This is a genomic window from Nitrosococcus wardiae (assembly GCF_004421105.1).
Classification (GTDB): domain Bacteria; phylum Pseudomonadota; class Gammaproteobacteria; order Nitrosococcales; family Nitrosococcaceae; genus Nitrosococcus; species Nitrosococcus wardiae.
This window is the reverse complement of sequence record NZ_CP038033.1, coordinates 2,752,572-2,867,914: the sequence shown is the minus strand read 5'-3', so window position 1 is coordinate 2,867,914 and position 115,343 is coordinate 2,752,572. Positions and strand designations below refer to the sequence as shown.

Here is a 115,343-nt window from a genome sequence, read left to right as displayed (position 1 = left end):
CCCACACCGTGTTCTTCGTGGACCACTGGGGCGCCGATGGAAAGCTCCACCAGATCTCGGACTACCGCATCCGTATCCCGGCTACGTCCTTTTCGACGGCGTTGCTGCATGGCTTGCTCGCCGAACAATTGAGGTTCGGCAATTACTGCAAGCTGTGGTTTTCCCAGTAGCAAGCCCTGCTGTAGCGGTGCTACAGTGATCCCGAAGCGTTTCTCGCCCTGAAGAAAAGTTTCCCAGTTTTCAAAGAAGTGAGGCTGGATTCCGCTGTCTTTGAGCAGCTCCCGCAAGGTTTCTCGGCGCCCCGTGGTTTCGGCGGCAAATAATACCCGTCCTTGAAAGTTTTCTATAAACTGATTGAGGGTTTCCAGAGGTTGGGAGGCGCGAGCATTGATCGTGAGTTGGGGGGGGGTTTCGGTGGCGAAGTTTTGATGACCTGCCTTTTCCTCTAGTTCGGAGGGTTGCAGGCTGATCCGGGGTAGACTTTTAAGAGCGGCAAAGACCTGGCCCGTTTGAAGGTAGAGTTGCTGGGGGTTGAGTAGGGGACGTTCTAAATCATGGCGACGCTGCTCATAGCGATCGTTGATTTCTTTCCAAAAAGCGTTAGCTGTTGCGTGGACTCCCTCTAAGGTGACCGCCAGGGTGTTTTCTGGAAGATAATCGAATAGGGCATCGGTACGGTCGAAAAAAAGCGGCAGATAATACTCAATTCCTGGGGGGAGAGTCCCTTCGCTCACCTCGCGATAAATAAGGCTGCGTTGGGGATCGCCGCTAAAGGTGCTGCGATAGTTTTTTCGGAACTGAGTAATAGCCTCTTCCGTCAAGGGGAATTCCCGGGCTGGCAATAGCCGGATCTGTTCTATATGTTCCGAGGAACGCTGGGTTTCCGGGTCGAAGCTGCGGAGGCTGTCCACTTCATTATCAAAGAGGTCGATTCGATAGGGCACCCTGCTGCCCATAGGGAACAGGTCAATAAGAGAACCCCGAACCGCGAATTCGCCGTGCTCCATCACCTGGGAAACACAACGATATCCCCCCTTTTCCAGTTGCTTTCGCCAGGATTCCAAGTGAAGGTGATCGCCAGTTGCTACCAACAGGCCATGGGTTTCTAGGTATTCCCGGGGCGCAAGGCGTTGCATCAAAGTGGATACGGGGACGATCAGTACTCCGTGCTTTAATCGGGGTAATTGGTAGAGGGTGGCTAGACGCTCAGAGATAATGTCTTGATGGGGGGAGAAGGTGTCATAGGGGAGCGTCTCCCAATCGGGAAAATGAAGGATGGGAAGAGTTTCTTGGCCGCTGCAATAGAAGCGGAGTTCATCCTCCAGCCGATTTGCTGTGACTGTATCTGGCGTAATCACCAGGATTGGCCCCGGGTGATGACGGGCGCTGGTTGCTAACACCAGGCCGAAACTGCTTCCGTAAAGTCGACCAAAATAGCGATGCTCGCCTGCCTGTTGGGGCAAGGCCGGCGATAAAGAGGCAAGATTTAAAACGGATGACATGGAAATTCTGGCAATTTTATAAAAATTGCTAAATTTTACCAGCTAGCCTGGTTTTTTCACCCCCAAGATCCTGTGGTAGAACCTGGACAGTAGGAATAGCAAAGTTGGGATTATATTCCTGTTGATTTAAATGTGGATAATATTATATCTCTTTCAAAAATTAGAGACACAGTGGGGAAGGTTAAATACCACGAGTTTTCCGCCTCGTGGCCAGGTAATATTTGGAGAAGCTCTTAGAAACAAGCTTACGTTTATGCTTGCGGGAATGCTATAAAGGAAGACCCTATCAGGAAAAACCCTAAATGAGCGTGGTCCACCTGCCATAGTCGAATGCACTATAGTAATATTATCAAGCTTACTAAGAAGCTTCTATCGGGTCATGGGCACTCACATGTTCACCGAGGAGGTTGATATGTCGTCAGGAAAGGGCTTCGTCGTAGTGGCCGTGATCCTTGTCCTGGTCGTACTACTCGGGGGTACCTATAGGGTCCTGTTCCACATGCCGGGCCAATCTTACCGCGGCATGCCGCCGCCGCTGGCGAGCGAAGAGAAGGCGTTGCGTGACCGCCTCCAGGAGCATGTCCGGGTTCTGTCCCACCAGATTGGCGAGCGGCACTACTGGGAGCCCAATCACAAGCTGAACGCGGCGGTCTATATCGAACAGACGTTCCGGAACACGGGCTACGAACCAGTCAGGCACGCCGTTCAGACCCATGAGAGACTATTCGACAATATCGAGGTAACGCTGCGGGGAGACCGCCTGCAGGACGAATCATTGGTCATCGGCGCCCACTACGACACGGTCCGCGGTAGCCCCGGCGCGGACGACAACGCCTCCGGGATCGCCGTCCTGCTGGAGCTGGCGCGGCTGCTGCATGACGCGAAGCCCGACCGGACCCTTCGCCTGGTCGCCTTCGCCAACGAAGAGGCCCCCTTCTTCGGCACCCAAGCCATGGGCAGCCTGAATTACGCCCGACAGACCCGCGCGGACGGCGAGAACATCGTGGGCATGATCTCCCTGGAGATGCTGGGCTACTACACCAGGGAACGCGACAGCCAGCACTACCCGCCGCTCCTCGGCTACCTCTACCCGGACACGGGGAATTTCGTGGCATTCGTGGGCAACATGGCTTCCCGGCAACTGGTGCGGGACGTCATTGAAGCCTTTCGCGAACACGCCACGGTTCCCTCGGAAGGCCTGGCCGCGCCGGAACTGCTAGAAGCCATCCGGCGCTCGGACCACTGGGCTTTCTGGGAGAGGGGCTACCCGGCCATAATGCTCACGGATACGGCCAACTTCCGCAACCCCTACTACCACGGCCCGAGCGACACGTACCCCACACTGGACTACGAGTCCATGGCGCGGCTGACCGCCGCTTTGGCACAAGCCGTGGCAGATATGGCCCGACAGTGAGGTGACCCGAGCGTGGCATTGAGCAGATCGCCTGTCCGTATGATGGCGTTGTGCATTGCCTCAATGCCCAGGAGCTATCGCAGGGGCGAGCCAGGCTGAGTGGGGGAGAAGGGTTGAAGGATCAAATTCACGGGCGAAGGCATAGATCGCCTCCTCGGCCAGGGTCATCGTGCCCGTCTCAAACCGTCGCGGGGGTGGGCAATCACTCATCGACCATGACCGTTGGAATAGAACCTTTTATGGTAAATTAACAAGTAAGCTGTCTATGGCAAGCGTTATAGCTTTTCTAGACGCTTATCGGTGATGCCTAATTTACTCGGTCAGAATGATCTTACGTGTTGTACAGAGTTTGTTGAGTAATGTAATGGCGGAAAACCGTTTCTCTTCTTTGCGCCCCTTTCCTGCTTGATCGTATATTTTATCAATACTCAAAGTATCTCCCTGCATGCTCACTTGGGCGGTATAGGCATCATAGCTGAAATCATTGCCAAAATCGATCCAATCCATAGGTATCAAGTATTCGATCCCGTTAGGTATGCGCTTTGCGCTGAAATCTGCCTTCAGGCTGGATTTTCTTAGCTCTTCAGGAAGGGAAGATCGTGCATGAGGTTTAGATTGCAGAGTGCTCTCATAGACCAAAACTTCGTCTCCTTTTATCTGATTTACCGGGACGCGGAGGATATAAGAACTCCCGTTAATAAGGTGCAGGAAGAAATAGTCCCCAGCTTCCCCGTTAATTCGTTCTCCTCTTGTTTTGACTTCAAATATTAGTTGATTATCCGATGAGACCTTCGCCTTAATGCGCAATATATCAAGCTCAGGTGTTAAAGCTTTATCTTTGAAAGAGAGTAGAATACGAGGATCATCGTAATTGTTCATGGCAAAGACAGGAGCGATACCTGCTAACATGAAAAGAATCGCTAGTACCACGTTTACCACGTTCCTATTCATGACCAAAAAACATTCCTTTCTCATGGATCATTTTCGCGATATCGCCTGCATCTTCCACTGCATCGAACAGAGCTCTAATTCTTCCTTCGGGATCAATTAGAAAGGCGGTACTGCTGTGATCCACTTGGTAGTGGAGTCTATTTCCTACATTCTTTGTATAGAAAACAGCTTCCACACCAAAAGTACGTTTAAGGCGTTTTAGATTATCGCCTTTCAGACGTAAATAGGAAATATTAGACCCAAACTTTTTGGTATAGTTGGCTAAGACCGCATTTGTGTCTCTATCTGGATCGACTGTCACAAAGATCCCATCTAACTTAATTTGCTTTTCTGCTGCGGTTTTCATTAGCATGGAAAGGTTTGCTAGCGACATGGGACAGATATCGCTACAGTGCGTAAACCCAAAGACGACTAATTTCCATTGATTTCTATTGCTTTCACTTCCTTTCTCTAAGTAGGCTATCGCTTCCTTTTGCAAAGGCGCGGGATGCCTCAGTACGATGGTTGAAGCTATTAGATTAACTGGAATAAACAGCAGAAGCATCATGACTGTAGCGAGGCTATATAAAGCCCTATTTTTCATTTCTACGTTGTTTTTCCTTAGTTAATTTTTTATGGTTATATTGCTGGTGCTGCACTCAACCGGCCTAACTTTTTTCATCAATAATCTACTCATGAGAAAATATGGAAGCCCGGTTGGTGCATTGAACAAACAGTAATTAGCGAATACCGCCTGCAGCAAACAGACCATGTGGCATGACCAGGCCATCGCTAGGACCAAACACTTTAATGACGGTGTCCGTCAGGGTATCAATTTTGATGATATACCCCGAAACCCAGCTTGCCAGTAACAAATATCGGTTATCTGGTGTTGGACTCAGGGTGTGGGCAACAGCAAAGCCTTCTGGAAGTTCCACACCCGGTTGGAATCTTTTTATAAACCGTGGCCGGTAACGGTCACTAATATCGAAGACCGACACATAGCCATCATCAGCAAAGGTGTGGTCAATCGAATCTTCCTCTGCGATATAGAGTTTGTTTCCAACAACAGCAATATCGGACGGAGAGCGAAAAACACCAGGCCCATGAACATCATTAGTGTGCTTAATAATTCGAGTGGCGGTTCCCTCCCAGGCATCTATTAACCACACACTCGGTGGAATAATTCTACGGGTAGTGGGCGGTGTCAAAGAGGTTTTGTCGAATTGCATTGAAGCGGTGATGGCGTAGCGTTCATCCAGCCAAAATACATAATGGGAAAAAGCCGCATGCCGTCTCTCATTGCCTAGCATAATTTGCTTCACGGCTTCCAGTTGTCCGTTCTCTCTATTGACTTTATACAAATCAATAACGTTATTATCAAAGAAATACCCTGTTCCCAGCCCTAGGGTTCCTGACTTATTGAACATGATGCCATGGGTCTGTTCCGTATATCCAGGGATGCTGATAGGGTCGACATCAGAAAATTCATTCGTTTTGTAATTAATAACGCGCACCTTGTCCCCCGTCCATTCGGTGAAATAGACAAAATCTGAATAGGGTAATAAGGTGGGACCGTGGATTTGGGTGGCAGGAGCCAATAGCCAGTTAGGAACGGCTTGGGCATTGTTGATGGATTCTACAAAGGGCAATTCTGCCGGGGTGTTTGGAACGTCTACCGGCAATAACGAATCCGCGACCACTTCTGCCGTACCATTATCCCAGTCGATTTCTTCAACCTTCAACGCAATGATATAGGCGGGATGTTCTTCCGTATTATCGGTGGTCACGTAAAATCTATCCCCTTCTGGTAATACCATCGTGTGTTGTAATGGAAGATCAGCGGGCCAACCTTCGATAAAGAAAGGATCTATAGTTATAATTTTGTCTTCTTTATAGTTAAGGAGATAGATCATGCGAGTGTGATAATCGATGGCGGTTACCACAGGCTGCAGATATTTATTATAAATATTTGGGGACTCATCTGCTTTTACTTGGTTTACAGAAACAGTAAGTAAGCAGACGAGTGCTAAAAGAAAATTAGAGGTAAATTTATTCATTTCTTGACTTCTTGTTCTCTTTTTCAATTTTTTTAATCCCTTGGAATCGCTTTAGTGTGTAACTTTCTGCGGGTTTCCAATTCGGCATCTTATTCTTTTGTCATTTATTATTAGTTAAATATATATCTAATATGAGTTACATATCTTATCATTCATCATTGAATTAAATGTGAATTAAATAGATAAAATTGAGAGATATTTCTCAATTTAAAAAGTGAATCATAAATAACCTTTTAAGGTTTTGCATAGTGGTATTCCCGGCAAACCCTGAAACTTTCTGATAAAAAATTGTTATTCCTGGTGGAAAAGTTGATTGATTAATAGCAGGAGTTTTTATATAAATTATATTATATCTCTCTCTAAAAATTTACTGATAGTGAGAGGGTGATGAAAAGATCGCAGGGAAGCTAGCCGGCAGTGAGAACCGGATCAATTGGATAAAAAGGTAGCTATATTATTCGAGACCAGGGAAAGGGGCTTTGAGAATAAATCAAGCAAACTGATCTAATGAAAAAAAGGGGCCATGAGAAGGCTGCCAATAGCCACCACTTTGATTAGAATATTCAATGAAGGGCCCGCCGTGTCTTTAAAAGGATCACCCACTGTATCGCCTACAATGGAGGCATTATGGGCAGGGGAGTTTTTTCCTCCTAAATGACCTTTTTCAATATATTTTTTAGCATTATCCCAAGCGCCGCCAGTATTCGCCATTAGTAGAGCAAGCATGACTCCCGTCAATAGTGCTCCGCCCAACACCCCTCCTAGGGCGTAGGGGCCCAGGGTAAACCCCACTAGGGGAGGGACCATCACCGCCAGTAAGCTAGGCAGGATCATCCGCTTGAGGGCAGCACGGGTAGCGATTGCGGTACAGCGGGCATTATCCGGTTTTGCTTTGCCTTCGAGTAAGCCCGGGATTTCCCGAAACTGACGTCGGATCTCCACAATCATTTCTCCTGCTGCTTCCCCCACGGCGGTCATGGTGAGGGCGCTGAATAAAAAGGGGAGCAGCCCCCCAATAAACATCCCGACCAATACTAAAGGATCGGTGATGTAGAGCATAAAATTGGGAATCTGGAGGATCACCACTTGCACATAAGCGCTAATCAGCGCCAAAGCGGCCAAGGCGGCGGCACCGGTGGCAAAGCCCTTACCAATAGCCGCTGTGGTATTGCCCAGCTCATCTAGGGTATCGGTGATTTGACGGGTTTGGGGTCCCATGCTAGCCATCTCGGCAATTCCGCCGGCATTATCTGCGATTGGACCGTAGGCATCCACCGCCATGACAATCCCTACCGTGGCCAACATACCCACAGCAGCGAGGGCGACTCCATATAGACCCGTGAGATAAGTAGCGGCGAGAATAATCCCGCCCAAAGTAAGTACTGGTATCATCATGGAGGTCATGCCTACGGCTAGCCCTTTAATAATCACCGTGGCTGGCCCCGTTTCTCCAGCAGAAGCGATCTGGCGAATAGGGCGGCCTTCAGTATAATATTCGGTAGCCAAACCGATTATCAGACTTCCTAGGGCCCCAGCAAGGACGGTCAACCAAAGCCGTATATCCATGCCGGCGAGGTCGATAATGAGCCAAGCAATGGCCATAAACAACACCGTGGCAGTACCCACACCCAGGCGTAGCGCCATCTCCGGCGCTTTAGCGGCAAATCCCCGTACCATGATGATGGCTATAATAGAGGCAACTAGGCCCCCCGTAGAGAGGGCCAAGGGCAGAAATAGAAGTTGAGCTTGGCTACCCAAGGGATCGATGGCAGTAGCAGTCATGGTGGAAGCAATGGCAATGGCGGCAATGATGGAGCCACAATAGGATTCAAAAATGTCCGCACCCATCCCGGCGATATCCCCCACATTATCCCCCACGTTGTCGGTAATCACGCCAGGATTGCGGGGGTCGTCTTCTGGGATTCCTATCTCAAGTTTGCCTACTAGATCGGCCCCCATATCGGCGGTTTTGGTGAAAATACCGCCCCCCACCCGTGAAAAGAGCGCCACTATAGAGGCCCCCATTCCAAAACCATTTAGGGCACGTAGAGTTTCCGGATTATCGGCAAAGGCTAGGTAAAGGCCACCTAGACCTAGCAATCCCAAGGAAGCGACGGTAAGCCCCATGACTGACCCCCCAAAAAAAGCGGTGGTCAGGGCTGCGGCTGCGCCTTGATAATGGGCAGCCACGGCGGTACGGCCATTGGTGCGGGTGGCTGTATGCATGCCAATAAACCCCGCAGTAGCAGAGCTGACGGCCCCAAGGAGGAAAGCCAGTGCCGTTTCTATATTAAAAAAAGTCACCAGAATCCCAAACACTAGTCCGGTAAATCCAGCTAGCACCAGATATTCTTGGCGGATGAATACCTGGGCGCCTTGCTGAATGGCGCGGGTGATTTCAAGGATTTTGCCTTCTCCTGACGGTAGGCGGCTGATCATGGCATAGACGGCCCAGGCGACTAATAAGCCGAGAACGCCTGCCAGGGGGGGTATCCAGTAAAAAGGCATGAAAAAGACTATAAGGCTGCTTGGAGAGGGTTATTAGGTAAAGATTGGGCAAACAGGGCGACCCGCTTTTCATAGGCTTCGCGGGCAATGGCGACATCTTCTAAAAGACGCGGTAATTCTTCGAGCAGTAACGCTTGGGGACCGTCGACCAAAGCTGTCTCGGGAGCAGGATGAAAATCAACCAATACCATATTCGCTCCGGTAATGATCCCTTGGGCAGTGACATGCATGAGATCCATGATTCTATCAGGGGAATGGGCACGGGAGCCTACCGAGTGAGAAGGGTCGATACACACTGGCATTCGGGTCAATCGTTTGATGACGGGGACATGGGCAAAATCCACAAAATTGCGATGGGGATCACCGGCGTTGGTTTTCATTCCTCGAAGGCAGAAGATCACCCGACGATTGCCTTCGCTGGCCAGATACTCAGCGGCGTTAAGGGATTCTTCCAAAGTAATGCCAAAACCTCGTTTGAGTAAAACAGGGTATTTTTGCTGGCGCCCTGCGATCTTTAATAATTCGAAATTTTGGGTGTTGCGAGTCCCAATCTGCAGCATAACGCCAGTTGGACTACCTGCTTTGCTCAAAGTCTGATCAATCTCATGAATATGGGATTCATGGGTGACCTCCATGGCGATAACCTTGATCCCATATTTTCCAGCTAATTCAAATACATATGGAAGACAGGCTTTACCAAGGCCTTGAAAAGCATAGGGGCTGGTGCGGGGTTTATAAGCGCCCATTCGGGCGCACACTTGATGATTGGCTTGCAAAGCCTGCATCATCAGTTCAACATGTTTCCGAGTATCTACGGCGCATAACCCTGCAAAGACATGAAGGTTATGCTGGCTAAAGAGGACCCCATTGTATTCAAAGTGACTAGAGCGGGCTTCATCTTTATGCCGCCCTAAAATCCGATATTCTTCGGAGACTCGAACGACTCGCTCCACACTAGGTAAAAGGGCTATCTCTTCAGTATCGATAGCACTGGTTTCTCCAATTAAATAAAGTTCAGTGAGTACCTGCTGTACCCCAATTTCTTGGTGCTCCCGGATAATGATATTGGGGATATTATGAAGGTGACGTAAGGTCTCTCGATATTCTTCGGAGTTTTTATCCGTGTTGGGTTGTAAAATAATAATCATGCTCTAACCGGGCTTTGGGGAGGATAAATTTAGATTATGCCATATTAGCCTTGAGAAAATAACAACTTGGAGGGCTTGAGACCCTGTTTTTGAATACGGTAACGTAAGGTTTCCCCAGTGGGTTGCTAAGGCGCGGGCAGTATCAGCAATATAGAACGTAAATGACCCTACCCCTTAGGAATATCAGTGGGGCAGGGTCCCTCTTATTAGTGCTAGTGGCTAAATAACCATTTATTGCCTAGCGCTAGAATTTGTAATTAATATCAAATTGAACATTATGGGTGAAGAGATCATTGCCGCCGTCATTGTTGATAAATTGTCCCATATAGCCCAGCATGAAGCCCACATGTTGGGTCAACTGATAGGTAAGGCCTCCAAAGGCACGATTTTCGCTAAATCCTTCCACGCCAAATTGGTTTTCGTTTAAATAAGCTAGCACTTCATCCCCTGCATACACTGATAAATTTTCGACTTGGGGAATAGGGTGTTTGAACATGACAAATTGACGTATCCGGACCCCAACATCGTCTCCACTAGGGCCGGTATTAGTAATGGCAACCCGTTGCTCCAGACGGCTACGGGACATCACGGTGAGATCGCCGAAAGGTTTGACCCACAGGAAATCTTGATAGGGACGGCTTTCTTGAAGATGCCCCCCATTGAGTTGCTTTATCCAGTCGTGGGTATAGCCTAGCCAGATGCTGGAGTTTTCTGTCAAATTGTAGCCCCCTTGTACCCAAACTAGATTCTCTGAAAACCGCAGACTATCATCATCGGGAAACCGAGCAGGATTAAGATCCCGATCATCCCGGGTTCGGGGTTGATCGATAATCATCCAACGGAAATCTTTCCCTTCAGAGGAAAGAAAACCAAAATCTCCTTGGAGAGTGAGAGAAGTCCAAGTACCAAAAATGTTATCGGTACCCGCCAGGGCTGGCGTAGTCGCTAAAAGCGAGAAAAGGGCAAGATAAAATGGGATTTTTTTCATTGGGTCGTTTCTCTCCCTTATATTTTCTTTAGGTTCTTTAGGGTGCTTTAGTGCGTTAATGCTGGTGAGAGATCCTCGGTGGACGCTCTTCGGCGAGTTCTTCTCTTACCAAGACAATTTCTCCTGCTCCATGAAGGTCACCTCTTTGGTCACCACGTCGTACATCGCGCCGAGGATCTCGATTTTTCCCTCCTCTACGAATTGCTTCAGTATTTCGCTTTTCTGGGGAAGCATTTCCACCGTGCGCTGCATGTTGATCCGGGCGACGTGGTCAATATACTCGTTCTGCGTTAGCTGCTTAGAAGACTCGCCAACGCGATCCATCGATTTTTTGATTTCCTTAAAAATAGGCTCAAGATACTGACAGCTGTTCGCCACACTAGCGTCTTTGACTGTCGAAATAATTGCTCCACATCGTGTATGCCCCATGACAAGGACCAGCTTAGCGCCGGCAACAGCACAGCCATATTCAATACTCCCTATCACTTTCGTGCCGATGACGTTGCCTGCTACACTGACGCTAAAGACATCTCCTAAACCCAAGTCGAAAATCAATTCCGTGGGGGCATGTGAATCAGTACAACTAAGGACAACGGCCAAGGGATACTGCGTCTCGGTTAGGGTTTGCTGACGCGGCAAATAACGGTTCAGTCGACGGCCGGTTCGGAAACGCTCGTTTCCGTCCTTGAGAAACTTCAGCACTTGGCGCGGCGTCACATGCTCCTGCAATTCTTTGGTAGAGTAATCGACATGTTGGATCTCATCATGTATTTGGTAGTTCTCTTTAAAGCCAATGACGCTCACCCGAATCCCACGGATCGGTGCGGTCTTATTCTTGAAATCCTGGATCAAGGCGAGCACGTCAGGGTCAATATAATCGGTCCCTTGGGCATCGATTAGGACGTGCCCTCCGTGAGGGATTTCCTTGAATACGTTTGCCAACGCTGCTCGATTGAGAAAGCTGACCTGGTTGGGAAGCTCAATATGCATCACGTCGCCGCTGAGGTGTGTCTCCACGATCCGGCGAATGGGGTAGCGCATGCTGCTATAGAGGATAAAGCTGCTCGCCACAACCAATCCGATCACAATACCAATCAATAAGTCGGTGAGAACAATGGCAACGACCGTGATCAAGAACGGCATAAACTGAGATCGTCCTTGGCTATACATTTGCCGGACGACGGTCGGGCTGACCAGCTTGAATCCCGTCATCAGAAGAATTGCCGCTAAACAAGAAAGCGGGATCATGTTCAGCCAAATTGGAAAAAGCGCGACGCATACTAGCAGCAAGAGTCCGTGGAAAATCGCCGAGAGCTTCGTTTGGGCTCCGGCGTTGATATTAACCGTCCCCCGAATAATCACTGAGGTCAGCGGGAGCCCGCCCAATATGCCGGAGGTCACATTGCCCACTCCTTGGGCAAGCAGTTCGCGGCTGGGAGGCGAATAGCGACGCTTAGGATCCAAGTTATCGACCGCTTCCAGATTTAATAGTGTTTCTAGCGAAGCGACGAGTGCGATGGTCATCGCTGCGAAATAGACCGCTGGATTTGAAAGGATCGAAAAATCGGGAAATCGCAGAAAGCCGATAAATCCCGAGACGCTTTCAGCGACAGGGACTTGAACAAGGTGCTCCGTTTCGATCAACCAGATGCCGCCCAATTGCCTGAACACCAGATTCAAACCGACTCCTAGCAGGACGACAAGCAGCGGAGCGGGCACAAGGGACCGTTTGAGTGGCTCGATCCGATCCCAAAGCACCAGAAGCGCCACCGACAGCAAGCCAATGACCATCGCTCCTGGATGGAGATCGAAGAACATTTCGATAAGTGCGGAGAAAGTAGTCTCTTGGTCTGGCTGAAGGAACGACATTTCTCCTTCCGGATCGGTGTCGTGGCCGAAAACGTGAGGAATCTGCTTGAGGATCAGAATCACGCCGATCGCTGCTAACAGCCCCTTAATCACTGAACTGGGAAAAAAAGCAGCGATAAACCCTGCTCGGATCACTCCCAATCCGATTTGGATGATTCCACCCAGAATTACCGCCACGAGAAACGCCTCGAATGAACCGAGGGCAGCAATCTGTGCAATCACGATCGCCGTCAGTCCTGCTGCCGGACCGCTGACACTAACATGCGAGCCGCTAAGGGTACCGACCACAATACCTCCCACTATCCCAGCAACCAAACCTGAGAACAGGGGGGCTCCCGAGGCTAGGGCGATCCCAAGGCACAATGGCAAGGCAACTAGAAAAACGACCGTACCCGAAATCAAGTCCTTGGAAAGCATTGACGGTGACAGAATTTTAGCTGTCTCTGATGCCGGATTCTCCTGCGTTCTTGGATTTGACATTTAATTTTAAATCGTTTCGCCAGATGAGGAATTAAGCCTTTAGGTTATTTCTAGAAGGTATTCCTCTTTTAATTTTTTGTGACGGGCTTTCACTTTTTCCAGCGCTGCTATACAGTGATAGAGGGGGCAGAAGAGGAGTACTCCCGCTAGTATAATTTATCCCAAGATAAACACCAAAAAAAGTGAAGAAAGAAAAAAAGTGAAGAAAGCTGATAGCTGACTAAATCGGGAAAAGCCCTTTATTGAGTGGGGGTATCCGCCTATAAGGTGCGTACCCCCAGGAGAAGAATTTACTCAAAAGGATGGGCAAGCTTAGCCGGTTGCACAATGGAGTCAAACTTTTCGGCTGACAATATCTTGAGGTCTAAACAGGCTTGTTTAAGAGAAACTTCTTTGTCGAGGGCGTAGTGGGCAACTTTTGCTGCTTGGTCATAGCCAATTTCAGGGGTCAATGCGGTCACTAACATGAGGGATTGGTTTACATAGCGTGCAATCTGGGCTCGGTTTGCTTTGAGCCCTTCTACCAAAAAACGGGTGAAGTTGTGGCAACCGTCTGTTAGAAGAATGACCGAGTGGAGCAGATTGAAGACCAGCATGGGTTTGAAAACATTAAGTTCAAGATTGCCCTGGGAGCCAGCAATCCCGATGGCGGTATCGTTGCCCATCACTTGTGCCGCTATCATGGTGATGGCCTCGCACTGGGTGGGGTTAACTTTTCCCGGCATAATGGAAGAGCCTGGTTCATTGGCAGGTAGTAGGAGTTCGCCTAATCCGCAACGAGGCCCAGAACTCAACCAGCGAATGTCATTGGCAATCTTCATCAGAGAACAGGCCAACACCCGCAGGGTTCCACTGGCCATTACCATCCCATCATGGGCTGCTAAGGCGGCAAACTTATTGCTCGCGGGAACAAAGGGAAGGCTGGTAAATTCACTAAGGTAGGCACTGACCCGTTCAGAAAATTGAGGAGGAGCATTTAAGCCGGTACCCACAGCAGTTCCACCAATAGCCAACTCATAGAGCCCTGGTAAGGCCGTTTCGATCCGTTTAAGATCATCATCTAATTGGGCCACGTAACCGGAAAATTCTTGCCCTAAGGTTAAGGGGACAGCATCTTGTAGGTGAGTGCGTCCAATTTTTACAATCCCTTCGAATTCCTCTGCTTTTCGATAAAGGGCATCGCGCAGCTTTTGCACCTGGGGGAGCAGCCGAGTTTGGATAGCTTTGGCTGAAGCAATATGCATTGCGGTGGGGAAAGTATCATTAGAAGATTGAGACAAATTAACGTGATCATTGGGATGGATAGGATCTTTGCTGCCCCTTACCCCTCCGGCAAGCTCAATGGCCCGGTTAGCGATGACCTCATTGACATTCATGTTCGCCTGAGTCCCGCTCCCCGTCATCCAAACTCGCAATGGGAAATGATCTTCGAGCTTCCCATCCGCAATTTCTGTCGCGGCTTGGGCAATGAGCTGGGCTTTCTCCTCTGGCAGCTTACCTAACTCTGCATTGGTTAAAGCAGCTGCCTTTTTGATAAGCCCAAAAGCTTCTATCACTTCCTGGGGGATAAAATCGTGACCGATGGAAAAATAAATCAGCGAACGTTGGGTTTGGGCGCCCCAATAGCGATCAGCGGGTACTTCAATTTCACCCATACTGTCGGTTTCAATACGTTTATTTTGTTGGGTTGTATTCATGGAGTACTCCTTCGCTTGGTCCGTTCAATTACTTCTATAAGAGGCGGTAAGAGTCGGGAGATGAAAGGAAGATTACTATACGGCACTTGCTTTAGGTAGGCGATATATTCTTGGGGGAGATTAAACTCCTGAGCACCGGCAATCAGTAAGTCACGGTAGCGTCGTGAGGGGCGACGGCCCTCTATGGGACGGGAGCTTTGGTAGGCCCAGGCATTTATCCAGCCACTCTTTGCACCTTCAACTTTGATCATAAGACGCTGATAGCCCCCGGCCTTCGAACCGATCTATTTGGGCGGCAGCATGAGCCGTTAAATGATGGAGAACGCCATACACGGAATCCGTTTGTATCGGTTGAATGCTGGCAAAACAAGGCTCGATGTAGGGTAGTCCAGGTTGGCTAAAGACGAGTTGATATCCATCGAGGCGAGCTTGTTCGCTGGAAAGGGGAATAACACCGCGACGCCGAACCAAAACATCAGTAAGCATATTCGCGCCATAAGCAAAATACCAGGCTGACATTCTATGACCTCCTAGCATATAGTTATAGTAAGAGAAATTAAACAAATACTGTTTTATTATATCTCTTTCATGCTAAAGTATTAGAATATTAGCAAGCATATTCGACGAGCTAGAAATATATTTCTATGAGACACAGTCAACTTCGTGCTGTCCTTGCTACGGCAATGAATTACCTCGAAACCCAGCTAAGAATACTTGACCAAACCCTAAAGGAAGAAGAAGGTTACCCTTTATGGGTATGGCATGAAAAGAATCCTACTAAGGCTCGTATACAACTCCGCCAAATAATCACCGCGATAGATTATCAGGATGGGCAGGACCCAGTTTCCACACGCATCTGTCCTGCCCTAGTAGGGGTTTCTATCACTACTCTTAATACCATTCACCATATTAATGAGGGTAAAGCTGCTTTGCAACAAGCTTTAAAAAATATGGATGGCATTAAAATCGAAGAACCCGATCGAGAAACAGGTACCCCTTTATTGCGACCCTTAATTAAAGTTGCCCTAGCATCTTTAGGACACGCCCGTTTACATCGCCGACAAGCAACACGAAAGTTTGTTATTCTAGAACAAATGCCAGAATCAGTAAGTTTTATTTGGAGTCGTTTACCCAAGATTGAGAGCATTGATATGGAGGAAGCACGGCACCGTTTAGAAATACGTCTTGAAAAGGGCCAAGGTAATTCCCTTCTAGTTGAAGAAGATCTACGCCGTTTGAACCAATGTGATCCTAACGAACGCCTAGCCATTGTCAATCCTCCCCATATCCACCCTCGAGCTAATATTGCCTGGTTCACAGAGGAGGGAATAACACGACGAGCACAAAAGCGAGCGGTATTGCCCATTTTTTATCCAACAACCCGCTATGATAATCTTCCCCGTCTTCGACCGCTTCCAGAAGAGCCACCAATGCCAGGGCTACGACTACGACGCAATGATGCCACCATTGAGACCAACCCCTTCCTGTTAACCATTCGAGCCCATCGTTATATGCCTTGAGAAAATTCGCGCCATCTAACAGGATAACGGGAAGCTTTAATTTAACATAATATATATTATGCGAACTATGCTAAGAGGTTCGCAAGTGCATCCCAATCCATTGCTGCTTTCAATATGGATGGATTTACCTTAAGCTAACCTCAAGTCAATCTGAAATTTAATACAATGAGGAAAAATTACGCAGATCAATTCCCTCAACAAAAAGGGCTTATTTATCTTAATCACGCTGCCGTTGCACCTTGGCCCCGCCAAACTGCAGAGGCCGTCAAATGCTTTGCTGAAGAAAATGTCATTACAGGAGCCTGGCATTACTCCCACTGGATAGAAACAGAAAAGCAATTGCGCGAACTAGCTTGCCACTTGATCAATGCGCCTTCAATAGACGATATTGCACTGATTAAAAATACCTCAGAAGGTTTATCTATCATTGCTAGTGGCTTGGAATGGCAGCCTGGTGACAATATTGTCACCAGCGATCAAGAGTTTCCTTCTAATCGCATCCCTTGGCAAGCATTGGCTGAACGGGGTGTCGAATTGCGCGAGGCCAACCTAAGCGCAGAACCGACTCCTGAGGATGCACTACTAGCCCAGGTTGATGAGCACACTCGATTGCTGACTATCAGCTCCGTTCAATATGCTTCGGGATTGAGAATGGATTTGGAACGGCTCGGCCAATTTTGCCAACAACGAAAGCTCTTATTTTGCGTTGACGCCATTCAAAGCTTAGGGGCGCTGGATTTCGATTGCCAAGCTAACCATGCCGATTTTGTGATTGCCGATGGTCATAAATGGATGCTAGGACCAGAAGGTATGGGGATCTTCTATTGCCGACCTGAAGCAAGAGAAAAACTAAACCTTCATCAATTTGGATGGCACATGATAGAAGCTATTGGGGATTACAACCGTAAGGATTGGAAAATTGCCCCTTCTGCACGGCGATTTGAATGTGGCAGCCTCAACATGATAGGGATTGTCGCACTTAAGGAAAGTTTGAGTTTGCTGCTCGATAAGGTAGGGATAGCCTGTATAGAACAGGCCGTGCTTGCAAATGCAACTTATCTCATCGAGCAGATCCAGGCAGAACCTAGTCTCCAATTGTTATCCCCTCATTCTCCAGGGCGGCGTTCCGGTATTGTCACCTTCAAACGCCAAGGCGCAGACCCCGTCGTTCTCCACCGCTATTTAATGGATCAAGGCGTGGTCTGCGCCCACCGAGGGGGCGGTATCCGTTTCTCCCCCCACTTTTATACCCCCAGGGAAGGGCTTAAGCAGGCTTTGAAGCTAATATCTAAACTTCCAGAAAGTGCTGTCTAATTATCTTTTGATCTCTCAATTTTCTCTTTAAGTAGTTGGGAATCAAGTAATTGAACCTCTTTTTCTCCGCCACCTCCCATTTGGGTAATACCCACTATCACCATTAAAATAATAAATAGAGCTATTACTCCAACGATGTACATTAATTGTTTATCCTGCTTTTCCATCATTTTCTCCTTACTCGTCAAAATAACCTATCAGCTCCCGCCCTAGAGAACAAGGAAAAGAAGTTCTCTGAGGTTAGATCCTCAATATCTGCCACCGAGGTTTTTCGTAACTTAGCAATGCATTGGGCCACATAACGGACATAAGCGGGTTGATTGGGTTTTCCTCGGTAAGGCACGGGCGCTAGATAGGGAGAATCGGTTTCTATTAATAAACGATCGGCCGGGACTTGAGCCGCTACTTTTTGTAAGGCACTGGCACTGCGAAAGGTAACAATTCCGGAGAAGGAAATATAGAACCCTAAGTCTAGCCCCTCCTTTGCCATTTCCCAATCTTCGGTAAAACAGTGAAAGACCCCCCCTACTTCACCGGCATTCTCTTCTTGCAGAATACGCAGGGTATCCTCTTTCGCTTGTCGGGTATGGATAATAAGCGGTTTCCCACATTCCTTTGCCGCCGCAATGTGGATTCGCAACCGTTCACGCTGCCATTCCAAATCCCCTTCGCTACGAAAATAGTCTAGACCCGTCTCTCCAATCGCAACAACCTCTGGAGCAGTTGCCAACTCCACTAACTGTTCTACGGTAGGTTCAGTGCTTTCTCGCGTATTGGGATGCACTCCAACGGAGACGGATACTTCAGGGTAATCCTGCGCTAACTTGCGAATATCGGGAAAAGTTTCTAAGTCCACCGAGACGCAGAGCATATGACCTATCCCTGCTTCCCGGGCCTCTGCCACGACCGGGTACACTGAATCGCCAAAAGGCGTTAAATCAAGTAAATTTAAATGGCAATGGGAATCAACCAACATAGAACTTTATCACTGACTATTTGGCAGGAAACAGCTGACCTTGAAAAGGTCATTTTATCACTTTTAAAGTAATAATTGCTAATAAGCCCACTACATCGTATGGGTCGGTTTTTCGAATTTGAGCATCCCAGCCAGATAATCTTCAATTTTGGCACGGGCTGCACCCCCATTAATGTCGTTAAATTGAACGCCAATCCCAGCAGCCCGATTACCCTGAGCTCCCCTGGGGGTAATCCAGACCACCCTACCGGCAACAGGGATCTTCTCTGTTTCTTCCATTAAAGTAAGGAGCATAAAAACTTCGTCTCCAACGCGATAATTTCTACTCGTGGGTATGAATAGGCCTCCATTTTTAGTGAAGGGGATATATGCATGATAGAGGGCGTTGGTATCTTTGATAGTCAAGGATAATATCCCTTGCCGAGGAGGTGGAGAACCTGGTTGGTTAGATACACTCATAATTAACCTCGCTAAAATACCAAGACCATTGGATCAATAACCCTTCTAGCAGGAGCTGGGGATTGACACTAATCTGCCCCTTCCACAACCACAGATCGCGATCGACCTTTTCTAAAAACCTAAATAGCATCTTAACATCGGTCCTTTCAGCAAGTAACTGGAGTGAATCAGCAATGTCGCGATTTATCAAAAATTGTTCCGAAACCCCGCCTTTAAGGCGGACCATATCTCCCACCAACGTAGACATCCAATATAACGGTTCTCCTAAATCGTTCTTAAGATAATTTTGCGTTATCTCAAGGGGATCTGCTTTTCCCTGGGCCAGGAAAAAGAGATTCTTAATGAAATGCTCACGAAGCGATAAAAAATCCTGTTGGATGTACTCTAGAGCTCGCAAGGGAGCCCCTCCTGTCAGAGTCAGCAGCGCTGTCGAATTCATTTTTGTAGAGGGAGGTAACCGTTGCTGCAGCCATAGTTGGGCCTCTTCCAGATGAGGGGGAGAAAACCATAACCGCTGACAGCGGCTGCGGATAGTGATGGGAAGCCGTGAAAGCATAGCGGTAATGAGAATCAAAACCGTCTCGCCAGGGGGTTCTTCCAAAACTTTCAGCAAGCTATTGGCAGCGCTTAAGGTCATTTCCTCAGCAGGTAAAATTGTGACCGTCTTAGCGCCTGATTGCCGAGCCTTAAGTGCCAGGTGGGTTTGAACTTGCCGGATTTGATCCACCGAGATCGTTTGTTTTCCTTCCTTGGGGAGAAGAATCATATTATCAGGATGGCTGCCGGCACGTTGCAAGCGGCAGCCAGCACAAAAGCCGCACCCTTGTCCCCCTTCTTGGGGGTGTTCACAGGACAAAGTTTGAACTAAATTAGCTGCAAAATCACGTTTCCCTACTCCTTCGGGCCCCGCTAGCAGCAGGGCATGGGGCATGCGTTTTGCCACCCGGGACGCCATAAGACTGTTCCAGTGAAGTTGGTGCCATGGATAAAGTTCAGACACTCTGGTTGGCCTCCACAAATGCCATGATGACCTGCTGAATAGTCTCCTGTACTTCTGCTAGGGGCAAGGAAGCGTTAATCAGGCGATATTCATCCACGCGCTTCTTGGCCAAAGAAAGATAGGTCTCACGGACATGCTCAAAGAACTCAACCTGTTCTTGTTCAAAACGATCTGGCTGTTGATGACGGTTCGCTGCCCGCTGTAACCCTACCTTTACAGGGACATCAAGTAAAAGAGTCAGATCGGGACGCAGATGACCCAATGCCCAATTTTCAAGTGCTGCAATACGGGACAGAGGCAACCCCCGACCTCCGCCTTGGTAAGCATAGCTAGCGCCTGTAAAGCGATCACAAAGCACCCATTTCCCCCCTGCTAGAGCAGGAGAAATCACCTGCCGTACATGCTCGACACGAGCTGCAAATATTAACAGGAGTTCCGCATCGGCGGACATTCCCCCCGGCCTTGGTGTTAATAATAATGTTCGGATCTGCTCTCCTAGTTCAGTACCCCCCGGTTCACGAGTAACAGTAACAACTTTGCCGGTACTCTCAAGTAGTTGTTGAATAAATTTCAACTGAGTGCTCTTTCCTGCCCCCTCGATGCCTTCAACCGAGATAAAATAGCCTCTGTTCATGACATCCTAATTTCCATTCGGTTTACCCTTACCCAATTGATAAGTTTGTACCGCCGCCCTATGCTCTTCAAAGGTGGTAGAGAAATAATGGCTGCCATCCCCCCGGGCGACAAAGTATAAGGCTTCCCCTCCGGCAGGATGCAGGGTAGCCTGCAATGCGCCAAGACTAGGGATACAAATGGGCGTAGGGGGGAGTCCAGAACGAGTATAGGTATTATAAGGTGTGTCTTCCCTTAAATCCCGATGCCGCAAATTCCCATCAAAGCGATCCCCTAGACCATAAATCACAGTTGGATCGGTCTGTAGACGCATCCCCTTTTGCAAGCGCCGGGCAAATACTCCAGCAATCAGAGCCTGTTCTTCAGGTAATGCCGCTTCCCGTTCCACGATAGAGGCCAAAGTCAAGGCTTCATAGGCACTTTGATAAGGAAGCCCAGCAGCCCTATTCTCCCACTCCCGCGCCAGGTGTTCTGCCATAAGTTGGTATGCACGCCGTAAAAAGTCCACGTCAGTGGTGCCTCGAGGGAAGAAATAAGTATCAGGGAAAAACCTCCCCTCGGGATGTTTTTCAGGATAACCGAGACGCTTCATCATCTCAGAAAGGGTCACTTCTCCCAAAGTTTGCCGAAGATGAGGACTGTTTTGAACAGCCTTCATCACTTGCGAAAAAGTCCATCCTTCTACCAAGGTCAAGCTGTATTGCTTCACCTTACCTGCCACAATTTGGCGCAGAAATTCCGGTGGTGTTGTTGCTGGTTGAATATCATATTCACCGGCCTTAATATTTCGAGCCACGCCTTGCCAGCGGGCCAACAACACCAAGTACAGAGGATGCTCTAGGGCTTCCTGTTGATGAAGTTCAGTAGCCACAGAGCGTACTGTGGCACCGCTCGGAATCACCAGCTGCAAACCTTCCTGGCTTACGTTAAGGGGGGTGTGATTGAAGCGGTCGTATTCAAACTTTGCCCATAGCACCGCCACTCCCACGCTAAACCCGAAAAGAGCCAATGAAAAGAGAAAATTTTTGCGCATGATATTACTGGGTTGCGTATCCCTTTTTAGCGGTATCAGGAGAGTTGGCTATAGATCCGACGTTGTAGGCACTGGGTCACTGACCCTAACGGATATTCAGTTTCCTCAAAACGGCGCACCGGCCATAGCCCCATTAAGCTATTGCAAATAAAAAGCTCTTCTGCCCTTTTGAGATCTAACAGCGTTAGTGAACATACCGTCACTTTTAAGTCCAGAGCAAAGGCCTGCTCCAATATAAACGCCCGCATAACTCCAGCTACTCCACAGCTACTTAAATCAGGAGTTTGCAGATTACCCTCTTGGACAATGAAGAGGTTGCTCATGGTTCCCCCGATAACGTACCCTTGAAGGTCTAACATCACCCCTTCAGGGATCATTGGATCATCCCACTCATTTCGGGCTAAAACCTGCTCTAACCGACTAAGATGTTTCATCCCCGCTAAGTAGGGATTATGGCCTAAAGGAGTCCGACAAATTCGAAGAGTTATCCCGTATTCACTAGAAATCGCCGGATAATCTGGCCAAGGATGTATGGAAAGAATTCGGGTCGGTTGAGGCTGGGGTGGCGACCGATAGCCGCGGCCTCCACTTCCCCGGGTCACGATGATTTTTAGCACCCCCCGGGAGATCCCCTGACAGAGATGAGCTACCTCTTTATCAAGGACTTCCCGTTCGGGTACCGGTATTGCTAAACGGCGACAATCTGCCTCTAGCCGTTTTAAGTGGGAGGCATAAAGTACAGCCCGTCCGCTTACGACAGCGATAGTCTCAAATAATCCATCGCCATACTGCAGACCTCGATCAGTAACCTCAATCTCAGAGGTAGCCCGGCCATTGATAAGGATCATTGAAGATAAAGTCGATCCCCACAGGCTAAAATCTTACTTTAGCTGACGAAAGACCAAAGATCCATTGGTGCCACCAAAACCAAAAGAGTTAGAAATAACCGTCTCAATCTTCATTTCTCGAGCGGTATTCGGCACATAATCTAACCCTTCACATTCTGGATCGAGATTGAAGATGTTGATGGTGGGAGGAGCGATCTGATCACGGATAGCCAATACCGAGAATATGGCCTCAAGCCCTCCGGCAGCACCTAGCAAATGCCCCGTCATAGACTTGGTAGAACTGACCGCAATCTTTTCAGCATGATCTCCTAAAACGGCTTTAACTGCCAAAGTTTCAGCCCGATCACCGGCAGGCGTTGAGGTACCATGGGCATTGATATAATCCACATCTTCCCCATTGAGACGAGCATTTTTCAACGCATTCACCATGCACCGGGCAGCGCCCTCACCATCTTTTGGTGGTTGGGTCATATGATAGGCATCAGCACTCATCCCAAAACCCACTACCTCGGCATAGATTTGGGCCCCTCGCCGTTTAGCATGTTCTAATTCCTCTAGGACGACAACACCTGCTCCGTCACTGAGGACAAAACCATCCCGGTCTTTATCCCAAGGCCGGCTCGCAGTTTCTGGATCCTCATTGCGGGTGGATAAGGCACGAGCGGACGCAAAGCCACCCAGACCGGTAGGAGAAGTGGCCATTTCAGCACCACCGGCAATCATAACTTCCGCCTCACCCCGCTGGATGATCCGCATCGCCTCACCGATATTGTGAGTTCCCGTGGTACAAGCAGTGACAATAGCAATATTAGGGCCCTTCATTCCATAAAGGATAGATAAATTCCCAGCAATCATATTGATGATGTTGCTCGGCACAAAAAAGGGAGAAATCTTCCTTGGTCCTCCCTGGAGATATGCCCCATGCCCCAGCTCAATGCCGTGTAAACCACCAATCCCTGAACCAATGGCAACTCCTACCTGGGTGGCATTGGCTTCATTAATCTCTAACCCCGCATCTTCAATGGCCTGTTTAGACGCCGCAACACCGTAGTGAATAAAGGGGTCCATCTTACGGGCATCCTTAAGGGAAAGGTAATGGCTCACATCAAATCCCTTTACTGCACCCCCAAAACGGACAGAAAAACTTGACACATCAAAATGGGTAATGGGTCCAATCCCACTTTTACCCGCCAAGATGTTGGTCCAAGATTCTTTAACATTTAATCCCATTGGACAAACAGTACCGAGACCGGTAACGACAACCCGTCTGTCAGACAACAATTTACCCCCTTTTAAATAAAGAAACGCGGCCGCATACGGTGTTTCCATGATACGGCCTGGCCTCTTACTACGGATTAATAAATAATATACTTACCCTTGACGTTCCTTAATATAGTCAATCGCTTCTTGAACCGTGGAAATTTTCTCCGCCTCTTCATCAGGAATTTCACATTCAAACGCCTCTTCCAGCGCCATCACAAGTTCTACGGTATCTAATGAGTCGGCACCAAGATCATCTACAAAAGATGACTCATTAGTCACTTCCTCAGGATTCACTCCCAGCTGTTCAACCACGATTTCCTTAACGCGGGTTTCTATGTCATTCATAGCAGTTTATTCCTCCAAAAGACAGTCTCGCAGACCTAACTGCGGGTGCTAGTTTATCGGTAACCCCTTAAAGCCACAAGATAATCTATTTCAAGTCTCACAGACACAACTAAGTCATATAGAGCCCGCCATTAACATGCAGGGTTTCTCCCGTAATATAGCCCGCCTCTGGGCTTGCAAGAAAAGCCACTGCAGCCGCAACCTCCTGGGCTTTGCCTAACCGATTTAGCGGAATTTGCGCCAGTAATCCTTCCCGCTGAGAATTGTCCAAAGCCCGAGTCATATCGGTGTCGATAAAACCTGGTGCCACGGCATTAACGGTAACCCCACGAGCGCCTACCTCTCGCGCCAGAGCCTTGGTGAACCCTATCATACCCGCTTTGGCGGCGGCATAATTGGTTTGCCCCGCATTTCCCATCACCCCCGTTACCGAGGTGATATTGATAATACGTCCCCAACGGGCTTTTATCATGCCCCGAAGGCATCCCTTCGAGAGGCGATAAACAGAAGTTAGGTTAGTATTAATGATGCTCTCCCACTCCTCATCCTTCATACGCATTAGCAAATTATCACAGGTAATACCAGCATTATTTACTAAAATGGCGGGAGCCCCTAACTGCTCTGCTATTGCAGCTAACGCTGAATCAATTGAGTCGGGCTTGGAAACATCTAAGACCACGCCGACACCTGGCCATCCCTGCTCCGCTAGAAAAGCAGTAAACCCATCCGCACCTGTTGTTGAAGTGGCTGTTCCAGCAACTGTCGCTCCTTGGAGGGCAAGTGCCTCGGCAATGGCTCGACCGATACCTCGGCTTGTTCCTGTTACTAAAGCGACTTTGCCTTCCAATTTCATTGATTATGCTCCTCCAGTTATTTTCAGTGTTTTCTCAAGGCTGGCCGAATCGTAAATTGGCAACATTGCCATATACTTATCAATTCTCCTGCTTAGCCCCGTCAACACCTTGCCGGGCCCACATTCAACCCATGTATTTACCTCCTGGGACCTTAGCCAAGTGATGGTCTCCACCCAACGCACGGGATGATCCAACTGACGAGTTAGGGCATCAGTGATAGCCCGGGGATCTTGGTTGACAGCCACATCTACATTATTCACTACGGGAATAGAGGGTGTTTTAATGGCAAGCCCTGAGAGACGTTGGCGAAGCCGCTCTGCCGCGGGCTCCATGAGTCGACAATGGGAGGGAACACTCACTGAAAGAGTCACGGCCCGCTTTGCTCCAATATTCCGAGCCTTTTCCACTGCCCGGTTAACCGCCTCAGCGTGCCCTGCGATCACTACTTGGCCTGGAGCATTAAAGTTAACAGCTTCTACTACCTGGCCCTGGGCAGTTTGTTTGCAAACATCCTTGATCGCTTCATCAGAAAGGCCAAGAATAGCGGCCATCGCTCCTTCCTTTTGTGATACGGCCTCAAGCATGTAACGCCCTCGGTCGGCAACCAACCCAACCGCTGCTTCAAACTCAATGGCTTCGGCACAAACCAGCGCCGTATACTCTCCTAAACTGTGTCCTGCCATAAAAGCTGGGCACCGTCCTCCTGCAGCACGCCAAACCCGCCAAACAGCTACTCCTGCCGCCAACATGGCCGGTTGGGTGCGATCAGTGCGGTTCAGGTCTTCTTCAGGTCCTGCCTGTACCAACTGCCATAGATCATATTCAAGAACGGCAGAAGCCTGGGCAAAAGTCTCTCGGACCTGGGGGTTGGATTCGGCCAAGTCAGCTAACATTCCTATGGCTTGAGACCCCTGCCCTGGAAACACAAACGCTAGCTTATTCATCTTTATCAAGGTTCAATACATTAGCAAAGCAGAGCCCCAGGTGAAGCCACCACCAAAGGCTTCAAGAAGAAGCGTATCTCCCCGTTTAATACGTCCATCACGGACGGCAATATCGAGGGCTAGAGGCACAGAGGCCGCAGAAGTATTGCCGTGGGTATCGACAGTAACGACCACCCGTTCCATGGGAAGATTGAGCTTTTTAGCGGTAGCGGCAATTATGCGGATATTAGCCTGATGAGGAATAAGCCAATCGATCTCCTGCTGATCCATATTGTTAGCCGCTAACGTCTCCTCAACGATGCGTTCCAAAGTTCGGACCGCCATTTTGAAAACCTCATTCCCTTGCATCTGAATGAAAGCCTCTCCTTGTTTCAGCAACTCATAGGCTTCAGAGATGCCAGCTGGCACAGTCAGGAGTTGTTGGTAACTACCATCTGCATGAAGGTGGGTTGAAAGTATTCCGGGTTCCGGGCTAGCTTGAAGTACAACTGCACCCGCACCATCACCAAATAGCACACAGGTAGTGCGATCAGTCCAGTCAACGATGCGAGATAAGGTCTCTGTCCCCACAACCAAGGCAGTTCGAGCACTGCCGGTGCGGATAAATTTCTCAGCCACTCCCAAAGCGTAGACAAAACCTGTACAAACAGCCTGAATATCAAAAGCAGCACAGCCATGAATATCTAAGCGTTGTTGGAGCAAACAGGCAGTGCTTGGAAAGACGCGATCAGGAGTAGTAGTAGCTACTACGATAAGATCAACTTCCGGGGGTGTAATATCCGCTGCTTCAATGGCACGCCAAGCGGCTAATTCAGCAAGATCGCAAGCGGTCTGCCCAGGCTCCACCACATGCCGGCTTTTAATTCCCGTTCGTTCGGTGATCCACTGATCAGAAGTCTCTACCATCCGCTCTAAATCAGCATTAGTGAGCACCCTTTCGGGAAGACACCCGCCGGTCCCTATGATACGGGCGTAGCTCAAACTGCTTGCCCTTCTAATAACCACGGCTCTATATGGGCACTGATATGTTTAGGCACATCCTTGCGGGCCTCAATCACAGCGATACGGATGGCGTGGGCAAAAGCCGTTATATCTGCCCCGCCATGGCTTTTAATAACTACTCCATTAAGCCCCAGCAAATTCGCCCCATTGTAGCGACGTGGATCCATCCGCTCTCGGAAAGTTTTTAGTACCGGTCGAACAAGAAGACCCGCCAGGCGGGTCAAAAAGTTGCGTTGGAAGGACTCTCGCAGGTAATAGCGTACCATTCGCGCGACCCCTTCGCTGGATTTCAATGCTACATTCCCCACAAAACCATCACAGACAACCACATCAACGCAACCTTCGTAAACATCATCTCCTTCCACAAACCCCACATAATTCAAATGGCTCTGGGTGAGCATGCGGCCTGCCTGTTTGATTTGCTCATTACCTTTGATAACTTCGGTGCCAATATTTAATAGCCCTATCGAAGGTTCTGGGACATTATCAATAGCACTGGCTAACACCGAACCCATCAGCGCGAACTGATACAGATTCTCAGCGCTGGAATCTACATTAGCGCCCAAGTCTAGCATGTAGCAATGCCCTTGGATTGTTGGCAGAGCAGAAACAATGGCAGGTCGGTCGATCCCAGGGAGAGTCTTAAGTACAAAGCGGGCGATAGCCATCAAGGCACCGGTATTGCCTGCGCTGACACAGGCATCAGCCTTCCCGCTCTTGACCAGGTTAATGGCTACCCGCATGGAAGAATCTTTTTTGGTCCGCAAGGCTTGCGAAGGCGCCTCATCCATTTCAACTTTTTGCGAAGCATGTTGTACGATTAAACGCGCCCCTAGTGTTCCATGGTGTGCTGCCACCAAGCCACATAGCAGGTCTTGATCCCCGGTCAGAATCAACCTCACGTCCTCCATTTCAGAGAGGACCTTAAGGGCAGCAGGAACCACCACTTGGGGGCCATGATCACCCCCCATGGCATCTAACGCAATTGTTACACTCAATGCTGGAGCGCCTTTATTCTTCTTCGGCTTCGGCTTCACTCTTACTGACCAGCACCCTTTTGCCCCGATAGTAACCATCTGGGGTAATGTGATGCCGGCGGTGGGTTTCTCCAGAGGAGGCGTCTACAGAGAGAGTAGGTTTACGCAGCCCATCATGGGCTCGGCGCATACCCCGCTTAGAAGGGGTTTTCTTGTTTTGCTGAACAGCCATGGTAATGCTCCTTAAATTTACATGGGTGGACGCACATCGTTGCTATTTTATGTCTCGCGCTTGTCTTTCGTTTTGAAATTTTTAAGGATCGCAAAGGGATTTGACTTTTGCTGGGATGTTGTTTGCTCTTCTTGTTTATCTTGATCCGCCAACAACTGGGGGACTTCACCCCGAGGACATTCACCAACAGGATGCCTGACTACGATGGGGAGTGCTAGAAGTAATTCCTCTTCCACCAGGCTCCATAGGGATGCGGTCTCTTCCGGTTTTACAATCCATGGTTCATATTCATCAGGCCAACGGTGGATTTCCGACTCAACCACCATTAAGCCAAATTGTGTTTGGGTATCCAGCTTAATCTCTACCGGTTGTAAACAGCGTTGACAACTCAACTGTAGGTCCGCTTTGATGTGCTCTTGGGCAAAGCAGCAACCTTGCTCGTCACAATCAAACGCTAGCTCAACCTCAGCAAAATCTTTCCTATTGAGGATCTCCGACCCTAGTTGCGGCATCTGAGTAAAGGGCACCCGCCCTTTAAGCGCTTGGCCAGACCGCGCCAACTGCCAAGGCGATACACGATCCGGTAAGTTTTTCACCATACAACAAAACGGGGAATTTTAACGAGCAGCGCCACTGCTGTCAAAACATTAACTACGCCGTATTATAAAGCTCAATGATATTCATATCACGTTCTTCCTGGACCCACTTAGCGCTGTCCGAGCGTTGGATTTCCAGTTGCTTTAGATACTCCGGATTAACGTCACCCGTAATATAATTGCCGGTAAAACACGAGGTGTCAAAACAAGTGAGAGCAGGATTACGCTTACGAACCGCTTCGACAAGGTCTAGCAGATCCTGGTAGATTAGCCAATCTGCACCTAGAATATCGGCAACTTCTTGCTCGGTACGACCATGGGCCACCAATTCACTTGCTGCGGGCATATCAATACCATAGACATTAGGATAGCGCACAGGAGGGGACGCTGAAGCAAAATACACCTTGCGGGCACCCGCTTCTCGCGCCATCTGGATAATCTGTTGGGAAGTCGTCCCTCGGACGATAGAATCATCTACCAGCAACACATTTTTGCCCTTGAATTCCAAATCAATAGGATTAAGCTTTTGACGAACCGATTTTTTTCGCTGTTTCTGACCAGGCATGATAAAGGTTCGACCGATGTACCGATTCTTGATAAAACCTTCCCGGTATACCACTCCTAAAGCATAGGCCAGCTGCAAAGCTGCACTACGGCTGGTATCGGGGATAGGGATAACGACATCAATATCGTGATCCGGACGCTCCCGCAATATTTTTTGCGCAAGTTTTTCTCCCATTCGCATACGGGATTTATGCACCGAAACATCATCAATCATCGAATCAGGTCGGGCCAGATAAACATACTCGAAAATACAGGGGGAATACATCGAATTGTCGGCACATTGCCAGGCATAAAATTTACCATTCATATCAATAAAAATGGCTTCTCCTGGCGCCACATCACGAACCAATTCATACCCCAGGGCATCAATCGCCACACTCTCAGAGGCTACAATATATTCAGTTTTACTCGCTCCTTCGCGCTTACCAAAAACCAGGGGTCGAATCCCATAAGGATCCCGAAAAGCCAGTATACCGTAGCCTGCAACCATCGCCACGACTGCATAGGCTCCCCGACAACGTCGGTGCACCTGGCTGACCGCAGTGAACAGATCGCTCGGCATGATGCGCATTTTGTTGAGTTGCTGCAACTCATGGGCAAGCACATTAAGCAATACTTCTGAATCAGAGTTGGTATTGATATGTCGCCTATCTGCCCGAAAAAGCGCCTGCTTTAGCTCCTCCGAGTTGGTCAGGTTGCCGTTGTGGGCAAAAGTAATTCCGTAGGGGGAATTCACGTAAAAGGGCTGGGCCTCAGCCGAAGAGGAGCAGCCTGCGGTAGGATAACGAACGTGGCCCATTCCCATATTGCCCTTAAGCATTAACATATGGTGGGTTTGGAAAACGTCCTTAACCAGACCATTATCTTTGCGTAGATATAATCGCCCCTTATCATAGGTCACAATACCCGCCGCATCTTGCCCTCGATGCTGTAATACCGTAAGACCATCATACAGGGTTTGATTGACCTCCCCATTACCCACAATGCCAATGATGCCGCACATCTTATCTATCCTTCATATGGGTTATTTAAAATTGAATATGTCCGGCGATATCAGGGGGCATGAAGCTCCGTGCCCAAAGAGCTAGCCTCTGAAAATAATTGAGCAATTGGGAATCTTGCCACCATGAGTCTTTCGGCATCGGAGTCATTCCAGCCAAAAGAACTAACACCGTCACAATAGCTACCCCACGGGCAATACCAAAGATAACACCCAGCATTCGATCTGTACCCGTTAAACCTGTTGTTTGCACTAGTTTGGCTAGAAGATAATTAATCGTCGCCGCAAGTAATAAAGTTACTAACCAGAGCAAAAAAAAGGCAATGGCTAACCGCAATGAAGGTGGAACCGAGATCAGTTCGGCAAGCCATTCGGCAACCTCGGGCGAGAAACCCAAAGCCACCCAAAAAGCCAATATCCAAGCAGCTAGGGACACAGTCTCTTTGACAAACCCCCTAGCCAAGCTGATAAGCCCTGATATTAAAACAATTCCAACAATTAGGTAATCCACCCAGATCAAGAGCTTTTCCCTCATTCAACCATTAGAGGGTGAAACAATAAAAGCCTTGATCTGCATCTGACCTTCTAATTCTTCCTTTAGCTCTGTAGCACGCACCTTATCTCTCTCAGGACCTACCCGGACCTTGTAAACTGTCTTTGTTCCGTTTTTTATAGTTTTGATAAACACCCTATAGCCAGAAGAAGCCGCATCGTTGCGCATTCTTAGCGCATTTTTCTGATGGGTAAAACTGCCTATTTGGATAAACCAGCCCCCCACGATCTCTGGAGATCCAGAGACGGAGGAATGGGCTGGTTCTGTTGAAGCACTCAAAGTTGTCTCCCTAGTCGGCAACGGTGAAGAAAGCGCTTCCTCCTGGCCGGATCCCTCAGGATTTGACAGTTCCTGTCTATTTTGCTCGGGTAACCACTTAACCGCAGAGACAAACGCAGAGTTTTTCCGTGTATTTGATGGAACCTCCCTTTCGGGTAGGGAACTTTCATGTGCTTCAACATACCCTTGGCGTTCAGATTGGAGAGTAATATCGGTGGGTTCCCCCAAGAGAAAAGGGATCACAATGATCCCCACCCCTATCAATACTGCCGCCCCGAGCAACCGTTGCTTTAGATTTTGTTCCAGCACGGTAAGTACACTGCTAAAATCTATAATACTTTAATTCTAAATTTCAATGGGTCCTTACCGAGGCTGATTTTCCTCGACGCCCTATCGTTTTCTTTTCATCGTTCATAATGGAGTCATCATTGCTCTTTTTGGCCTCCGGCATGTGCTGTAGAGCAATCGCAAGTACATCTTCGATCCACTTTACTGAGCGAATATCAAGATTTTGAGTAATATTTTTAGGAATTTCAGCCAGATCTTTACAATTTTCTTCCGGAATTAAGACGATTTCAATTCCACCGCGCAAGGCTGCGAGCAGCTTTTCCTTAACTCCACCAATAGGCAATACTTCACCACGCAAGGTAATTTCCCCCGTCATAGCCACATTGGCATGTACAGGAATATTGGTTAGAGCCGAAACCAAAGCTGTACACATACCGATTCCCGCGCTCGGACCATCTTTAGGAATAGCGCCTTCTGGAACATGGATATGGATGTCATAATTTTGATAAAAATCTGGATCAACGCCTAACAGCTCAGCCCGGTGACGCACTACCGTGGTTGCTGCCTGGATTGATTCCTGCATAACGTCACCCAACTGCCCAGTGTAAGTCGCTTTTCCTTTTCCCGGCATCACCGCAGATTCGATTGTAAGCAGATCCCCTCCTGCTTCTGTCCAGGCCAACCCTGTCACTTGACCTACCCGGTCTTGCTCCTCAGCCCGACCAAAGCGATATTGCCTAACCCCCAAGAAAGCATCTAGATTACGGGTATTGACCGCTACTTTTTTGGTCTTTGGTTTTAGTTGAACCCGCTTAACTACCTTCCGACAAATCTTGGAAATCTCCCTCTCCAAATTACGGACTCCGGCTTCCCTGGTATAGTAACGGATGATATCCCTCACGGCAGCATCAGAAAGGGTAAGCTCACCTTCCCTGAGGCCATTGGCCTTGATTGATTTTGGAATCAGGTAACGGGTCGCAATATTAACCTTTTCATCCTCGGTGTAACCAGAGATCCGGATGACTTCCATCCGATCAAGTAGCGGTCCTGGGATATTTAAGGTATTCGCAGTAGTCACGAACATAACTTCAGAGAGATCATAATCTACTTCTAGATAATGATCATTAAAAGCATGATTTTGTTCTGGATCCAGGACTTCTAATAGGGCTGATGCAGGATCGCCACGAAAGTCCATAGCCATCTTATCGACTTCATCCAGCAAAAATAGAGGGTTACGAGTGCCGTTCTTCGCTAAATTTTGAATAATTTTGCCTGGCATTGAACCAATATAGGTCCGGCGATGTCCCCGGATCTCAGCCTCGTCTCGGACTCCTCCCAAAGACATACGAACAAATTTACGGTTGGTCGACCGCGCAATGGAACGTGCAATGGAGGTTTTCCCTACCCCTGGAGGACCTACTAAGCAGAGCACAGGTCCTTTGGATTGCTTGACTCGTTGCTGCACAGCAAGATATTCAAGGATCCGTTCCTTAACTTTTTCTAAGCCGTGGTGATCGGCCTCAAGTACCGTCTCTGCTTTGGCTAGATCCAAACGGACCCGATTCCGTTTTTTCCAAGGCACGCTAATCAGCCAATCGATATAATTGCGCACTACGGTTGCTTCCGCCGACATGGGCGACATCATCTGCAGCTTGTTTAACTCCGCTACCGCTTTAGCCTTAACTTCCTTTGGCATGCCCGCCTTTTCAATCTTATTGGTGAGCTCCTCGATTTCGTTGGGTACATCTTCAAGCTCGCCCAACTCCTTTTGAATAGCCTTCATTTGCTCATTGAGGTAATACTCACGCTGGCTTTTTTCCATTTGCCGCTTAACACGGCCACGAATACGTTTCTCTACTTGCAGGATATCAATTTCGGATTCCAAAAGACCTAACAAATGTTCTAAACGTTCCCGGACATTATTAATTTCTAGAATAGCCTGCTTTTCTTCGATTTTAAGTGCCATATGAGCGGCAATAGTATCTGCCAAGCGGCCTGAATCATCAATACTCGAGAGCGAAGACAGAATCTCAGGAGGAACCTTTTTGTTGAGTTTAACGTACTGCTCAAATTGATTAAGGAGAGAGCGACTAAGAACTTCTGTTTCCCGGTCGTCTTCTCCAATATTTTTATAATGAAATAACTGCGCGCAAAAATAATCTTCCCTATTCGTGTATTGGCGAATCCGGGCGCGCTCACTGCCTTCTACAAGCACTTTAACCGTTCCGTCAGGAAGTTTAAGCAATTGCAGGATATTGGCTAAGGTCCCGATACCGTAAATATCCTCAGGCTGAGGATCATCCTGGGCAGGATTCTTCTGAGCAACCAGCAATATCTGCTGATTAGTTTCAATAGCTGATTCAAGTGCTCTGATAGATTTTTCACGGCCAACAAAGAGAGGAATCACCATATAGGGATAAACAACGACATCACGCAATGGCAACACCGGTGTAGAGAATCCTTTGGTTTCATCTACCCCTACATCGGTTTTCGTGCTGTCTTTTTCCATGCTAGAAAACCTCAATATATTTGGAAAATAGGCTAGAAAATTAGGTTTCGGCTGTCGGCTAATTGTCAGAATACGATTCTAGACATTATAAAAGATAGGCCTTAGCCGATATGGGGATTTGCCAAAGCAGGAAGGGCCCCATTTCTTTATATGGGGGGTATCAAGCCCAATATCAAGTGGCGTAACGAGGGCACCCTAGAATATCTCAAAAGTTACCGCTCATTTTAATCAGATGCTGCCTTAGTTTCCTGATTCTCATAAATCAGCAACGGCTCTGCCTCCCCTTTAACGACACTCTCATCGATAACCACTTTGCTCACATGGTCCATCGAAGGGAGATCGTACATTGTATCGAGTAGAACATTTTCAAGGATCGAACGCAATCCTCGCGCACCAGTTTTCCGCTCCATGGCCTTAGCTGCAACTGCCCGCAACGCATCTTCACGGAATTCAACTTTGCTGTTCTCCATTTCAAATAAACGGGCAAACTGCTTGGTTAAGGCATTCTTCGGCTCTGTAAGAATACGGATAAGCGCGGCTTCATCCAATTCATCTAAGGTGGCAACCACTGGCATCCGACCTACGAACTCAGGGATCAAGCCATACTTGATCAGATCCTCTGGCTCAACGGCCTGCAAGATCTCCCCCATACTCCGCTTATCTTCTACGCTCTTGACCTCAGCGGAAAAGCCAATTCCCCCTTTTTTAGAGCGGTCTCGAATAATCTTCTCAAGGCCAGCAAAGGCACCGCCACAAATAAAAAGGATGTTTGCCGTATTGACTTGTAAAAATTCTTGTTGAGGGTGCTTTCGTCCCCCCTGGGGTGGCACAGAAGCTATAGTTCCTTCGATAAGCTTCAATAAAGCCTGTTGTACCCCCTCACCAGAGACGTCACGGGTGATAGAGGGATTATCCGATTTACGGGAAATCTTATCTATTTCATCGATATAAACAATGCCTGTCTGGGCTTTCTCAACATCATAATCGCATTTTTGTAGCAATTTTTGGATGATGTTCTCCACATCCTCGCCTACATAACCCGCTTCCGTGAGGGTGGTAGCATCAGCAATAGTAAATGGAACATCTAATAAACGCGCTAAAGTCTCGGCAAGCAGCGTTTTACCACTGCCCGTAGGGCCAATTAGCAAGATATTGCTTTTCGATAACTCAACGTCATCGTTCTTTTTGCCCAACTGAAGGCGCTTATAGTGATTGTAAACGGCCACCGATAATACCTTCTTGGCACGATTCTGACCGATTACATACTGATTCAGAATGTCCCTAATTTCATGGGGCGTGGGAAGATGGCTACTCTTACCCGAGGAAAGCCTGTCCTGCATTTCCTCACGAATGATGTCGTTGCAAAGTTCGACACACTCATCGCAGATGAAAACAGAGGGACCTGCTATTAATTTTCGCACTTCATGCTGGCTCTTTCCACAAAAAGAGCAGTAAAGCAGTCTATCGTCGTCACCTCTGCGGGGTTTGTCGTTACTCATGACTTATCTTTCCTACAGATATGTGGTCTTAATCTAACCCATTAGAGTTCTAGCTAAGTTCTGTGGTTCCCTAATATCCAGATTTCCTAGAGAGATGTCTCACCACGCTGCTGAAGCACTGAGTCAACCAATCCGTAGGCCACCGATTCGTTTGCGCTCATAAAATAATCACGATCAGTATCCCGTTGGATTTTCTCAATAGGTTGCCCCGTATGTTTGGCTAAAATATGATTTAAACGCTCTCGAACCGATATAATTTCCCGAGCATGAATATCAATATCCGCGGCTTGCCCCTGAAACCCACCCAAGGGTTGATGGATAAGAAGCCGTGAATGGGGTAAGCAGTGGCGTTTCCCCTGTGTCCCTCCAGTCAGTAAAACCGCGCCCATGCTAGCCGCTTGCCCAATGCAGAGGGTACTCACATCTGGTTTAATAAATTGCATGGTATCATAAACAGATAGCCCAGCAGTAACCGAACCCCCTGGAGAATTAATATATAGATGAATATCTTTATCAGGGTTCTCGGATTCCAAAAAAAGCAATTGGGCAACAACCAAATTCGCCATATGATCCTCTACTGGCCCTACTAAGAATACTACTCGTTCCTTTAGTAGCCGGGAGTAGATATCGTAAGCGCGCTCTCCACGGGCCGTTTGTTCCACGACCATCGGAACTAAAGTATTAAGGCTATCAGCCATGCATTTTCTACCTTTAAGTCTTCATCCTAGTGGCAGTTCAAATATTTTTAAACCACCTTATTAATCCGAAATTTTCTCCTCTGGTGATGAAACAGGGGGATTTACCGCCTCTTCAAAGCTCATCGGTTCATCTAAAACCTCAACCTGGTCCAACACCCAATCTACGATTTGCCCCTCTAAAACAGCCCCTTCAATCTCGGATAAACGCTCTCTATCACTCAATATCCACCGAGAAAATTCTTCTGGATCTTCATAGCTCGCAGCAAGCTCCGTGATTCTTTGTTTTACATTATCCGGATCTGCCTTAATTCCTTTTTTTTCCAAGAGCGTCCCCAGAATTAACCTTAAAGCCACACGCCTACGCGCCTGTTGTGTGAATAGCGCTTCATCCACAGGAAGCTCTTGGGTCTTAATCCCCTGTCTAGCCAAATTAGCTTGGGTCTGTTCCCGTAAGGCTTGGGCTTCCTCTTCCACCAAAGACGTTGGCAAAGTGATAGGATTCGCGGCCAAGAGGCCATCCATCACTTGATCTCGCACACGGTCACGGATGGTCTGCTCCAAGTTCCGTATCATCGAGGCCTTAATTTCTTGGCGCAAGGCTTCTACCCCGCCCTCTTTGATACCAAGCTTTTCCGCAAAATCCTCATTAATTTCTGGCAACCGCGGTGCTGCTACCGAGGTGACCTTCACTACAAAGTCCACCTTTCTTCCAGCCAACTCTTGACTACCATAACCTTCCGGAAAGGTAACCTCGAAAGCAAGCTCTTGACCCTTTTCAGCGCCGACTAGATGCTCTTCAAATTCCTTGAGCATGGTCCCTTTACCCAAGATAGCAAAGAAATCTTCTTTGCTTCCTCCCGGGAAAGGCTCCCCTTCAAGGGTACCGTGATAAGTAATGGTCACTCCGTCAGTTTCTTGGGCAGGACGGTCCACTGGTTCCCACTCTACGTGTTGATCCCGCAGCTTCTCCAGAACGCTATCAATATCCTTATCCGTCACTTCAGCTTGTGGTCGCTTAACCTGAATCCCTTCAAGATTGATAGATTCGATATCGGGCAATACCTCAAAGGTTGCGGTGTACTCAAAAGGCTTACCTGCTTCCCACTGAGACGGTTCAATCCGCGGCGGTCCAGCAGGACGCAGGGATTCTTGCTTGATAGCATCACGGAAGCTATTTTGGACAAATTCGTCCAGCACTTCCTGACGCACAGCAGGACCGTACCGACGTTCCACTACCTTATAGGGAACTTTTCCAGGGCGAAAACCATCCATTTTCACCCGCGGTGCCATAGACCGCAAGCGTTCTTGAACTTTATTTTCGAAATCCCCCCCCGGCAATGTAATGGTCAAGCGCCGCTCTAACTCCCCGGTCGCTTCTACCGTGACCTGCATAAATATATCACCTCAACCTCTTGTTTTTGATGACTTATCTCTGCTCAGAAGAGGAATCTGGCAGGGACGTTTATTGGTGCGAAAGGAGAGACTCGAACTCTCACGGGATTACCCCACTGGTACCTAAAACCAGCGCGTCTACCGATTCCGCCACTTTCGCAGGATTGTGCTATTAACGGCATTATTAACACATATATAGCATATTTTTCAAAATCAATGAGCAGTTAAAGTTCCCATAACTAGGAAGCCCAAGCGATGATAGATGCCGCCATCACTCATAGTATACTGGCTCAGAACCTTCCCGCGTACCCCCTCTGAGGCTCAAGTTCAATAGGAAGAGGAGACTTTTGCAAAGTTTGGCAACCCCCCATCTAAAAACCAACGCCTCGATTCCACCTCATACCACCAGCTTTGCTGGGTGGTGTGCTTCCGAATTAAGCTATCATCGGGGTGATAATAATCAAATTCAATGGTTACTTCAGCCGTTAATGCATCTTCCGATAACTGGCGCCTGTGAATTTCATACCCAGTGACTCGAACGTTGTCCCAAAATCCTTGGGAAATAGGTTTAGGTTGCCCATTCTGCGGGCGTATCAAGGTGCTCAGCAGCTCCTGGTGTTGCCAGCGCACGCCAGAAGCATAGGCCTGAATCGCGTCCTCAAGGGTAACGAGACGCTCCTTGGTCAGTCCACCGGCACACCCCACCAGCCAACTGATCCAGACTAACCCAAAAAAGACCTTCAATCCTGGAAAAAAGGAATCTTTTCCCAAAATTCTCGCTGCTTGGTCTCGGTATAAAGGACCGTGTATTCCCATTGCTTATACCCTTGTATATGTAATTCTCTCAGATACAAACGCTTTTCAAATTTTCCTTCCTCTTGAGGCGGAACAAACAGCGGTAAATGTATCTGTACGTCTTCTAAGACAATACAGTCTTCTTCGGATGTGTCGTCACTTCCAATGCAGTCCTTGATGATCAGTTGAACACCAAGCCCGGTCAACGCATAAGAAGGTGAATGGTTTAAAACCTTTCCAACCAGCTTTTGACCTACTCCAGGGCTGCGTTGCAGCTCAATATCGATAAATTTCACCTGCTCAATGGAAACAAGATTTCTAAACTCCTCTAATCTTTTTTCCCCCGGCTGTGAGAGTAAGAATCCAATTAAAGTCAGTAAAATAAAGCTCCCTAACACCTGGAGGCGATATCTGGGAGGGATTAGGAAAAGAACTAAAAAAGCAAGTATCAATAGCCAAACCACTGGAGCTCTTATGGGCATAATAATCGATGCTTCGCCACCTACGGATAAAATTTAAAATATAATAATTTAATAGCTCTTAATTTAAGATCGGTTATTGCGGGAAAATCCTAAGCACTCCCATTCCCCATGGGAATTCAGTTCAGGGTCTGTTAAGAACCTTTTAGGCAGGGATAATAATAGAAGAGGGAGTCAACAGCGCCACAGAAAAGCTTTCAAACAGTTTCCCAGCAGGGACATAAAATTTGCCATTATGCTGCATGACTATCACCCTTTCACCGGTCAATACATTAGTAAAATCCTCATTTTCTTTGACCGCTGGGACTTCTACCCAGGTTTCTTGCCACAGAGATTCACCTAGAGGTAATTCATCTTCATTGCTTCCCAAGAGCGCCAACCAACGGGGGATAATTGACACAACCATCTGACCTTGATGTTTCCTTGCAAACGCACAAAGATGATCTGCTTTTACTCCCTGGGCGGACAAAGGGATATAATCCCCTTTTTGGAAAAGTAGGGGGAATTGGGCCCGAAAAGATAATACTTTCCATGTCAGATAAAGCTTTACCCGACCATCTTCCTTATTTTTTAGCAACTCGTAAGTACAAGATCTCAAAGACTGACCTGACTGGATCAATGACATCAGCTCTTGGAGCATCCGCCACCTCAAGGTAAAATCCACCGGATGGCGGTTATCAGGGTCAACCAGGCGAAATTCCCAAAGTTCATTACCCTGGTAAATATCTGGCACACCAGGCACCGTCAACTTCAGCAGAAGCTGAGATAAACTATTCAACAATCCAAACCTTGCTACTCGCCGCTGAAATGGTAGGAAATCTGCCAAAAAGGGGTTTTTCTCTATGCTACCCAATACATTGCGTACAAAATGGATGACTGCCGCTTCATATTCTGTGTCGGGATTTATCCAAGAAGTATGAACCTTAGCTTCCTTGATGGCCTTAAGCATGTAAGCCTCAATGCGGTCCCGATACTCTGCCAGTTTTTCTTCCCCCATATTGAGCAGGGGCCAGGTACCTAACACTGTCTGGTAAAACAAATACTCATCATTACGGCTAGGGGCACGAAAACCATTTAGCCTCCGTATTTTAGCTCGGTTAATACGCGCCCAACGACTCAAATGTTTACGCCATTCCCCTGGCATTTCAGAGAGTACATTCAGGCGAGCACGGACATCCTCACTGCGTTTACTGTCATGGGTTGAAGAAGTCACCATCCCATAGGGCCACCGTTGTGCCCGTTCCTGATTGGCGCGATGAAAAGCAGTGAGGGAAACGCCAAAATTTCGCGGATCACTGCCCACATCATTGAGGGAAATTAAGCGATTGTAAATATATAATACAGTATCCTCAAGGGCCTTGGCCATCACCGGCCCAGTATATTGTTGGAACCGCATGACGAAGGAAATGATTTCCTGTGAGAGACCCCTTCGGGTGGACATTTCTAGGAGAAGGATGGCTTGGATAAAGTCAAAGATACTGATATCGGCAGCCGGACTGCGCTTCTTTGCCTGAATCACTGCCCACTGGATAAAGCGCCTATCTTCTTCTGAAACCCGATCCAAATCCACATAGGTACGGTAGACAGGGAAACAGGCCACCACTTCAGTTAAGGCCTCACGCAAGCCATTTAAAGTGAAATCACGGGTATGGCGATTCGTTTGGGCAATGCTATTGAGCATATTGGCAAGTACTGTAAGCTCACTGGAAAGCTGGACCCGAATGATAATTTTTTTGCGCTCATAGAGTAGCTCATCGAAATCCCACTGATGGCGGATAAAGCGGGTATAAATTTGATCGAACTCTTTTTGTGAGGCAGGATAGACAAATAATCCATTATTAACATAAGCAAATTCATAACCCGTGGTGCCAGAAATCGGCCAACTCTCCGGCAGATGTTCATAACTGGCCAGGATTTTTTCAATCACGAGATAATAACTGGGCTTTAAATTCCCATCGGCGGCTTTCTCCCCGCCTTTGATCTCTGTAATTTGCCGATTGAGCCGCTGGTAATAGCTGGGGGGATTATAGAGACCATCCGGATGATCGATGCGGAGCCCATCCACTTTTCCCTCTTTCACTAGATCTAAGATAAACCGATGAGTCGTTTCAAAGACCTCTGGATTTTCCATCCGGAGACCTGCCAGATCATTAATATCAAAAAAGCGACGATAATTAATTTCATCGGAAGCCACTTGCCAATAGGCAAGCCGATAGGCTTGACTTTCTAAGAGGTGGTGCAGGAGATCAAAGCTCTCCGGTTGCTCCACCACTCCATTAAAAGTGGCTACGGTATCAAATACAAAAGCCCCAATGGCAGGATATTTTCGACAAGATTCCGCTAGGCGCCGTTTGTAGATGACACAATCACGGAGGCGCTCAACTCGCTTCTCAGCCCTGGTGTCATACCGGGAAGGCAGGTGTTCGAAAGCGGTAATAAGACTTTGATACTCTAGAAAAGGGGCTTCCTCTTCTGCCAAATGCTCCGCTAATCGTTCCAGACCATGACCTAAAATATCCGGATAAGTACTGGGATCAACAGGAAAACGATGGTTATAAAACCAAATGCTGAACTGTCCCTGATCAAGATCAAAGGTTAGCCGCAGTTCGCCTTTTTCAAGCACCCTACCATAGTGATCTCCTAGCAGAGGTAACAGCACTTTACCTCGCAGCTCCTCCTTGATAGGCCGCCAATCGATATCAAAATAAGCAGCGTATTCGGAAGCAGGCCCCTGTTCCAGTACATCGAGCCACCAGGCGTTATCATCGCCGCCCACGCCCATATGATTAGGCACAATATCAAGGATCTGTCCCATCCCGTGGCAATGTAAGGCCTGAACCCAGGAGGCGAAGGTGTCCCTATCGCCGATTTCCGGGTTTAACGCATTATGATCCACAATATCGTAACCGTGAGGGCTGCCTAAACGGGCCTTAAGATAGGGAGAAGCATAGCAGTGGCTGATCCCAAGCTCATGGAGGTAGGGAACAATCGCCTCAGCATCAGCAAAGGTAAAATGATTATTAAATTGTAATCGGTAAGTAACGCGGGGGATGATTTTGATGGCCTATCTCCTCCTTGCCCCATCATCCAGCTTTCTGCAGATAAATCCTAGATTCCAGCCAGAATGAGAATTCAATGTCATATTCAGATACTTTTTTTCCCTAAGTCCCGCTCTGTCTCCTGGTTTGAGATCCCTTCCAGAAACCAAGCTACCGTCCTAGGGGGTAGTTCCCCTCGAACTAAGGCCTGCTTGAGATCCGGGGAAGTCGTAAAAAGCAACTGTCCCGGGGGGGGGACTGATAAGGAAACGGGGGTGGTGTCTAAATTGGCCAACATGGTCAGCGGGGATCCATCCCCCAGCTGCCAATGAGCTTGCAGTGCCCATTCGGACAAATGTCTATAGCCACCCTGAATCTCGGTAAGGGCGGCTAGCCTGGGTACGATAAATCGATGTCGCAGGTGAAGTAACTGTTGGTGCAGCTCAAACCATTCTCTGCCTGTTGTACTAGCTGCTTGGGTCCAGTCTAGCACGGCATTTTCAAAGGTGGTCTGAGCCGTCGGATCCGGAATCCGCTCTCGAGCTGCGGGATCACTGAATTCAGGAAAGTGGGCAAACTCTCGCCGCCGCCCTTCCCTGACACTGGGGGCCAGATCTTCACCAAAATCACAGAAAAAAGGAAAAGGCTGTGTAGCCCCCCATTCCTGCCCCATAAACAAGAGGGGCGGAAAGGGTGAGAGTAAGAGCAATCCTGTTAATGCCTGTACCATTTCAGATCCCGCTAAAGTCGTGATCCGCTCACCGAAGGCTCGGTTACCCACTTGATCATGATTCTGAAAGAAGGCAACAAAGGCACTCGGCGGCAAAGCCTGACTGGGCTCTCCTCGAGGTTGCCCTCCTCGATAAGGAGATTCCTGTCCCTGGTAATCAAAACCTTCACTCAAACAGCGTTCTAGATGAGCAATAGGCTGATCCGCATAATCTAGGTAATAACCGGCAGTTTCCTGAGTCGCTAATACATGTAAGGCGTGGTGGATATCATCATTCCATTGGGCCACATACCAGCGGGGTTTGCCATTAGCTTTCCGGGCAAGATAACGGGCCTCATTGTTATCGTTTTCCAGAACCAGATGCACTTGGCGCTCCGATCCCAGATAACGATGAACCGTCTCAGCCAACTCTTCTAGGATATGGCACTTAGAATCGTCCTTAATTGCATGGACTGCATCAAGCCGAAGGCCATCGAACCGGTATTCCTGCAACCAAAATAGAGCGTTATGGATAAAAAACTGTCGGACCCAATGGGCATTTTCCCCATCAAAATTGATAGCTACTCCCCATGGGGTGTGATGACGCTCCGTGAAAAAATCCGGGGCATATTGATGCAGGTAGTTGCCTTCTGGGCCAAAATGGTTATACACCACATCTAAGAACACCATCAATCCACGGCTATGGGCAGCTTGCACTAGCGACTTGAGGTCCTGCGGACGACCATAACAGCTGTCTGGCGCAAACAAGGAAACACCGTCATATCCCCAGTCCCAGCGGCCAGGAAAATCGGCAACTGGCATTAGCTCCAAAGCGGTGACTCCCAACTCCGCTAGATGGTCAAGGCGAGTCTCCAGCCCTCGAAAAGTCCCCTCCGGGGTAAAGGTTCCCACATGGGCCTCGTAGATAACGGCTTCTTCCCAGGGTCTCCCTTCCCATTGGTTGTCCTGCCATCCAAAGGCAGCCGGATCAATCACTTCGCTGGGACCATGGATATCCTGGGGCTGAAAACGGGAAGCCGGATCGGGGACTTGTACCTCATTATCAATCCGGTAGGTATATAAACTTCCTTCCCTGGCCTGCTCAGTTTCCAATTCAAACCAGCCTTCTTTCTGGGGGATCAGGGCTAAAGGGGCTGTTTGGGGTGAGTTCTGTAAGCATAACTCCACCTGCTGAGCTCCTGGAGCCCACAACCGGAAACGCACGGTCCCTTTTCCCGTTAATTCAGCGCCAAAAGGCATGGAGTGATATTGTCGCATCCTAATCCTATTCCAAAATAATTCGGTCTTCCTTGCCATGCAGCAAAGCGACCATAAGGGTTAGATACTCGCGGAGTTGTCGAGTAATTAAAAAATTATCCCGCACGAATTCACGGGCTTTTACTGCCATCTCCGCCATTTTCCGAGGTTGGTGTAAGAGGTAGCGGATCCGCAGCGCAGCCCCTTCTGGAGTACTAACCAAAAAGCCGGTATGGTGGTTCGTCACCTGCAGTCGAATCCCCCCCGTGTCCCCTCCAATCACCGGTTTTGCCTTCCACAAAGCCTCTATTACCGTCAACCCAAACCCCTCCCGTAGTGATTTCTGCAATACAATATCAGCGGCCCGTTGCAGGGCATTGATAATTCGGTGGGAATCAGGCGGCAAGAGGAGAATATGAATATCGGGATCTTCCGCTGCAACAAGCTGCACTTCCTCTAGCACTATCCGACCCTCTGGGTCATCACTGGCGCCTCCGCCGGCTAACACCAATTGCAATGGAGGTAAGAATTTTCTGGCCAACTGATAAGCACGGATGACTCCCAAGGGGTCTTTGAAGCGATCAAAACGGGAGATCTGGACCAGCAACGGTCGCTCCGGATCTAATCCGAAACGTTGCCGCACTGCAGCCACTTCATTCGGTTCCAAGTCAATATTTTTTTCACTCAGAGGATCAATGCTCGGTGGAATAATGTATTCGGTATGGGGCAGCGCTTGGGCAAAGGCGGAGAGAGAGAAAACGCTGCTTTCATAAGGCTCGATGTACTTTCTTAAATATCGCCAAACTGGCCGGTAAGGATGGCTAATATCGATATGGCAACGCCATATCCATTTCCCCTTGCGGTAAGGACAATAGCCTAGCAGGGGGGCCGGCTGGGGATCATGGATAAAGACATAATTAGCTTCCTCCAATAGGGGGCGTAGCCGCTCCGCGTTTTCGGCGGTAGTGCGCTCATAAGTTTTCAACAGGTCCTCTCGCACAGCAATTCGGTTCCCCTGGAGGGCATTATGAAAGGCTTTGGTACAATCATAAAATGTGGATTCTCCAGTAATAACTTCCCAGTGGGTATCGATCTCCAGCTCTTTCATTAAGGGGACTAATTTGGTCAGAATCTCCCTCCTGCAGCAACATAGTCTACTTCTCCAGGTAACTCTTGAAGGTGAGGACCAACTGATGCCGAAGCTCAGCTAAACTGCCAAAATAGGGATCAATGGCTGCCAACTCCTCAAGAAGCCCCTGGTAATCCTCGCCAAAGCCTTGCAGCCATATACTAAAATCTTCACCACCTGCTGGAAAACGCCTCCGGGCGTCAATGAAATGATAGAAAATGCTACTTGTGGAAAGGTGGGGCATCCATTCAGCCAATTCTTCTGGTCGTTCCACCCGCTGGTGGGTATCAAATACCACAATCTGTGAGCGGATAAATTCAAACTGCTGGGTCCCCCTTACCCAACCTACGAACTCACTTTCTTCAAGGCGTTCTTCTATAAGCTCCGCCAATTCCTGGCGCAAGGCTTCCAAATCCGTGAACTCGGTGGGATCAACGACAGCTAGGCGCTCCGCCAATACCCCATCGTGCAAGCCATGGCGCACCCAGGCCGCAAAATCATTGTTATATTCCCGTTCCTCAAAGCGAGGTTGCAATAACCCCCCCCAAAAATGGTAATAAATACTCGCTGGGGTAATACTGAGTAGTCCATCCCCTAGTTCCTTAAGGGTCATCACCTTCTTGCCTGTGGCAATGGCAATGAGCGCACAGTCCTTGAGCATAAAGGTCCCTGGATGATGGGAGTTTGGCATAAGTTCTACTGAAACGGTTAGGGAAACAATTTCTCTATCAACTCTATAGTTATAGAAAGCATAGAGGATAATTGCCCCAAAGCAATGGGTAACATACCCCTCTCTAGCAGGATCGACTAGAAGCTGAGTAGAACATGACTGAATAAACCCGTTCGGGAAGTAAGTGGGACCGCTATAATTTTAAGATTTCCGGCTAGTCACCTGAACCAGGGTTCGAAAGATCGCCGGGCCCGCTACCGTTGCAAACACCGGTGCACCGGCAATGAGATACCAGTAAAAAGTAGCAAAACGCCAAAGAACAAGAGCCGTAGCCAGAGTAGCACTGTCAAGAAAGGGGCCCAGCATGGCGCCAAACCCCAGTTCGACTCCACCGGTCCCCCCGGGTAAAAAGGTGAAATGCCCCACGGTCAAGATCAAGACTTGAGTAATAAACAGATAAGGCCAGGGAACATCTTCCCCTAACCCTAATAAGAGAACATAAAGAACACTAAAGCGTAATAGCCAATGCCCGATACATAAGAGATAAGCCGCATATAAATACCGCCGGGGTAACCCTAAGAGCAGCGTCAAACCACTACGGAGACGGAGCATCCAACGAGCTGCCCGTTTGCGCAAAACAGCCGATACCTTCAATACTTTCAACAGATACCCCAGTACCCGCAACAATCTCCGATACTGATGGGCAAGCACCCACATTAATCCCATCCCCCCGGTGAGTAATACCGCCACCAAAATAAATCCCAGATGAACATCGTAGGTCGTACTGGTCGACAACTTTATCACCACGATGAGGGAAGCGGTGACAAAGAACAATAGGTCTATTCCCAGTTCCATGGCAAACACTGCAGCCGCGTGGGCGGTTTTGACGCCATACCGATTCAAAAGGTAAACATAACTAATTACTCCTCCACTACCTGCCGGAGTCGCGGAAAAAGCAAATTCCCAGGCCATCACCGTCCCAAGGGCGCTCTTGTGGGAGAGCTTGGTATCTACCGCAGAGACCAGTATCCGCAGCTTTGCAGCATTAAAATTCCAACCAATAAAAATCATGCCCAGGGTAAGCAAAGGTAGCCAAAAAGGTACTTGACTGAGACGTTCAAAAACTGCCAACCCGCCATAACCCAGTGGGATCGCTAAACCCAAGCCTAAGGCGAGCAGAACTAAAATCCAATAGCGTCTCACGTGTCAAATCAACTTGTTAATATTATTTAAAATTATATCAACTTACTGCTGCCAAAGAATGGAGGTCATTTCGCAGTGAATTTCATGTCAGTGCCGCTTTAGCTCTTCCTGCCATTGATACAGTTCTTTAGCACTGCGCTTCTGGTAAGTAGCCGCGGCAGTAAGATACAGGTGTTCCACAGATTGCCGCAATATCCGGTTGCTGCTATAGCTGGTGGGAACTAAATGTGCCATGCTAGCCCGGATTCGGGAATACCTTCCCTATTGCGCTCATAAAAAGCAGGGACCCCTTTTCTTCCAATAACAGGTAAAGCCGCTCCGCTTCGATCCCATCGCGCTCAGGCTCCCCATCTTCACCATCCCCTAAAGCCCAACCCACTTCTGGACTGTAAGTTTCAGCCCACCAACCGTCGAGGGAGGATAAGTGTATGATAGAAAGAAGGTAAACCAAGAAATAAAACTCCTTCTCAGATAGAGGCTTCCCGTAGTACCATTAAGGTATGTGCCTCAAGCCGGCAGTGTCTTGGAGCAGACAAAGGTGGTACCCCATGGAAAACCCTGATATCCATAGGCATGGGGGCTGCCGTATTCACCAGTACCTGCCAGCAATGGCCAGCAAATGCAGGCAGCTTGAAGATTACTTCATGGGCTTGAGGGTTAAACAGCAAACATAATGCTTCACTACGGATTGTCTTTCGAATCAAACATCCTAGTGCCCCTTCGGGGGCATGCCAATCTGGAGGTTGTCCCTCTAAGTCAAACCAATTCACTTCCTGGGGCGTATAAAAGCGCACCTCAGAGAACACCGCATAGCGTTTCCTAAGAGCAATCATCTGCTGGGTAAAACGATAAACTTCCTGCTCCTGACTCAGTTGATGCCAGTTATACCAGGAAATTTCGTTATCCTGACAATAAGCATTGTTATTTCCCCTCTGGCTACGGCGAAATTCATCCCCTCCTAACAACATGGGAACTCCCCGTGAAAGCATTAAAGTGGCGAGAAAGTTTTTGATTTGGCGAAGCCGCATCCCATTAATGTGGGGATCATCCGTATAGCCTTCCATCCCATAATTACCGCTAAAATTGGCCTCACTACCATCCCGATTATTTTCGCCATTCGCTTCATTATGTTTATGGCTATAACTGACCAAGTCATTGAGTGTAAATCCATCATGACAGGTCACAAAATTAATGCTATTAATAGGTTGCTTCCCAGAATGCTGATAAACATCCGCACTCCCGGTGAGTCGAGAAGCAAAAATGCCCCTCATTCCCCTATCTCCACGCCAGTAGCGCCGCACGTCATCCCGGTACCGCCCGTTCCATTCTGACCAGCGCTGGCCTGGGAAACTCCCCACCTGGTAGGCCCCCCCGGCGTCCCAGGCCTCGGCAATCAATTTGATATCTCGTAAAATAGGATCTTCGGCAATATGTTCCAATAAGGGGGGGTTAGGCAATAGGTGCCCGGTTTTGTCCCGTCCCAAGACCGAAGCCAAATCAAAACGGAACCCGTCCACATGCATCTCAATAGCCCAGTAGCGCAAGCAATCTTGGATAAAATCCCGTACTACGGGATGATTGCAATTTACCGTGTTGCCACATCCCGTATAGTTGCGGTAATAACGCTTATCTTCTCCCAGAAGATAATAAATGGTGTTATCCAACCCACGGAAACTCACGGTGGGTCCCAACTGATTTCCTTCAGCGGTATGATTAAACACCACATCTAAAATAACCTCGATGCCTGCTTCATGGAGAGCCCGCACCATATCTCGGAATTCCGCCACCTGATTGCCGGGATGTTCCATACAGGAATAGGACTTTTTAGGGGCGAAGAAATTGATAGTACTGTATCCCCAGTAATTGCGTAGCCGTTCTCCAGTGAGGGGATTTAAGCGAATATTTTCATTCTCGTTAAACTCTTGCACCGGCAGCAGCTCCACTGCGGTAATACCCAGATCTTTAAGGTAGGGAATTTTCTCAATAAGGCCCCGGTAGGTGCCAGGATGCTGCACTCCCGAGGAAGGATGGACAGTAAAGCCACGCACATGGGTTTCGTAAATAATGGTTTCCCGCCAGGGCCGGCGGAGGGGCCGGTCACCCTCCCATCTATAATGGGAGTCGACTAAAATCGCCTTAGCCGTGTCAGGCGCATTATCTTCCTGAGAGGGAGTCAGATCTTGCTCTGGTGAGGCGGGATCATAACCTCGGGCATGACCAAAATCCAAATGCGAAGCGCCGGCAATAGCAATGGCATAGGGGTCTAATAATAAACGCTGGGGATTAAAACGGTGGCCTTGTTGGGGATCATAGGGACCCCATACTCGGTAACCATAACAATACCCCACCTTCACCCCATTCACCCATACATGCCAAATATCGCCGGTACGGTGATTTGCAGCATCCAACGGCACGCTCAGAAAGGGATAATGGTCAAGGGGAGTATAATAGAGTTCTAATTGGACGGCAGTAGCATGACGGCTAAATAATGCAAAGTTCACTCCCCCATTCCTAGCCCAAGCCCCTAAAGGTAAGGGATTGCCGGAGCCAATGTGAGCGTCTGGGGAAGAGAATTTATCAGTTGTCCACGTACTTGGAGGCACCAAAGCTTATCCTAAAGTAAGTCAAAAGGCCCAAAATACGCTTTAGGAATAAGCGCCTAAGCATTTTTGGTTTTGAATAAGGTCGAGGGTTTGCTGAGCAATTTCAAGTTCTTCATCGGTAGGAATCACAAGCACGGTTACCGCCCCCGCTTCCCCTTGAATAGCAAAAATGTCATGGCTTGCCGTTTGGTTTTTCTTATGGTCAATCACAATCCCTAGATGGGCAAGCTCAGCACAGACAGAGTTTCTAATCATGGCGTCATTTTCGCCAATGCCTCCCGTGAAAATCAGGACATCAAGACGCCCTAGCACCGCATAATAGGCACCAATATATTTTTTTATCCGGTAACAATACATTTCTATGGCCAAACTGGCTAGGGGATCACCCGCTTTAGCTAAGGCGTGTACCTGCCGCATATCGTTGGCGCCGCAGATTCCTTTTAGGCCACTTTCCCTATTGAGCAGCGAATTCAAGTCCTCTGGAGATTTTCCCAAGACTTGGGTCAGATATAAGGGAAGGGAAGGATCAATATCGCCACAGCGGGTTCCCATCATCAACCCTTCAAGGGGGGTCATCCCCATGGAAGTATCGATGCTTTTGCCAGCTTTAATCGCCGTAGCACTAGCCCCATTGCCAAGATGTAAGGTAATCAAATTGAGTGTCTCAAGGGGTTGCTTTAAATAGGCGGCAGCCTGTTTGGAAATATAATGGTGGGAAGTGCCATGAAATCCATAGCGGCGAATATGGTGGGTTTTATACCAGGAATGAGGCAAGGGATAATGGAAAATGGAAGGAGGCAATGTTTGGTGGAACGCCGTATCAAATACAGCCACCTGGGGTACATCAGGGTAGATCTCCAGTGCTACCTGAATCCCTTTGAGATTGGCAGGATTGTGCAAAGGCGCTAAAGGGATAATTTCCGCAATTTTAGCCAACACTTGATCATTGATTAGAGTAGGCTCTTTGAAGGCTTCTCCGCCATGGACGACTCGATGGCCGATGCCTAATAAATCTGCTTTATGCTGCAAACAACCGGACTCTACTAGGGCCGTAAAGACTTGGCTCATCCCCTCCCCATGATCCGAGATAGGCTGTTCAAAAACCGCTTCATCAATTGTTTGTCGATTCTGGAACAAACGATGCACAAAGCGGCTTTTCGGTTCTCCTATACGCTCTACAACTCCTCCTGCCAGGGCTAAAGCCCCTTTAAAAAGCTGATACTTAATCGATGAACTTCCAGAATTAATAACCAGAACCGTCAATGATACCTCCCGGGGCTTTACTTTGATAGGATTATCGAATAATCATTTCCGAAAACCCCCATATTCCAAAGCCCTTATGCCGCGCGATTTTCTCAAGCACATGATATTCAAAGGGAGCATCAGGCAAGGCCACTGCCCAGCCCTGCTCTAACAGGTAAGCAGCCAGATCGATCCCCATGGAAACCGAGGTATAATCGGCATGGCAAACGGCATTGATACTGCCGTCTTGATAGATTTCTCTCTCCTTGCAATGGACAAACCCTTGGATCTTGAAATCTAGAGCTAAAGCGGCTCGTGGTGCACAACGTCTAGGCTGCAAAAACGAGCGACAGGTCACGGGTGTTTGGGGAATGTAAATACCATAGAGATGAATGGTGCGCCTGCCCACTTTCAGCGAACCGTCATCTTGCACCAGCGCATAGCCGGTAATATCCGCTACCGCAATGGTTGCTGCTGGAAATCCAAAGATAACCAAGAGGGTAAAGAGAGAATGAGCAGCGATTTTTGGGGCTTTCACAGGGACTCCCCCAAAGAAGGATTAAAACCTACAGTTTATAATATTCTGCCCGGCTTTTCCTGAAATTGCCTATGGCAGAGCATGAGTAGGATAACGAACGCGGCCAATGCCGCCGCTAAATGCTTAAGGGAATGGCCACTGACAACGCCGGTTGCTTGAAAAAGCTCCCTATCAAAATGCTCCAAGACCTTTGCCAGACCATAGAAACCGAGGGCATAAAAGAAATAGTGGCGCTTGCTATAACCGGAACGAAACCAAGCCAGGATAAAGGGGATAAGCAGTAGCGGTACAAACTGGACTCCTCCATAAAGACGGAGATCCCCCAGACCTGAGCGCTCGGTATACTCCCAATACCAAACGCTGAAAAAACCGAGCAGCAAAAACCCGGGTAGTAAAATTATGCCTCCCTTGCGACTCACATGTTCCATCCAAATAGCACTGAAAAGGGCCATAAAGGCCAAGGTCATAGGATAGCGATCCCAAACTAAGGTCTTATTCTCAGGTAAGGCGTGATAGTAGCAGGAACCCATGCCTGTCAGAAAAACACCCGCGAAAAAGATTCCATATGGCAAAAGCAATAAGGGGTCAGGTGCAACCTTTCTAACCCTGAGTGTCCACCCCAACCCGATAATGCCAACAAGTATTAAGGGGAGATTGGAGATCACATTTAAAAAATTGGGAATCCCGAAATAAGGACGATCATCCGCAAAGCGGTGATAGTTTGGGTCCTGAGGGATAGGGTCCAAAAACAATATTCCCAGGCCGCAGATCACCACTATCCCTAGTAGCCAGAGAATTCGGATTTGCAGATGGGAGAGCATTATTTTCCGAGACCACCGCAGGCTGCGCGATATAACCCCCAGGCAATAACTCCCATCACCACCAGCCCAGGAAGCCCCCCCCAGGGGGCCTGGGCCAATGCCAACACTTCACGGTTGCCCGTAATTACAATAGGAATTGCCATCAAAATACCGGCCAACGCTTCACCAGTGATTAAACCAGCAGCCACTAACAGACCATAGCGCCGATAGCGTTCCCTACGCTCCAGATCGCCAAGACGATGGCGAACCCCCTCAGCCGCCTTGGCAATCAACCCACCGATAAAAATCGGCACGGAAAGGTTTAATGGCAGGTAGACGCCTACTGCTACGGCCAACACCGGCGCCCGCCAGGATGAACCACGGGCGCTAAGCCAAGTATCAACTCCGATAATGGCCCCTCCCATTAACGCCCCTAACCCTACCATCTTCCAGGGAAGATCAGCGCCGAAAACGCCTTCCGCTACTGAAGCCATCAAAGTCGCCTGGGGAGCTAACAGGGGGGTGGGGTGCTCAGGTGTCGGGACCCCCATACCATAGGCTTTGAGCAGTAAATTTAAGATGGGCGCCATGACCAGAGCCGAGGAAAGGACGCCTATTCCCTGCATGAGTTGCTGTTTCCAGGGGGTTGCCCCCACCAGATAACCCGCCTTCAGATCCTGCATATTGTCCCCCGCAATAGCAGCAGCACAAGCCACTACCGCGCCAATCAGGATAGCCGCCATGGGGCCTATCGCTGCTTCCGAACCCATGAGCCATAGTAGTGCCAGGGAGGAAAAGAGGATAGTAGCGATGGTTACGCCGGAGATAGGATTGTTGGATGAGCCGACCAAACCGGCCATGTAAGCTGCTACGGAGGCAAAGAGAAAACCGGCAATCACCATAACCAGGGTCATAGTCAGACTAATACCCAAAGTCACCTGGCTATGGATGCTATGATAGAGAAAGAAAAGAGGTACCAAGAGCAGCAGGATACCCTGAAGTACCCACTGCATGGGGATATCCCGCTCGGCAGGGGATAAAACCTTGTCTCTATGCCCTGCATATTGGCGCAGCCCTCCATGAAGACCCGTGGCCAAGGAGCGACGCATGGAAAATAATGCCCAGAGCCCACCCACCAGCATTGCTCCCACCCCCAGATAGCGCACTTCACTTGACCAGATAGCATAGGCCAGATCAACTGCCGAGACGCCTTTGGCGGCCAGAGCTGCCAACTCTGGGTGGGTTTCGAGAAAGAAGACGCTATACAGGGGGATAGCCAAGCACCAGGCAATAACGCCACCGGCGAAAACTAACCCAGCAATATTGATGCCCACAATATAGCCCACGCTGAGTAAAGCGGGAGAAAGATTAGCCCCTCCATAAACAGCGGCTTTGCTCATGTAGGCCCCTGTCTGGGCCACACTATTCCAAAGCCCCAATCCCGTCTCGGCCAACTTGGTCAACCCACCGGCTAGGGCAGCCCCCATGAGGTAGCCGAGACCCCGTTTTGGATTCTCACCGACCCGCAATACTTCCGCTGTGGCAATACCTTCCGGGAAGGTGAGTCCTTCCTCCACAATGAGGGAACGGCGCAAGGGAATGGTGAATAGCACTCCCAACAACCCGCCTAGGCCGGCGATTACCAGCACCCACCCGTAATCGAAAGCAGGCCAATAGTTCATGATCACCAGTGCAGGAAGGGTGAAGATCACCCCGGCAGCTAGGGACTCGCCGGCTGAAGCTCCCGTTTGGACAATATTGTTCTCCAAAATATTGGAGCGGCGGAACAAACTCAGCACTCCCATGGAGATGACCGCTGCGGGGATTGAAGCCGAGACGGTCATGCCAGCGAACAGCCCTAGATATGCATTTGCCCCCGCAAGGAGCGCTGCCAGCAGGACGCTCAGCACTATCGCTTTGATGGTAAGCTGAGGTGGTGGCACCGTAACTTCTTGCATCTCAGCACTCTCCTTGTTCAACGAGATATTCTCCTATCCCATCTGAAACTTTTACCCTTTCGTGACAGAAGAAAAAAATGTGACTTAAGTCACACCCTAGGGGACGGTTGGGCTTGTCTCCTATTCATACCCTTGCAGACTAAGACCGATAAACCATAGCGAATATCGACCTGTCACAAACAATAAGCACTAGGGTGCCTATACTAGGCCACTTTATCTGATTTAGTAACCTTACAAAATAATCAATAACTTAAAAACTGTCTTTGACTCAAATTCTAGGATGTTATCCATGTCTGCCGAGCCCAATTTGCTAGCGCAAATCATCCACGATCGTGCGCTTACTGTATTGTTTCAACCCATCGTCCTTTTTAGCAAACGGGATATTTTCGGTTTCGAAGGCCTTATTCGCGGTCCTTCAGATACCCATCTCCACTCCCCCCTCAACCTATTCGATGCCGCTGGGCGTACCAGTGCTTTAGCCGATCTCCAAGGTCTCTGCCAAGAGCTCATCATTCAACGTTATCAACAGCTTCGTCTACCCGGCAAGTTGTTCCTCAATGTCAACCCTTGTGTCATCCTTGAACCTGGTCCTAATTACTGTGGGCTCATTGAGCTTCTAAGCCAAAATGAAATTCCTACCAGCCAAGTGGTCATTGAGCTGACCGAACAACAGCCTATCACTGATTATGCTCTGATGCGCGAGGCCACTGAATATTACCGTACCACCGGCTTTGCTATTGCTATCGATGATCTGGGCGCGGGATATTCAGGGCTTCGTTCCTGGTCCGAGCTACGGCCCGACTATGTCAAGGTGGATCGCCATTTCATTCAAAATATCCATGAAGATTCCACCAAATGCCAATTCGTACGCTCTATTTTAGAGATTACCCAAAATCTAAATTGCCGTGTCATCGCCGAGGGAATAGAAACGGCTCAAGAGTATACTGTTGTCAAGGAAATGGGAATTGAACTTGGTCAGGGATACTATTTTGGTCGGCCCCATATTCAACCGGTGATTTCCGTGCCCCTGCTTCGACCTTTATGGTCTTTGAACCTGTTTCGGGCTACACCACCAGCTGTGAGGAAACAGTCGCCTATCTGCTAGTGCCCATCGAACCGGTTATCCCAGAGGAAGTTGCCAGCACGGTCGCCGATAGATTCGTAGCCGAGCCGGAACTTCAAAGCCTTCCCGTAGTCACTGAACAAGGTCATCCCATGGGCATCGTTCGCCGGGATCGATTTATGGAACTCTATGCTAGTCGTTATGGACGTGACTTATATTGATGGACAGATGTCCCATCATCGCCGATAAGCATCAACGGGTTGATAACCTTAGCCAAGCGATCACCCAGCGTCACGACACGCGCGTACAAGATGATTTTATCATTACCGATCGGGGTCGCTATTTAGGGGTAGGCACCGTCGTCGATTTGCTCCGGTGTATTACCAGAATTCAACTACGGAATGCTCGCTATGCTAACCCATTGACCTTGCTGCCCGGTAATATTCCCATCAATGAACATCTTCAGAAATTGCTCGACCAAGAGCGTTTCTTTGTCCTCTGCTATGTGGACCTAGATAACTTTAAGCCTTTCAATGACAGTTATGGCTATCGTCAAGGCGATGAAGTCCTGCGTAAAGAGGTTCGACGATTATATTTCGCGGCCGGTGTTTTATCTGTTCTTGCATTTTTACTTATTTTAGGGATAGCGGTTTGCACTTGGGGGCCTTCAGCCGAAAAAGACGGTGAGGCCCCGGGCAAACTTGTGTTTGATTCGCTTATCAAGGTGCTTCCACCCATTATTACGTTGGTGCTTGGCTTTTATTTTGGCCAACAAGCGCCCCCCCTGCACCGCCTTTACCTGACAAACGTGCTGTGATGACGGAAAACAGTGCCGCCTCTAATGAACTATTGCAACAGTTGGCAACCCTTATCAAGGCCTACGATACAGGAACCAACTCCAGCAGAAGATAAACTTCTGCTAATAATCCCCTAATTCTCTTAAGCTTGAAACCGTGTCCGGTTGTCCCAGTATACGGGAAATCAAGCGGTATTTGGGACTGGAGGGGCTTGATTTGCCGCCAAAACTCGGCCTATATGCTGGGAGCTCAGGCCGATGATCGGCGCTACCCACAACTGTTATTGCCGGTCCTGGCTGTCTTCAAGCAACAATTCACCGAAGTGAATTGTGGTGTCGGGGGTTTTATCGGTGAACGGCAGTGACAGGGGGATCTGATCATTCGCGCCGACACGGAGGTCGGTGGCAACCGCCATCAGCTTGCCATTGTAATGGCGGCGTCGGATTTGTTGCGGCTGGGGGCCGTCATCTGCTTTAAGCGCCTTTATACCGGTGGAGCCGTTGGCGGGCTTGAGGTCAGGTGAGTAAACGGTGATATCGAAGTAAGCCGTATTGTTTTGTCCAGGAACTAGGTTAGTCCCAATGAAGATCGGTTGGTTGAACCCGTCTCCACCGCCGGTGGTGGAGGCCGAAGTTACGAAATACAGTGGTGTATACTGCCCTGCTTGGCCGCGTCGGCAGCAGCACCGCCAGATCTTGCCGGTTATATATCCATCGAAGTCTCCTGCGGTCATTGGCGATGAAAATCCGGCCATCTTGGTAGCGAATCGAATAAAGCCTCAGGTCTATTAAGGCCTGAGGCTTTTTTTTTATATCTTCGATGGTGCCCGGGGCCGGAATCGAACCGGCACGGGGTTTCCCCCAAGGGATTTTCTTACCCGCTACAACTTTCGCTGCTGTGCTTAATAAAACACATTTGTGGTCTGGACTTTATCTTTACCCTATTCAGTGCCTCGTCTGGGACCCGAAACAATAAACTTAGGTAGGAGCCGTTAAGTCTCTACACTTTCCTTTAAATAAGGCTTAGCTCGGGATTGCCACCACCTTAAAAAGTGCTGAGGTTTCCCCGAATTTGACTCCATTCACGCTAGAGGTTTCCCATCTAGGTGCTCAAGTGACTAAGTCCCTTGCGTCTACCTATTTCGCCACCCGGGCCTTGGGGGCTATACTTGTTCTTCGGAATTTCGACGCTACCAACTTTAATTTTATTTATCAGCCCGACAAAATGAGCGTGGGATCTGCACCTTCCTGGTTCCTAAGATTCCTAACCTAGGGAACTTTAACGCGAATTCAACGATGAAGCAATACTTCAACTTATATCCACTTAAGGAATGGAGGCTGGGGTCGGAATCGAACCGGCGTCCACGGCTTTGCAGGCCGCTGCATGACCACTCTGCCACCCAGCCTAAATTGGATAATTTTAAAGATTATACTAAGGGAGGAAATCCCTGAAAATTATCAGAATATGATTTGGAGCGGGAAACGAGACTCGAACTCGCGACCCCAACCTTGGCAAGGTTGTGCTCTACCAACTGAGCTATTCCCGCCCAATGCGGTATTTATTGTAACAGCGAACTTTTCTATGTCAAGCTAAGCCCGATCTTCCGCCTGTCCAGACAGTGCCGCCCAGGCAGCATTAAGATAAACGATCATTGACCCCAACGTTAAGGCCACCGCGATATAGAGAAGGACTAAACCAATTTCCCATATCGGAATCGGTCCAATAGGATCTTGATAGAGCAGCAGAAAAACCGCAATCATCTGAAAGGTAGTTTTGAATTTTCCTAGCATGGATACGGCGACGCTAGCGCGTAACCCAATTTCTGCCATCCATTCTCGCAGTGCGGATATCGTCAGTTCCCGGCCAACGATCACCGCCACTGACAGAGCCATTGGCACGGAAGGATGGCTCTGTAGAAGCAATATCAAGGCCACGACTACCATTAATTTATCAGCGACGGGATCAAGAAAAGCCCCAAATGGGGAGGTTTGCTGCCAACGCCTCGCCAAGTAACCATCTAACCAGTCGGTAATGGCCGCCAAACCAAACAACGCCGCGCAAATCCCGCGAGCATAGGGTACAGGAAGGTAAAATACCACCACTAAAATAGGAATGGCGACAATACGGAGCACCGTCATTAAATTAGGAATCGTGTAGATAGGCATGAACTTAGCCATTTTCCGCTCAAAAACTAACGGAGCCTTTACCTTACCACAGCTATTCCCACTTAGGTTCACCCTCATTCCCGTCCATGAAAGGAGTCATAAATACGTTGCGCTAGATCCAAGCTGATTCCCGGCACACGAACTAGTTCTTCGACCCCTGCCCGGGCGACTTCTCGCAATCCGCCTAATTGGATCAATAGTTTCTGTCGCCGTTTGGGACCGAGACCCGGGATCGTCTCCAAAGGAGAAATCTTATGCCCTTTAATCCGGCGCTGGCGATGATTGGCAACGGCAAAGCGATGGGCTTCATCCCGGAGATGCTGCAATAGATGCAAGGCGGGAGAATCCGGGGCGACGATGATTGGAGTATCATGTCCTGCCAAAAACAGGGTTTCCTTCCCTGCTTTACGCTCAGGTCCCTTGGCAATTCCTAGTACTGTAATTTCCTCAATTTCCATTTCTCTAAGAACGGTAACCGCCTGGGCCAATTGCCCCTTACCGCCATCAATTACCAGCAGATCGGGGAGTTTACCCTCCCCTTTCTTAAGTCGGCGATAGCGTCGGGTTAAGGCTTGGCGCAGGGCCGCATAGTCATCCCCGGGCGTGATCCCTTCAATATTAAAGCGACGGTAATCGGTGTTACAGGGACCCTCTTTGTCAAAGACCACACAGGAGGCCACAGTGGCTTTTCCCCCGGTATGACTAATATCAAAACATTCAATACGTTGCGGCAAATTAGTCCATCCAAGTAACTGCTGCAGACTTTCTAAGCGTTGGGTAATGTTGGTCCTTTTTACCAGGCGACGGCTTAAGTTAATTTCGGCATTTGTTAAGGCCATCTTTACCCAACGTATTTTAGAACCTCGGGTTGGCCTAAGCAGCATAATTTTTTTTCCGGCCTGTTCGCTGAGTACCTCAGCCAATAATTCCATATCCTCAGGTTGATGACTTAAAACTAAGGTTGGCGGAATCTCTCGGTTGAAGTAATATTGGGGAATAAAGGCGGAAAGTAATTCTCTTGGAGTAAGGTTCCCTTGAAATTTTGGTAAGAAAGTTTTATTTCCCAAGTTCCGTCCACCGCGAATAAAAAAAACTTCTACACAGGCCACTCCCCCTCTGACTGCTACTCCAAGTACGTCGATATCCATTTCCTTACCGCTGATATACTGACGTTCTTGAATCCTGCGCAAACTGCCAATCCGATCCCGGTAAAAGGCCGCCTGTTCAAAGGCAAGTTGTTGAGAGGCCTTCTCCATTCGTGCGGCCAACTCATCAATCACCTGTTGATCCCGCCCTTCTAGAAACATTATTGCATGCTGAACATCTTGGTGGTAACTTTCCTTGTCAATCAGACCCACACAGGGAGCAGTGCAACGCTTAATCTGGTATTGTAAACAGGGACGAGAACGGTTGCGATAAAAGCTATCCTCGCACTGACGCACTGGAAAAACTTCCTGGAGTAATCTCAGTGTCTGTCGCACTGACCCTATACTCGGATAGGGGCCAAAATATTGACCAGGAACTCTCTTCGCTCCCCGATGAAACCCTAAGCGAGGGAAATCGTCACTAGAAAGAAATACATAAGGATAATTTTTATCATCCTTTAGTAAGACATTATAGCGGGGTTGCAACGCTTTGATGAGATTATTTTCTAGAATTAGCGCTTCATTTTCGGTATGGGTGACGATGGTTTCAATCTCATAAATTTGATTGACCAAAGCACGGGTTTTAGGCGCTAGGCCAGATTTTCGAAAATAACTGCTTAAACGTCTTTTGAGATTTCGTGCCTTGCCTACGTAGAGGACTTTGCCTTCTGCATCCAACATGCGGTAAACGCCTGGACGAGAAGTCAATCCTTTTAGGAAAGCAGAGGCATCAAAGGCGTGGTTTAGCATGCTCCTAGTCGTCTCTTCTTACAGGGGGAGAGTATCTTAACCGGTTCTGACCTGGAGGATATGTCTACCTTGCACTGGAGAACTCTCGCTTCTATGCTTAATGATGCACGGTTCTGATTTAAGGAGATAAGTATAATAATGAGATTTTCATTATCTAAAATTTTTATATTTTTTACTGGTCTGATGCTCAACCTTAGTTTTTCAAGCGCGCAAGCTGCTTGCTCAGTAGATAAATTGGCTGGAAGATGGGTTTTTTCTGAATACGGCACCCATGTAAAGCTCGGTTCGGTACCCTTTAGTGAAGTCGGGTGGTTTGTGCTAAGAAAAAATGGAAGGGGTAAAGGGCAAGCCTTTCTTAGTATTAATGGGAAAGCAATTCCTTCTCTCCCCCTAGATATACAATCTGTAAACATTAGACCTAGAACTTGTGTGGGTGAAGCAACCTTTTCTGTAGGAGAAAATCTTCGTACGATTACTTTTGTCCTAAACTCAGAACTTAAAGAATTTCACTATGTTAGCACCAAAGGAGATTTAACCACACTAGGAAATGCTAAAAGGGATATAAACGATAGAGATGATAACGATAGAGATGACTAAGTTAAGCTAAAGAGAGTAATTAATCAGAGGTAGAGCTTTGCAGCAAGATCACTTTATTCCTTCCTCTTAATTTCAAATAGTGTTACCTCTGGTGCAAAAGGAAAGCGCATAGGTGGACCCCAAGTCCCGGTACCGCGGCTTAAGTATAAAGCTGCCCGGCCAAATCGGGTTAATCCAGGTCGGACTGGATAAATTAGTCGGGGCAATAAGGTAAAAGGAAAAATTTGACCATCGTGGGTATGTCCGGAGAGTTGAAGATCAATTCGATCTACCATTGAGGGTTCAAGTTCTGGTCGGTGTTTAAGGAGTACTGTAAAATTCTCCGGGTCGGCATTATGCAAGGCCTCTTCCTCCAGGTGTGGGCGTCCACCAACTGCAACTGGATCATCTACTCCCGCCAGTTGGATGAATCCACCAAGGTTCACCCAGCGTTGCCTTAATACAGTAAAGCCAGCTTGTTGCAGTACCTGTTCAGAGCGGGGAAGTCCAGCATAACATTCATGATTACCTATGACTGCATACTTGCCAAGGGGGGCTTTAAGAGCCGCTAAATCTGATAAGCCCGAGTAAGGTTGATCGGTTCTCAAGTCCGTGAAATCACCGGTAGATACCACTAAATCAGGAGAAGCTGCTTTGATAAGCGCTACAATCCGTTTTAAACGTAGCGGAGTGGGGACAATTCCAAGATGGAGATCGGAGATCTGGATTAGGCGTAAACAAGCCCCTGAAGGAAGATGGTGAGAAGACAGAGAAACCCGAACCAGTTTAGGCCAAGCCCCTCTCCACAAAGCATAAATTGATAGTCCTATGCTTAGCGCTAACGTTATATCAATGGGTTCAATTAGGGCTGTACGGGAACCGAAATATTGCGGCGCAGCTACGGCCTCGGTTATGAATATAAAAAACTGGGTACTGAGGGAGGCGAAAAAGAATAAAAAAATAAATCCCATCCATGTATAGCTCATCCAGGCTGTAGTTGCTGCTAACCGCCGGTATTCACTCATTTCTAAGCGCCGAATAAAAAACAATGACAAGACCATCAAAACCAACCAAGTGCCAAACAATATCCGTTTCCCAAGGCTAGGTTCCCACGCCGTAGTTAACTGCACATAAGCATATATATGTAATCCCAAGTAGGCGGGAAAAATGGAGCGAACAATCCAACGCATCAACGAGCGAGGCATTGGAGGACGATTGGATATGGAGTTTTGAGAATATGGGGGCATATTGTTTAGTTAATTACTAGGACAAGTGATTATGGGTTTTTCGTGGGGTAATTTTGCTCTGATATAATTTTCCACTGCTTTAATAATGCCTGGAGTGTGCGGTTTTCTGCCTCATACGCAGTCTGTTGAGATTCCATCTGTCGCAGTTGCTCAGATAACTTTTCCCGTTGCAAAGTTAGGGTCTCTACCTGTTCTTTTAGTTCTACTGTTTGGGCTCGTAATTGGATTTGTTCACTAGCGGTGTGTTTTTTTTCCGTTTCCAATCTTGCTATCTTACTCATCCACTGTTCTCTTTCTTGCTGGAATGATTGGGTTTCGGTTTTGATCGCCTGTAAGTTTTCCTTTAGCCCCTTTAGCTTTTCTTGTGTTTGGGTAAGCTGAATAAGGGCAGACTGTTGTCGGAATTGTAGTTTCTCTTCTCGTTCCCGCCATTGCGATTCTCTCTGCACCAAAGAGTTTTCTTGTTGTTTTCGTAAGACTTTTTGTTCGTCTAATTGAATAACCAAATGTTGTTCTAGGCTGGCCCATTGTTCCCGCTCCCGAGTCAATTGGATTTCATAACGCTCTGCTTGTTCCCCCAAGGTTTGTTTCTTCTGTTCCAAGATTACCTGTAACTCCTCCATTTGGGTACTTAAGTTTTCTGTACGTACCTTTTCTGAGGCAAGTTGACGCTCGAGTATTAAGCGAACCTCTTCTAGAGTTTCAAGACGCTTGGTTAACACTCCGATCTTCTGTTCTGCCGCTTGTTGGGTCTGCTGGGCTATTTTTACCGCTGCTTTGCTAGCTTCTTGCTCTTGCTGCAATTTTTTACGTTCCTTTGCTAGGAGTGTCTCCGCTTGTTTCAGAGCGGTCTCCCAGGCCTGCTCCGCAACAGTAAATACCGGTTCTGGAATTTCTGGCCGTGTTTCAAGTTGAAGCAGGCGGTTAGCTAGTTCTTGCCACCATTCTTGGAGTGCAGCGTTAATAGTCCCTGCACTGCCCTGCCCTGTCCGTGCTCGAACATTGGCTACTGTGGGGCGAATGCCTTCAGTAAGTAAGGTATCTGCTGTTTGTTTTGTAAGGGTTCGAGTATCAATTTGTGTCATATAAGTATTCTTTTAATTTAAATGCTTTAAAGTTGTTAAAGTAATTATTACATAATATGTAACTTTTAATACATTTCTATAAATTATTTCATGATAAGTTCTATTATCATGAAATTTTTCTTTTTCTTATTTGGTAAGAGTTTTAATTTTTGAAAGGAGTGGTGTTTATAGAGAGAGATATAATATAAATATTTTTATGATGAGCACTGGTGATCTTGACTCATCAGCGCAGGCGATAAACCTTGATTTTCAGTTTTTGGACTTGGCGGTCAGGATGATGATTGTCTTTGAAAGAGATATAATATGACTTTCATTTATATTCCAGAAAACAAAACCACTGCTATTTTCCTGACCTGTTGAACTGTTCCTTAATAAAGGATAGGCTCACTATTTGCGCTTCCAGGGAGAGTTTGCTGATGGGGTATTACCTGTCCTTAGTTCTATTATTGGTACTGAATATTTGGCAGGTACCAGGCTTCGCCAATGAAGTGGCGATTACTGAATGGCCTGTTCCCTGGAAAGATTCCCGTCCTCGCGATCCCTTTGTGGATATCCAGGGACAAGTCTGGTTTGTCGGCCAACGAGGAGATTACATCGCTGTCCTACAGCCCGATAATGGCAATTTTAAAAAATACCCTCTCGATCAGGGCACTGGCCCCCATAACCTAATTGTGGCCAAAGATGGGTCGGTCTGGTACGCCGGCAACCTAGCTACCCATATCGGCAAACTAAATCCCCAAAGCGGCGTGATCCAAAAATATGTTTTACCGGAGTCTAATGCCCGTGATCCCCATACCCTAGTGTTCGATCAACAGCAGCAGATCTGGTTTACCGTGCAAATGAGTAATTTTGTTGGCAAGTTGGCGCCGAGGAGCGGTGAGATCATACTGCTTCCAGTACCTACGCCAGGGGCCCGCCCCTACGGTATTGTCATCGATCACCAAAACCGCCCTTGGTTCACCGAATTCGGCAGCCACAAGTTAGGCTGGATTGATCCTGAAAACATGCGCATTCAGGAGGTTCCTTTATCCCGGGAAAAAGCTCGTCCCCGCCGTCTCGCGGCGGCCTCGGACGGAAGTATCTGGTATGTAGACTATGCCCAAGGCTACCTTGGAAAATTAAATCCCACCTCGGGTCAAATCCAGGAATGGTCCGTGCCGGGAGGGAAGAAGGCCCACCCTTATGGCATGGCTATTGACGATGAAGATCGGCTGTGGTTTGTAGAGACGGGCCATTTGCCCAATCACCTTGTAGGCTTTGATCCCACCACTGAAAATTTCTTTAGCGTCACCGACATCCCTAGCGGCGGCGGGACTGTGCGCCATATGTATTTCCATAAACCCTCCCGGACCCTTTGGTTTGGCACAGACACCAACACCCTTGGCCGAGCCCAGATTCCTTGAAGGATTAACTCATAAGAATAAATTACCTTGCATCTTCCTTACTTGGGCTGCGACAAAAGCCACGTACTCCTTCACAACAGCATGAAGACGCTCGCTCGCTGACAAGAGTAACCGCACTGCTATCCCCCTGTCATTTTCCAAGGCGCTTTGCGATATGATCATGCAAAGCCTGCGTGATCCGTTGATAAGCTCTATCGCTCTCTCCCTCCTGGGCCAGCACCCGGGGATCAAGCGGTTCACCAAAAGAAATAGTAATTGACGTGCGCAGCCGGGGGAGGCGCTTTCCCACGGGAAGCGCCTCGTGGGAACCTTGAATAACTGCGGGAACTACGGGAACTGGGAAATGTTCTAGCAGCAGGCCAATGCCAGGTTTAAAAGGCTGAAGCTTGCCACTGACCGAACGCCCGCCCTCGGGAAACCAAATCAAGTTTTTCTGCCCCTTGAGCACTGCCGCCCCCAGGGCTAAGCTTGAAAGCACACCTTTTTCGGGATCGATGGGGATAGCACCAGCGAACCGGCTGCCCAAGCGTTGGAGGGGAGTGCTAAAGGCCGCCCCAGCCCATCCTCCCCAGTAAGTTCGGCGAAGGCGGCGGTGATCTAAGGCAGCGGCCAATAAAAAGGGATCTAGATAACTACAGTGATTGGGGATGATGACAAACTGATTTTGTCCCGAAACATGCTCTAAACCGTCCACTTGAAGACGGAATAAGCTGCGCATCAAGAACCGATCTAACTTAAAGAGAGTTCTGGACACTCTAGAACCAACTGGCCCGAGAGGCCGGAGCCAACGGCGTTGGCTCTCGCTGAGTGCCTCTTCTGGATGCTCTAAGAACGCCTCGGGAGCCGTAGTCGGAGTTACAGCTTCCGAGGCCTCCGCCACCTCTTGCAGGAGGTCGCGAACCGTTTCAATGCGACCAATCGCCTCTTCACCTAACTCAATCCCAGTGCGTTCACGGATTTCGAAAGACAAATTAAGCCATTCTAAAGAATCGACTCCTAGATCCAGAGCAGGACTGGTCTCCGGTGTTAAATGACGATGGCCATAACGTTCCGCCAACCATTCCCATACCCGTCGCGACGCTGTATTTTCCAGCAGCGCCTGATCCTGATCCGACATTTCCTCTAGTGGCAGCGGCCCGGCTGTTTTCGCCTCTGGAGCTTGACCCGATTGTTTTGCCTTATCAAAATATTGGGCAAGCAGATGCCGCCGTATTTTGCCCAGACGAGTTCGGGGCAAGGGGTCCCGAGTCAGAACATGGTCGGAAAGATGCTGGTAACTGGGAAGTTGCTTCGAGACCTGAGCCAAGACCTTCCGAATGGCTTGAGCCCTATCGCTTATCCCCTGGCGCCGCATCTCGCTGAGTTCCGGAACAATTACTGCAACCAGCCGTCCTTCCCGTTGTAGCACCCCTATCTCCCTAATCAGGGGGTTAGCTTGATAGGATTCTTCCACCTCCTCTGGCTGAATATTTTCTCCGCCTTCTGTCACCAGGAGAGTGGAGGCCCGACCAAGGAGATAAAGGTAACCTGCCTCATCAAAATACCCTAAATCCCCCGTCCGAAACCAATCCTCAACAAAAGCTTCCTGAGTTTTCTCAGGAAGATGATGATAGCCAGCAAAGACCCCTGGCCCACGAGCCAGAATTTCTCCTACCGGGTAAGGACTGTCTTTTTCCTTGCCAGGCACCCGCTGTCCATCTTTCGGGGCAGCTGAAGTATCAATACGGAGCTCCACTCCCGGAATGGGTTTCCCCACACTATCAGGCTTCCTGGTACCCGGCGGATTTAAAGTTAACAGGGGCGAGGTTTCCGTCAACCCATAACCGATGGCGATTTGCCAACCGAGTCCTTGAAGCTTCCAGGCAAGCTCCGGGTTAAGGGCCGCCCCCCCCGAGGCCATCTTCTGGAGTTGGGGCGCTAACTGCCGATGGAGGGGCCACAACAGCCCTCTTCCCAAATTCCATGGGAAGCGTCGTTGCAGCCCCACCAAACAGCGAATTATGGCTTTAAACAGCTGTCTAAAAATTATTCCTCGAGCAGCCAACTGGGACTCAATTCCCGAATATAATGCACCATAGAGACGAGGCACCCCCACCACGAAAGTCACCTGGCCTTGACGCAAGGCACGAATAATCTGAGGACCTGTGAGAGAATGGGGAAGCACCAGTGTCAGCCCCAAAGCCAATGGCGCAAGCATGCCCACGACAAAAGGATAAACATGATGCAAGGGCAGGGGAAGCAGTACCCGTTCCCCCTCCGCAACTAAGTCCGCGGCACGCAGGGCATTGAGCTGAAAAACCAAATTCTCATGGCTAAGTGGAACGCCTTTAGGAGCACCGGTAGTTCCCGAAGTGTAAAATAAGGCTGCGGTTTCGGAGGGAGAAATCGAGGGAAATTCACCGCCGATTTGGGTCGAGATGGCCTGCCAGCTCCGGGGGGCCTTGGACTCTGCATCCAACAAAATAGGGCGGATTTCCCGCTCTAGCTTAAGTTGTGCTACCCGCTCAAAACGCTCAGCGGTGGTAAAGAGAAAACCCGCCCCACTATCCTGTAAAACGACTTCAAGTACCCGGGGACCAAACTGGGCATCCAGGGGAACGATTACCGCCCCTGTCTTGATCACGGCCAAACAAGCCAAAATAGCTTCAGGACGGCTTTCTGCTAAAAGCGCCACTGCCTCTCCAGGGCCAGCACCCGCTTGCTTAAGACCGCGAGCTAAATATTCAACTTGATGGGCGATGGACGCATAGGACCAAGCCCGCTCTCCTTCCTTGGTTAATGCCAGTAATGCCTGCTTCTCTCCGCAGGCTCCAAGGCCATCGACAAATTGAACCAGGGTGGATAATTCACTTGAATGGGCTTGGGATCTTTGCAACATAGGAATAGTTTGAGGGTACGTTATGGGCCCTCCTTTCTCCTTAATAATTCGCTTAAAATAAGCATAGGCTAATTTAGCCCCTGTTGCTTGGCCCCTTGGCGTGATCAGAGGGCATTGCTCTCAGCTAACCGACCTCTACCCGATTAGAACCATGCTGCTTGGCATTAAAAAGAGCCCGGCCTGCACGGTGTAGTAAGCGCTCAAGGGTGACCGTATTTTCATCATAGGCGGCGACCCCAATACTCACGGTGAAACTAATTAAGGCATTCCCAATAACCACCGGGACTTGGGAAAGCACATGGCGTATCCGATGGGCAATAATGAGTGCCTCCTCCGTATGCGTCTCTGGCAAAAACATCATAAATTTCTCATCACTGCAGCGGGCTACCACATCACTAGAACGAACAATTTCTAAGCAAGCCTGGGTTAAGGCCTGCAACACCCGCTCAGCCGCCGAGAGACCATAAATCTCTTTTATTTCCCTAAAGTTATCTATCTCGAGCAATAGCAACGAGAAAGTGGTGCTTCCGCGCTTTGCTTGAACCAAAGTTGCCTCGGCTTGCTGGAGCAAATGCCGGCAATTAAATGCCCGAGACCAAAGCCCCTTAGTTGCTAACCGTCGTCCCCCGCTCTCCCTATTTCCTGCAAAAATTAGCCTAAAAGAAACGAGCATAAGCAAAGGCACCATAATAGTCACCACCACAGCCGTAATCAGGAGAATTTCAACCTCTATTGCCCGACTCAGCAATAAAAGGGCCAACGCTGTCAGCATAACCGAACCAAGGATGGCCAAACTGGTCAATCCCACGATAAGCCGAACAATGCCAGGCTCTCTAGATATCGTGTGCATGATGTTTGCTTCTCTCTTATTCCAGGGCAAATCCCAGAAAGACCCGATAGCCTTTGGTAATACAATTGATTTGATCGGCGATGGCTTGATAACGCCCTTCAAGGAATAGACGTATCGAGGGAATCTGAGCCTTGGGGCGAGTGAGCCGCCAACTCAAGTCACCGCTGGTCGTGTAGATGCGTTTCAAACGCCTCTTATTCCAGTCTTGTTTCACCGCCACCCGGAATTGCCCCTCGAACTGTTCTGGAACGAATACAGCACGGCTATTGACCCCTACTGATAATTGTTCGTTAGCACCAAAATCAGCGCCGCGGTGCTGATAATGGAGGGTAGGCGCTAAGCTCAGGCCGTTGCTGAGCAGTTTGAGGCGAGCTTCCGCGGCAGTGACGGCCAAGTAATCAGGCTCTGCCGCCATGGTTTCAAACTTATCCCAATTCAGACTATGCCTGAGATTCCAGCTCCAGTCCTGATAAGAAAAATTAACCTTAAACTCAGCCCTGGAAGATAGCTGCTCCACTTCCTCAGTACTCTCTCTGGAGAATTTCATACCAAGACTAGACAGGCCGAGCCACAAGGGCAACTCAAAGTGATGAAACTGATACTGTCCTTTTAACTGAATACGATGTATTTGCTGCGGCGCTCGAAAAGACGAGCTCCCCCTATTATGGATCTCTTGCATCGCCCAGGTATCGAACACCAGCCCCTGCCAATCCAAGTGGGTAAAACCTTTCCACAGAGATACCCCTTTATTTTCAACAGGTTCGGTGGGGCTCCAAAAAAAATCACCTACCCGCTTATGCTCCACCCCTATGTTCCAATTCAATGGGGTCTCAAAAAAGGAGATGATCTGCAAAGGCTGATAGCTCAATTGTAGCTTATAAGCGCTATCGTCTTGGACGGGTGCAACCACGAAAGGATCCCTATGATAGCGAGTCCATCCATACTCACCAGATAAATGTATCTGGTCCGAAAATAGCCTAGCATCTGCCTCTAGACTCCAGGCATAGTCATGACCTACCGCTAACTCAGACGTTGTGGCCCTCCTCCGCTGCTCCGCCAGATAAAACGTTGAGGTTGCCTTGCGCTTGCCCTCTTCTCTAAGCAGAAATCGCCAAAAATTACCTTCCTCCTCTTCTCTGTCCTCAGGACGCAGTAAGGGAAGCCTTTCCAAGACCTTATCAACAGTCCCTACAGCGATTAAATTCCCTAGGTGATGATCTGCAGCCTGGATCGTTGCCAATGGCAGAGAAGCAACCAGTACAAGTAGATTGACCAGTGTAGTATAGGATCGACGCCGCTTCATGAGTTATAATGAATAGCTAACCATACCGTATCCTCCACCGGATCGGTCCAAGCAACCCGGTGTTGGCAATGGGCCGGAATATGGACATAATCTCCAGCCCGTAATATGTGCGGATCCTGCTCCCCCGCAAACAACAGCCCAGCACTGCCACTAAGGACAATCACCCATTCATGTTGCTCCTGATCAAGCCATTGCTCTGCTGGCGTTGAATGTCCGCGCGAGACAATACGCTCTAGCCGAAAGCTATTTCCCTGCAGCAGCAGAGTGTACAGTTCTTCTGGGAGCGTATTGGGAATAGCGCTATTAATATTATGAATTTCCATAAAGCGAACGTTTTTCTCATTGCTATTGCTAAGTACTTATAAGTAATCCATTTTAGATGGCATTACTCCCTTTGTTATCCCAATTTGTACTTAATACTGCTACATTTAATCAAGCTATTTCCTCAAGCCAATTATCTCTTTATAACTTCAGGAACTTTCTTACAGTCACTATTACGGCCACTATACGAGATTATGTATACACACTATTTTGGGCTTAAGGATCACCCATTTCGATTAGTGCCAGATCCCCGCTACTTCTTCCCAGCCCCTTTTCACGAATTAGTCAGCAAACGCCTACTTGAAGGACTTATTAGCACCCTCCGTGTGGCGGTAGTCTCCGGCCCTCCTGGAGTCGGGAAAACACTTTTGCTAACTCACTTTATGGAGCAGCTAGGGCAGTCTTATCCGGTTATTTTTATTAACAATCCCAAACTACCCCTTGAAGAACTTCTTGCTTTTATACAGAACAAATTTGATATCCCTATCAAGGATCACTCTATTGCTGGGAGACTCTCAGCCCTAGAGTCCTTTGGACAGGATATCTCTCAGACAGGAAAGCGGTTAGTCATTCTGATAGATGAAGCGGATAGCCTTTCCCAGGAAGCGGTGCAAGCACTTTTTAAGTTAACAAACCCTACGGAGGCTATCATCCCACCGTTCTTTATGGTTTTAGCCATTCGCAATAATGCCTCCGAACACTTGAGCTTATTACTCAAAAACCAAGATGTGGTCGAAGGGTATTCCCTCCTCCCTCTGCTTACCGATCAAATTAGCCCCTATATTGACCTTCGCCTGCGCCAAGCCGGTTACGCCGATAAAAATCCCTTTAGCCCAGAAGCAATCGCCCGTTTGGCAGAGCTCTCCCACGGTATTCCACGGCTTATTAACCGTCTCTGCGACGCAGCACTTCTAGAGGCTAGCCTTACTGATAAAAAACTCATTCCTCCCCAGATAATCGACGAAGTTGCCCAAGGCCTGTGGCTAGCCCTAGGCAATGAGAGTACCTCCGGCAATTTGCCTTTAGCTAGAGGAACTGAAGCGGCTTTCTTACCCCAAACTGAAAAACCGCTGTCCCAACCCCAGGAGGCGACTATCACTTCCAAAGTGTCCAGGGAAGAGGACACTCAAATAAGAGATGAGAGTGAGCCCACCCCCATCCATCCTTTACCAAAGGATAATTTTTCGGATTCAAAAAAGTCACTAGATAAACTGCTTCCGGCAGAACGGGCACCAAAGCTGAAAAACATTACTCAACCTCACCAGGGTTTTGCCTCCCTCCCACAGGGGCTGCGTATCGGTGAAAAAAAAACAAAGATAACAATAGTTTTGGGAATTACAGCTGCCCTTGTAATAGCTAGCTTTTATCTATTGATATTGGCTCCAGGCAGAACGTCTTTTCCTTCGGTCGCTGAATTCACTGAGATGATTAAAGGCACTGCTAGCAAAGCAGAAGACTTTGCTAAGGAAAAAGGCGAAGAATTTATCGAGGAGGTTGAAATCTCTGCAAATCAAGCATTTCCTCCCTCAGTGGAGAAAAATGGAGACGAAACTGCGCTAGAAACCAATATTGGCAGCGAAGAAGGTGAGGCCAGCACCCATCAAGCCATTCAAGAGGCTGTGACATCTGATCCTGAATCCCAGACGAATTCTACGCAACCTTCATCCAACCTAGAAACCAGCGTGCTGCCGCCGATAACACAACCACCAGTCGCCACCTCCCAGCTTGGCCTGGAATCGGACGACCCCCCTCCCGAAGAGGAAACCACGACCCTGCTAGAGCCAAAGGAAAAACAACAAAAAGATCAGCACACCTCCCTCCCTGAGGCCAAATCCCAAAAAGCCCCCCCTCAACCTTCACAAGCACAGCAAATCGCTCTACTTCTCGCCCGAGCTAAACAGCAAGAGGCAGCTTTCAAGCTTACGACCCCAGAAGGCGATAATGCTTACGAGTCCTATACTAAAATATTAAAAATGGTACCCAACCATCCGGAGGTTGCCAAAGGTCTTCAACGGATCCGTGATTATTATGTTAATTGGGGCCTGAAGGCCGAAAATGAAAAGCAGTTGGATATGGCCGTTGTTTATTACAAGCGGGCTTTGAGCATCTTTCCAAATGATTTTGCCTTGCGTACCGCTCTGCAGCGGGTTCAAACACGGCAGGAGGGAAATCAACCTTAGGGGGCTCAACAAGCAGAGGAGATAAAACATGTCACTGCCAAAGAAGATCAGCAGACGAAACCTGTTGCAGGCCGGATTGGGGGCTGCAGCCAGTCTTATTTGGGGGAATCTAGAGGCCCGCCAAACAACCCATTCCCCCTGTAAAACTCCTCTCCAAACAGAAGGGCCCTTTTATCCCCAGCACGATCAGGCCGATAAAGATTATGACCTAACTCTTATCCGGGGCCACAGGGAGCCCGCACAAGGAGAAGTTCTCCATATCAGGGGACAAGTCTTGGATGAACACTGCCAACCGATTCCAGACGTATTCGTTGAGATCTGGCAGGCGAATACCTATGGCCGCTATCGTCATGAGAACGATGCTAATCCAGCGCCACTGGATCCCCATTTTCAAGGTTGGGGTAAAGTTAAAACCGATCAGCAAGGAAACTATCACTTTAAGACCATCATACCAGGCCCTTATCCTGTCAATGAGCGCTGGTGGCGCCCCCCTCACATCCATTTTAAAGTCGCTAAACGAGGTTATCATGAACTAACCACCCAAATGTACTTTGCCGGCCATAAATTCAATGAACAAGATTGGATTTTATTGAAGGTACCCCAGGAGGAACGGGCAAAAGTCATCGTTGAACTAGAGGAAAAATCCCAAGGCGACGAGCCAGGGGCAAAACAATGTCGTTTTAATATTGCTCTCCAACGAGCGTAGTTTTTAATCCTGGATTTTGTGCTTTTCCATCGCCTCATGCCAGCGATCTTCATCCGCATGTAAATAAATCGCTGTGGTCTCAAGCTTAGCGTGGCGAGCACTTTTGTTTAGGTAACGGAGCTCAATTCCAGCGTCAGCTTGGTGGGTAATCGCTGTATGCCGCAGCCAGTGAGTTGACGCCTTACGAAGCTTGTGGGCTTGATGGAACTGAGAAGCCTCAAGGGTATCTGCTGCTTTTTTCATTACCGCCTTCACAATTCGATAGACCATGTTAGCGCTGATGCCGCGACTGCCTTTCAGACTCAAAACTAAGGGTGTTTCTTCCCCTGGCATAGGCAAGGGTGGTAATCCATAAAAAACCCGATAGCGAGCCAAGGCTCCAAGCATTTCCTGATTGACGGGGATCCGGGCGGTTTTTCTCCCCTTACCCGTAACTTGCCACCACCATTTGCCTCTTACCTCGATAAAACTGCCCATGGAATGGGAGACGACCTCACCCACCCGAGGACCGAGCAAGTATAGTAATGTTAAAAGATAGCGCACCCGCTCATACTCAGCCTGCTGCCGGTCAGTCTCCCTCGGCATTCCTTCCACAAAAGAGAGCACATGTTGCCACAGGGCAGGATCGAGAAACCGTTCAATTGCCTCTACCTTGACGTTAGAACCTTCCCGGCGCCGGCGCAATGCTAAAGGATTACCAGCCAAATAACCGGCATCCACCAGATAGGTGAACAGGGAATTGATAATAGTAAGTGTCTGGCGGCAACTATGTTCGCTAAGGGGTCCTTGGAAGGGGCGCCAATGGGTACTTCTTCGTAGCGCCCGCGGCCCACACCAACGCTCCCGTGGAGTAGGATCGGCCAGGAATGCCTCAAAGGCGGCCAAATCCTCACGGGTAAGGCTAGAAAGGGGCTTTCCTCGCTCCAACAAGCTCCAAAGCAGCAAACGCTCCACTTCTTTGCGGTAATTACGCCATGTATGGGGGGAGTGCTCAAATTCAGCAAGCCAGGTCTGCACCGCCTCCAGATCAGTTTTGGCATCGATTTGCAGAAGGGCACTTCCCCGGTTACAACCCCAACGGCCATCGAGATCAGCCGGTAGAGGCAATCGCTCCAAAGGCACCGGCGAACCGATAATTTTTTCAATGGTTTCCACGAGATATCCTTCTTCCAGGAAAAACAGTATTTAGGCTTCTGCATGAAAGTTGGTTTGTGGCGTTCAATATCAGCACGGTGCTGGGATATTCATGCACCGCCGCCAAGTCACCATCGAAGACATCTATGGCGGTCTCTGCGGGTATCTATTGCTTGGAGTTGCCTGGGCATTCATGTTAGTGGGTCTGCATATATCCAAAGATCACCACTGAGCAAGTGAGAGGCCCTCGGACCCCCCACTTTTAACTACTCCTGCTTTTGGAAGAGAAAAACAGCCACAACTTGGGTCCAAAATTTCCCTCTCACACTTCCTTCACGTAATCGGAAGAGGAAGTATACCGCCGACTAATAATAAAGAGTGCGGTATATCTAATAACCACAAATATGAATATTCCCACTACCAAAGAAATAGTGAAAACAATTGGATAGGGAACATCAGCAAGTATTTCCAAAAGAGTTTCTAGTGTCGAGGAGCGGGAGGTAACATAGGTAGGATCATACTTCCGTATGATTTCTCCCTCCTGAAGTGCCAACTCGTCAAGTCTTTTATTTAGCTGCTCCACCCTTTCAGCATCGGCTCCAGGATCCACCTTTGCCTGAAGGAATTGGAGGTAGGTGTTCCGGAAATTGCCTCGGATATCGTTGAGCAGAGACCTATCGATGGAAGTAATTTGGCCATATATAGAACCCGAGGTCTTCGACTGTGAAGACAACCAAACGCCGGTAAACGTTACTATACCCATGATAGCAATTACAGCGGGGATAACCAGCAGCCATGTTTTCATTATAGTGCTAAGCTGGGAGTCACTGACTCGCTTCTTTTTTCTGTCCATTAATTACCTTCTTTACATGCCTATCAGTGTTTGACTTTTCCAGGGCCCATCTCCTCCCTCAGGGATGGGAAATAGGACCCCCGCTAGGCCGGTTTCCCTTGCCTTTCACGCCAAAAAGCGTCACAGACCGAGCGCATTTTTTCCAACCCGGCTAGCCATTGGCGGGTTTCCTCTGTCTTATTGTCGCTCGGCCTAGCCAGCGTTGCAATCATACGACTCTGAATATAACGGTTCCCATTTAGAGAGAACCCAATTGGGCTTGGGGCAGGTATGATAAGATCATCGGCAGCGAGGGTAAGCCGGGACTGTGGGTCCGATGGACCCACAGTCCCGGTGAACGCCCGCCCCTTCCTGGGGCGGGCTGGACTTGCTCGCTAGGCAGGAAAGCCTGGCGGCGTCGAGCTTCCAGGGACGGATTGACAGCGTGTCTTGTCATCCCTGCCTAATTTAAACGGGAAATGCTATAAAAAGCTACCAATCCCTTTTGTGCCCCTCCATACAAGCGCCAACCTAGAAGGATTCTATTCTTCAATAACCTTGTTCTTGCTCTCTTTAGCACCCCACAAGCTTGCCTCTTATCACTATTTCACTACCCTCTGAGATTAATAAGTCAAAAAAATCAGACCTTAGACCTAAGAGGAAATTTAAAATGAGCCAATCGCGCATAAAAATCATTCAGGGAGATATCACAGGGATGGAAGTGGATGCCATTGTTAATGCCGCCAACTCAACCCTTTTAGGGGGCGGGGGGGTGGATGGGGCCATCCACAGGGCCGCCGGGCCAGAACTCAAAGAGGAATGTCGGAGCCTAGGCGGCTGCAAGACAGGAGAAGCTAAACTTACCCATGGATATCAACTTCCAGCAAGATACGTCATTCACACGGTCGGTCCTATTTGGAAGGGAGGCCAACACAACGAAGAGCAGCTTCTAGCCCAATGTTACCGAAATAGCCTAAAAATTGCGCTAGAAAAGGGGATTTCAACCCTTGCCTTTCCCTCTATTAGCACCGGCGCCTATGGCTTCCCCCTCGAGCGGGCCTGCCAGATCGCCCTTCAGGAGGTGAAGACATTTATTGACCACCAGGCCGAGACTAAACAAGTCTACTTCGTCTGTTTCTCCGAAAATGACTTTAAGCAATATCAGCAAGCATTTCAAACAATGGAAGCATAGGGATATACTGGAAAAACGTTGGTTTATTATTTAATAAAAAGGTTAAATAAATAGAAATAAGCCACTAATAAATAATATATATGCGATCCCATCATCACTCTCCTAATGACCTTGCCCTCTTTGGAGCGCGCCTATTACTTCAGCGCCTTGCAGCACTCACCAAGGAAATTGAAGGCACCCGGGAAGCAAAAGACATGGAGTACCTCCATCGTATGCGAGTAGCCTCGCGCCGCCTCAGGGCGGCGCTGTCCCTTTTCAAACAACACTGCTTTCCCAAGGCCAAAGTCAAAACATGGCGCAAGGAGATCCGCAACATTACTAAGGCTCTTGGCGATGCACGGGACCGAGATGTCCAAATTAACTTTCTTGAACGGTGGGAAAACGAGCATCAAGAGCAAAAATATCGGCCAGGCATTGAACGTTTGCTACTGCGCCTGCGCCAGGATCGTAAACGGCTACAGACACCTTTGTTGCAGGCAATCAATCATTTTGAGGATAGCGGAGTAATCAGCGATATCCAGAAAACACTGTGCAAAGTGCTCTCCCATACTCATCTTCGGAAGGTTGAGGAACGAACACCAAAGGTTTTTAACCACGCCTTTAAGCATATTAGCCAGCGGTTAGAAGAGGTCCTAATTTACCAATCCTTTGTGGACAACCCGGAATGTCACCAAGAACATCACTCGATGCGCATCAGCGCCAAACGCTTACGTTATACCCTGGAAATTTTTGATCCAGTTTTTAATAACGACCTAACACCCTATATTAAACAAATCAAACAGATTCAATCAGCCCTTGGCGAGATTCATGACTGTGATGTATGGGTTGAGTTCATTCCTCAATTTATCGAAGAAGAACGCCTGCGTACATTGGAGTACTATGGACATGAGCGCGCCTTTCAACAACTCCTACCAGGTTTGGAATTCCTAAAAGAGGAGCGTTTTAAAACACGACAAGAATTACACCAGTCTTTTGTTAAAAATTGGCATCAAATACTAGAGGCACACTTATTTGAAGAAATCTATGAAACGGTGTGCAAGACAATGCCGTAAATTTCATGACAACAACAACATTTCCAAACAACTTCAGTCCTTATTTACATTATTATTATTATTGAGTAACAATGGCATCGGGCAATCTATTGCCGCAGAGAAAGCACGCAACAACTCAGCCTCTAAAACAGAAACATGATTGTTTGCTGTAATACAAGCGGCACATGCCTTCAAAATCTGAGGTTTCAACAATGGCTTAAGTAGCGCTAATTGGTCAATAGCATTATCAAGCTCATTCAAATTTATTCTTGATTTTTCTAATAATTTTATATTGGTTTTCACTAACTGTTTTTTTCCTGCATTAAAGGCCTTTTCCGCATCATCATAGTTTTTATGCTCAGCATGAACTAACAAAGATAACAAAACCTCAATTTCATCTTCTAACTGCGATAATTTGGAATATTTCCCCGTAATGGAAAACATTGAATGTTTGATAAACTCAGGATCTAAATAATGGAAGACAATTTTTTGCAAGAGCCACTGAAAAATACTGATTTTATTGTCGGCTTTAATCAATAGAACAAGATTTTTTTTGAACAATTGATATTGTGCCGGCGATAATTGCCGCATTGAGGCAATGCTCACCTCAATCAGGGGTAACCGAAACTGACTACCCAAAGTATCAACGATAGGCAATAATCCCATTGTTAGCCCATGAACCCCTTTATCCCCTTGCTTTTTTAAATGCTTTAGCTGCAATTGTCGAATCGCAGAATTTTTATTTATTACAAAAGCATAAATTAAAGCTCTAGCGCCATAAGGTTCCCGCACCGCTTCAATAAGTTCATAGGGGACTTGCTCAATAAGGGCATGAGCATACTCCAAATGCTGCTGTCGAGGGCGACCAATGTGATTCATGGCAACAACAATATCTGCCACCGCCGGAGAAGCTGCCGCCGGTGAAGGAAAAGCTGTCGGTTCTACGGCACCCAAAGACTGCATTTCATCGTCTTGGAAGTTAACTTCCAAGAATTCCCCATTCCAATGGGGTTGGATACGGCGGATCCGATCTTCTAAGGGGGGATGGGTGGCTAATAATGAAGCCAACATGGAACGAACCCCATTGGCAAAAAAAGCATGACTTACCTCTGGTGCCGAAGGGTTTTCTAAAATAGAACCGTTATCCCCTCCGCCAATTTTTTTTAATGCATCAGCTATACCCTCCGGATTGCGGGTAAACTGCACTGCAGAAGCATCGGCAAGATATTCCCGTTGGCGACTCACTGAGGCTTTAATTAGACTCCCAAAAAACGAACCGATAGAGCCAACCGCCATGAACCCCAGCCCTAATAACATGGTGGCGCCAGCACTATCATTTCGCCTTCCTCTGGAGAAACGCATAGAACGTAATAAATGGCGACCTATGATACCGATCACCAATATGCCATGGAGCAAACCCATTAATCGAATATTAAGACGGATATCGTCATTAAGAATGTGACTAAATTCATGGGCAATCACGCCCTGCAGCTGATCGCGGTTGAAATGCCGAATGCAGCCTTCAGTAACCCCAATCACCGCATCCCCCGGGGAGAAACCCGCAGCAAAAGCATTAAGACTAGCTTCTGGTAAGACATAAACAGGAGGCACCGGTACGCCAGAAGCAATTGCCATTTCTTCAACGACATTGAGTACCTTACGCTCTAGAGAGGCGTCAGTATTTTGGCTAATCAAACGCCCACCTAGCATTTCCGCAACTGCTTTGCCGCCGGATGAAAGGGCCATGATTTTATAGAAACTCGCCGCAGCGACACCGGCTGTGACGGCTAAGCCAATGGCAAAAAACATTGTCCAGTCGAAGGTGCGCAAAAATGCTTCCCAAAAGGCCGATGACAGAATATCCGCAGAATTGCCATCGCTTGCTAACGCCTTATCCACATAACGTCCGGTCACTAAATCATTGCCGAAATAACCTGAAAAGGCCCCCATAAACACCATAACGAGGAGGTTGGTTATCAAGATCAATGCAATAACCGCAACCACAAAAAGCACGACAAGACGAGTAGTACTTTGCCGGGAATCATTTTGTGCTTGAAAAAAATTCATAAGCGCCCCATTCCGTTGAAATATCTTTATTGAAATGAAATTTTCGGAACGGCTTGAATAGCTTGACTATCTTCAAATTGTAACAGGGACGAATCCTTGCTGTGACCAAACATGCCGGCAAATATGTTTTGCGGAAAGGATTGTTTATAAGTATTATAGTTCATAACCGCATCGTTAAATGCTTGTCTTGCAAAAGAAACTCTATTCTCTGTGCTGGTCAATTCTTCACTCAGCTGCATCATATTCTGGTTAGCTTTAAGATCGGGATAATCTTCCACCACAATATTAAGCCTACCGAGAGCACTGGTAAGGGATTGTTCGGCATTGGATAATTGCTTAATAGCCTCTCCATTGCCTGGATCAGAAGCGGCTTGTTTTAAATCTGTCATCGCCTGGTTTCTGGCCGCAATGACTTCCTCTAGGGTCTTTCGCTCATGTTGCAAATACCCCTTGGCCGTTTCCACGAGATTAGGGATCAAATCATAGCGGCGTTTAAGCTGAACTTCGATTTGTGAAAATGCATTTTTATAGCGGTTTTTAAGAACCACCAACTGATTATAGATGGCAATAATATATAAAATCATTGCCGCAATAGCCACTAAGGCCACAATAATTGAAATGCTCATGAAACGCCCTTATTATTCACAGTAAATTAGAAATCGAGTTCCAGGTGTTGCGCTATCTTTTGTTTACGTTTCTGACCCCGTAACACTCCGCCGACTAAGACAAAAACACTACCAACAATTAACATCAACCCAGGCCCGAAATAATTCATCCACCCCTCATTAATAATGGCTTCAGAGGGGTTACTCGCAGAATATAATACTTCAACCTTTTCTCCTCGGCGGTAAGGGGGATGGCTGGAGCCAATATCATGCTCAAAAATAATTGATTGAGATTGGTTAGGGGGCAAATATTCTACAACAGGATAATAGGTAGTGGTGGTTTTTCCATCTGAGGTGGAGGTTTTACTGTTAAGGGACACCACTGTACCCTGGGTCGTTAGGGCAGTTTGCAAAAAATTAATGCGCTTAACTCCCAGATAAGCTCCACCTGAAATAACTCCTACCCCAATCATAACCAATATAACAAGCACCCAAGTCGGTACCGAGTTGTGCCGTTGAACATGGCGCCTAAACGCACCGGGGTCAGTGATCACATAATCCTTTTTTTTATTGGAGATGCTAGTGTCGGCCTTTTTAATTTTATCTATAGCGGCTTTAATATCTTCCATGGAGTAAATATTATGGCGCTGCAATTTTGCAAGCAGTTTAACGGCCAATAGGGCGATGACAACTACCGCAATCCCAATAGATAGCATGCTAACTTGAAAAACAGAAATGAAGGTGGCTATCGCCGCAGCCCCTATGAAGATGAATACGCCGCCTAAAATTTGGCTCATCCGGCTATCAAGCCGTGCCCGGCTGGGATCATGGCGATGAACAAGAATGGGCACTGCATCACCGATAGAATGCCTCACATGACTTGAGGAAACGCTAGCAGTGAATTGATGTTGCTGACCTGAAGCTTGGTACTGTACTACAGGGGCATAGGTCTCACTTGCTCCAGAATTTCGGGTATGGGAGTGTTTAACCGCATAGCCTACAATTTGTCCGATAGAGCGGAGGGCCGATTGTTTAAATCTATTAAAATCCCAAATGACTAGCCCGCCCAACACAACAAATACAGCACCCACAATAAAGAAAACGATTTCCACTGCTAAGCCTCATGGTCTGGTTATCCACTCTTCTGCTATATCGGCCAGATCCGCTATAAATATAAAGGCTTAAATAAAGTGTTCCTCCACTCAAAGCCTTACCTCCCGGGGGCCGGCAGGGAATCAGGGCCAGGGAGTAAAGATCGTTATCGGTTATGCTGGATCTTTTTTTAATCTCGCTAAAAGACTATTATCAAGGGTTCTTGCTAGAAAAGAGAGGCAATGTTTTGGGGTTGAGTAACATTAGGAGGTCAGCATCATGGCTGAAAAGCACAATTGGCAACTAAATGGAACCTATTTTGAGACGTGCAATTGCGAAACCGCCTGCCCTTGTGTATGGTTCAATCCCCCGAGTGAAGGCGACTGTAAACTCTTTATTGCTTGGCATATTGATACGGGACACTTTAATGACCTCCCACTAGAGGGCCTCAACGTGGGGCTCGCCTGTTTTTCTCCAGGGCATATGAAAGACGGGAATTGGCAGGTTGCCTTGTATCTGGATGAACGCGCCAATCAGGCACAGCAGAAGGCTTTGACCACCATTTATGGGGGCAAGGTCGGCGGCCACTTAGCGGTTTTAATGTCCTTTGTCGGTGAAGTGCTGGGGGTTAAAACGGTGCCCATGGAATATAAAGAAGAAGGCAAAAAGCGCAGCCTGGTCATCCCCCATATTGCAGCCGCGGAGATTAAAGCCATTGAAGACACCAGTGGTCGAGAGGCGACCATTACCAACCCCCCCCTGTGCGTCGTCCCTTCCCATCCTGCGGTCGTGGCCCGCTCAAAAAAATATACCTATCAGGATTTCACCTTTAATTGGGAAATTTCCGATAGGAATGGCTACTTTTCACCCTTTACCTATCAGCCTTGATGAGTACCTCCCAGCCTCACAGTGCATTCCCTGAAGCCCCCTTTGCTCGCATTTATTTTGGCTGCCGCTAACCTTATAGATGAGAACTATCGCCTACTTTATTACTCCTCACGGTTTTGGCCATGGGGCACGAGCCTGTGCGGTAATGAATGCCCTACAGGAGATTGCTCCCCAAATCCAATTCGACATTTACACCCAAGTTCCCCTCTGGTTTTTCCAAGACTCCCTATCAACGCATTTCAACTATCATCCCCTATTAACCGATATTGGATTGGTACAGGCCTCACCTTTACATGAAGACCTCAAACAAACGCTAGAGCGCCTTGATAATTTTCTCCCTTTCGACCCTCTCCTCGTGGCTAAACTTGTCCAGCAAATAGAAAAAAGTCAATGTGGACTCATCATCTGCGACATTGCCCCCCTGGGAATCGCAGTGGCTAAGGAAACGGGAATACCGGCGGTGTTGGTTGAAAACTTTACCTGGGATTGGATTTACAAAGGCTACCTTGACCAAGTTCCTGAAATCCAGAAACATATTGATTTTACTAAAGACTTATTTGAAGGGGTGGATTATCATATTCAGACACAGCCCCTATGCCACCCTACCTCCGTTGACCTGACCACCCAGCCCGTTTCCCGGAAAGCCAGACTGGCTAAGGAAGCAGTCCGGAGCAAATTAGGACTCCCCCAAGACGCCTCAGTCGTTTTGATCAGCATGGGAGGCATCCCCCCTCAGCACTATCCCTTTTTAGCACAAATGGCGAGCTGGCAAGGGCTGTTTTTCGTCATTCCCGGGGTAAGCGAGAGTCTGCAGCGTCATGAAAACCTAGTGCTTTTGCCCCATCATTCCGAGTTTTTTCATCCCGACCTCATCCAAGCCGCTGATCTGGTACTGGGGAAATTAGGCTATAGCACCCTGGCCGAAGCTTACTGGGCGGGTATCCCTTTTGGCTATGTCACTCGAACCCGCTTTCGGGAATCGGAGATTCTAGGCCAATTCGTAGAGCAAGAGATGGGCGGTTTTGCCATGAGCGAAACCCAATTTGAAGCAGGCGATTGGATTTCCCTATTGCCCCCTTATCTGAAATTAGCTCCTCGAAAACGCACCGGCCCCAATGGCGCGGACCAAATAGCACGTTTTATTCTCTCCCTTCCCTCATGAGATACTTAATTTCTGGGTATTTTCAATGGCAAGACGAAAAAAGTTAATTAAATTATGTGGATACCCATTGCAAAATGCCTTACTGTGTAGAGCGTCTTCTAATCCTTGTCCACAAAATGCCCATAGGATACAACCTATCAAGGAGAGTTCAATTGACAACCCCCTCCTTTCCGCTGGTGCTCCGCAGGGCTATCAGGAACTTGATATTTAGCCTAATGCAGGCCCATGAGCTGGATATTACCGTAAACCCATAAACCTTTGCCGAGGCCCTCAGACCTCTTTTTCAACCCCATAGCTTTATTAGAAAGCATAAGTTAAGCTACAATATCAGTTACCTACAACAGTTCAGATAGCGGGGGGGCGTCATGAAAGTATTTAAAATACTAGGGTTGGGCCCGAACGAAGATGATAAACGGCTCAAGGAACTCGTAAATAAGTCGTACAAGTCAGTGAAAGTTGTGGGCAGGGGCACAATCAGAATTGACCCCAAAGAAGTCCGCGAAACAGAAGAGTTCAAAAAAGCCCGCAAACAGGCAAAGGCTATAGTTGGGGCTTAAGTAATACTACTGGGGCAGGATGCTTTTATTACTTATTCTTCCTGTCCTCGTTGCCGGGTTTTTAGCTTGCCACATCCATCACTCCTATAAGTTACACCGATACGAAGGCCAATACCTATACCTCAAAAGTGCTGAGCTGGGGTTAGAGTGTTTTGCTCTGGGCGTACTCTCTCATTACCAACTGCCTAACTCCCTAACCGCAGGCTGTTTTAGTGTCAATATAGCCGTATCCAAACAGCTAGCCAATGCGATGATGGCAATGGGAGCAAAGGATGAAGAAGACGAGGCACTGAAGCTAGCTTGGTTTTTTTATCCTCTCTGCCCTCACGTTTCTGGCTGCGTTTATTATTAAAATCTGGGCAACTATAAGACTTTTCGCCTACGTTTCGGGACTTGGGACACAAAAGTATTTGTAATTGGGAAGCTACTTGAGGATAGTCCGCTTGACAACCTTCTCCTCAACTTGTCACTCCAAAGAGACAAGTATGTCATGTTAACAATGAATGATAGAAAGGTTTACGTGGGCAAAGTAATCGACTTAGGCGAACCCACAGAAAAGAATGGAATGGATCAGGATATATCGATTATGCCGCTCATGAGCGGCTACCGAGAAAAAGACAATCTCAAGGTTGAGTTCACCACTTTCTATGAAGAAGTTGATGCTGATATTTACCTCTCCTTGAGGCAAGAAGCCATCCTATCCGCTACTGAATTTGACTTTACGGCATACCAGAGATGGAACCCTCCGAAGGAAGGTGGCGCCCAGAGCGATACGGGATCTACATAAGAAGATCGCGATGGGTGAGGCGATAGACCTCACCGAGTACAAGAAACAGCTTGGCTTGGGCATATGATAGAAAGATCTAGATGATGCAGAAATGGGGATTAAAGTGTGACTCATGAATCGGGTATTGCCGCAAGCCAGCAAAAAGTGGGGGGTGTACAAATAACTGTGTAACTGGTGATCTGTAATTAACAACTCAGAAGGGTCAAGTTTCGGTGTTTGCCGGGTAGAAAGGTTGTAAGCGGTGTTATACTCCACATCCACTACCGCTAAGGTGGAGATCTCCAAGCCCTTCTGCGGCTTGCTGCGCTGACTGTTATAGAATTTATCTAAGCCGTAGGTGTGCTTGCCGCTTTTCTCGCTGAAGCTGCAATCCAATGTCACCATCAAACCCTTAAATCAATTGGTTACAAAAACTGTCCGAAGTATTGTTCAATGGCAAAACAAAAAAAAATTAACCCTCTTCATATTTTTCTCATTTTTTGGCAATTAGGGCGTCACCATCCCTTTGCTTTACTATTGCTGGTGCTGGCAAGCGGGGGCTGGTATGGCTATGAACTTTATTATGCCCGCCCCCAGATGGTCTACATGGGGATTCCCGAAGCCCATGATTGGAAACACCCCTTTACCTGGACCCGAATTTTCCGCAATGAGGGCTTTATGGTGGGTTATTCGGACCTCCGGGGCAATCCCCTATGGGTCAGTTATCCCCTCAAACCGGTCCCCGATAACGCCCCTTACCATGAACGCCCCCAACGGTTCAGTGCCGACTGGCGCAATTTGACCCATATCACCCATGGGGACTACACCCATAGTGGCTACGACCGCGGCCATATGGCGCCCAATTATGCTATCAGCCGTCTGTACGGTAAAACCGCCCAGTTAGATACTTTTCTCATGACCAATATCACCCCTCAAAAACCCAACCTAAACCAAAAACTTTGGCAACGTTTGGAAGAAGTAGAAATTGATTATTTCGCCAAGCAGTTGGGCACGGTTTGGGTGTTCACTGGTCCGATCTTCGATCCTGAAATCGAGCGACTTAAGTCCTCATACCGGGTGCAAATACCTGATGCCTTTTACAAGATCTACCTGGCGCCCCCTGCCAAAAAGGAACAAGCGCCGAAAACACTTGCTCTTATCGTGCCGCAACAGGTAAGGGGCCAAGAGCCTTTAGACCGTTTCCTGGTCAGCGTTGATGAAGTGGAAGAGCGAACGGGCTTTGACTTTTTCCATAAACTGGAGGACACTTTAGAAGAAAAATTAGAATCCTCTATTGACCCTACCCCCTGGAAGCTGAAGGCGATTGCCCGACTACCTGCCCGTTATTAGGCTTTTCCGATTCAAGGGCGGGAACTGATTTCGGCTTCACAAGGGTACGATAGCGTCTTGGGTCAAGTTCATATTCCCGTAATTTCATATACACTGCCCTTGAGGTTAGCTCCATAGAAGCGGCGACTTCCTTTATATCTCCCTGAAAACGCCTTAGCGCTTGCTCGATGAACCCCCGTTCCGCCTGGGCAACCGCCTGTTTTTTGATTTCTTTCCAATGGCGAGGGAATGATTCGGTCGCCGCTTCCTTCAAATCTATGGTGGCTAGCTCATAGCCTTGAGTAAACAACAAACTCCGCTCCAAGACATTTTCCAGTTCACGGACATTGCCCGGCCAGTCATAACCCCGTAACTTCGCCATCACCGCCATGCTGACCGTATCCACTTGTTTATTGTATTTTTTATTAAGGCGGTCCAGGATTAGTTGAATTAAGGGGGGCAAATCTTCAGGGCGCTCCCGTAGCGGTGGAATAACCAGGCCGACCACATTAATCCGGTAATAAAGATCTTTACGAAATTGTCCGGTACGCACTAGGTTCTCTAAATTGCAATTGGTCGCGGTAATAATACGAACATCCACCGCCAAGGTACGTTGTCCCCCTACTCGTTCCAACTCGCTTTCTTGGAGGACACGCAATAAGCGGGTTTGGGCGGCAGGCGATAAAGAGTCCACCTCATCCAGGAATAAAGTCCCCCCTTCTGCTCTCTCAAAGAAACCCTGGTGTACTTCCACTGCCCCGGTAAATGCTCCGCGCTCGTGACCAAATAAAGCACTTTCAATCAAACTTTCAGGTATCGCCCCACAATTGACCGCCACAAAGGGGTGGTTGCAACGGGTGCTCATGGCATGAATAGCTCGGGCGACCAGCTCTTTGCCTACCCCCGTCTCCCCTTCGAGGAGGACAGTGACGGGCGTGGGAGAAATGGTCTCTATTGCTTGCAACACCTTTTGCATCGCTGGAGATTGGGCCACGATGAGGGGACGTTTTCGGCGTTTCTTCGCCGATTGCCAACTCCCCATCTGATACCAGATCTGATGCATCCTCTCTTCTATACGGGCTTGGAGAGCGCTAATTTCCTGCTTCCCTTCGGGGAAAAAGGGAGGACGATGATATTCGATTCCCTCATGGTCTTGGGCAGCCTCGGGATGGGTATAAACACAGACATCACAGCCTGTCCCCTGGAGGGCGATGCATTGTTTGATTTCAACCTTGGCATAACCAAAATTACGGGCAGCAATACCGCCAAAAACGCTAGAGGTCATGCGACAAAGTTCCGGAAAATTCTTCACGCCTTTGCCGAAGGGGCACCGGGTATTGACGACCCTTACCCTCTGTTGATCACTGGAAGCAAGGGAAAAGTTACCCCCAATCTTATTTTTTAAGCCAATAATCAGATCCGCATAAGATTCCCGATCAAGCGGCTCCTTTTTTCCATATTGCTCCCGATAAGCTTCCTCGAAAAAACGCCCGGCACTATGGCCAATACGCTCAATGAGCGATTCTCGGCCATCTTTGCTGACCTGCTCAAAGGCCTGCATCAACTCAATCACAAAAGTCTGGAGGAACATAGTAGGGGTCAGGCTGGAAAATTTGGTATTCGGCATACAAACCTCGCTTACTGTGATCGCCACTATCGCATTTGACGTTTAACTTCGACCCAAGGTGCTGGGGGTCAACGTAACAAGATATGCGATCAACCCGCACCTGGAAACTCGACGCCAACCTTTTATTGTGAAAAATTATTTCTCAAATTGAAATATATTTTCACAATCATGATGAATATATTTTGTAACTATCTGTAAAATATAAAAAAATATATTTTTCGATCATGGCACAAAGTTTGCTTGCACTCGCTGACTAGGGTGGATTTAGACATTCACCCGCAATCGCCAAAACTACTGAGTGAGGTATTCGTATGATTGAGGAAAGACCCCCTTTAGATCCCCATCCCTTGAGCGACTATGTGGCTTGGGCCGGCAATCGAAACAAAGAACCTATTTTGGAAGTTTTAAAGAAGAAATTTCCAAAAACGGAAGGCCATGTGCTGGAGTTCGCCAGCGGCAGCGGCATGCACATCAACTTTTTTGCGCCCCATTTTAAGCATCTCCGCTTCCATCCCTCCGACAAAGATGAAGAGACTTTTGAAAACATCAAAAAGCTTAGGGACGAAAACCACAATACCAATGTGGAGGAACCAGTTAAATTAGACTTGACTCTGCCGGAAACTTGGTCGAATCCTAAAGGTCAACCTTTCGATGCCATTTACTGTATCAATATCTTCCAGGTGGCCCCTATTTCCATTGCTGATGGCATGATGCAATGTGCATCAAGGCTATTGAAAGAAAAAGGTTTTATTCTGATTTATGGGCCTTTTCAAGTGGCGGGGACTTTCAGTACCGCCTCTAATGAGGAATTCCATAATACGCTGCGCTCCGTCGGTGTAGAAGAATGGGGGCTTAAAGATATCACTGATCTCAATCAAGCAGCAGAGACCCACGGCCTTATCCTGAAAGAAAAAATCAGTATGCCCGCTAATAACTTTTGCCTGGCCTACGGCAAAGCATAACAAGCATAAAAGGAAAGAAAAATGAGCGAAATTCTAAAAGAAGTACTGGCAGCCAATCAGGCCTATAGGAAAAATTTCGGCGATAAGGCCCACTTACCCATGCCCCCCGGCCGCCATTTTGCCATCTTGACCTGTATGGATGCCCGTTTAGACCCCGCTAAATATGCCGGTTTGGCAGAAGGCGATGCCCACGTGATCCGTAATGCCGGGGGACGGGCGAGTGATGATGCCATCCGTTCCCTGGTGATTTCTTATAAGCTCCTAGGCACCCGTGAATGGTTCGTGATCCATCATACCGACTGTGGTATGGAAACATTTACCAATGAAATCATGAACGACCTATTGTCTAGTAGCCTCAAGACTGCCGCCCTGGATGGTAATGGCTGGCATGATACCGGACCAGGACCTGGAAGTCCGGAAGGCAAATATATCAACTGGCTCACTATCAAAGATCAGGCCCAAAGCGTGCTCGAAGATGTGAAGCGCATCCGTCAGCATCCCTTGGTCCCTGCGGATATTCCCATTTACGGTTACATCTACGATGTTAAAACCGGCAAACTCATGGAAATACCCGAGGCCACAGCTGCGGGCAAGGTGGCCTAAACCATGATGGGTGAGAGGAGAGCCGCCGTAGTGGTCGGGGTTGGCGCCAGTTCAGGGCTGGGGGCAGCCCTAGCAAGGCGCTTTGCCCAGGAAGGGCTGCAAGTCTTTATAGCGGGTCTGACCAAAGAAAAATTGGCGGCTGTGGAAAAAGAGATCCGCAGCGCCGGCGGTCACGCCGAAGCAATTGTCACTGATGCTACGGTGGAAAAAGAGGTAATCGACCTGTTTTATAAGGTCGCCTCGGCAGGTTTTCCCCTAGAAATCGTCGCCTATAACGTGGGGGCCAACGTTCCCGCTCCCCTCTTAGAAACCAGCACTGAGCTCTTCCAAACCCTTTGGCAACAAAATTGCCTAGGAGGCTTCTTAGTAGGGCGGGAAGCCATCAAACACATGGTCCCTCAAAAACAGGGGACCCTGTTGTTTACCGGTGCAACCGCTTCCCTACGCGCCAGGCCCCCCTTTACCGCCTTTGCCTCTGCTAAGGCCAGCCTCCGAGCCCTGGCCCAAAGTATGGCCCGGGAATTTGGGCCACAGGGTATTCATGTGATTCATGTGGTGATTGATGGAGCCATTGAGGGCGAACAGGCGAAAACCCGTTTCCCTGAATTAGTCCAACAAAAAGGGGAAGCCGGATTGGTGAAACCTGAAGCCATTGCCGATACCTATTGGGCCTTGCACTGTCAACACCCCAGCGCTTGGACCCACGAAATCGATCTACGGCCATTCAAAGAGCCCTTTTAAATTTGTTCAAAAAACAGCAACTCAATATATTACTTTTCCTGGGGACTTTGAGCCTGACCGCCTGGGGTTATCTCCTCTATGCCCAACAGCGCATGGCCACCCCGTTGACGTCGACGCCCTGGATGCCTGATACCACCCCCCTTCCCTGGTCTCCCATGGATTTCGCCATGGTTTACAGCATGTGGGCCATCATGATGGCGGCCATGATGATTCCCGCCGCCATTCCGATGGTGCTAATGCTCACCAGAGTCTATCGTCAGTGGGCACCGGGAAGCGGCAATACCAGTAAAATATTTATTTTTGTCTTCAGTTACTTGCTGATGTGGCTGCTGTTTAGCCTGGTTGCGACCCTGGCCCAATGGGGATTAGATACCCAGTCCGCTCTCTCTCCCCAGATGGCTGTGCAAAACCATGTTTTAGCGGGGGGAATTCTGATTCTTTCCGGCGCCTATCAATTTAGCCGTCAGAAAGAAGCCTGCCTGAACAAATGCCGTACACCACTGGGGTTTATTTTAACTGAATGGCAGGAAGGAGGCCGTGGCGCAGCCAGGATGGGCATCCGCCATGGTTTGATCTGTATTAGCTGCTGCTGGGCCCAAATGCTGGTCATGTTTGTGGTCGGGGTGATGAATGTGCTGTGGATGGGAATCATTGCCCTACTCGTCACTGCTGAAAAAATTTTACCCTGGAATCCCTCCCTCATACGGGCGCTAGGAGGAAGCTTTTTGCTGGGGTGGGGCGTGGTGTTAATTGCAGGAATTGGTTGTTAAGATTCTGGACGAAACTGCAGCGCCGCTAAACCATCGTAATTTCCATCCGGCGCCAATTGATAACCACTTATCCCTTGACGGGCCGCGAACACATTATCCTCGTACCAAAGGGGAACATAGGGCAGTTGTTGCAGGAGGCGAGCCTGTAATTGGCGATAAAAATTTGCTTGCTGGCTTAAATTTCCCGCCTTTCCCGCCTGCTCAATCAAAAAATCACTTTGGGGATCCTCAAAATGCCCCCGATTTGCCCCTTGGGGCGGAACCGATTCGCTATGAAAAATATACCCAAAAGCATCCGGGAGCTTAACGCCGACCCAGGAAAGGCTATACATCTGGAAACGTCCGGCCTTAATATCGCCGTAAAAGGTTCCCCAGTCATAGCTTTGTACTTCCATCTCAATACCCACTTGCCGCAATTGGTGCTGAATGATGGTCGCCAAACGAACCCGGAAGGGATCACTAGAAGTCTTATAGCTAATATGGGCCGGAGAATGGGTATCAAAACCGGCCTTCCTCAGCAGAGTTCGGGCCCGCATTGGGTCATAAGGATATTCGGGCAAAGCCGGGTGCCCCGCCCAATGTTCAGGAGGTAGTAAAGCCTGAGCCGGTCGGGCTGTGCCTTTAAACACATAGCGGATGATCTCTTGACGATTTAAAGCATGGGCGATGGCCAAACGCACTTGGGGATGGCCCGTTACCGGATCATCCAGGTTAAATCCCAGATAAGTAAACGTATTCCCCTGGTCCCGTTGCAGTGAGATCTCCTTCCTATCCTCCAAGTAAGCCACCAACTCCTTGGGGAGATCGTTTTGCAGCATGTGGATCTCACTGCGGAGTAACTTCAATACCCGCACCGTGGGATCGGGAACATGGAGAAACTCAAACCGTTGTCCATCCCGCCGCCGCCGGAGTATCAACCGACCCTCTTCCGGCCATTTTTCAAAACGAAAGGGACCACTTCCCACCGGGGCGCGATTCAAAGGGTAGCTCTCGGCTAACAGAGGGGCAGGAACTATCCCCAAGGTCAGCCGTCCTGGAAACAGGGGATCGGGTCCTGTCAAAACAAATTCAATGATTTCCGGATCCGGTACTTCAATCGACCGCACCTTCTCTAGGGACGCAAGCAAGGGGGAGCCATTGCCTGGATCAAGCACCGAAGCATAGGTGGCCTTCACATCACGGGCGCTAAGCTTGCTGCCATCATGAAAAAGGGGACGATCGGGCCGCAACCGGAACCGGTACCGGGTTGGAGAAAGTCGCTGCCAATCAGCTAAAACAGGGACAGGCTTGCCGCTAGCATCCAAATCCACTAGAGGCTGGTATAAGAGGCGGATAAGGCGTGCCGATGTGGCGTCCGTGGCATAACGGGGGTCAAGAGTGAGGGGCGAAGTCGCCAGACCCAAACGTAATGAATTCCTGTCCTCATGAGCAGAGCCACAGCCTGTGAGCAAAGCTAGGATGATCAGCAAACCCACCGCTTCTCCGGGAGCGAAGGCGCGCATCAAAGTTTGCCACCACAAGGATCTTTATATCCATAACATTTAACAAAAAACCATTGAGGCTTTTCCTGGTCTAGGCGCAGGGCCACCAGCTGCCCACCCCAGACACATCCCCCATCTACTGCAAAAACAGCTCCGTCATAAGCCCCCACCTCCAAGGTGGCCCAATGGCCAAACACAATGCGTTTCCCCTGGCTGGCCCGGTTAGGTACCTTAAACCAGGGCATCAAACCCTCCGCCTGGGTCCCTGGGGATTCTTTAAATTTTAGAAAAAACCGTCCCTTAGCATCACAATAGCGCAACCGGGTTAAACAGTTGCTGATGGCCCGCAGGCGTTCCCAACCTTGTAGATCCTCCCTCCATTGCTCTGGCTCATTGCCATACATATGGGCGAGGAAATCTCGCCAGTTTGGGCCCTGCAATATCGCTTCTAATTCTCTGGCGCAAGCCTCTGCCGTGGCAATATCCCATTGGGGGGGCAACCCCGCGTGAATAAGTGTTATCCCTAAGGTAGGATCCCGATATAACAAGGGACGATGGCGCAACCATGTCAGGAGTTCCTCTCGATCGGGTGCCTCAAGAATAGAGGCAAAAGTATCTTTCGAGCGGAGGGGTTGGAGTCCGGCAGCCACCGCCAGCAAATGGAGGTCATGGTTTCCTAGCACGGTGACAGCCCGATTCCCCAAGCCGTAAACAAAACGTAGAACTTCTAGTGACTTCGGTCCCCGATTGACCAAATCACCAGCAATCCAGAGTCGATCTTCGCTGACATTAAAGCGAATTCGCTCCAATAGCCGCTGCAATTCATCATAGCATCCCTGAATATCGCCAATCGCGTATATAGCCATACAGTCAGTAGATTATACAAACTTCACAGAAATCACATTAAAATTTTGATAAATTGCGGCGTCACAGGAAATTAATATTAGTGCAGGAAGCCTGGCACCGCCAAGGTGAAGGCGGCAATTTCGGCATCGAATGCTACTCCATCTTCTCCTACCATGCCATAGCGGCCTTGCATGGTGCCTACCGGAGTCTCAATCATCGCCCCACTGGTATAACAAAACTGGTCTCCCGGCTTGAGATAAGGCTGCTCTCCGACAACGCCTTGACCGCGAACTTCCCGCACCTGACCCTCCCCGTCAGTAATAATCCAATGCCGAGTCAACAACTTAACAGGAACATTTCCCTGATTGTGAATGGTAATGGTATAAGCAAACACATAGCGGGCTGCGCTGGGATCGGATTGTTCTTCAATAAAAGCCGTCTCCACTTCTACTGCGATTTTGTAAGACTTAGGTTCTTCCATAAAGCAAATTTTATCTAAGGCACCACCCACTCTCATGATTTCTCATTAGCCAATCTTGCTGCAACTAGTGAAGCCCCCCACAAACCGATTTTGGGCTCTAATACGACCTTAACCGGAATCTGCCGCAAAAGCGAGGATAGCCGCCCTTTGCTCAGAAAAGCCTCCATAAACCCCCCCGCCTGCAAATGCTTAATTATCTTAGGAGCAATACCGCCGGCGACAAAAAGCCCCCCCCGCGGTAAACAAGTCAAAGCCAAATTACCGGCTTGTGCACCATAGATCTGAACCAATAGATCCAATGCTTGCCCTGCTAAGGGGTCCCGACGCTCTAAGGCAAAACGACTGATGGCGGCTGCCGGATCGCCCTCGTTTAAGGCCTTTGTTAAAGCGAGATCTTCAGCCTCACCACTCGTTTCCTTAAGGAAGCGGTAGAGAATCACTAACCCACTACCTGATAACAAACGCTCATAGGAAACATGCTCTAGATAACGAGAAAGATATCTCAGCAGAGCAATCTGAAGCTCCCCCTGGGGGGCAAAGTCTACATGACCTCCTTCAGTAGGTAAAATCTGATAGTGGCCTGCTTGCTCTTGCCATACGAGCAGTGCTTGCCCAAGACCAGTCCCGGCACCAATCACCGCCTGGGGAGCAGTGTATTCCGGTTCCCCCGTCTGAAGTACGGCAAAATCACTCGGTTTTAAGCATTCAATCCCATACCCAACAGCCTGGAAATCATTGATCAAAATCACTCGAGGCAACCCGAAACCTTCTTGCAAACATTCCTCCTCCAACCGCCAGAAGAGATTGGTAACATCCGCCGTGCCTTTTGCCACCGGTCCTGCCACAGCAAAACAAGCGCCTGCTAGATCACTTGCAATGTCGCCCACCTCCGTCAAAAATTCTTGCAAAAGGACATCGAAGCTCGGATAACCACCGCTATGGTAGCGCCGCTCCGCAAGCACCTGTGGGGTATCCTCCATCCAACGGGTAACCTGGAGTAAAGTCTTGGTTCCCCCAATGTCAGCCGCCAATACTTTCATTTGCTCATCTCCCACTCGCGGGCCGCATCCCCATCCAAATACCAATGAACTTCCCCTTGAGCCCGCAAACGCTGCACCGGAAATCCATTGCTTTTCGTTTCAGTCAATAAGCGGGAAACCACCGGCGCTTTATTCACCCCAGTCACAAGAAATAGAAGCCGTTGGGCTCTCTCTATGGCAGGATAAGTCATGCTAATACGCCACCCCCCCAATTTTTCCACATACACAGCGGCCACCAAACGATCCCGCACGGTCAATATGGAAGTCTCAGGAAACAGGGAGGCGGTGTGGCCATCGGTGCCTACCCCCAATAATATCAAGTCAAAATTTCTTCCCGCCGGCAAATGGGACTGCAACACTTGAGCATAATCGGCCGCCGTCGACTGGGGATCCGGGAGTTCGGTCCGTACTCTTAAAATCTGTTTGGGGGGAATAGCCACCGCATCAAGCAATGTCTCTCGGGCCATGCGGTAGTTACTGTCGGGGTGATCCTTGGGGACATAGCGCTCGTCCCCAAAATAGACATAAACCCGGCTCCAGTCCACTTGACTCTTATAAGGCTCCTTTGCCAACAACTGATACAAACCTTTTGGGGTATTGCCCCCCGCTAGAGCGACATGGAAAGCCCCCGCCTCTTCGATAGCCACTTGGGCTATTCTCACCCAATACGCTGCCGCGCCATGATAGAGTGCGGTTGCCGTTGGAAAGACCTGGATTTTACCCCTATCAATCATCTCCTAAATCCCGGCGGCGCAAATGTAACCACGGTTTAAGCAACTCTACTGGCTCCCCGACCTTTCACATCCACCTACCACCAGGCTATTCGCTATTATCCGTTCTGACAACCTCAATTTTTATTTGTTTAAACAGGGCGATAAGTGCGCCTAATGCCATCAACATGGGGGTAAAAAGTAGCAATATTCCACCAATCACTGCCCCTGCTGTCAGTGGAACTTCCATGAAAATATGGCCATTAGGTTTGCGAACAATTAAACGGCGTAGATTGCCCTTTTTCACCAGTTTCTTGATGAAACCTAAAGCTTCCTCATATTTTTCCTGGGTTTTATCCACCGGGTGCCGGTTTATATTTTTCTCGGATTGCTCTTCCATCTCACTACTCTATCATCATCAGTTAATTAAGCTTATAGCTTACTATAAGAGAGAACAACAGTTAGGGCGAGGGGAGAAAGAGACCAAGATGAGCCGTAATTGTGCCCAGTGATTGAGACTCGCCGGGGTTATTGCTCCGGCGCATTAGGCGGCAGGGAAAAAGCAGGTTTGGCAGCTCAAGGCAGCGAAGCATAATATCGGGCAACATCGCGTATTTGCTCCTCGGTCAGTTGATGGGCGGTGGGGTGCATGAGCCGAACGTAGGGCGTTCCACCTCGATATTCTTTGGCGAAGAGCTTAAGCTGCGAGACGAGATACTCGAAATACTGGCCAGCGAGTACAGGATAGTAAGGGTTACGGGGGATAGTACTGGGACCGTGACAATCTACGCAGGAGGGGATGCGCTGACTGGGAATCCCTTGCTTCGCAATGATTTCGCCCCGTTCAATAGCCTCTGCCAGCCCTTTCTGGGGTGGTAGGGGAATAGAGGGGGGTAAGTTGCCGTAGTACCGCGCGAGCGTGCGTCTCTCCTCCGAGCTCAACTCCGCGGCAATGGGTTCCATCATCCCGCTATGGCGCTCTCCCCGTGCATATGCACTCAGCGAGGCGTAAAGGTAGGGGATGTGCTGCCCCGCCAACCGAGGAAATGCGCCTACGCCACGCCCGAGGCCGTCTACGCCATGGCAGCGCCCGCAGCTTTCCACGACCACCGGCGGCACCTCCTCCGCTTGCTTGCCATCACGGACGGGATCGTCTCCCCGGATGAGTTCTTCGTATTGCGCCGCATTCAGCTTCGGCAACACCCGCAAAAATGCCACCATTGCCCATACTTCGTCATCCCGTTGCAGTGCCGGCCAGGCTGGCATCCCTGTAAACTTGACTCCATGCTTGACAATATAGAAGAGTTCCCCGGACTCCCGTTTCGGCAGAACCGGTGGGAGGTAGGGCGGATGCGGAGTCATCTGCCGCGGGACAGGCGGATGACGCAAACCAGGGCGACCATGACAGAAGCGGCAGCCAGTCTCGTAGTGACCGGCTCCTTGCAGTACCAGGCTTGGATCGGCAAGCTTCGGTACCTTGATGCCCATACTATGGGTAGCGACGGAACGGCTCATGGAGAAACTGAGAAACCAACGCGTGAGGGCCCAGTGACCGGAACTTGCCTTGATAGGGATAATGCCAGAAGCCGCTATGAGGAAGCCGCCCACGGCAAGCACAGCGAGAAAAACAATGATGGTGCGTAGCTGGCGCCTCCAGTTAAGGCTTCGCACACTGGCGAGTAGAAGATCCGCAGTACGGCGCAGCTGCCTCATGCATCCTCCGGGGAACCGACCGCCCACTCCACCCCCATCAGCATAAGCAGGCCGGGTGTCAGCAGGACGGAGCACATCAGTGGCAAGTCTCCATAAAGACAGCGACGAGGGCCACATAAAGGGTACCTACCGCGCTCAGGAGCGAGAGCAGCAGCGAGGCAAACCCTAGGAAGCGGTGGCGATCCTGGGGTGTATCAAAATCATGGGGGACGGTAGCGGTGCCGGTGGTGTGCCGGCGGAAGGCAATCCAGCCGATAATGCCGATCCCGATGAGCGCAAGCGCCGTATAGATCATAATCACTATCCGGACATCACCAAGCGATCCGTAGCGACCGGCTACCTTCGCGCACCAGAGGGCGGCGGTAAAATAGCACAGCAGAAAGTGTGTAGCCCAGATTGTTGGCGAGAGAATCAGAAGCCATAAACTCTCATTCTTTTCCGAAAGCTTAGTCATGGCGCAATCCTCAGGCAAGCTGTGGAAAACCGGCGATAACAGCCACCGTGGTGACGGCAGTAACAGCCATGAAGTGCCAGTAAAGCTTTACATTGGCGATATCAATGTCGTGGCGGGAAGTCAGCCGACCGGCCAACCGCCGTATAATACAGTAGAGTTGCATGATTACTCCCACGACAATATGAATCACCGTCCATAAAACCAATACCCAGACGATGGCAGGATAAACGTGGCTTGCCGGGTCGAGACCGCCGAGCCAGGGACCGGCAAGGAGCGCAATACCGCCGGCCACCGCCATGACGACAGCGCCCAGCAGCGCTCCGTAGAAAATCAGCGTACGGCCGCGCCTGTTCCAGTGGTGTGCCAATACTGTCAACAACCAGGCTCCCAGCAGCAGCACCGCCGCCGCTAGCGGCCAAAATACACCCGGACCTGCCGCAGGATCAGGGGGAAAATCGTCGTGGATGGTCCAATAGAAGAAGTAGCCAAAAACAAGACTGACGTAAGCGACCATGTCGCCGAGCATGGTAATGAACATGGCCCACCAACCCACCGAATTGGGGCCCGAGCCATAGAGCGGCAGTGTCAGGCCGAGGCCGACATATTTCTCCTTTTTCTCGGGAATTAGGGCCGTGCCGGTCCACAGCCAGACGAGAATGGTGCCAAGCGCCAGCACGCCGCTGATGGCCGCCGGCCACCACCAATGGAAAGTGCCAAAGATAAAGACGCCGCCCGTAAACATGGCCGCAAAAAAGGTGAGGAAAGTGGGCCCGGGAACCCGTAGGCACTGGATAGGCTGGGCATCAATGGTGGTGGTAATGATTGTCTCACGCTTCCCCTCCTCCGCATCCGGAAGGTAGAAACGACCCTCGTCAACGTCTCGCATGAAATTAGGCTGATCCCACAAGGGATAGCGGCCGTCGATTTCGGGGATGGAACGGGTACCCCAAGGCTTGCCTGGCATCTCCGTCAGCCATTCGAGGGTACCAGCACCCCACGGGTTGCGCTCAGCATAGGGCTGTTTTTTCTTAGGGCGGACAACGTCCCAGACGAAGACGGCGATTCCCGAGGCTAGAATATAGGCACCGACGCTCGACACCAGGTTCAGCACGTCGAGATCCGTACCGGCTGAGTATGTGAACACCCGCCGCGGCATACCCTCCAGGCCACTCAAATGCATCGGAAAGAAAGCAATATTGAAACCGATAAACATCAGCCAAAAGGCGATTTTTCCAAGCCGATCAGAGAGTTTTTTGCCATTGACCATGGGGAAAAAATAATAGAAGCCGGCGACAACAGGGAAGACGGCTCCGCCGATCAGCACGTAATGCAGGTGAGCTACGATAAAGTAAGTATCGTGGGCTTGCATATCGAACGGCACCAGGGCCACCATGACCCCAGTCAGCCCACCCAGTACGAAAATAGCCAGGCCGCCGAGGACGAAGAGCATCGGCACGGCACGCACGACTCGTCCCGCCAGAAGTGTGGCAATGAAGCAAAAAATTTGCACGCCCGTTGGAATAGCTACGGCCTCAGATGCCGCGGAGAACAACCCGAGCGAGATGCCCGGCAGCCCCGTCGTAAACATATGGTGCACCCATAATCCAAAGCTCAGGAAGCCAGTGCCCACAGCCGCTAAAACAATCCAACTGTACCCCACCATCGGCGTGCGCGCGAACGTCGGCACAATCATCGCCACCAGCGCAATAGCCGGCAGGAAGATAATGTAGACCTCCGGGTGGCCGAAAATCCAAAATAGGTGTTGCCACAGAATTGGATCGCCGCCACGCTCCGGGTCGAAGAAGGGCCAATCGAGCATCCGCTCCAGCTCGAACAGAATATCCCCAGCGATGAGGGGGGGAAAAGCGAACAGGACCATGCCTGCCACCACCAGAATGTACCAGGCGTAAAGCGGGATAAGGTTAATCCGCATGCCCGGCGGCCGAGTTTTAAGCACGCCGACGATGATTTCAACGGCGGCAGCAATGGAGGCCAGTTCGATGAAGCTCAGGCCGAGCAGCCAGATATCGTTCCCGATCCCCGATTGGTACTGGGTCGCCAGCGGCGGGTACATGAACCAGCCGCCGCGCGGGGCAGCATCAAAGAAGATGGAGCCGCAGACAAATATGCCACCCAGCAAAAAGCTCCAGAATCCATAAGCGGAGAGACGCGGGAAAGGCAAGTCGCGGGCGCCCAGCATCTCCGGCAGAACAAAAATGGCGAAGGCTTCAAAGAGCGGTACGGCAAAGAGGAACATCATCACCGAACCGTGCAGCGTAAAGAGCTGATTATAGAAATCGGCCGAGACGAAGTCGTTGTCGGGGACGGCGAGCTGGGTGCGCATCAGCAGCGCCAAGATGCCGCCGAAGAGGAAGAAGGCAAAGGCAGCGGCCGTGTACCACATGCCGACTTCCGAGTTATTGACGGCCGACCAGTAACGCCACCCTTCCGGGGTCTTCCAGGCCTTCAGCATCCGCTCCGCCTGGGCCCGCTGGATCTCCACCGGCGGGGGTTCGGCAAGAGGCTCTACGTCTCCGGGCGCTTTTTCAAAGGGCTCATCTTCTTTCATTCCAATCCCTCTAGAAACACAGCTAAGGCCTGCAGATCCTTTCTGGGCAGCATCCCAAAGGCAGGCATATGCACTCCCGGCTTAACAGCTTCCGTATGGGCGATCCACCGCAGGAATGCCGCCGGTTCATTGGGCAGAATGCCAGCCCCCAGGCTCACCCGGCTCCCTACATGGGTGAGGTCGGGCCCCACCTTACCCTCGGCCGGCGTGCCGCGCACGGTATGGCACGCGCTGCATCCATGAATTAGGAAAAGCTCCCGGCCACGCGCCTCCGCCCTCTGGGGCATCGAGGCCGGCTGGGCCTGGTGCTCCAGCCAGGCGGCGAAGGCATCCGGCTCCATAACGACCACGTCGAACTTCATGAGCGCGTGGGCGCTACCGCAGTACTCGGCACAAATCCCTCGGTAGACTCCCGTCTTGGTGGCTTCCAGGGTCAACCGATTGACACGTCCTGGAATCATGTCCATCTTGCCAGTGAGGGAGGGAATCCACAAAGAGTGAATGACGTCGGGGCTGGCGAGGAACAGATCCACAGGTTTGCCTACAGGGAGGCGGATCTCGTTGGCCAGCTCGACGGGCTCGCCGCCCTGCGGATGGTAGCGCACCCGCCACCACCACTGCTCGCCTAAAACGGCAATTTGCAGACTACCCTCCGGCGCGGGTGCCAACAATCCAGGCAGCAGGGCCAACCCGTATATCAGGTAAACCGTCAGCACCAACGTCGGGAAGACGGCACCACCACCGATAATCAAGAGATTGGCCTTGCGGTGGCGATGCCCCCCGGGCTGAGCCCAGGTAGCGTAGACCGCCAGGCCAATGACAAAAAGCCAGATGAGGAGGTTAACTGCAACCGACCACCAGAAAAGTTCGGTGATCTGTTCGGCTCCACGCCCTGCTGGGTCCAGCGTCGATTGAGGCCCCCCACAGCCCAGCATCAACCACGCACTGATAAAAACTAGGATTAGGCTAGTCTTTCGGCGCCGAGGAGGGCTGGTGCTCCCGAGCTTTGCCGAACGAACGGCATGAAACTGTCTCCTTCTTTTTCTCATACCAAGGCTTTCGAGCTGCCGGCCCTTTAATCGGCCAAAGGCGCTACGCTCAGCGACAACCCCTAAGATAGCCACCGTGATAGGGTTTTGCATGGAATGAATCATAGGGTTGATCGGGAGTGCCGATCAGAAAGTCGAGGCAGTCGTATGCGTTACATTGGGATGGATTGATGATCATCACTTAATCTTGAATCCGCTCAACGGCACAGTTCCCACTTTATATTTAGTTTATTTAGTTGAGTGTATGCCATTCAGTTTAGACGATAATTTTGGTTTAGGATAAGAATTCGAGCAGGAGCGCAAGTGGCATTCAACATTAACTGATGACTTCTGACTTCATATATCCCTACTGAAGCTATCCCCCAAATGTCCCTCAATGGGCGTCTCCCCACAATACCGTATTTCTACCAACACCATAGCCATTTCTGTTGTTTTCCAACACACACTCCCTTGTTCGTAGGCAATAAAGAAGAGTAAGCCACTCTAAGAGAAAAAATTTTATTTATAAAAAAACAAAGACTTATATTTTTTATACTCCTTGGTATTGCATTTGGCACAGGAACTGCCATCTGTTGGGTGAGCGCCGGAAAAACCCTTCCGGTTCGAGATTAAAGCTGAATTCACTATTCTATCCATTGAGGAGTAAAGACCATGAGCAAATTAATGATTGTTGACCTGAGCGAGAGCAAAACCCTAGATCGGAAAACCATGAGCAGCGTCCGTGGCGACATGAAAGCCAAGGCAAGTCTATCCTGGTACCCCTACGGCGGAGACCGCTACCTGGAAGTCAGCCCCACCCAAGCTATCTCCCAGTTCCAGGGGTTAGAGAACATGGTGGGCAACAACGTAGCGAACTTTGGCCACTACAATGTTCACAATACCAATACCCAGAGCCAAGACGCCTACAACAACGTCAATGTGGGCAGGCTTTGGTAAGTCCACCGGTGGAAGGGGTCTTCGGACCCCTTCTTTCTTTATCTACCCATTTAACTGCCACAACTTCCAATTTAAGACTGCGGCAAACGACACCCACGCCAAATAAGGCAAGAGCAGCGCTCCTGCCAACCAAACCTTCTTCCAAAACAGGAGAATGGTCACAAGAATGGCCAGCCATAGCAGCAAAATCTCGCCAAAGGCGATGCCAGGTTTATGGAGACCGAAGAAAAGCCAAGACCAAGTCCCATTTAAGACCAATTGCAGGGCGAACGCCGAAAAAGCCGCCGGGGCAGTCAAAAAACCAGAACGTCGCCAAACAAGCCAGCCGCTGACCCCAATCAGTATATAAAGCAACGTCCAAACGGGGGCAAATACCCAATTCGGCGGAGTCCAGGGAGGCTTAGCGAGCTGTTCATACCAAGGACCGGGAGGAAATAATACGCCGAAAGCCGCCGCACCAAAGGCGGCCCCAAGAAAGAGAGCAAGCACCGCTATCGATTTCATGACTGTCTCCTGCCTCGGATGGTTTCGTATTTCAAACACTGAAATGCTTATCGCCACAAAGGAATAGAGGTCATCGTAGTTTAACCCTTGTTTTCTAGTGTCATCACCATCAACCGTTAAACCTGCTTTCCAGAACTGCTAGAAACGTAGCGCGGTATTTTCTATGCTTTTTTATATATAAGAGATAAAGCAACGTGATTTGAAAGTTGACGATCCCCTATCACGTCGAATTATCAAAAATCACGCTGACTTAGGATTCTATGAATGAGACAGGTTGAACAACTGGCTGAGTTTGTCACTCGGGCATCCTATGAAGATCTTTCAGAAGCGGCCCGCCAACAACTCAAAATTCGAGTTCTAGATTCCCTGGCCTGCGGAATCGGCGCTCTGGAAGGCGAACCTATTCAGATGCTGCGCGCCTATTTACGTGAAGTAGGAGGGACGGAACACTGCACTTTAATGGCTAGTAAAGCACGTACCTCTCCCGATCGGGCTGCTTTTTACAACGGGGCATTAATCCGTTATCTCGACTACAACGATAGTTATCTGGCCTCCGGCGAGACTTGCCACCCGAGCGACAATTTAGGCGCCGTACTGGCGGCCGCTGAATCCACGGACCGCCAGGGCCGGGACCTGCTGGAAGCGCTGGCGGTGGCTTACCAAGTTCAGTGCCGACTCAGTGATGTAGCCCCCGTTCGGGCGCACGGTTTCGACCACACCACACAAGGAAGCTATGCCGTCGCCGCAGGAGTTTCCAAAGCGTTGGGCCTCGATAAAAGTAAAACAGCTCATGCGATTGCCATCAGCGGCACCGCATTCAATGCCTTGCGGGTAACCCGAACCGGGACCTTGTCCCATTGGAAAGGCCTGGCTTATCCCAATACCGCCTTTGGCGGCACCCATGCCGCCCTGCTCGCTAAACAAGGGATCACGGGGCCACCGGAAGTGTTCGAGGGCAACAAAGGATTCATGGACTCCATTGCGGGACAATTCTCCCTGGACTGGTCAAAAGAAGATCTGGAACGGGTCACCCAAACCATTATCAAAAAATACAATGCTGAAATCCATTCCCAGTCGGCCACCGAAGGGGTGCTGGAGCTGCAACAGGAACACGGCTTCTCCACGGAGGACATCCAGCAGATAAACATTGATATCTTTGACGTGGCTTATCACATCATTGGCGGGGGTGAAGAAGGGGCCAAAACAGAAGTTCATACTAAAGAACAAGCCGATCACAGCCTGCCCTATATTGTGTCGGTGGCCCTTCTCGATGGCAATGTGCTTCCCGAACAGTATTTACCCCAACGCATCCAACAGTCTGATATCCAAACCTTGCTGCAAAAAGTCACTGTGCAGCCTATAGAATCTTTGAGCCAACGCTTTCCCCAAGAAATGCCCTGTCGACTCACTATCACGCTCCAAGACGGGCGGGAACTCGAGAAAGAAAAACAAGATTACGAAGGGTTTCATACCCGCCCTATGACATGGGAGACGATTACCCAAAAATTCAACCGGCTCACTCAATCTTACACGGATACCTCGCTCCGTGAAGCCATTATCCAGGCGGTCGGTAATCTTGAGACAATCAGGGTAAAAGAATTAACCGAGTTGCTAACGCAGATCAAAACACCCGAAGGAGGCATCCACCATGGCAAATGAACGCGGATACCCGTTTCTACGGCTCAATCAACGTCAGACCAAGCCGAGAACCCAAGGTATCACCGAAATCCGGGGCCCCTACTACAGCGTCATGGGAAAGCGCTACTTACGGGACGTTTTAGAAACCATGGGTACTTATGTGGACTCGGTTAAATTTGCCGGGGGCTCCTTTACCCTTATGCCCCGCTCTGCCTTAGAGGAGATTATTGCCACTGCCCATGAGTTCGACGCCTTGGTATCAACGGGCGGGTTTATCGAGTATGTCTTGACCCAAGGACCCGAAGCGGTGGATAAATATATCCAGGAGTGCAAAACCGTAGGCTTCGATATCATCGAGATATCTTGCGGTTTTATCACCATTCCCACCGACGACTGGTTACGCTTAGTAGAGAAAGTCCAACAAGCCGGTTTAAAAGCCAAACCCGAGGTGGGAATTCAATTTGGCGCCGGTGGAGCTACGGCCGCCGAAGCGCTGGAAGCTGCCGGAACTCAAGATCCCGAATGGATGATCCAGCAAGCAAAACGGTTCATTGACGCCGGTGCTTATATGATCATGATCGAGTCCGAGGGAATCACAGAAAGCGTCAAGAGCTGGCGCACTGATGTGGTGGCTAAAATTATTAATGAACTGGGTTTGGAAAAAATCATGTTCGAAGCTGCCGAACCAGAAGTCTTTTCCTGGTATATCAAAAATTATGGCCCAGAGGTGAACTTGTTTGTGGACCACAGCCAGATCGTCCAACTTGAGTGCCTGCGAGCCGGAATCTGGGGAACCCAGGAAATTTGGGGCCGAGTGCTCACCTATAAAGAAAAATAACCAAAAAGAAATTAAATTTATGAGTATCCATCCCATGCTTCTGGGAGAGATAATAGAAATGAATAATTACGAAAAATAGCTTTAAAAAGACAAAATTTTAATGGGCTACAGGAGCTACCATTTGTCAATGTAAGTCCGATTTAGGAGTCAACCCTATGACTGAACCACACGACCGCGACCCACGAGTATTTCCCAGCAAACCGAAACTCAACTGCGAGGTTTGCTTTAAAGAAATTCCTGAGTCAGAAGCCAAAAGCCATGAAGCGGACGAATATATTCTCTGGTTTTGTGGCTTAGAATGTTATGACGAATGGAGAAAAACTCAAGAGAAAAAAGAAGAGAAGAAGGAGCCTTAGGGAGCTATGCGGCATGTTATCTTTCTTTTATCAAACCGGGGGAGTTAAGTTATTTGTTATTTTTTAATCAATTATTAAAACCAATAAATTATCCAAGAGTGGCAAAAGAGGGTTATTCTATAGGGTCATGTCTCAGGTAGGAGCGAGACCATGATTCAGATCTCTATGATTTCCCCTTGCTCAATCGCTTGGCTTAATTTAGGTTTTTTCCAACAGTTTCTGAAATTGTTTTTAGTGACCTCAGGATATCCAAGCCGGAAAATCAGGCACCGTACCTTAAAATTTATTCATACTTTCAATTATTATTAACTGGCAAGCAGCAGCACTGAGGTACGATTTCAATGACCCTGATACTCCGTAACAACTCTAAAGAGTTATTATTAGATATTACTCCTTCTTCTTTAGAGTAGACCATATACTTGCGCTTCCAAAGCCTAACCAAAAAGCTATAACTAATATAAACTCAATAGGGTTATCTTCGAAAGTTATATCTCTTGATGAAGTTGTTAAATTGCCAACACCGAAAGTCGTTCCTGTAAGCAAACCCTCCATTCCACCTATAATGCAAAACCAACCTAGCAAAATATAACCAATTTTATTTCTATTCACCAACTCTAGTTCCAAATAGTAAAATGGCTAAAATAGCCGACCCATAGTAGCAGATAGATTACTTCCAAGCATTTGAGAACCAGCTTCTGCTACGCTCTCATGAGCAATCTGGACGGGGAGTGGTCCAGCCAAATTAGGCTGCATAAACTGAGGTAATCTATCTCTAATCCCATATGACCCTAGCAATCCTGCCATAGCGGCTTCCGCAGCATTGATATTCCCGCTAAAACATGGATTTGTTGTTTGCCCTGCTATATTTCCTGCCGCATTAATAAGTGCATTTATTAATGCCTTACCAGAAACTGCATTAGAAAGTCCCCCTATCAATGCTCCACCAACTATATCATTACCTGAACCTCCACTTGCATGCGCATTATATGCACCGATGGTAGCTCCTACTGCTCCACTTATTACATTCAATATAAGCTGTCCATCAGGGTCTATAAAATTAACTGGATCATTCAAAGCATAGGCATAAAGGTTTGTGCTCCGGCTAGCAAATAAAATTGGATCTTTTGCCACCCATCGACCAATTTCTGAATCATAGTCTCTCGCCCCAAAACGCACTAACCCCGTATGCTGATCATAAATTCCGCCTGCAAATCCAAATGGTTGAAAGCCTGGATTAGTGTCACGAACAACCTGACCAAATTCATCATAGTCCATACGTTGGTAAATAACACCATTTTGGATATCGATAACTACCCGTGGGCTGCCCAAGTGATCCGAAATAATACGGTAAGTTTTTCCATCTTTGATCATATATGCTGGCACATTAGGCTTATCGGCATATATAAAACGAGCAACCACATTACCACTACCATCTAACTCAGCTACAGGATTGAACTGATCTTGGTAAAGAAATCCTTGTACTAATTTACCATTAACCTTTTTACCGATTCTGCGATTCTGGCCGTCGATAAGGTAATTAATGATAATATCATTACGCAACTTAACTTTTACTAAGTTTCCAAGCACACCATGAGTATACTCTGCCTCAACCCTATTTTCAGTTTTGGTATTGAGTTCACCATTAGCCGTATAGATATAAGCAACGTTACCATAGCGTAAGAGACGATCCTGAGCATCGTAGTTAGCTATGGTACCGTTATGATAAATACGATTACCATTAGCATCATACTTATAAATAGAGGTGCTTGCTCCATTCTTCTCAACATCAACAAGTCGGCCAGAGAAATCGTAATTGTAGATATAAGTATTTGACATACCATCTACCCTTTCCGTTTTCTCAGCAATCCGTCCTAACTTATCTCGCATATAACGGACTTCATAGAATGTAACACCCTCATAACTTGCTCGTTTAGTCTTAAGCTCACCGAAATCATTATAACTCTGAACCGTAGATACAGCCCCTAAAGTAGTACCAATTAGTAAACCATTATGTACATCACGATCAAGTGTTAGAACTCCAGCCTGAGTCAGCAAACCGTCACGATCATAACTAAAAAATATAGGTTCACCATTTACAGCGAGTTCGGTCACCTGAAAATCGTCATTGTAGCGTTGCGTCAAACTGCCGAAAATTTCACCAACCCACGCAGTACTAGTAGGCAGAAACCCATCATAAGCATACTCTAATTCACTATCCCCAGGAGCATTGATAGTGCTAATCTGACCAGTGACACTATCATAACTATAACGGTAATACCCACGCGGAATATTAAGGTTGTCAAGCTCACCACCACTATCATAACTGAATTCTACCGTTTGCCCGCTGGGTCGGGTAATTCGAGTAAGCTGCCGATCTTGATTGTACTGATAATGAGTTGAAAGTTCCCCTTGGGTAGTATCTGGCGGTGTATACTCAGCTATTTGATCAATGGGAGTGTACTCGAACTGGTGCGTGGATTGCTCAGGCGGAGTAATATGGATGAGATTCCCGCTTCTATTATAGTTAAAGCTAACTTCTCGACCCTCAGAAAATATCTGCTTGATAACTCGTCCAGCAAGATCGTACTCAAAGTGAGTGCTATGACCTAACGCATTCGTGATACGCTCAATATAACCTTTCTGCAGACCATCCGAGTAGTAGCGGATTCGAGTAGTGCGAGTCTTATCCCCCTCTCCTATAGTTGCCTTCAGCAGTCGACCGCTAGAGTCATAAATATAATTGGTGGCTGCCAATCCCCCACTTTGAATGTTAATGAGACGCCCTTTTTTATCAAAAATAGCGGAGGATTGACGCCCTTCTGGGGTTGTATTATTCCAAGTGAATGTTAATGGATTATATGTACTAGTGTATATTTTATTATTTAAGATAACTTCTTCTGTTAAAGAAATAAGGCTAAGCAGATTATTTTCATCTTTTAATGTTGCTGATCGCTTAGTCTCTACTATAGATCTCAAACCACTTGGCATTGTAACTGTTTTTAAAGCCGCTATCGGTGCTTGCATGCCAAATCGTGAATCAGGAGTTTTCACTACCATGGTAACAGTACCATCAGAAGCAATAATAACCTCCTCACCGTTAGCTTTAAAAAATTTTTCTTGGATAGTGTTATTAGGGTAGGTATTAATCTGCAAACGATCACCATTAGCCAGCAGTTTGGTAGTAAAATGTGCAGTACGACCTTCACTACTAATCATAGAAATAGTATAACTATCTTGATTGCCGCTGCGGGTAAGTGTCCACCCACTTTCACTAGCATTAGTGTCTTGAAGTAAACGTCCTACTCTATCATATTTATATTGCGAAACATTATTGCGAGGATCAGTAAATTGTGTCATTAGCCCGCCAGCAGTGTACTCCATTTGATAAGTTTCACTATTAGGGTTAGTAACCGAAGCAAGGTAGCCATTAGCGCTTAACACCAATGCGGTGCGCTGCCCATCGGGGGAAACTATAGCCATGGGATCGCCATTATTATTACGCTCAATGCGAGTAATATCGCTATTCCTATCTTCAATCTCTACTAAATTACCTCTAGCATCATAAATAAACTTGTAGATAGGCACCTCAGTAACCGTGTCTACAGTACTCTGATGATAACCCTCGTTGTTAAACATATACACCAAAGCACCGCTGTTAGATGCGACCATCATATTTTCCAAAGTAAAGCCAGGTAGGGGGGGAACTACACGACGAATGCGGTGATTATAATAGTCCGCAATATATAGGTTCTCGTCTGGACTAAATGCTACAGCTATCGGAAGATTGAGTCTCGCTCCTGTTGAGATACCACCATCTCCATCGTATCCAAGGATTCCATTGCCTGCTACAGTAGTGATAATGCCTTCTGGGCTGACTTTTCGAATACGGTGATTACGTCTATCTGCGATGTAAAGACTACTATCTGAAGCTACTGTAATGCCTTGTGGATTCCGTAACATTGCCTGTGTAGCTGGACCACCATCCCCACCATATCCTCGGCCTCCATTGCCTGCTATAGTAGTGATGATTCCATTAGGACTCACTCGCCGAATCCGATGATTATTATAGTCTGCAATATATAGATTCCCATCCGGGCCAATCGCAAGATCATTGGGATGGTTTAAACGAGCCTGTGTTGCAAGACCTCCGTCCCCGGAAAAACCACGGCTCCCACTACCTGCTACAAGAGTAATGAGACCATCGGGCCCCACTCTACGAATAACATTATTTTTGGGTTCAGCAATATATAAATTGCCATCCGCATCTAGCGCAATCTCAAAAGGCCGCATCATTGCTTGCGTTGCTAAACTTCCCGTTCCGCTAAGCCCAGCAGTGCCATTACCAGCAGCTATACTAACGCCCCCATCAACTCCAATCCGGAGAACGCGGAAATTATCCACGTCCACCACATACAGGCTTCCATCTGGCCCAACTGCAACTGATGATAAGTATGAAAGCGCAACAGGAAAATTAACATTTGTAACATTTCCCTCTGGCGCTATACGGAGAAGCTTGCCAAATTGGTGTCGAACTGTTATGTATAGAGTTCCATCTGGGCTAAATGCGAGATCAGTTGGAAGGAAGATATTTGCTTTAATTGCTAAATTACCTTCACCTAGAAAGGTTGAACTTTCATTTTTATTCCTCGCATAAGTAGTAATAATATTACCTAAGTTTTTTGCACTCCGTATATTACCATTCCCCTTATATAAAACCTTATTTGAAATATCGTATGCATCGTGAACAGTGATTGTCCAACCGCCAAGACCTATCGCACTTGGTGTAAATGCTCCCAACTTCTTGTACCATGTCTTCCCAAGCACTACTTTTCCTGCACTACGACTACTCCCTATTTGATTATTGCTGCCTACAAGGCTAGAAACAGAGGCAAAGGCCCGAGAAAATTTATTTGGCGGGTAATAAACTGCATTGTATACATAATTGATGTTAATGCGTACCTTGCGCATTCCCCTCACAGAACGACCATAAACATCCTGACCATCCCATACAAAAGTATGGGTCTGATTTGGAATCGGTTCAAAAGCATATTTGAAGCGGCGTCCTGCAATATCTACTTTAAGGTCAACCCGCTCTAAGCTACTAGGAACGGCATCATCAGTTATGGGAATTCGGACAGAATACCCAGCCCTATATCCTGGCATCCGATCGCTACGGTAATGAAGCTTAAAAGGAGTACCAGCAAGTGGAATCTCCTCGCCCAGGTTCTGCCTCTGAGGCTCAATTATGCAGCCCTTACATTCATCACTATTTTCTGAATCAGGTTGATCTTCATTATCTGTCTCAGGTTCTTCCTCTGGAGGCGGTTTGGCGTCTTCTGGCGGTCCATAGGGCCAATTATAGTCCCAGGGAGTAAAATGGTGAATCGGGACGCGCCAAAGGCTATTACCAACAGGATAGAGTCTTGCTAATTGCCGGAGCTCAGCGTCAGTGATCCCCAGCTCACTTAATTGATTAATATTAGCTGGACTACCACTTCCATCTATATCCAATTGGGCCTGCCCTCTGGTATCGATTCCAAGAATTTTTACGATTCGACCATTATGAGAGGGAATCCAAGCCCCCCTTCTCTGGTTATACCAACCAACGGGCACGATCCCTCCTGTTGGAAAATCAAGAAAATTATCAACGTAGAAGGGCAATGGCTGATCGAAATCAATCTGAAAGGCTCCAGCAGCTATAGCCTCGTCTGCACTTAACTCCACTGCATAGGTATAGCCTGAGGTAGGTGGCAGCAATGCTGGCATAGCCTGGGGACCGTTTTTGCCGACGGTATACTCGGTAAGTCGCACAGTAAGGGTAGGAAGTACCTGCGAGGTACCATCCGGCAAAACCATACTGGCATGCGTGCCCTCTGGGAACAAAATGGTAGCTTGTCGACTACCATCGTCATCCACTATCACGCTGCCTCTAGCAGCTTGCATAGGCATATTAGCCGATAAGGTCACTGTAGTTGCCTTGGGATCGAGCTTAACCATGACAACATCATCAGCGAAAGCGAAATCTTGCCAGGAGACATTTACATGACGCTGCACAGGTAAGTAACCGGCCTTCTGATAATTAATGGACAGCAACCCGCCACCATTAACGGCAAAGTCAAACATACCATCTTTGCGGGTAAAGGTCCGGCCAACTTCAGGGTGGTCTTTAAGGGTGATGGTAACCCCTGATAACGGATTATTTTCACGATCTTTGACCTGGCCACGAATGACCGCGGCGCGTTGAGGTTCTATGGCACCCTGAACCACTCCTGTTTGGATAGGATTTACACCAGCATATAAAAATGCAGTGGCCTTCATAAATGAAGTGATTCCAGTCACATTCAATGGTGGTGCAATAGTCGCCGGGTCTAGTGGCACCATACCATCTACCTGACTAACTGTCAGTGTTTGCTGTTCACTATTATTGCCTGCCGCATCGGTGGTCTGAATCTGGATATGGTCATTAGCTTGGGCTGCAAGCTGTGCATCAAAACCACCCGTTAGATCTGCGAACACAGCAACACTTTCACCGGTGCGCGTATTAGTAAGCGTGACTTGGGCACCCCCCTCCACGCTGCCCGCTTGCCCACTGACTGTTATAGTGTCATTATTAGATAGATTTACAAGGATCAATGAGACGTCTGGAGATGGTGGCGGCATAATGTCCAGCGTAACCTGGGCAACAGCAGTACTTGTATTGCCTGCAGCATCGGTAGCAGTAAACGTTAAGCGATTAAGGCCATCAATAAGCATTACGTGGTGGTTAAAGCTAAGATCGTCCATAACTGCCAAGGATACGCCGTCCACATCAAGTGTCGCAGGCTCACTAAGCTGTCCTGAAAGAGTAAAGGATTGAGAGTTGGTTATTACACCACCTGCTGGAAGTTGAAAGATAATCACAGGTGATAGACTATCTATCGTAAATTCAACACTAGCAGGAAAGGAAATATTACCGTGAAAATCACCAATTACCACACGCAGCGTATTGACACCCTCTAGTAATGGACTATCAGGTATACAGCTAGCGTTCCTTTCCTGAAAATCGCAACTTACCTCTAAAAACTCGCCGTTCATCTTAAGAGCCAGCGTTGTAGTATCTACACCGATTCCAGCATCATCATATCGAAACTTAATTGCCGGTGGATTCCGATTGAGTAAATTTCCCTCCTGGGGTTGGATAATCTCCAGTTGCGGAGGCATAACATCTGCATAGAGCGCCAGGGCATGTATTTTGGGCTTCTTCTTTCCCGAAATAAGCGAAAACTCCGATTGGATCTCACCCTCCGCGCTGATTAGATATATTGCCTCTTTGCTTGCTACCCATACCGAACCATCTACCGGATCGCAGGCTATATCGATAGCTTTCTTATCGCCTTTCCCACTAAATGGCTTAAGTCTAAAGGTTTCCTCACCCGTCGCATCCACTTTGAGCAAGTGCTTACCAGCGACGACCCAGAGACCGTCTTGATAGTCGGAGGTAAGAGCAATTATTTCATTGAAAATAGATATCTCGAACTCTGCACGAGGAGTATTGACGTCATAGCGGCGAAGTATATTCTTGTCTATTGCTACCCATAGAGCATCTGCCCCCTCATCATAGACCATATGGCGGATATGTTTAGCGCCAGCAGGACTAATGCTATTGATTGGCGTACCAGAGGCGTCATAAACAGTAAGGAATTTTTGAGTAGCTACCCACAGATGGTTACGAATAGTATCAAAAGTGAGTGCCTCAACCTTTTTTGGAAGAGAGAGAACATCAATCAATTTGCCTAAGGCATCGAAATGATAAAGCTTTTTGTGGCGGCTGAGCCAAACCGAACCATCATCGGGATTAACAGCAAGCTGGATGAATTTCTTATTTCTGTTATCTTTCACCGGCTTACTCTTATCCTTTCCCTCATCATCGGTATCCACTACTCCCTTTTCATCCCACATCTTATCGATAGGAGTTGCCGATAGACGCTCACCAGCAAAATTGTAGGCATACAAAGTGCTGCCACTAGAAGCCCAGATGGTGCCGACTTCGGAATCGACAGCAAGAGCATAAATTTCGTCTACATGGTTGATTGCAAAAAGAGTAGTTCCATCGGCGATCGCCACCTTAAGGACATCTCCAGACTCGGCGATCCACAGAGCATCCCCAAAACTAGGATCTGGGATATTTGTTGGATCATCTGAGCTGAAAGCAGCAGAGATTACCAAGACGATTAGCAATAACCCGAGGGAAAAAATTGGTTTTCTTATGTGCCGCATGGCAGATTTCCTAAGATTACACAGCTTTTTAACTCTCCTGCCTGTCGGAAAACCCTTGTCTAACCGGTTAGTAAGGAATTCCCCCAAAACCTCTAGGTACCGAGGGGAAACCCGCACACCGCAGTGCCCCCAACAAAAAAGCTATTCGGCTATTTAGATATAAGCCGATCGACCCCACATGCAAAAACTTTAGGAAAAATTTCAGGCATCCAAGAAAAATCCTTATTCCTTGGGGTGTTGGTAATCATCACGAGAGGAATTGGCAGTACGATGGGCTGCAAAGAAGTCAATCGGCATTGGACTATCAGCCGGCACTCCCATTGCAGAGTGGCTTGGCGAAGACGAGGGGTTTACCCGGTTTTCTTTTCAGCGAGCTCCTGCTTCAACATAAACAAGCTTCATCAGCAGTTACCGCATTGGTTCATCCCTCCCATTTCCATATCCTGCTAATTCAACATAACCTACACCTGTTATATTGGCTCCGCTGTAAGTGCCGGCACATTGCACCGCCCCTTCCCAGTAACGTGCCGCTAGATTAAGCTCTTGATCCTTCTGAAAAGGGGTGATTACCAAAGATAATTGAAGCTCGGGCACCGATAGACGCCAACCTGAGGGATAACGGATACCGCTGTGGGGGCTTTGCCATCGGTCAGTTGCTTCAACCTCGACCTGGGAAAGGGAAAGCTTATGCGTCTCTCCGGTTGCAGAAACAAACGTACCGCCACTGAATACATCCGCAGTGCCGTCTTTTTTTCTCATATGGTAGAACATCAATTCCGTGTTATTGGATAATTGAAGTGCAAACCAATCCCAACCTTCCTGGTCCTCGCTTAAGGCGCTAGTGCTCCACTCCCGGTCCATCCAACTGGTCCCTGATACTTGAAAGCTTTGCCCGTCGACACGGATTTCTCCCTTAGAAAGCAAGCGGGTAAACGAATAGTAATAGGAGGCGTTGCCTGGCTCTGCGCTTTTTTGACTCAAACCCTCCTCCCCCTGCAACACGACGGGTTTAGCAGTATCCAACTCAAGCTCTAGGGCAATGCCGTCTTGAGCCGCAGCAATTTTCAATGGAAAAATATTTTCGCCTTCTGTTCCTATGACCGCCCAATCTTCCAGCCACACTTTGAAAGGTTGGGCGACCGCACCGGCCAGACCCAGTGCGCCTCGATTGAAGCGTTCAAAAGAATAAAAGCGTTTTTGTTCCACATCGGTTAAGGCAAAGTGGGCCATGTAGAGTTGGCGTGTTGCCCAATCAGAGGCACGCTCAACCTGATCGGGTGCCATGGCAACCCGGAAAATGGTCAGCTCGTAACCAAAATGCCGACCCTCCCCGGTCTTAAGGTTGCCCGTGTAATACCACCATTCGTTTTTAAAGTCAGGATGGGGACCATGATCTTGGGGGAAAGAAAATGCCCGGGGTTCAAATACACGGGCATACTGTGAAGTATCTTCCTGAGCGCTCAAGGCGTCGGAGACGATCACTCCATCATTGGCTACCCGCTCTTCATCACCGGTGCCCATCAACCCTATCATGATAAACACTAAAATTGCACCAATAACAAAAAAAACTGCGGTAAGAGTCCGGTTGGCAAACATATCGACTAATTCATCAAGATGATTAAGGAGACAAATCTGAAAATAGTGGCAAGGTATTGGCTTCTTCCCGCTACGCTAGCCTCAAGGGAATCCTTCCATACAGATAGGCCGGTGAAGAGGGTTCTTTCGACGCTACTGTAGCTTATCTTTAAATCGGTAGTTGTCAAGATAGTTACCGCCTGTTTCATGAGGTGGTGATTCCTAGTCTCCCCTTTGCATGGGCTACCATCATCGCCATGCAGGACCAGGGGCTGGTCTATACTGCTCAGCCAATAACCTTAGCTCAAGGAGCAAGTCGAGGTAGAAAAACAACCCCTTGACCGGCCCAGGGAACCAGCAGATATCCCCAGTCCACACCTCACAGGGGCAGCCGCGGCGGTGGGGCTAGCAACCATAGCGGCTAGTTACACTTTCGGTGGTGCTGTTCACCCGCCTGGCGCAGGATACGATAGTCATTGGACGGCGCGCTTCATCAACTGCTCTTTGCAAGAGGAGTCTGATCCAAGGTGAGATTTAAAGCCATTCGGCTCCAAACACTTTATCTAGTCCCTTTTTCTCTAAGCAGGGAAAGAAAATCGCTGATAATTGCGCTGATCGGCGTGCTACTCGGCGGATGCGCGAATTATGTCATCCCGCCGAAGGCACTGGAAGAGCAACGTCGAGTCTTTTTGCTGGATCATGGGCGGCATCCAAGCCTGGTGCTTAGCCGTGCGGATAGCCGCTTAGTGCGTTATGCCTATGGCGACTGGGATTATTACGCGCGGGGAAAAACCGGTTTCCTCCAGGGAGCCGCTGCTCTATTGAAGCCCACCACCGCCGCACTCGGGCGGCGGGAGCTGCCTGGTCCCCCTAGTGCACCGGCAATCCGGTACCAGGTCAAGGAGGGTATCGAAAGTATCCTGATGATTCTGGTAGAGGCCGATGCCGTTGAGCAATTACAAGCGGCATTAGAAGCTATCTATTCGGAAAACCTAAATTCCCTTATTTATAATGCGGATTATGATATGGAATTTGTCAAACATCCCCAACCCTATACATTGGGCCATAATTCCAACCAGGTTATGGCCAAGTGGCTGGAAGAATTGGGCTGTGAGGTTCGAGGATGGAACCTTTCCTCCCACTGGCGGTTGCAACGACCCGAAGCTCATAGGGCTCATCCAACCTGTGGATAAGAAACCCAAGGGCAATCTCATCAACAAGTTCTAGAACATCTAATGGCCGCTTAATTCTATACCTATCTCCACACTTTGAGAG

General features: G+C 48.6%; 104 protein-coding genes and 3 tRNA genes (1 of these 107 only partly in view). 26 read left to right on the top strand and 81 right to left on the bottom strand.

Annotated features, from left to right (window positions below; all coding sequences use genetic code 11):
- On the bottom strand, positions 1 to 1,502 hold the 5' portion of the coding sequence (gene mfd / locus E3U44_RS13625) for a transcription-repair coupling factor (RefSeq protein ID WP_134358690.1). Its footprint begins 1,975 nt before the window's first position; the window shows 1,502 of its 3,477 coding nt (coding positions 1–1,502); it begins with the start codon at positions 1,500 to 1,502; the stop codon falls past the left edge of the window.
- Between the two features lie 391 nt (positions 1,503 to 1,893).
- On the opposite strand from mfd, the gene E3U44_RS13620 reads away from it, so the two are divergent.
- Positions 1,894 to 2,916 (top strand): M20/M25/M40 family metallo-hydrolase, encoded by a 1,023-nt coding sequence (locus tag E3U44_RS13620; RefSeq protein ID WP_240761487.1) that lies wholly within the window; start codon positions 1,894 to 1,896, stop codon positions 2,914 to 2,916.
- A gap of 60 nt (positions 2,917 to 2,976) precedes the next feature.
- Here the strand turns inward: E3U44_RS13620 and E3U44_RS19370 are convergent, their stop codons facing one another.
- The 11 genes from E3U44_RS19370 to E3U44_RS13570 form a co-directional block, all read right to left on the bottom strand.
- Positions 2,977 to 3,126 carry a hotdog family protein gene (locus E3U44_RS19370; protein WP_166805086.1) on the bottom strand — a complete coding sequence of 50 codons (150 nt, stop codon included), beginning with the start codon at positions 3,124 to 3,126 and terminating at the stop codon, positions 2,977 to 2,979.
- Positions 3,127 to 3,228: 102 nt separating this feature from the next.
- Positions 3,229 to 3,825: a hypothetical protein gene (locus tag E3U44_RS13615; protein WP_240761485.1), complete on the bottom strand. Its 597-nt coding sequence runs from the start codon at positions 3,823 to 3,825 to the stop codon at positions 3,229 to 3,231.
- Positions 3,826 to 3,859: 34 nt separating this feature from the next.
- Entirely contained in the window at positions 3,860 to 4,450 is a 591-nt protein-coding gene (locus tag E3U44_RS13610; RefSeq protein WP_134358688.1) for an SCO family protein, read from the bottom strand.
- Between the two features lie 136 nt (positions 4,451 to 4,586).
- Positions 4,587 to 5,906 (bottom strand): hypothetical protein, encoded by a 1,320-nt coding sequence (locus tag E3U44_RS13605; protein WP_134358687.1) that lies wholly within the window; start codon positions 5,904 to 5,906, stop codon positions 4,587 to 4,589.
- 504 nt (positions 5,907 to 6,410) lie between these two features.
- On the bottom strand, positions 6,411 to 8,414 hold the full coding sequence (locus E3U44_RS13600) for a sodium-translocating pyrophosphatase (RefSeq protein WP_134358686.1): 2,004 nt from the start codon (positions 8,412 to 8,414) through the stop codon (positions 6,411 to 6,413).
- Positions 8,415 to 8,422: 8 nt separating this feature from the next.
- Entirely contained in the window at positions 8,423 to 9,562 is a 1,140-nt protein-coding gene (locus E3U44_RS13595; RefSeq protein ID WP_134358685.1) for a 3-deoxy-7-phosphoheptulonate synthase, read from the bottom strand.
- A 244-nt stretch (positions 9,563 to 9,806) separates the two neighbouring features.
- The gene (locus tag E3U44_RS13590) at positions 9,807 to 10,550 is read right to left on the bottom strand and encodes a DUF2490 domain-containing protein (RefSeq protein ID WP_134358684.1); all 744 of its coding nucleotides are present in this window, start codon (positions 10,548 to 10,550) and stop codon (positions 9,807 to 9,809) included.
- A gap of 105 nt (positions 10,551 to 10,655) precedes the next feature.
- A complete protein-coding gene (locus E3U44_RS13585) occupies positions 10,656 to 12,899 on the bottom strand; it encodes a bifunctional SulP family inorganic anion transporter/carbonic anhydrase (protein ID WP_134358683.1) in 2,244 nt (747 codons plus the stop codon).
- A gap of 290 nt (positions 12,900 to 13,189) precedes the next feature.
- Positions 13,190 to 14,596: a class II fumarate hydratase gene (gene fumC, locus E3U44_RS13580; RefSeq protein WP_134358682.1), complete on the bottom strand. Its 1,407-nt coding sequence runs from the start codon at positions 14,594 to 14,596 to the stop codon at positions 13,190 to 13,192.
- Complete coding sequence (locus E3U44_RS13575; RefSeq protein WP_134358681.1) at positions 14,593 to 14,847, bottom strand: gamma-glutamylcyclotransferase; 255 nt, start codon at positions 14,845 to 14,847, stop codon at positions 14,593 to 14,595. Before E3U44_RS13575 ends, fumC begins: the two co-directional genes overlap by 4 nt.
- On the bottom strand, positions 14,834 to 15,115 hold the full coding sequence (locus E3U44_RS13570; protein ID WP_166805085.1) for a gamma-glutamylcyclotransferase family protein: 282 nt from the start codon (positions 15,113 to 15,115) through the stop codon (positions 14,834 to 14,836). Before E3U44_RS13570 ends, E3U44_RS13575 begins: the two co-directional genes overlap by 14 nt.
- A 125-nt stretch (positions 15,116 to 15,240) precedes the next feature.
- Here E3U44_RS13570 and E3U44_RS13565 point away from each other — a divergent pair, with 125 nt between their 5' ends.
- Positions 15,241 to 16,116 (top strand): hypothetical protein, encoded by an 876-nt coding sequence (locus E3U44_RS13565; protein ID WP_240761483.1) that lies wholly within the window; start codon positions 15,241 to 15,243, stop codon positions 16,114 to 16,116.
- A gap of 165 nt (positions 16,117 to 16,281) precedes the next feature.
- Positions 16,282 to 17,430 carry an aminotransferase class V-fold PLP-dependent enzyme gene (locus tag E3U44_RS13560; protein ID WP_134358678.1) on the top strand — a complete coding sequence of 383 codons (1,149 nt, stop codon included), beginning with the start codon at positions 16,282 to 16,284 and terminating at the stop codon, positions 17,428 to 17,430.
- Here the strand turns inward: E3U44_RS13560 and E3U44_RS19365 are convergent.
- The 37 genes from E3U44_RS19365 to E3U44_RS13385 form a co-directional block, all read right to left on the bottom strand.
- Entirely contained in the window at positions 17,427 to 17,600 is a 174-nt protein-coding gene (locus tag E3U44_RS19365) for a hypothetical protein (protein ID WP_166804970.1), read from the bottom strand. The two genes, E3U44_RS13560 and E3U44_RS19365, sit on opposite strands and share 4 nt — an antisense overlap.
- Before the next feature lie 14 nt (positions 17,601 to 17,614).
- Positions 17,615 to 18,406: a TatD family hydrolase gene (locus E3U44_RS13555; protein WP_134358677.1), complete on the bottom strand. Its 792-nt coding sequence runs from the start codon at positions 18,404 to 18,406 to the stop codon at positions 17,615 to 17,617.
- A 90-nt stretch (positions 18,407 to 18,496) separates the two neighbouring features.
- Entirely contained in the window at positions 18,497 to 18,865 is a 369-nt protein-coding gene (locus E3U44_RS13550) for a PilZ domain-containing protein (RefSeq protein ID WP_134358676.1), read from the bottom strand.
- Positions 18,852 to 19,820, bottom strand: a complete 969-nt coding sequence (locus tag E3U44_RS13545; RefSeq protein WP_240761481.1) for a DNA polymerase III subunit delta' — start codon at positions 19,818 to 19,820, stop codon at positions 18,852 to 18,854. Before E3U44_RS13545 ends, E3U44_RS13550 begins: the two co-directional genes overlap by 14 nt.
- A 37-nt stretch (positions 19,821 to 19,857) precedes the next feature.
- The gene (tmk, locus tag E3U44_RS13540) at positions 19,858 to 20,499 is read right to left on the bottom strand and encodes a dTMP kinase (protein ID WP_134358674.1); all 642 of its coding nucleotides are present in this window, start codon (positions 20,497 to 20,499) and stop codon (positions 19,858 to 19,860) included.
- Between the two features lie 6 nt (positions 20,500 to 20,505).
- On the bottom strand, positions 20,506 to 21,531 hold the full coding sequence (gene mltG / locus E3U44_RS13535; protein ID WP_134358673.1) for an endolytic transglycosylase MltG: 1,026 nt from the start codon (positions 21,529 to 21,531) through the stop codon (positions 20,506 to 20,508).
- A 35-nt stretch (positions 21,532 to 21,566) separates the two neighbouring features.
- The gene (gene pabC / locus E3U44_RS13530) at positions 21,567 to 22,379 is read right to left on the bottom strand and encodes an aminodeoxychorismate lyase (RefSeq protein ID WP_134358672.1); all 813 of its coding nucleotides are present in this window, start codon (positions 22,377 to 22,379) and stop codon (positions 21,567 to 21,569) included.
- A gap of 33 nt (positions 22,380 to 22,412) precedes the next feature.
- The gene (fabF, locus tag E3U44_RS13525; RefSeq protein ID WP_134359848.1) at positions 22,413 to 23,657 is read right to left on the bottom strand and encodes a beta-ketoacyl-ACP synthase II; all 1,245 of its coding nucleotides are present in this window, start codon (positions 23,655 to 23,657) and stop codon (positions 22,413 to 22,415) included.
- Between the two features lie 93 nt (positions 23,658 to 23,750).
- Complete coding sequence (acpP, locus tag E3U44_RS13520; RefSeq protein ID WP_134358671.1) at positions 23,751 to 23,987, bottom strand: acyl carrier protein; 237 nt, start codon at positions 23,985 to 23,987, stop codon at positions 23,751 to 23,753.
- A gap of 109 nt (positions 23,988 to 24,096) precedes the next feature.
- Complete coding sequence (gene fabG / locus E3U44_RS13515; RefSeq protein WP_134358670.1) at positions 24,097 to 24,840, bottom strand: 3-oxoacyl-ACP reductase FabG; 744 nt, start codon at positions 24,838 to 24,840, stop codon at positions 24,097 to 24,099.
- A gap of 3 nt (positions 24,841 to 24,843) precedes the next feature.
- Positions 24,844 to 25,785, bottom strand: a complete 942-nt coding sequence (gene fabD / locus E3U44_RS13510; protein ID WP_134358669.1) for an ACP S-malonyltransferase — start codon at positions 25,783 to 25,785, stop codon at positions 24,844 to 24,846.
- Positions 25,786 to 25,797: 12 nt separating this feature from the next.
- Positions 25,798 to 26,766: a beta-ketoacyl-ACP synthase III gene (locus E3U44_RS13505; protein WP_134358668.1), complete on the bottom strand. Its 969-nt coding sequence runs from the start codon at positions 26,764 to 26,766 to the stop codon at positions 25,798 to 25,800.
- Entirely contained in the window at positions 26,763 to 27,785 is a 1,023-nt protein-coding gene (gene plsX / locus E3U44_RS13500; protein WP_134358667.1) for a phosphate acyltransferase PlsX, read from the bottom strand. Before plsX ends, E3U44_RS13505 begins: the two co-directional genes overlap by 4 nt.
- Positions 27,786 to 27,798: 13 nt before the next feature.
- Positions 27,799 to 27,996: a 50S ribosomal protein L32 gene (gene rpmF, locus E3U44_RS13495; protein WP_134358666.1), complete on the bottom strand. Its 198-nt coding sequence runs from the start codon at positions 27,994 to 27,996 to the stop codon at positions 27,799 to 27,801.
- 47 nt (positions 27,997 to 28,043) lie between these two features.
- Positions 28,044 to 28,595, bottom strand: a complete 552-nt coding sequence (locus tag E3U44_RS13490) for a YceD family protein (RefSeq protein WP_134358665.1) — start codon at positions 28,593 to 28,595, stop codon at positions 28,044 to 28,046.
- A gap of 52 nt (positions 28,596 to 28,647) precedes the next feature.
- On the bottom strand, positions 28,648 to 30,159 hold the full coding sequence (gene purF / locus E3U44_RS13485) for an amidophosphoribosyltransferase (RefSeq protein WP_134358664.1): 1,512 nt from the start codon (positions 30,157 to 30,159) through the stop codon (positions 28,648 to 28,650).
- 25 nt (positions 30,160 to 30,184) lie between these two features.
- A complete protein-coding gene (locus tag E3U44_RS13480; RefSeq protein ID WP_240761479.1) occupies positions 30,185 to 30,691 on the bottom strand; it encodes a CvpA family protein in 507 nt (168 codons plus the stop codon).
- A complete protein-coding gene (locus E3U44_RS13475) occupies positions 30,692 to 31,297 on the bottom strand; it encodes an SPOR domain-containing protein (RefSeq protein ID WP_134358663.1) in 606 nt (201 codons plus the stop codon).
- A gap of 43 nt (positions 31,298 to 31,340) precedes the next feature.
- Positions 31,341 to 33,785: an endopeptidase La gene (lon, locus tag E3U44_RS13470; protein ID WP_134358662.1), complete on the bottom strand. Its 2,445-nt coding sequence runs from the start codon at positions 33,783 to 33,785 to the stop codon at positions 31,341 to 31,343.
- Between the two features lie 224 nt (positions 33,786 to 34,009).
- On the bottom strand, positions 34,010 to 35,284 hold the full coding sequence (gene clpX / locus E3U44_RS13465; protein ID WP_013034009.1) for an ATP-dependent Clp protease ATP-binding subunit ClpX: 1,275 nt from the start codon (positions 35,282 to 35,284) through the stop codon (positions 34,010 to 34,012).
- Between the two features lie 86 nt (positions 35,285 to 35,370).
- On the bottom strand, positions 35,371 to 35,982 hold the full coding sequence (gene clpP, locus E3U44_RS13460; protein ID WP_134358661.1) for an ATP-dependent Clp endopeptidase proteolytic subunit ClpP: 612 nt from the start codon (positions 35,980 to 35,982) through the stop codon (positions 35,371 to 35,373).
- Positions 35,983 to 36,042: 60 nt separating this feature from the next.
- A complete protein-coding gene (gene tig / locus E3U44_RS13455; RefSeq protein ID WP_134358660.1) occupies positions 36,043 to 37,374 on the bottom strand; it encodes a trigger factor in 1,332 nt (443 codons plus the stop codon).
- A gap of 74 nt (positions 37,375 to 37,448) precedes the next feature.
- Positions 37,449 to 37,534 (bottom strand) — tRNA-Leu (locus E3U44_RS13450).
- Positions 37,535 to 37,701: 167 nt separating this feature from the next.
- Complete coding sequence (locus E3U44_RS13445; RefSeq protein ID WP_206054799.1) at positions 37,702 to 38,118, bottom strand: hypothetical protein; 417 nt, start codon at positions 38,116 to 38,118, stop codon at positions 37,702 to 37,704.
- The gene (locus E3U44_RS13440) at positions 38,115 to 38,633 is read right to left on the bottom strand and encodes a hypothetical protein (RefSeq protein WP_240761477.1); all 519 of its coding nucleotides are present in this window, start codon (positions 38,631 to 38,633) and stop codon (positions 38,115 to 38,117) included. The genes E3U44_RS13445 and E3U44_RS13440 overlap by 4 nt, the downstream gene beginning before the upstream one ends.
- A 160-nt stretch (positions 38,634 to 38,793) precedes the next feature.
- On the bottom strand, positions 38,794 to 41,700 hold the full coding sequence (treY, locus tag E3U44_RS13435) for a malto-oligosyltrehalose synthase (protein ID WP_240761831.1): 2,907 nt from the start codon (positions 41,698 to 41,700) through the stop codon (positions 38,794 to 38,796).
- Positions 41,701 to 41,792: 92 nt separating this feature from the next.
- Entirely contained in the window at positions 41,793 to 43,673 is a 1,881-nt protein-coding gene (gene treZ, locus E3U44_RS13430; protein ID WP_134358657.1) for a malto-oligosyltrehalose trehalohydrolase, read from the bottom strand.
- Positions 43,674 to 43,680: 7 nt separating this feature from the next.
- Positions 43,681 to 44,781: a glycosyltransferase gene (locus E3U44_RS13425; RefSeq protein ID WP_338040797.1), complete on the bottom strand. Its 1,101-nt coding sequence runs from the start codon at positions 44,779 to 44,781 to the stop codon at positions 43,681 to 43,683.
- A 25-nt stretch (positions 44,782 to 44,806) separates the two neighbouring features.
- Positions 44,807 to 45,472 carry a DUF5752 family protein gene (locus tag E3U44_RS13420; RefSeq protein ID WP_166805084.1) on the bottom strand — a complete coding sequence of 222 codons (666 nt, stop codon included), beginning with the start codon at positions 45,470 to 45,472 and terminating at the stop codon, positions 44,807 to 44,809.
- Positions 45,473 to 45,652: 180 nt separating this feature from the next.
- Positions 45,653 to 46,654 carry a lysylphosphatidylglycerol synthase transmembrane domain-containing protein gene (locus E3U44_RS13415; RefSeq protein ID WP_134358656.1) on the bottom strand — a complete coding sequence of 334 codons (1,002 nt, stop codon included), beginning with the start codon at positions 46,652 to 46,654 and terminating at the stop codon, positions 45,653 to 45,655.
- Between the two features lie 87 nt (positions 46,655 to 46,741).
- On the bottom strand, positions 46,742 to 46,888 hold the full coding sequence (locus tag E3U44_RS19690) for a hypothetical protein (RefSeq protein WP_206054798.1): 147 nt from the start codon (positions 46,886 to 46,888) through the stop codon (positions 46,742 to 46,744).
- Position 46,889: 1 nt separating this feature from the next.
- Positions 46,890 to 47,105 carry a hypothetical protein gene (locus E3U44_RS19685; protein ID WP_206054797.1) on the bottom strand — a complete coding sequence of 72 codons (216 nt, stop codon included), beginning with the start codon at positions 47,103 to 47,105 and terminating at the stop codon, positions 46,890 to 46,892.
- 16 nt (positions 47,106 to 47,121) lie between these two features.
- Positions 47,122 to 49,257, bottom strand: a complete 2,136-nt coding sequence (glgX, locus tag E3U44_RS13405; RefSeq protein ID WP_134358655.1) for a glycogen debranching protein GlgX — start codon at positions 49,255 to 49,257, stop codon at positions 47,122 to 47,124.
- Between the two features lie 42 nt (positions 49,258 to 49,299).
- Positions 49,300 to 50,520 (bottom strand): acetate/propionate family kinase, encoded by a 1,221-nt coding sequence (locus E3U44_RS13400; RefSeq protein ID WP_134358654.1) that lies wholly within the window; start codon positions 50,518 to 50,520, stop codon positions 49,300 to 49,302.
- A gap of 31 nt (positions 50,521 to 50,551) precedes the next feature.
- A complete protein-coding gene (locus E3U44_RS13395) occupies positions 50,552 to 51,037 on the bottom strand; it encodes a thermonuclease family protein (protein WP_134358653.1) in 486 nt (161 codons plus the stop codon).
- 35 nt (positions 51,038 to 51,072) lie between these two features.
- Positions 51,073 to 51,858, bottom strand: a complete 786-nt coding sequence (locus E3U44_RS13390) for an alkaline phytoceramidase (protein ID WP_134358652.1) — start codon at positions 51,856 to 51,858, stop codon at positions 51,073 to 51,075.
- Complete coding sequence (locus E3U44_RS13385) at positions 51,858 to 53,816, bottom strand: OPT family oligopeptide transporter (RefSeq protein WP_240761471.1); 1,959 nt, start codon at positions 53,814 to 53,816, stop codon at positions 51,858 to 51,860. The genes E3U44_RS13390 and E3U44_RS13385 overlap by 1 nt, the downstream gene beginning before the upstream one ends.
- Before the next feature lie 268 nt (positions 53,817 to 54,084).
- Between E3U44_RS13385 and E3U44_RS13380 the strand changes: the two genes are divergently transcribed.
- From E3U44_RS13380 to E3U44_RS13370, 3 genes are read left to right on the top strand one after another with little or no spacing between them, the layout of a single operon-like run.
- The gene (locus E3U44_RS13380; RefSeq protein WP_166805083.1) at positions 54,085 to 54,900 is read left to right on the top strand and encodes an EAL domain-containing protein; all 816 of its coding nucleotides are present in this window, start codon (positions 54,085 to 54,087) and stop codon (positions 54,898 to 54,900) included.
- Positions 54,900 to 55,079 carry a CBS domain-containing protein gene (locus E3U44_RS13375; protein WP_166805082.1) on the top strand — a complete coding sequence of 60 codons (180 nt, stop codon included), beginning with the start codon at positions 54,900 to 54,902 and terminating at the stop codon, positions 55,077 to 55,079. Before E3U44_RS13380 ends, E3U44_RS13375 begins: the two co-directional genes overlap by 1 nt.
- On the top strand, positions 55,079 to 55,675 hold the full coding sequence (locus E3U44_RS13370; protein WP_134358649.1) for a diguanylate cyclase domain-containing protein: 597 nt from the start codon (positions 55,079 to 55,081) through the stop codon (positions 55,673 to 55,675). The genes E3U44_RS13375 and E3U44_RS13370 overlap by 1 nt, the downstream gene beginning before the upstream one ends.
- 260 nt (positions 55,676 to 55,935) lie before the next feature.
- On the opposite strand, the gene E3U44_RS13365 is transcribed toward E3U44_RS13370, so the two are convergent.
- The 5 genes from E3U44_RS13365 to uvrC all read right to left on the bottom strand — a co-directional run bounded on the left by E3U44_RS13365 (position 55,936) and on the right by uvrC (position 59,715).
- Entirely contained in the window at positions 55,936 to 56,388 is a 453-nt protein-coding gene (locus E3U44_RS13365; RefSeq protein ID WP_134358648.1) for a hypothetical protein, read from the bottom strand.
- 598 nt (positions 56,389 to 56,986) lie between these two features.
- Positions 56,987 to 57,060: transfer RNA gene (locus E3U44_RS13360), tRNA-Cys, on the bottom strand.
- A 65-nt stretch (positions 57,061 to 57,125) separates the two neighbouring features.
- Positions 57,126 to 57,201, bottom strand: a tRNA-Gly gene (locus tag E3U44_RS13355).
- A 43-nt stretch (positions 57,202 to 57,244) separates the two neighbouring features.
- Positions 57,245 to 57,832, bottom strand: a complete 588-nt coding sequence (pgsA, locus tag E3U44_RS13350; RefSeq protein ID WP_240761469.1) for a CDP-diacylglycerol--glycerol-3-phosphate 3-phosphatidyltransferase — start codon at positions 57,830 to 57,832, stop codon at positions 57,245 to 57,247.
- Between the two features lie 62 nt (positions 57,833 to 57,894).
- A complete protein-coding gene (uvrC, locus tag E3U44_RS13345) occupies positions 57,895 to 59,715 on the bottom strand; it encodes an excinuclease ABC subunit UvrC (RefSeq protein ID WP_134358647.1) in 1,821 nt (606 codons plus the stop codon).
- Between the two features lie 138 nt (positions 59,716 to 59,853).
- Between uvrC and E3U44_RS13340 the strand changes: the two genes are divergently transcribed.
- A complete protein-coding gene (locus E3U44_RS13340) occupies positions 59,854 to 60,312 on the top strand; it encodes a hypothetical protein (protein WP_134358646.1) in 459 nt (152 codons plus the stop codon).
- Positions 60,313 to 60,365: 53 nt separating this feature from the next.
- On the opposite strand, the gene E3U44_RS13335 is transcribed toward E3U44_RS13340, so the two are convergent.
- Both E3U44_RS13335 and E3U44_RS13330 read right to left on the bottom strand, forming a co-directional pair.
- On the bottom strand, positions 60,366 to 61,496 hold the full coding sequence (locus tag E3U44_RS13335) for a metallophosphoesterase (protein ID WP_166805081.1): 1,131 nt from the start codon (positions 61,494 to 61,496) through the stop codon (positions 60,366 to 60,368).
- Between the two features lie 71 nt (positions 61,497 to 61,567).
- On the bottom strand, positions 61,568 to 62,623 hold the full coding sequence (locus tag E3U44_RS13330; RefSeq protein ID WP_134358644.1) for a DNA-binding protein: 1,056 nt from the start codon (positions 62,621 to 62,623) through the stop codon (positions 61,568 to 61,570).
- A 416-nt stretch (positions 62,624 to 63,039) separates the two neighbouring features.
- Between E3U44_RS13330 and E3U44_RS13325 the strand changes: the two genes are divergently transcribed.
- Entirely contained in the window at positions 63,040 to 64,026 is a 987-nt protein-coding gene (locus tag E3U44_RS13325) for a Vgb family protein (RefSeq protein ID WP_134358643.1), read from the top strand.
- 130 nt (positions 64,027 to 64,156) lie between these two features.
- Here E3U44_RS13325 and E3U44_RS13320 read toward each other — a convergent pair whose 3' ends face one another.
- The 4 genes from E3U44_RS13320 to E3U44_RS13305 form a co-directional block, all read right to left on the bottom strand.
- Positions 64,157 to 66,904 (bottom strand): AMP-binding protein, encoded by a 2,748-nt coding sequence (locus E3U44_RS13320; RefSeq protein ID WP_134358642.1) that lies wholly within the window; start codon positions 66,902 to 66,904, stop codon positions 64,157 to 64,159.
- A 124-nt stretch (positions 66,905 to 67,028) separates the two neighbouring features.
- The gene (locus E3U44_RS13315) at positions 67,029 to 67,754 is read right to left on the bottom strand and encodes a GGDEF domain-containing protein (RefSeq protein WP_134358641.1); all 726 of its coding nucleotides are present in this window, start codon (positions 67,752 to 67,754) and stop codon (positions 67,029 to 67,031) included.
- Positions 67,755 to 67,770: 16 nt separating this feature from the next.
- On the bottom strand, positions 67,771 to 69,057 hold the full coding sequence (locus tag E3U44_RS13310; protein WP_134358640.1) for a hypothetical protein: 1,287 nt from the start codon (positions 69,055 to 69,057) through the stop codon (positions 67,771 to 67,773).
- Complete coding sequence (locus tag E3U44_RS13305; RefSeq protein ID WP_134358639.1) at positions 69,054 to 69,380, bottom strand: cupin domain-containing protein; 327 nt, start codon at positions 69,378 to 69,380, stop codon at positions 69,054 to 69,056. Before E3U44_RS13305 ends, E3U44_RS13310 begins: the two co-directional genes overlap by 4 nt.
- 192 nt (positions 69,381 to 69,572) lie before the next feature.
- On the opposite strand from E3U44_RS13305, the gene E3U44_RS13300 reads away from it, so the two are divergent.
- Positions 69,573 to 71,558: an AAA family ATPase gene (locus E3U44_RS13300; protein ID WP_134358638.1), complete on the top strand. Its 1,986-nt coding sequence runs from the start codon at positions 69,573 to 69,575 to the stop codon at positions 71,556 to 71,558.
- A gap of 28 nt (positions 71,559 to 71,586) precedes the next feature.
- A complete protein-coding gene (locus tag E3U44_RS13295) occupies positions 71,587 to 72,264 on the top strand; it encodes a dioxygenase family protein (RefSeq protein ID WP_134358637.1) in 678 nt (225 codons plus the stop codon).
- A 3-nt stretch (positions 72,265 to 72,267) separates the two neighbouring features.
- Here the strand turns inward: E3U44_RS13295 and E3U44_RS13290 are convergent, their stop codons facing one another.
- From E3U44_RS13290 to E3U44_RS13280, 3 genes are all read right to left on the bottom strand, one after another.
- Positions 72,268 to 73,419, bottom strand: a complete 1,152-nt coding sequence (locus E3U44_RS13290) for a tyrosine-type recombinase/integrase (protein ID WP_134358636.1) — start codon at positions 73,417 to 73,419, stop codon at positions 72,268 to 72,270.
- A gap of 301 nt (positions 73,420 to 73,720) precedes the next feature.
- A complete protein-coding gene (locus tag E3U44_RS13285; RefSeq protein ID WP_134358635.1) occupies positions 73,721 to 74,251 on the bottom strand; it encodes an MCP four helix bundle domain-containing protein in 531 nt (176 codons plus the stop codon).
- Between the two features lie 238 nt (positions 74,252 to 74,489).
- Positions 74,490 to 74,687, bottom strand: a complete 198-nt coding sequence (locus E3U44_RS13280) for a hypothetical protein (RefSeq protein WP_134358634.1) — start codon at positions 74,685 to 74,687, stop codon at positions 74,490 to 74,492.
- A 213-nt stretch (positions 74,688 to 74,900) separates the two neighbouring features.
- On the opposite strand from E3U44_RS13280, the gene E3U44_RS13275 reads away from it, so the two are divergent.
- Both E3U44_RS13275 and E3U44_RS13270 read left to right on the top strand, forming a co-directional pair.
- A complete protein-coding gene (locus tag E3U44_RS13275; RefSeq protein ID WP_134358633.1) occupies positions 74,901 to 75,422 on the top strand; it encodes an O-acetyl-ADP-ribose deacetylase in 522 nt (173 codons plus the stop codon).
- Between the two features lie 80 nt (positions 75,423 to 75,502).
- Complete coding sequence (locus E3U44_RS13270; RefSeq protein ID WP_134358632.1) at positions 75,503 to 76,474, top strand: CHAD domain-containing protein; 972 nt, start codon at positions 75,503 to 75,505, stop codon at positions 76,472 to 76,474.
- A 33-nt stretch (positions 76,475 to 76,507) separates the two neighbouring features.
- On the opposite strand, the gene E3U44_RS13265 is transcribed toward E3U44_RS13270, so the two are convergent.
- From E3U44_RS13265 to E3U44_RS13255, 3 genes are read right to left on the bottom strand one after another with little or no spacing between them, the layout of a single operon-like run.
- Entirely contained in the window at positions 76,508 to 78,520 is a 2,013-nt protein-coding gene (locus E3U44_RS13265) for a M48 family metallopeptidase (RefSeq protein WP_134358631.1), read from the bottom strand.
- Positions 78,521 to 78,546: 26 nt separating this feature from the next.
- Entirely contained in the window at positions 78,547 to 79,146 is a 600-nt protein-coding gene (locus E3U44_RS13260; RefSeq protein WP_134358630.1) for a LemA family protein, read from the bottom strand.
- A gap of 26 nt (positions 79,147 to 79,172) precedes the next feature.
- Positions 79,173 to 80,237, bottom strand: coding sequence for a DUF3592 domain-containing protein (locus tag E3U44_RS13255; protein ID WP_134358629.1), 1,065 nt, complete (start codon positions 80,235 to 80,237; stop codon positions 79,173 to 79,175).
- A gap of 259 nt (positions 80,238 to 80,496) precedes the next feature.
- On the opposite strand from E3U44_RS13255, the gene E3U44_RS13250 reads away from it, so the two are divergent.
- The 5 genes from E3U44_RS13250 (at position 80,497) to E3U44_RS13230 (ending at position 84,940) form a co-directional block, all read left to right on the top strand.
- Complete coding sequence (locus tag E3U44_RS13250; protein ID WP_134358628.1) at positions 80,497 to 81,105, top strand: DUF1326 domain-containing protein; 609 nt, start codon at positions 80,497 to 80,499, stop codon at positions 81,103 to 81,105.
- 79 nt (positions 81,106 to 81,184) lie between these two features.
- Entirely contained in the window at positions 81,185 to 82,267 is a 1,083-nt protein-coding gene (locus E3U44_RS13245) for a glycosyltransferase family protein (RefSeq protein WP_134358627.1), read from the top strand.
- A gap of 365 nt (positions 82,268 to 82,632) precedes the next feature.
- Entirely contained in the window at positions 82,633 to 82,824 is a 192-nt protein-coding gene (locus E3U44_RS13240; protein WP_013033967.1) for a hypothetical protein, read from the top strand.
- 490 nt (positions 82,825 to 83,314) lie between these two features.
- The gene (locus E3U44_RS19680; protein WP_206054796.1) at positions 83,315 to 83,611 is read left to right on the top strand and encodes a hypothetical protein; all 297 of its coding nucleotides are present in this window, start codon (positions 83,315 to 83,317) and stop codon (positions 83,609 to 83,611) included.
- A gap of 432 nt (positions 83,612 to 84,043) precedes the next feature.
- Complete coding sequence (locus tag E3U44_RS13230) at positions 84,044 to 84,940, top strand: DNA/RNA non-specific endonuclease (RefSeq protein WP_134358626.1); 897 nt, start codon at positions 84,044 to 84,046, stop codon at positions 84,938 to 84,940.
- Here E3U44_RS13230 and E3U44_RS13225 read toward each other — a convergent pair.
- A complete protein-coding gene (locus tag E3U44_RS13225) occupies positions 84,891 to 86,546 on the bottom strand; it encodes a sigma 54-interacting transcriptional regulator (RefSeq protein WP_134358625.1) in 1,656 nt (551 codons plus the stop codon). The genes E3U44_RS13230 and E3U44_RS13225 overlap by 50 nt on opposite strands.
- Positions 86,547 to 86,857: 311 nt before the next feature.
- Between E3U44_RS13225 and E3U44_RS13220 the strand changes: the two genes are divergently transcribed.
- The 4 genes from E3U44_RS13220 to E3U44_RS13205 are packed head-to-tail and all read left to right on the top strand — an operon-like array spanning position 86,858 to position 89,622.
- Complete coding sequence (locus E3U44_RS13220) at positions 86,858 to 87,508, top strand: DUF938 domain-containing protein (protein WP_134358624.1); 651 nt, start codon at positions 86,858 to 86,860, stop codon at positions 87,506 to 87,508.
- 21 nt (positions 87,509 to 87,529) lie between these two features.
- Positions 87,530 to 88,111, top strand: coding sequence for a beta-class carbonic anhydrase (locus E3U44_RS13215; protein ID WP_134358623.1), 582 nt, complete (start codon positions 87,530 to 87,532; stop codon positions 88,109 to 88,111).
- 3 nt (positions 88,112 to 88,114) lie between these two features.
- Entirely contained in the window at positions 88,115 to 88,852 is a 738-nt protein-coding gene (locus E3U44_RS13210; protein WP_134358622.1) for an SDR family NAD(P)-dependent oxidoreductase, read from the top strand.
- A gap of 2 nt (positions 88,853 to 88,854) precedes the next feature.
- On the top strand, positions 88,855 to 89,622 hold the full coding sequence (locus E3U44_RS13205) for a DUF2182 domain-containing protein (RefSeq protein WP_206054794.1): 768 nt from the start codon (positions 88,855 to 88,857) through the stop codon (positions 89,620 to 89,622).
- Here E3U44_RS13205 and E3U44_RS13200 read toward each other — a convergent pair.
- From E3U44_RS13200 to coxB, 10 genes are all read right to left on the bottom strand, one after another.
- Positions 89,619 to 91,124 (bottom strand): ABC transporter substrate-binding protein, encoded by a 1,506-nt coding sequence (locus E3U44_RS13200; protein ID WP_134358621.1) that lies wholly within the window; start codon positions 91,122 to 91,124, stop codon positions 89,619 to 89,621. The two genes, E3U44_RS13205 and E3U44_RS13200, sit on opposite strands and share 4 nt — an antisense overlap.
- Entirely contained in the window at positions 91,124 to 91,969 is an 846-nt protein-coding gene (locus E3U44_RS13195) for a symmetrical bis(5'-nucleosyl)-tetraphosphatase (RefSeq protein ID WP_134358620.1), read from the bottom strand. Before E3U44_RS13195 ends, E3U44_RS13200 begins: the two co-directional genes overlap by 1 nt.
- A gap of 77 nt (positions 91,970 to 92,046) precedes the next feature.
- Positions 92,047 to 92,466 (bottom strand): Co2+/Mg2+ efflux protein ApaG, encoded by a 420-nt coding sequence (apaG, locus tag E3U44_RS13190; RefSeq protein WP_240761467.1) that lies wholly within the window; start codon positions 92,464 to 92,466, stop codon positions 92,047 to 92,049.
- On the bottom strand, positions 92,463 to 93,470 hold the full coding sequence (locus tag E3U44_RS13185; protein ID WP_134358619.1) for a glucokinase: 1,008 nt from the start codon (positions 93,468 to 93,470) through the stop codon (positions 92,463 to 92,465). The genes apaG and E3U44_RS13185 overlap by 4 nt, the downstream gene beginning before the upstream one ends.
- Positions 93,467 to 94,204, bottom strand: a complete 738-nt coding sequence (pgl, locus tag E3U44_RS13180; RefSeq protein WP_134358618.1) for a 6-phosphogluconolactonase — start codon at positions 94,202 to 94,204, stop codon at positions 93,467 to 93,469. The genes E3U44_RS13185 and pgl overlap by 4 nt, the downstream gene beginning before the upstream one ends.
- A gap of 85 nt (positions 94,205 to 94,289) precedes the next feature.
- A complete protein-coding gene (locus tag E3U44_RS13175; protein ID WP_134358617.1) occupies positions 94,290 to 94,580 on the bottom strand; it encodes a DUF4342 domain-containing protein in 291 nt (96 codons plus the stop codon).
- Between the two features lie 176 nt (positions 94,581 to 94,756).
- Positions 94,757 to 95,968, bottom strand: coding sequence for a c-type cytochrome (locus E3U44_RS13170; protein ID WP_240761465.1), 1,212 nt, complete (start codon positions 95,966 to 95,968; stop codon positions 94,757 to 94,759).
- A 1-nt stretch (position 95,969) separates the two neighbouring features.
- A complete protein-coding gene (locus E3U44_RS13165; protein WP_134358615.1) occupies positions 95,970 to 96,347 on the bottom strand; it encodes a hypothetical protein in 378 nt (125 codons plus the stop codon).
- A 10-nt stretch (positions 96,348 to 96,357) separates the two neighbouring features.
- Positions 96,358 to 98,916 carry a cytochrome c oxidase subunit I gene (ctaD, locus tag E3U44_RS13160; RefSeq protein ID WP_134358614.1) on the bottom strand — a complete coding sequence of 853 codons (2,559 nt, stop codon included), beginning with the start codon at positions 98,914 to 98,916 and terminating at the stop codon, positions 96,358 to 96,360.
- Positions 98,913 to 100,058, bottom strand: a complete 1,146-nt coding sequence (coxB, locus tag E3U44_RS13155) for a cytochrome c oxidase subunit II (RefSeq protein ID WP_134358613.1) — start codon at positions 100,056 to 100,058, stop codon at positions 98,913 to 98,915. The genes ctaD and coxB overlap by 4 nt, the downstream gene beginning before the upstream one ends.
- A 558-nt stretch (positions 100,059 to 100,616) precedes the next feature.
- On the opposite strand from coxB, the gene E3U44_RS13150 reads away from it, so the two are divergent.
- Complete coding sequence (locus E3U44_RS13150; RefSeq protein WP_134358612.1) at positions 100,617 to 100,901, top strand: hypothetical protein; 285 nt, start codon at positions 100,617 to 100,619, stop codon at positions 100,899 to 100,901.
- 42 nt (positions 100,902 to 100,943) lie between these two features.
- Here the strand turns inward: E3U44_RS13150 and E3U44_RS13145 are convergent, their stop codons facing one another.
- Positions 100,944 to 101,405: a TspO/MBR family protein gene (locus tag E3U44_RS13145; protein WP_134358611.1), complete on the bottom strand. Its 462-nt coding sequence runs from the start codon at positions 101,403 to 101,405 to the stop codon at positions 100,944 to 100,946.
- A 264-nt stretch (positions 101,406 to 101,669) separates the two neighbouring features.
- On the opposite strand from E3U44_RS13145, the gene E3U44_RS13140 reads away from it, so the two are divergent.
- From E3U44_RS13140 to E3U44_RS13130, 3 genes are all read left to right on the top strand, one after another.
- A complete protein-coding gene (locus E3U44_RS13140; RefSeq protein ID WP_134358610.1) occupies positions 101,670 to 103,064 on the top strand; it encodes an MmgE/PrpD family protein in 1,395 nt (464 codons plus the stop codon).
- Entirely contained in the window at positions 103,054 to 103,881 is an 828-nt protein-coding gene (locus E3U44_RS13135; protein ID WP_134358609.1) for a phosphosulfolactate synthase, read from the top strand. Before E3U44_RS13140 ends, E3U44_RS13135 begins: the two co-directional genes overlap by 11 nt.
- Positions 103,882 to 104,036: 155 nt before the next feature.
- Positions 104,037 to 104,237 (top strand): DUF3330 domain-containing protein, encoded by a 201-nt coding sequence (locus tag E3U44_RS13130; RefSeq protein WP_134358608.1) that lies wholly within the window; start codon positions 104,037 to 104,039, stop codon positions 104,235 to 104,237.
- Positions 104,238 to 104,624: 387 nt separating this feature from the next.
- Here the strand turns inward: E3U44_RS13130 and E3U44_RS13125 are convergent, their stop codons facing one another.
- The 3 genes from E3U44_RS13125 to E3U44_RS13115 all read right to left on the bottom strand — a co-directional run bounded on the left by E3U44_RS13125 (position 104,625) and on the right by E3U44_RS13115 (position 114,089).
- Complete coding sequence (locus E3U44_RS13125) at positions 104,625 to 104,846, bottom strand: hypothetical protein (protein WP_134358607.1); 222 nt, start codon at positions 104,844 to 104,846, stop codon at positions 104,625 to 104,627.
- Positions 104,847 to 104,873: 27 nt separating this feature from the next.
- A complete protein-coding gene (locus E3U44_RS13120; protein WP_134358606.1) occupies positions 104,874 to 112,493 on the bottom strand; it encodes an NHL domain-containing protein in 7,620 nt (2,539 codons plus the stop codon).
- A gap of 408 nt (positions 112,494 to 112,901) precedes the next feature.
- Entirely contained in the window at positions 112,902 to 114,089 is a 1,188-nt protein-coding gene (locus E3U44_RS13115; RefSeq protein WP_134358605.1) for a lipocalin-like domain-containing protein, read from the bottom strand.
- 506 nt (positions 114,090 to 114,595) lie between these two features.
- Here E3U44_RS13115 and E3U44_RS13110 point away from each other — a divergent pair.
- Positions 114,596 to 115,261: a hypothetical protein gene (locus E3U44_RS13110; RefSeq protein ID WP_134358604.1), complete on the top strand. Its 666-nt coding sequence runs from the start codon at positions 114,596 to 114,598 to the stop codon at positions 115,259 to 115,261.
- The last annotated feature ends 82 nt before the right edge of the window (positions 115,262 to 115,343 follow it).

What these genes read in the sequence shown, in the direction of transcription:
- E3U44_RS13620 (WP_240761487.1), top strand. Translation starts at nt 1,894, where the DNA reads ATGTTCACCGAGGAGGTTGATATGTCGTCAGGAAAGGGCTTCGTCGTA.
- E3U44_RS19370 (WP_166805086.1), bottom strand. Translation starts at nt 3,126, where the DNA reads ATGAGTGATTGCCCACCCCCGCGACGGTTTGAGACGGGCACGATGACC.
- E3U44_RS13615 (WP_240761485.1), bottom strand. Translation starts at nt 3,825, where the DNA reads ATGTTAGCAGGTATCGCTCCTGTCTTTGCCATGAACAATTACGATGAT.
- E3U44_RS13610 (WP_134358688.1), bottom strand. Translation starts at nt 4,450, where the DNA reads ATGAAAAATAGGGCTTTATATAGCCTCGCTACAGTCATGATGCTTCTG.
- E3U44_RS13605 (WP_134358687.1), bottom strand. Translation starts at nt 5,906, where the DNA reads ATGAATAAATTTACCTCTAATTTTCTTTTAGCACTCGTCTGCTTACTT.
- E3U44_RS13600 (WP_134358686.1), bottom strand. Translation starts at nt 8,414, where the DNA reads ATGCCTTTTTACTGGATACCCCCCCTGGCAGGCGTTCTCGGCTTATTA.
- E3U44_RS13595 (WP_134358685.1), bottom strand. Translation starts at nt 9,562, where the DNA reads ATGATTATTATTTTACAACCCAACACGGATAAAAACTCCGAAGAATAT.
- E3U44_RS13590 (WP_134358684.1), bottom strand. Translation starts at nt 10,550, where the DNA reads ATGAAAAAAATCCCATTTTATCTTGCCCTTTTCTCGCTTTTAGCGACT.
- E3U44_RS13585 (WP_134358683.1), bottom strand. Translation starts at nt 12,899, where the DNA reads ATGTCAAATCCAAGAACGCAGGAGAATCCGGCATCAGAGACAGCTAAA.
- fumC (WP_134358682.1), bottom strand. Translation starts at nt 14,596, where the DNA reads ATGAATACAACCCAACAAAATAAACGTATTGAAACCGACAGTATGGGT.
- E3U44_RS13575 (WP_134358681.1), bottom strand. Translation starts at nt 14,847, where the DNA reads ATGATCAAAGTTGAAGGTGCAAAGAGTGGCTGGATAAATGCCTGGGCC.
- E3U44_RS13570 (WP_166805085.1), bottom strand. Translation starts at nt 15,115, where the DNA reads ATGTCAGCCTGGTATTTTGCTTATGGCGCGAATATGCTTACTGATGTT.
- E3U44_RS13565 (WP_240761483.1), top strand. Translation starts at nt 15,241, where the DNA reads ATGAGACACAGTCAACTTCGTGCTGTCCTTGCTACGGCAATGAATTAC.
- E3U44_RS13560 (WP_134358678.1), top strand. Translation starts at nt 16,282, where the DNA reads ATGAGGAAAAATTACGCAGATCAATTCCCTCAACAAAAAGGGCTTATT.
- E3U44_RS19365 (WP_166804970.1), bottom strand. Translation starts at nt 17,600, where the DNA reads ATGATGGAAAAGCAGGATAAACAATTAATGTACATCGTTGGAGTAATA.
- E3U44_RS13555 (WP_134358677.1), bottom strand. Translation starts at nt 18,406, where the DNA reads ATGTTGGTTGATTCCCATTGCCATTTAAATTTACTTGATTTAACGCCT.
- E3U44_RS13550 (WP_134358676.1), bottom strand. Translation starts at nt 18,865, where the DNA reads ATGAGTGTATCTAACCAACCAGGTTCTCCACCTCCTCGGCAAGGGATA.
- E3U44_RS13545 (WP_240761481.1), bottom strand. Translation starts at nt 19,820, where the DNA reads ATGGCGTCCCGGGTGGCAAAACGCATGCCCCATGCCCTGCTGCTAGCG.
- tmk (WP_134358674.1), bottom strand. Translation starts at nt 20,499, where the DNA reads ATGAACAGAGGCTATTTTATCTCGGTTGAAGGCATCGAGGGGGCAGGA.
- mltG (WP_134358673.1), bottom strand. Translation starts at nt 21,531, where the DNA reads ATGCGCAAAAATTTTCTCTTTTCATTGGCTCTTTTCGGGTTTAGCGTG.
- pabC (WP_134358672.1), bottom strand. Translation starts at nt 22,379, where the DNA reads ATGATCCTTATCAATGGCCGGGCTACCTCTGAGATTGAGGTTACTGAT.
- acpP (WP_134358671.1), bottom strand. Translation starts at nt 23,987, where the DNA reads ATGAATGACATAGAAACCCGCGTTAAGGAAATCGTGGTTGAACAGCTG.
- fabG (WP_134358670.1), bottom strand. Translation starts at nt 24,840, where the DNA reads ATGAAATTGGAAGGCAAAGTCGCTTTAGTAACAGGAACAAGCCGAGGT.
- fabD (WP_134358669.1), bottom strand. Translation starts at nt 25,785, where the DNA reads ATGAATAAGCTAGCGTTTGTGTTTCCAGGGCAGGGGTCTCAAGCCATA.
- rpmF (WP_134358666.1), bottom strand. Translation starts at nt 27,996, where the DNA reads ATGGCTGTTCAGCAAAACAAGAAAACCCCTTCTAAGCGGGGTATGCGC.
- E3U44_RS13490 (WP_134358665.1), bottom strand. Translation starts at nt 28,595, where the DNA reads ATGGTGAAAAACTTACCGGATCGTGTATCGCCTTGGCAGTTGGCGCGG.
- purF (WP_134358664.1), bottom strand. Translation starts at nt 30,159, where the DNA reads ATGTGCGGCATCATTGGCATTGTGGGTAATGGGGAGGTCAATCAAACC.
- E3U44_RS13480 (WP_240761479.1), bottom strand. Translation starts at nt 30,691, where the DNA reads ATGAGGGAAAAGCTCTTGATCTGGGTGGATTACCTAATTGTTGGAATT.
- lon (WP_134358662.1), bottom strand. Translation starts at nt 33,785, where the DNA reads ATGGAAAAAGACAGCACGAAAACCGATGTAGGGGTAGATGAAACCAAA.
- clpX (WP_013034009.1), bottom strand. Translation starts at nt 35,284, where the DNA reads ATGAGTAACGACAAACCCCGCAGAGGTGACGACGATAGACTGCTTTAC.
- clpP (WP_134358661.1), bottom strand. Translation starts at nt 35,982, where the DNA reads ATGGCTGATAGCCTTAATACTTTAGTTCCGATGGTCGTGGAACAAACG.
- tig (WP_134358660.1), bottom strand. Translation starts at nt 37,374, where the DNA reads ATGCAGGTCACGGTAGAAGCGACCGGGGAGTTAGAGCGGCGCTTGACC.
- treZ (WP_134358657.1), bottom strand. Translation starts at nt 43,673, where the DNA reads ATGCGACAATATCACTCCATGCCTTTTGGCGCTGAATTAACGGGAAAA.
- E3U44_RS13420 (WP_166805084.1), bottom strand. Translation starts at nt 45,472, where the DNA reads ATGCCAAACTCCCATCATCCAGGGACCTTTATGCTCAAGGACTGTGCG.
- E3U44_RS19690 (WP_206054798.1), bottom strand. Translation starts at nt 46,888, where the DNA reads ATGGCACATTTAGTTCCCACCAGCTATAGCAGCAACCGGATATTGCGG.
- E3U44_RS13390 (WP_134358652.1), bottom strand. Translation starts at nt 51,858, where the DNA reads ATGCTCTCCCATCTGCAAATCCGAATTCTCTGGCTACTAGGGATAGTG.
- E3U44_RS13380 (WP_166805083.1), top strand. Translation starts at nt 54,085, where the DNA reads ATGTCTGCCGAGCCCAATTTGCTAGCGCAAATCATCCACGATCGTGCG.
- E3U44_RS13370 (WP_134358649.1), top strand. Translation starts at nt 55,079, where the DNA reads ATGGACAGATGTCCCATCATCGCCGATAAGCATCAACGGGTTGATAAC.
- E3U44_RS13365 (WP_134358648.1), bottom strand. Translation starts at nt 56,388, where the DNA reads ATGACCGCAGGAGACTTCGATGGATATATAACCGGCAAGATCTGGCGG.
- pgsA (WP_240761469.1), bottom strand. Translation starts at nt 57,832, where the DNA reads ATGGCTAAGTTCATGCCTATCTACACGATTCCTAATTTAATGACGGTG.
- uvrC (WP_134358647.1), bottom strand. Translation starts at nt 59,715, where the DNA reads ATGCTAAACCACGCCTTTGATGCCTCTGCTTTCCTAAAAGGATTGACT.
- E3U44_RS13340 (WP_134358646.1), top strand. Translation starts at nt 59,854, where the DNA reads ATGAGATTTTCATTATCTAAAATTTTTATATTTTTTACTGGTCTGATG.
- E3U44_RS13335 (WP_166805081.1), bottom strand. Translation starts at nt 61,496, where the DNA reads ATGCCTCGCTCGTTGATGCGTTGGATTGTTCGCTCCATTTTTCCCGCC.
- E3U44_RS13330 (WP_134358644.1), bottom strand. Translation starts at nt 62,623, where the DNA reads ATGACACAAATTGATACTCGAACCCTTACAAAACAAACAGCAGATACC.
- E3U44_RS13325 (WP_134358643.1), top strand. Translation starts at nt 63,040, where the DNA reads ATGGGGTATTACCTGTCCTTAGTTCTATTATTGGTACTGAATATTTGG.
- E3U44_RS13320 (WP_134358642.1), bottom strand. Translation starts at nt 66,904, where the DNA reads ATGTTGCAAAGATCCCAAGCCCATTCAAGTGAATTATCCACCCTGGTT.
- E3U44_RS13315 (WP_134358641.1), bottom strand. Translation starts at nt 67,754, where the DNA reads ATGCACACGATATCTAGAGAGCCTGGCATTGTTCGGCTTATCGTGGGA.
- E3U44_RS13310 (WP_134358640.1), bottom strand. Translation starts at nt 69,057, where the DNA reads ATGAAGCGGCGTCGATCCTATACTACACTGGTCAATCTACTTGTACTG.
- E3U44_RS13305 (WP_134358639.1), bottom strand. Translation starts at nt 69,380, where the DNA reads ATGGAAATTCATAATATTAATAGCGCTATTCCCAATACGCTCCCAGAA.
- E3U44_RS13300 (WP_134358638.1), top strand. Translation starts at nt 69,573, where the DNA reads ATGTATACACACTATTTTGGGCTTAAGGATCACCCATTTCGATTAGTG.
- E3U44_RS13295 (WP_134358637.1), top strand. Translation starts at nt 71,587, where the DNA reads ATGTCACTGCCAAAGAAGATCAGCAGACGAAACCTGTTGCAGGCCGGA.
- E3U44_RS13285 (WP_134358635.1), bottom strand. Translation starts at nt 74,251, where the DNA reads ATGGACAGAAAAAAGAAGCGAGTCAGTGACTCCCAGCTTAGCACTATA.
- E3U44_RS13280 (WP_134358634.1), bottom strand. Translation starts at nt 74,687, where the DNA reads ATGACAAGACACGCTGTCAATCCGTCCCTGGAAGCTCGACGCCGCCAG.
- E3U44_RS13275 (WP_134358633.1), top strand. Translation starts at nt 74,901, where the DNA reads ATGAGCCAATCGCGCATAAAAATCATTCAGGGAGATATCACAGGGATG.
- E3U44_RS13270 (WP_134358632.1), top strand. Translation starts at nt 75,503, where the DNA reads ATGCGATCCCATCATCACTCTCCTAATGACCTTGCCCTCTTTGGAGCG.
- E3U44_RS13265 (WP_134358631.1), bottom strand. Translation starts at nt 78,520, where the DNA reads ATGAATTTTTTTCAAGCACAAAATGATTCCCGGCAAAGTACTACTCGT.
- E3U44_RS13260 (WP_134358630.1), bottom strand. Translation starts at nt 79,146, where the DNA reads ATGAGCATTTCAATTATTGTGGCCTTAGTGGCTATTGCGGCAATGATT.
- E3U44_RS13250 (WP_134358628.1), top strand. Translation starts at nt 80,497, where the DNA reads ATGGCTGAAAAGCACAATTGGCAACTAAATGGAACCTATTTTGAGACG.
- E3U44_RS13245 (WP_134358627.1), top strand. Translation starts at nt 81,185, where the DNA reads ATGAGAACTATCGCCTACTTTATTACTCCTCACGGTTTTGGCCATGGG.
- E3U44_RS13240 (WP_013033967.1), top strand. Translation starts at nt 82,633, where the DNA reads ATGAAAGTATTTAAAATACTAGGGTTGGGCCCGAACGAAGATGATAAA.
- E3U44_RS19680 (WP_206054796.1), top strand. Translation starts at nt 83,315, where the DNA reads ATGTTAACAATGAATGATAGAAAGGTTTACGTGGGCAAAGTAATCGAC.
- E3U44_RS13230 (WP_134358626.1), top strand. Translation starts at nt 84,044, where the DNA reads ATGGCAAAACAAAAAAAAATTAACCCTCTTCATATTTTTCTCATTTTT.
- E3U44_RS13225 (WP_134358625.1), bottom strand. Translation starts at nt 86,546, where the DNA reads ATGCCGAATACCAAATTTTCCAGCCTGACCCCTACTATGTTCCTCCAG.
- E3U44_RS13220 (WP_134358624.1), top strand. Translation starts at nt 86,858, where the DNA reads ATGATTGAGGAAAGACCCCCTTTAGATCCCCATCCCTTGAGCGACTAT.
- E3U44_RS13215 (WP_134358623.1), top strand. Translation starts at nt 87,530, where the DNA reads ATGAGCGAAATTCTAAAAGAAGTACTGGCAGCCAATCAGGCCTATAGG.
- E3U44_RS13210 (WP_134358622.1), top strand. Translation starts at nt 88,115, where the DNA reads ATGATGGGTGAGAGGAGAGCCGCCGTAGTGGTCGGGGTTGGCGCCAGT.
- E3U44_RS13200 (WP_134358621.1), bottom strand. Translation starts at nt 91,124, where the DNA reads ATGCGCGCCTTCGCTCCCGGAGAAGCGGTGGGTTTGCTGATCATCCTA.
- E3U44_RS13195 (WP_134358620.1), bottom strand. Translation starts at nt 91,969, where the DNA reads ATGGCTATATACGCGATTGGCGATATTCAGGGATGCTATGATGAATTG.
- apaG (WP_240761467.1), bottom strand. Translation starts at nt 92,466, where the DNA reads ATGAGAGTGGGTGGTGCCTTAGATAAAATTTGCTTTATGGAAGAACCT.
- E3U44_RS13185 (WP_134358619.1), bottom strand. Translation starts at nt 93,470, where the DNA reads ATGAAAGTATTGGCGGCTGACATTGGGGGAACCAAGACTTTACTCCAG.
- pgl (WP_134358618.1), bottom strand. Translation starts at nt 94,204, where the DNA reads ATGATTGATAGGGGTAAAATCCAGGTCTTTCCAACGGCAACCGCACTC.
- E3U44_RS13175 (WP_134358617.1), bottom strand. Translation starts at nt 94,580, where the DNA reads ATGGAAGAGCAATCCGAGAAAAATATAAACCGGCACCCGGTGGATAAA.
- E3U44_RS13165 (WP_134358615.1), bottom strand. Translation starts at nt 96,347, where the DNA reads ATGACTAAGCTTTCGGAAAAGAATGAGAGTTTATGGCTTCTGATTCTC.
- ctaD (WP_134358614.1), bottom strand. Translation starts at nt 98,916, where the DNA reads ATGAAAGAAGATGAGCCCTTTGAAAAAGCGCCCGGAGACGTAGAGCCT.
- coxB (WP_134358613.1), bottom strand. Translation starts at nt 100,058, where the DNA reads ATGCAAAACCCTATCACGGTGGCTATCTTAGGGGTTGTCGCTGAGCGT.
- E3U44_RS13150 (WP_134358612.1), top strand. Translation starts at nt 100,617, where the DNA reads ATGAGCAAATTAATGATTGTTGACCTGAGCGAGAGCAAAACCCTAGAT.
- E3U44_RS13145 (WP_134358611.1), bottom strand. Translation starts at nt 101,405, where the DNA reads ATGAAATCGATAGCGGTGCTTGCTCTCTTTCTTGGGGCCGCCTTTGGT.
- E3U44_RS13140 (WP_134358610.1), top strand. Translation starts at nt 101,670, where the DNA reads ATGAGACAGGTTGAACAACTGGCTGAGTTTGTCACTCGGGCATCCTAT.
- E3U44_RS13135 (WP_134358609.1), top strand. Translation starts at nt 103,054, where the DNA reads ATGGCAAATGAACGCGGATACCCGTTTCTACGGCTCAATCAACGTCAG.
- E3U44_RS13130 (WP_134358608.1), top strand. Translation starts at nt 104,037, where the DNA reads ATGACTGAACCACACGACCGCGACCCACGAGTATTTCCCAGCAAACCG.
- E3U44_RS13120 (WP_134358606.1), bottom strand. Translation starts at nt 112,493, where the DNA reads ATGCGGCACATAAGAAAACCAATTTTTTCCCTCGGGTTATTGCTAATC.
- E3U44_RS13115 (WP_134358605.1), bottom strand. Translation starts at nt 114,089, where the DNA reads ATGTTTGCCAACCGGACTCTTACCGCAGTTTTTTTTGTTATTGGTGCA.